Here is a 115343-nt window from a genome sequence, read left to right as displayed (position 1 = left end):
TACGTGTTTTTGAGTGGCGGTTCCGGCAAATGCCGGAACCGTTTTTTATTTACCTTCACGGCCAAAAACCTATGATCTTTACTATTGGCACCATCGCTTTAGGCCAGGTAAAACGATACAACAAGTTCTATATCGAAACAAGATTTTTTACCGCCCCTTTTCCAATCAAGGCAAAAGAAACCCTGCTCGTAGATGCCACTGATCCCAATCATGTTAAGAAACACCTGATCCGGCGCCACCGCCAGAGTGTAATTGCTGGTTTTATACGTATGCCCGCCATCATGGCTGCGGTAGTATTGATCTTATTAGCCGGTGAACGGCAAAGTATACCACTGGCGGGTTGCGCGGCTGGCATCAGTCTGATCGCGATCTATTTTCAGTGCTTTTATGGCCGCCCTACTGCCGATGAAAAAAGAGAAATGCTGCTGCTGGGAAAGTTAGCGGGTATCTATGCCGTAGCGGCCTGGTTTGAAACAACGGAGTGTGAAGAATTTTATGAAGAGTTGGTACATCAATACCGGTCGAAGTTTGCCGGGGCCGACTGGAAGATGGACCTCCTGCATCAGCAGGTACGTGCGGCCAACATTCCTTTGCTATACGGGTTAACTTTATTCAATGCCTTGCTGGATCCATCTCCCGGCAACATCGACTTGCGGAATAAAGCCCAGCAGCATTACGCTGCCCTGGGCTATTAAAATAAAAACGGTGCTGCATTTACCTGCAGCACCGCATCCTTATTTTTTCTTAGCCTTCTTGCCAGGAGGCGCTTTTTTACCTTTCTTCTTGTTTTTCAGCTGGTCCATTTCCTGGTTGTGCTGATCCAGCAACAACTGCCAGTTATCATTAGGAATATCTTCTGAAAAACTGATGGTTTCCCGGTAATCATTTTTATCGATCTTCATTTCCTGGATATCTTTCCCCAGGAACTTCTGAATCTCCGCCAGTATTGGCTTTTCTTCCTCACTACAGAAAGATACTGCCTGCCCTTTCTGCACACCACGACCTGTACGACCTACGCGGTGCACATAGTTTTCCGGCACGTCCGGCAAATCGTAGTTGACCACATAATCCACATTCGGAATATCAATACCACGGGCATTTACATCTGTTGTGATCAATACCTTGATATCACCTTTCCGGAATTCTTCCATAATTTCCAGCCGGTCGTCCTGTTCTTTACCACCATGCATCGTCAGGGTTTTGATACCCACCCGTTCCATGGCATTGAACACGCGTTCTGCCCGTACCTTGGTGCGCACAAATACCAGGATCTTGTTTTCCGGAAAATCCTTTACCATCCGTTCCAGGAAGAAACGTTTATCATCCATCGCTACATACGCCACGGCGTGGCTTACATTTTTCGACACCGGGTCCTGCGGGGAAATCTGAATACGGATCGGATTATCCACAACGGAGTAGGCCAGGTCTTTAATGCTTTTATTCAGCGTAGCAGAGAAAAACAGTGTCTGGTGCTTACGGGGAATGTGTTTGATCACATCCCGGATATCACGGATAAAGCCCAGATCCAGCATATGATCTGCCTCATCGAGGATGAGGGTCTGTACTTTACTGAGGTCTATATTTCCCTGGTTGATCTGGTCAAACATACGACCCGGGGTAGCGACCAATACGTCCACACCCTTTTCCAGCACCTTGATCTGCGGACCTTGTTCCACACCGCCCACCAGGGCCAGGATGGAGAGGTCGGTATATTGTCCGATAGACTGGAATACCGCGGCGATCTGTATAGCCAGTTCGCGCGTAGGCACCATTACCAGGCATTTTACTTCGTACCGGTCTTTGTAGTACTTCCGGTCTTGTTGCTGCAACCGATGCAGGATAGGAATGGCAAAAGCTGCTGTTTTACCGGTACCTGTCTGTGCAATGGCCATTACATCGTCTCCCTGCAGAATAGAAGGAATTGCCTTAAACTGTATATCTGTAGGGCGTTTAAAACCCAGTTCCTCCAGGCTTTCCTTTATTTCCGGGGAGATATTATATTGTTCAAATTTCATGTTCGGTGATTAATCTCCGGCGATGTGCCAGGGTACAAAGATAGCATATTGCCTCCCAACGTCCATAACGGGTTTTTCCGGCAGCCGGTTAGCCGCTACCATACAAGGTTTAGCCTCCATTACCCTCCCTTGCAAATAAAAAGCCCGGGAAACATCCCCGGGCCTGTATGTGGCAGATAATTTTATACTCAGCGATCCAGGAAAGCCAGATCGAAATAATACTGTTGATGATCATGCGGGTTGTAGTAAACATTTATCGTTTGCTGCGCCATCAAATGCAGCAGCAGTGACTGTTTATCTATTCTCAACGTGGGAGATACAAAAGTCGCCTTTCCGTGCTGCGGGAAAAGATGCCCATAGACGATCACCGACCGCATGACCTGCGTCTGATGCGTATGGCTTTTGCCACCCAGGCCATCTATGACGCGAATATTCGTGTTGGGCATATCTTCTACTTCTTCCCAGCTTTCGGTATTTTTCACTTCACAGTCCGCAGCCTTTATGGTGAGGCGGCTGGTGCAGCTGTCTTTCAGCAATTGGGTGGCTTTACCCGCTTTGCTGACAGCCTGCCTGCGCCTGAAATAAATCACCAAATAAGCGATCAGTAATAAAGTAATAACTATTAAGGCTTTCATACGATTTGAAATTTCATCCATCCGGTATTGACATACAGGCTTTCATCATACATATCCTGTTTACCTTTTATACAGGCAGCCAAAAACAATACGATGATGATATACCTGGTGCGTTGATGCCTATTGGCATTCCGGGATAAAGGGTTATAACTGTTTTGCTGCGAAGCTATTACTTTTAGCAGATAGTTGGGGATGCTCTTTCCTTTCATCTATCATATGCATAAACCTTCGTACAAAAATTTCAGCATATCCACGCTGTATCTTTATCATACCTATCGCAAAAAGACGTATAGCTATAAGAGATACTTCTCCTACGGCTATACGTCTTTTTTAACAGTTTCTATATAAACCCTATACTATGACTTCACCAACTGAATTTCCATATTGAGTTTTACTTCATCGCTCAGTACAATTCCACCGGCTTCGGTGCTGGCATTCCAGCGCAAACCATAGTCGGCACGGTGCAGGCGACCTTTCAGCGCAAAACCTGCTTTACTTTGGCCCCAAGGATCTACCGTTACTCCCGCATGCGTTACTTCCAGCTCAATCGGATGTGTTTGTCCTTTAATCGTCAGATCCCCTACCAGTTTATACTGTTCCTCATCTATTTTCTTCACCTTTCTGGATACGAAGCTGATTTTCGGGAAGGTGGTGGCATCAAAAAATTCGCCGTTCCTTAAATGTTCGTCGCGTTGTTTATTCTGTGTGTCAATACTATCTGCATCTGCCTCAAAAGAGATGCTGGCATCGTGAAAGTCGTCGCTTTCGGTTTGAATACTACCACTGAAACGGGTAAAATAGCCACTCACATTTGTGATCATGAGGTGTTTAACTTTGAAGCCTATTTCGCTGTGTGATTCATCAATTTTCCAGTTTGTCATAGCACATTGTTTAATTGTTTTCAAAGACTATGTAAAAGTACACGTTACAACACATATGATACTTGGATAAAACACCGGAAATGATGGACGATTTGCACATTCTACCCATTTACCTGCCGTTTTAATTCGCCGAAACAAATTATATTTATCATCAATTTAACAGGGATGCCATTCACCATTTCGCACATAGCGATAGTAACGCCACTGACCGGCGCGCCACGCCGGTACCTCTCTGCCACGGGTTTAATGATAGGCAGTATGGTACCAGATTTTCTCTATTTTATTCTGCTGAATCCCTATTTCAAGGATGGGCATCAATGGTGGGGAATCTTTGTATATGATATACCCTTATCGCTCCTGCTGGCTTATCTGTATCATTACCTCCTTAAAAGCAGCCTGTTGCATTACGCCCCGGAGTGGGCCGCCCAACGGCTCAATCGTTTCCGGTATTTCGACTGGGATACCTACTTCCGGCAGCACTACCTGGTAGTCACCTTCTCTATTATTATAGGGGTGCTCACCCATTTCTTTCTAGATGCCTTCACACACGGGCACGGGTATTTCACCATCAGAATGCCTCTGCTACAAGGAACGGTCACCATTGCCGGACATACCATCAAAACCTGGTACCTGCTTCAATACCTCAGTTCTGTAGCCGGACTGGCCATCCTGTTTTACGTTTTTCTGAAAATACGCATGATCCCCAAAAATGCTGTATTACCGGCCCCCCATAAAACCCGGTTCTGGGTGACAGTTGCTTTTGCCAGTGTATTGGTATTGGTGATCAATGAATACCTGCATCCAATCCGCTGTCAGCAGATCGACTACCTGGCCGTCATTATGGGAGGGATCTTTTATGGGTTTCTGCTTACTTCTTTATTATACCGGCCGGGCAACCGGGCATAAGCTACCTCAGTGCCCCACCGTTTTAGAAAAGATATTAATCACCAGTACACCGGCAACTATCAATGCCAGGCCAACAATGGCGGGCCAGTCAGGTATCTGTTTATAAAACACCACCCCGATAATGGTGATCAGCACAATACCCACGCCCGACCAGATCGCGTAGGCAATACCTACCGGCAGACTCTTTAATGTATGACTCAGGAAATAAAAGGCCAGCGCATAGCCCACCAATGACACCACTGAAGGCCATAAACGGGTAAACTGTTCCGACTGTTTCAGCGCACTGGTGGCGATCAATTCAAGGATAATGGCCAAAGCCAGGAAGATATATTTCATCATGCTCCATGTTTTATCTGATACGCTTCCGGCAAATAAAACAGATTATCACAAAAGAATTATTTTTTTATCCGGCATAAAAACAGGCGTGACCTCACTCATCCCAGTCGCTGCGATACATCCACTCCAGCGGTAACCGCTCCATAATAGCCTGAAAAATGGCTTCGTCGTGGGTACCCACATAAATACTATTGATCGCTCTTTTTTCGTCGGTGGTACAAACTATAATTTCCTCCTCCCTATTCGTGAAAAAACGCAGCAGCTGATGAGAAATACCAGACAATTCCTGCCAGTTATCTGTGATGATACGGATGTTTTCTGCTGTCAGATCGGCTTCCTCTTCGGTAAAGGCGGTGTGGGGTAAACCTCCTAAAGCACCATTCCAGTAAGCCATGGACAATAAAAAATTCTCCGTGGTACCGGCATCTAAAAACCATTCCTGCCCGGCAGGATTATAGGTACCATAAACGGGAGGGTTATCCTGTTGCAGATCTGTTCTTTTAATTCCCCACAATACCACACCCTGATTTTCTTCATAAAAAACCAGGTAGTCATCTTCCGTAAAACCTGTATCTGCCGGTGTTAATAAACGGTTGAAAGTATCATTCACTACTTTATTATTACCTAATGTCAGATAATACTGCCGCAGAGATGACGGCAGCTGTATCTGTAATCGTTCTTCCATTGCTGCCAGTACTTCTTCTGTATAACCCTGGTTTGCATCCTCGGATAAGTTGTATAATTTGCGGATAATCTGTAAATAGTGGTTCATCCAACAAACTTACTAAGTAAAGCGTAAAAATATGCCCAGGTACATTGCCTTTTTGAGAGCCATTAATGTAGGTGGCAACCGGATCATAAAAATGGAACACCTGCGCACAGCCATGACCGACGCCGGATTCAAAGGCATTGCCACCTATATACAAAGCGGCAATGTACTATTTGACTCCACCAGCACCAACGTTGCGTCGCTCACCAAAAAACTGGAAAAACTACTGCATACTACCTATGGTTTTGAAGTACCCGTGATGCTGAGAACTGTGGCAGAAATGACTACTGTTATTGCACAGACACCATTTCCCGGCATCGTGCCGGATAAAACTCTCCAGATATATGTGATGTTCCTGTCTCAGACCCCGCCTGAAAATGCCGCAGCTTTGGTCGCCTCCTTTCAATCACCCGCTACCACCATCCATCTCATGGACCGCGAAATCTATTTCCTCGTCCGGAAAGAACTGGTCCAGGGGCCACTGGATGTAAGCCAGCTGGATAAAAAGCTGGGCATTCCCGGTACTGTGCGTAACTGGGCCACGGTCAATAAAGTCATCGCATTATAAATACTGCTTGTTTCAGAAAACAGATACGTGTTGTAAGTTTTTACGCTGTTGTTGCAACTAATACTAAAAAGCATTACTGATAACTATGGCTTTTTACTTTCAGTTAAACATTCCCGTATGGAACAACAGCCTTTTCTGCAGCTGATACAGGTGCATCAACCCTTGCTGCACAAGCTGTGCCGCCTGTACAGCGACACACCGGAAGACCGGGAAGATCTTTTTCAGGAGATGATTTACCAGCTGTGGAAATCGTATGGCACTTTTGCACAGCAATCCAAAGTCAGTACCTGGATATACCGTATTGCCCTGAACACCGCACTGGCGCCTTTCCGGAAGCGCCGGCCCCAGATTACGTATACCGACACTTTACCGGAACCACCGCCCACCGACAGTCCACCCAACATCCGGCAGGAAGCGCTTTTCGCGGCACTTAAATTACTGAGCGACGCAGAAAAAGCGATCATCGCCCTCTACCTGGAAGACCTGAGTTATCAGGAAATTGCTGCCGTTACCGGTATCGCAGAAAATTATGTGGGCGTAAAACTCAACAGAATCAAAACAAAAATCAAACATCTCCTTAAACAATAAATATGCAAACAGACCCTTTAAAATCAGCCTGGCAAAACCCCGTTGTTGCCACCACGGATACTGCTACCCTTAGTCACCTGATCCGGCAACGCAGCTCCCCGGTGTTGAAACAGATCAGGCGCCAGCTGGTGATTGAATCGCTGGCCTTCCTGACTTTACTGCTGGTATATTATAGTGCATTTGACGGTGACCGGAAACCATTTTATCTCAATGCCCTGCTGGTGATTTCTGTCATATCTCTACTCCTGTATAACCTGGCGGGGTTATGGCTCACCCGGCAGCAAAACATCACCCGGCAGGTATTGCCCACCATGCAGCTGCAGTTACAACAGTTGAAAAAATATGCTTTCCTGTCGGTCGTCCTGCGTGTATTGGGTATGGCTGGCATCTTTACCTTCTTCCTCTTATCGGTTCAATGGACGACTGCAAAATATGGCCTGTTGTTGTTACTGATAACGGTAATGGCTACACAGTTTTATGCACTCTGGTCTGTCTGGCAACAGCGTATACGTCGGGTACATAAGATAATACAGGAATTGGGCACCCCGGTATAACGACCGGTATTCTTCTCCAGCTTTTCCTGTTTGTTAAATGATGTTATTAGCTTACATTTTGTTTTATCCGGATGGATAAACGCCATACCTTTGCAGCCTGTAATATAAACCATTCACTCCCAATCCCTAATCTACAACTCATGAGAACATGCTTTCTGCTGGTAGTAATATGTATGGCCAGTCTTTCTTCTTTTGCACAAACATTCAAACACGGCGCGGGCGTTCAGCTATTTGTGGATAACTCAGCGTATATGGATACCCGTGCGATGGGCGGGCTCACTTATTCGCCCCGGCTACATTTTCTGGAAAGAAACAATACCTCTTTATCTGTAGGTGTTCCGCTGAGTATAGGTCTCGGTGGCAATTATAATTATCATGTATACAACTATGATGTAGTCGAAAACAACAACCTGCAATTAATTATTAATATTCCGTTGATGCTGAACTTCAACTTTGGCTGTGGCGCTACTACGCATTACGGTAGCCGGTTCGGATTTTTTGTAGGTGCAGGATATGCCTATAATTTCAGTAACCAGGGTCAAAGATGGAAAAATAACTATGCCTACGGTTACCGCTCAGATAATACAGTTTCTACCTCCGGTCCTGCCGGTAATGCGGGCGTACGTATCGGGGTAGGTAGAATGGCGAGGAAGAACATTGAAATAAAAACCGCTTATATGCGAGGATTGAGCAGTGATAAAACCAATGTATTTACCTTAGCGACGCTCTTTAATTTCTAATCAGCGTTGTTGTAATACGATAAAACATAGCGGTCGGCCGCATCATCATTCGGCCGACCGCTATGTTTATAAGCATTTGTTTTTTACAGGTTACCTTCGCTCACCCAGGTACCCGGTGTACCTGATGTAACGCAGCGCCAGCCCCGGGGCCGCCCTGGCACGGGTGTTCGGGCAATTATCTGGTCACCGGTCGTCCAGGTACCGGCAACAGGGAGCTTATCATCATACAACCAGTAGTTTCCCCACTGATTAATTCCATTTACAAATTTCTCTACCTCCACCAACTCACAGGGTGTTGTTACCTGTGTTACCTGGTTATCTGCATAAATACAAAGGGCTACACCCTGTATACGGATGCCGGCGCGGGTACTGTTGCGGATAATATTTTCTGTGATCCGTAATAATCCGGCCTGATGAAAAAAATAAAAAGCTGCCTGATAGTTGCTGTCCAGGATATTTTCTTTCAGGGTTACATTACATGCCGGAGTAGCCAGCAACTGGGAGGCCAACGGTGCGCTGGAAGCTTTCATCAGGCATTTGGCAATATGCAGTTCTCCACTGGTTATACGCAGATAGAAAGGGGCCCACCGTTGTTTATCGCCATCCAAATGGCAGGCGGTTACTGTCATGTTACCTACGGATATAGCCGGGGAGATGCTGCCCACTGCCAGGATATACCTGGAAATAACGGCGTCTTTCCGGATGACGGCTGTCAGGTTAGTGAGATACAGTTGTTTGATATGCAGGCCGGCAGTGCCCTGATCGATGCGGTAGATAGCATATTCCTGTACGCCATCACCAGCTACCGTGGCTTTTATATTGGTGAGGGATACCAGGTCGATGGTATTGTTTTCCAGCAGGGAAAATATACCCACTGCGCAGTTATCAATATTATTTTCCAGCGACAGGTTATCCAGGATATAATACCCGCCGGCTGCAGCAGGATACAATTCCAGGCACCTGGGATATTGGATGGTTTTAAAAGTACTGTCGCTGATACGGGTATTCCTGGCCTGTATCAGCGCACCGTTCAGACAGGTAATACCGGTATAATCGAAATAGTCGCCGTTGGCGTGTGCATCCAGGGCTGCAGCGGGAGATGATGGATCATTATCTACCGTAATACCGGTGTGTTTAATATACCGGCAGGGATAAGTGCCGCCGGCTGCAATACCATGGCGACCTGCTTTATAAAAGCCACCGGTTATATTTACATACTGGCTGCTGGCAATTACCAATCCGTAGTTGGTGTTGCCGCCGGTATAATAATCGCTGTTGGTATAACCATCTACAATGCTGGCGCCAAAACATTCCTGGATCTCAATGCCTCTTTCTCCACTGCCGATGACGGCGCAATTACGCAGCTGTACCTGCCGCCCATACCGGATATTCAGTCCGGAGCAGTTGCCTCCCCGATGATACAATGTCAGGTTATTGATCTCTACCTGAATATAATTGATCACCGTAACCGTAGTATGTGCGGCGCTATAACTATCGAAGATGCCGTTGGTAACCTGGGTACTGTCGCCATAGTTATCCACTTCACACAGTTCTCCTTTGATATAATTGGTGGTATCCCATTTTTCAGTGGATTCCAGTTTTATCAGATCTCCTTTTTTACAGAAGCCGCCAAAGTCAATCCGGGTATCATTGGATTGCAGATCATTGAGTAAAGGAACCGGCGCAGATAAAGTACCTGTAAACACCAATGCCGGCGCATTTGTAATGGCACTGATATCAATCACTGCATTTCTGGCACTTTGAAGAATAATATCCTGTTCAATGATAATGGGGGATAAAATCCGGTATTTCCCTTCAGGAATAAAAACATTGAACCGGAAAGCATTGGTCAGGGAAGCCGTATCATCTGCGAGGCCATCGCCGATTGCGCCAAACCATTTTACATTTACCGAACCTCCTTCCCAGATACGTTTCCAGCGGCCGGCAGTATTGACACCTGTGAGTACAGTCCCCATATTATCCGGCGATACGGTATCGTTATTATCCCAGTAAAATACACCGCCACCGCCATCTCCCGGCTCCCGATATCCTGCAACATGGTATACATCATCCAACAGCGGCACAGGTATTTGCTTTAACGCATGAATGCTATTTATTCTCATCAGATATTATTTGAGATCAGTAATCATCACCCTTCAAAAGTAGTGTTACACTACGCACTGGATGTACGTTAATTAACTACTACAGGCAAATGCAATACCATTTTACAGGTAGATAAGATTTAAAGGGAATGGGTTGACACTTATACCGGTTTTATATTATTTACTTCAATACATAATATGGAATCCTAACTATTATCAACAAAACAAAACACCCACGAACCGCTATCACAAAGACGCAGCCCCTTGTTCACGCAATATTTTTCCTTCAACTACCTTCCCGCTGCATTCAGCCACCATCCTATCTGGCAGCCGTGCAACCATTTATTCAGCCCCGGTAGTCATTACCCATACTATCCAGACAATCCTTACATCTCCTTTGTACCTGCAACTAACAGTTACACCTGTATTTCAAATCATCCTTTACCGATACATTTATCGCTGTTATTTCTCCCGACATAATCTGCTTAAATTCTTTACATCATTTATTACCACCAGCTGATCTGCCATACGTAAGCCCTTATCAGGCTACCTATCGCTGAACTTCTTTTCAAATCCCTTAAAGTATGACAAAACCGGTCTACGCTACGCCCTTTCAACACCTCTATCTAAAGGTTGTTGCGGCGGCAGGCATCTTTGAGGAATGCCGATAACAGTTGTACTTTTTACACCGGTCACCAATGCTTTACATGGACAAACGGAAGGTAGTATAAAATATTTTCTGCCACCAATTGTTCATCCTTTTTATCTCCCTTTTAACAATATTTCAGCTTGTATAACTAGCTAAAAACAAGCTTCCTCCACAACAACCGAATGAATATCCGATGGTCTTTGAAAAATGACAGACCATTGCCACCAACCCACCAGGTTTGATTACTTCCTGACCGGTTGACTTTTCTTACGTATCCTTTCCACACCAGCCAGCTGACAACTATATCCTGAAAAAAGCCATACCGGGAAATAACTATACTCCTAAAAGCGCCTAACTTTCCCGGAGGGAGTAACGATACGGCTGGCGTATAGCCATTGTTCAAAATCGGACAACAGCGCTGCTATAAGCGGACATATCACGCTGTTTCGTTTTCCGCAAGACACTGATTGTCAACATTATTATTTCATGGCATTTTTTAGGATGATCAATACTGTTGATCATTTCACGACACCCGTAGTATATAAAAACGCTTGCATGATCCTGAATTACTTTAAGATAGCTTTCCGTAACCTGCGGCATAACAAGGCATTTACCGCAATTAATATCTTCGGACTTACCCTGGGTATGGCTACTTGTCTGATCATCCTGCTTTTTATCAGCAACGAATACAGCTACGACCGTTTTAATAAAAAGGCCCACCAAATAGTGCGGGTGGTTTTCAGAGGCACGGTACAGGGCGAAGCCATGAAAGAAGCCAATGTGATGCCACCGGTAGCAGCTACCTTATCTGCCGCTTTTCCGGAAGTGGAAATAGCCACCCGCTTACATGACAGCGGCAGACCACAGGTAATAGCGGGCAATAAAACCTTTAGCAGCAATGCCCTCGCTTATGTAGATCCCAATTTTTTCCAGGTATTTACCCTGCCTTTCCTGCAGGGCGATCCGGCCACTGCTTTGAAGACGCCTGGCTCCGTGGTGATCTCCCGGCAAATGGCCCTCAAATACTTTGGACATGAAAATCCGGTAGGACAACTGCTACACCTTTACAACCGGCAAAATACCGTGAAAGTGACCGGCGTCATGGCAGACATTCCGGCCCAATCTCATTTCCACTTTGACATCCTGGGGTCTCTGACTGATATGCCTGAAGCAGATAATACCTCCTGGATGGTTTCCGGCTACTATACCTACCTGGTACTGGCCCCCGGCACCTCCTATAAAAAACTGGAAGCTAAACTACCACAGATCGTAGAAAAGCATATTGGTCCACAACTGCTGACAGCCATGGGAATGAGCCTCGCCTCCTTCCGCAGCAAAGGCAATGACATAGGTCTTTATCTACAGCCACTCACGGATATACACCTACGTTCCGACCTGATGTTTGAACTGGAATCCGGCGGAGATATCCGCTATATCTACATCTTTGGTGCCATTGCCGCTTTTATGTTGCTCATTGCCTGTATCAACTTCATGAACTTATCTACTGCCGGCACCTCCAAGCGGGCCCGTGAAGTGGGGATCCGCAAAGTAATGGGCGCCCGCAAAACATCGCTGGTATGGCAATTTCTGCTGGAATCTATTTTGCTCACCTCCATCGCATTATTACTGGCTATTGTATTGGTACAAGGTGTTCTGCCCGCATTTAATAACCTGGCAGGGAAAAAACTGTCGCTGCATATCAGCAGTCATCCTTTATTACTGCCTGGCATGGTGTTATTTTGTTTATTCACCGGCGTGCTGGCAGGTAGCTACCCGGCCTTCTTCCTCTCCTCATTCCGCCCCATTGCTGTATTAAAAGGGAAGTTTACCGCCAGCGGCAAACATATCTCCCTGCGCAGCGGGCTGGTTGTTTTTCAATTCTTTATTTCTGTCACACTTATCATCAGTACCACAGTTGTTTATAAGCAACTTTCCTATATCCGGCAGAAAGCACTGGGTTACAATAAAGAACATTTGCTGATATTACCGGAAGCCACGGCACTGGGATCACATGCAGCCACCTTCCGGGAACAATTACTACAAGACCCCAGGGTAGCGGGTGTGAGCATCTCCGGTTATCTCCCGGCAGGACCCAGTTACTATAATAATTTCAATATTTATACAGATGATCATCCGGATCAGGTATTAAAAACACTCCGGTATGAAGTAGATGACCAGTATATTCCGATTATGGGGATGCAGCTGGTTGCCGGCCGGAATTTTTCCAGAGAGATGGCCACCGATTCCGGCGCAGTGATTATCAATGAAACCGCCGCCAAAACATTCGGATGGGGGACTAACATCGCCGGACATACGCTTTCTTCCCGTAACAATGAGGGCGTAAAAACAACCTACCGGGTCATCGGTGTGGTAAAAGACTTCCATTTCAAATCATTACACGAGCGTATTTCGCCGTTGGTCATGACCATTGGTAACCAATCCGGCGCCGTCATCGTAAAAACCGCCACCACCGATATCACCGGTTTGCTGACGGCTATCCGGCAACAATGGACGACGTTGCAACCGGAAGAACCGTTCTATTATTCCTTTATGGATGATCGTTTCCGCCACACCTACCATACCGAGGAGCAAACAGGCCATATCCTGGGCATTTTTGCCGCGCTCACCATCCTGGTGGCCTGCCTGGGACTACTGGGACTGGCCATGTTTACCGCGGCCCAACGTACCAAAGAAATCAGTATCCGCAAACTGCTGGGGGCTACGATTACCAGCATAGTAGCCCTGCTCTCCAAAGACTTCCTGAAACTGGTACTCATCGCCAATCTGATTGCCTGGCCGCTCTCCTGGTGGATCATGGAAAAATGGCTCCAGGAATTTGCCTACCGCATACAAATCAGTGGATGGATCTTCCTCTGCGCAGGTATGCTGGCTGTGCTTACCGCACTCTTTACCATCAGTTACCAGGCCATCAAAGCAGCGCTGAGCAATCCGGTAAATAGCCTCAAGGCAGAATAAAGCCGGGCAGCCTATTGGTCAACATTTTTTCTGTAACCGGAAATGCTTTTATACTTTTAAGGAGTGGTAACCACCAGGATGAAATGTTCTGGTATCCAGGCTATTGATTACTGTTATCTTTTATCAGCAACCCTTATATGATGCACACTGCTTTGATCCGGGCAATTGAAAATATCATTCCGCTGACGGCAGCGGAACAAACATTTATCGCCGGCCTTTTTGTACCCAAAAAGTTTAAGAAAGGCGCTTTTTTCCTGCAGGAGGGGCAGGTGTGTAAAACAGTAGGATTTATCACTAAAGGCCTGCTGCGTTACTATACGATCAGCGATACCGGTGAAGAACAGACCTATGAATTCGGCAAAGAAAATGAGTTCACCTGCAATTATGAAAGTTTCCTGGACCATTCTGCTTCCAGCAAAAACATCCAGTGTATTGAAGCCTGTGAAATACTGACTATCTCCTATGATCATCTTCAGCTATTATACGAACAGGTAAAAGAAGGGCAAAAATTCGGTCGTCTGATATGCGAATACCTGTACGTAAATGCCATCCGTAAAATCACCTCGCTGTATACCGACGCACCAGAACAACGTTACCTGCATTTTGTAGCCCACTACCCGGATCTGCAGCAACGTATTCCCCAGTATCATCTCTCTTCTTTTGTAGGGGTTAAACCGCCTTCCCTTAGTCGTATCCGGAAACGACTGGCCACCGGGTAGATTTATTAACCCAGGTGAACGGATAGTTATAGCGCCGGTTTTAGCTTTGTTTCATCAAACTAAATCAGGCGATTATGAAACCACTCACTGTTTCCATTTATTTTTATCTGACCTTACTTACAGGCATCCTGCTGGTATTTATCGGCATCCGTTTTCTTGTTGCGCCGGCGGTAGCTGAAGCGGCTTTCGGCATTCATGTTCCTGCAAACGGCAATTTTTCTTTCCATGATATTAAAGGTATCCGGGACCTGTTTACCGGGCTGGTGGTGATTATACTACTCCTCAGAAAAGAATATAGTGCATTAGGCTCGTTGCTGGTACTGAGTACCATGATACCTGTCATGGATTTTACCGTTGTATTACGGCAACCCGGACATGCTACCGCCAGCCTGTATCCACATGCCATTGCGGTTATACTGTGTGTCGTATTGGGCAGTTTTTATCTCCGTTTCACTGCAAAAAAATAAGCCATGTTATTATTCAATACCATCCTGTTGCTGCACTTTCTTGCCTTTATGGGCTATCTGGGTACCCTGGTTATACTATGGCCACATAAAACCACAGCCATCCGGGATAAAAAAGGACTGATCCTGGGAATGATCATACTGTTTACCGGGTTGTTGCTGGTAGCACTGAAATATCCGGTTATCAACTATTACAAAGTAGTGCCTAAAACAATTATTTTCCTGGGGATCGTTGGCATCAACATCCTGTATGACGGTAAGCCCTATACGAAAAAAGTGTACTATACTTTATTGGGATTAACCTTGCTGGCAGCGGGTATAGCCGTTGTCAGAACAGGGGTAACAGTATAATAAAAAACGGTTGACCTTTCTGCCGGTCAACCGTTTTTTATTTTTAAGCGGGAAACGAATAGGTTTCCGGTATCCACTCAAATCCTTTATCCTGTTTGCGTACATGCCCTATGCCCGGCCATGGCAGGTGATAGGCAAATACTTTCGCTTTCTTTTCTGCCAGCACCTGTAAAACTTTTTTCCGGGTAGCTGCTGCTGCTGTGAAATCCGTATCGCCATAGAAGCCCCATTCCGGATGTGGAAACAGCAATACATCAGAATGCATCAGGTCAGCAATATGTACGATTTCTTCCGAGCCAGAAAACACATGTACCAGCGTATGGCCAGGCGTATGTCCTGCAGCCAGTTCCAGCCGGATACAACCAAACAGTTCCGTCGGATGGTCAAACAGTTTCAAACGGTCTTTTACTGTGGTAAATATCTTTTTGGTCTCTGCAATAATGTGGTTTAACTGGTCCTTGTTATCGAATTTAGCTTTCGAGAAATCCGGGTGATCAGACATCCAGAAACGATGTTCTACTGCCGAGAGATAGATCTGTGCATTAGGAAATACCAGACTGCCATCTTTCTTTATCAGCCCGCCGGAATGATCTGTATGGGCGTGAGACAATATAATATCGGTCACTTCTTCCGGTGATATACCTGCATCCGAGAGAGATTGCGGCAACCATCCGCAACCGCTGCCAAAACTATAACCGGCGCCGGAATCCACCAATATTACCTGTTTCCCTTTTCTGATAGCCAGTATATTCATACTCAGATCTATTTCTTTGGTAGAACGGAAGCTGGCTTTCAATAATCCTTCTACTTCTGCCGCCGCCGCATTGGGGGCAAAGGCAGGCTGCACAGGTGCAATCACCAGGTGACCGTCGGTAATCGTTGTCAGTTCCAGCTCTCCCAGCTGAAAGCGGTGAAAGGGGCGTTTCACGTTGAGGGGGGCACTGTGTTGTCGGGCAAACAAGGTTTTCAAAGGTAATGAGGCTGTCATCCCCAATACAAAGAGGTTTTTAACTAAGGCTCTTCTCTCCATAGCGTTATAATTTGCTGCAAAATTATTTGCGTAGTACATTTGAAACAAGTATGCACTAAAAAGTGCCCTACGCACCAAAAAGATAGTAATACTGATAATCAATCTATAAAAATTAATATAGTGAGCAAAAAAACTGAAGAGGTACCCATATGTGCCGTGGATTATGCCTTTCGCCGGATTGGTGGTAAATACAAAGGGAGGGTGCTGTGGTATCTGCACTGCAATACCCTGTTACGTTATGGGGCGTTGCGCCGGATCATTGCAGACACCACCCCTAAAATGCTGACCCAAACCCTGAGAGAGCTGGAAGAAGATGAGCTGATACACCGGAAAGTATATCAGGAAGTACCGCCCCGTGTAGAGTACACCCTTACACCGGCCGGAGCGGAACTGATTCCCTTTATCAGCTACCTCGCGCAATGGGGCGAAAAACAGCTGATCAAAGAAAACATTCCCATCATCACAGACAACTGTTCACCGCTGTCTTCTTTAAAATAAAAGTGCGCCAACTGCGACGGCGCTTCCTTGTTGAGGTGATATATTTATAACGATATTAATATTCCACGGGAGAACGGAACCACATTTTCTCACCTTGTAAAACCTCCACATGCGAACCTACATTCCGCTGAAGCACACTTTTATTGCGGGTATACTCCTTTTGATGACAGCCACCAGCTGCAAACAAACTTCTTTAACAGGAGATGATATTCCCTCCCTTCCACAGGATGCTGCAGCCGCCGCTGCATTATCAACCGCATCATTGCCCAATGCCGGATTTGAAAGCCAGAACAGTACCGGCAATCAGCCATTGAACTGGCTATTGAGTTCTTCAGGCGCCAGCAGTACTACCGATGCACATAGTGGCCGGTATGCTGCAAAAATCTGGAACTGGTATTATTATGCCAAAGGATATCTCACCAATGGAGATGTCTGGACAGGCGGTATTCCGGGCTATGATAACCATAAAAAAGGGGGTATTCCCATTCACAGCCGCCCCACTGCCCTAACAGGTTATTATAAGTATGAATATGGCACCAACAACGGCAAACCCGATTCCGCCATCGCCCTGATTGCCTTACGCAAATTTAATCCTGCAACGCAGCGAAGTGAAAAAGTAGCGTATGCAGAAATTAATCTGGGCCCTGCCAGTCAGTTCCGCCCATTTACGCTGCCCATCCGATATGATTCACAGGCAGTACCGGATAGTGTAGTCATCACCTTTATATCCAGCAGAAATGGTTTTTGCAACAGTAGCGGCAGTATGCCGGGCAACTGTCTGTACCTGACTATAGATGATCTGGCGTTAACAGGTGCCGGTGGTAGCCGGCAACCGGTGACCATTCACTAATCATCGCTTTCCGGACTCCCTGTTCCCGGCTGTTTTCCTGCAGCCGGGAATCTCAGCATTGCTTCTTTTCAGCCAGACGCCACCCACCATAGCTACCAATAAAAAGACCATCCTTCCATCATATCATGAAAGAATGGCCTGTTTATTATAAACTAACTATTAAGTATATACGTAATAATGCTATTATTTACTTTGTCAGTACCATCTTTTTAGTATCCGTTATTTGCCCATCGAGGACCAGGCTATAATAATATACCCCGGATGGCAGCTCTCCGCCGTTAATCGTTACTACCGGTTGTTTCTGGCCGGAGATATCAATCTTTTTCACCGGCCGGCCATTCACATCAGCTATCTGGAGATAGGCGTTGCTGACAGTACCTGCCAGCGTATAACGGATCAGGGTTTGTGCATTAAAAGGATTCGGGGCATTCTGAAACAGTTCGTTTTTGGAAGCAGGGCTGATGGCTACTTCTCCCTGTTTCACCACCAACAACGCTTTCAATGCTGCGATTTCTTTTTTAAGCTCATCGATCTGCGTCTGTAATGAATCGTTGGCAACACGGCTTGCAGTAGCATTACTGCGATATACGTTACCGGCAAGATCTGCCACCAGCGTATAACCCGTACCTACCGGCAGGTTTTGCAACCTGACCGTTCCGTTGGTGTGAAAATTAGCCGTAGGCAAGGCCCCATTGCCAATAACATCTCCTGCCAGGTTAATACCCACGCGGTCATCCGGGCTGATAACCAGCATCCGTTTCCGGATCACACCATTACCGCTGGTAGGCGGCACCGAGTGGTTGGTAATAAAAAAGGCCTTGTCTTGTCCGATATCGATATCATACCAGTTGATACCACCAAAAGCAGCATCGGCGCCCTGATTTAAGCGGATTAACCGGCCCATGGTCTGGCCAACGGCATTTCCCCAGGTCAGACCGGCTACATTGCCCCCAACATATAAAGGAGCGGTAACACCGCCTATATCTCTCCCAAAAACGTGCAATGAGCCTTCCGCCCCTTGTTTACCTACGGCCAATGTACCGTATTGAGAAGACGATAAAGTAACACGGGGCAGATTGTTGGTTTTAAACACCAGGTCATTGTTATCAGTGGTACCCAGGGAATTGGTTGTCGGGTTGGTACCTGCGTTACCGGTTAATAACCAGCTTTGGGCATACAGCGCAGGAGAGGCGAGGAGTGCCGTCAGGAAAAACAGGGTTTTAGTAACATTTTTTTCTTCATAGCTATATATTTTAAGTGTGGGAAAGCAGTCGTAGGTATTACGCCAGGTCATTGGGCCACTGAAAGGTTAACACTGTGCCCAGGTATCAGCTGTAGTCATCAATATAGGTATCCGAAAATCCAATCATACAAATCTCCTCTTTCCGGCTGTATTGGCACTACAGCAGGAATACTAACTATATTGCATACACGAAAAAAAATATACTGCAAAAAACAGTTTCCACCACTGCTGTTTCAACTGCATAATTTTTCAGCTGCTTTCAGAACAATTTCAGCTACCAGCTGTTTAACTACATACGCGATACTTTTCAGTCCTCATCTATATCCATGCGGGTATACACACCAGGATTTAAAGCGATCATACACCATCACCTAAACCATTATACAACAGGAACCGGCACCAACAATATAACTTACGAACATAAGCCTGGCACATCTGGCAATGTCACTCATTATATCCCTCATGATCATAAACTCCGGCAATCAACCACCCATAAAGGCGGCATATTACTCAAGCAAATAATACACCCCATAGCTATTTACAATTTCATCGACCACCCTCAAAAACGATTATTATGAAATGTCTATTAGTAGTATTCCTCATGGCACTGGCCATATTTTCCTGCAAAACACCACCCGCTAAATCTCCTTACAAAACACAATTCCCCAGCTTCGACCCGGATTATCCACCTCCTGCCGGCGCAAAAAATCTCTTTGAATTAAGCCAGGATTATCCGGACACTTTTAAAGTGGATGAGGTCTACCCATGGACTGCCATTGACTTTAAAAAAGATTACAAAGCTTATATGCAGGCGGTATTGCACTACTGCCTGGAAGGCAATCTGGATGTGGACTTCAAAGTGCAGGACAACAAAGTCAGGAAATGGTATCATGCCCCCTGGCTGCATGTTACTTTAAATGGCCGCGAATACCACCATGGGCTAACGAGAGAAAGGCCGGTACCTCCTTTCGAACTGAATAAAAAACAGAATGTAGGATTGGAAAACTGGGCTGTCGGCTTCTATAACCCACCTGGCGGCTACACCATCGGCAAAGTATGGGAATCAGACAGTATTCCGGCACTGCAGCTGGCCGACTTCCCGGAAGGCACTGTGTCCTTTAAATTGCTGTTTACCACCGGCACACCTGATAAAATACCTTTTCTGAAAGGCAGCAAGGAATGGACCGCCAATATATACCCCTGCAATCCACAAAGTGGTACGCCGGCCCAGCAAGCTGCCTGCAAAGCCAAAAGAATAGACTCCACTGTCAGACTGCTGCAAATCGACATTGCGGTAAAGGATAAAAGAGCCGGCGAAGCTGGTTGGGCATTCGGCACTTTCATCTATGATGCAGGCAAAGGCGGCACAACGGTATGGGACAAAATAGTGCCTGTAGGGCTGATGTGGGGCGATGATAGCAATGTAGATACCCTGATCAATAAAGAAGGCGCCTTTATTAATCCCAAACTGCAAGAAACCGTGCTGAATGCAGACCTGATAGAAATTACCGCCGCAACCAATAACCTGAAAGCCTATCTGTCACATCATGGCCTGGGAGGGCGCCTGAATGGGCCGGTAGATAATCCCATCTCTTCCTGCATTTCCTGCCACAGTAAAGCAGCAGTGACCGATTTTGGGTCGCCGGCGCCACTGGCCAACTTCAAGCTGACCAGAAAAACATTCACTGTAGCAGCTTTCCAGGAATACTTCTCTCCCATAAAAGGAGGTACCGGCCCGTTAACTTTCGAAGGGCAGACGTATAATAAACTGGATTATTCCTTACAACTCGCGGCCGGTATCCGGAATTTTTATCAATCTCTCATCGATAAAAGCAAAATCAACAACCCCAACTTCTCCAAGTCAAGTGCGATACAGGACTTACCCGAAGTTACCAGAGACGGGCTGATAGAACATAAGTAATCACTTTATTCAACCAGACAACGATGAAAACTTTTGTACATTTAAGACCGCCATAGTCACTGTTGTGACATGGCTTATACCAAAGACACCTCACATGACTGCACATCCTCATATACTGGCCATTTCCGGCAGTACCAGAAACAGCTCTTCAAACGGGCACCTGATCAAAGCCATCAGCGACCTTGCCAGCCCGTATTTTACGATCGATATATTTGAAGGAATTGCCACACTGCCGCATTTCAATCCGGACCTCGATCCCGAAAAGGCTCCGGAAGCAGTAACCCGCTTCCGCCAGCAACTGCAGGCTGCGGATGGTATATTAATCTGTACCCCCGAATATGCGATCGGCGTTCCCGGCTCTTTGAAAAATGCCATCGACTGGACAGTATCTTCCATGGAGTTTTCCCGGAAGCCGGTAGCCCTCATCACAGCTTCCACTTCCGGACATATTGCCCATAAAGCGCTGCTGGGTACCTTACTCATCATTGAATCCCGGATCACCGCAGCTACACAACTGGTCATTTCCGCCATTAAAACAAAGGTGAATGTAGCCGGCCAGATAACAGATCCGGAAACCCGGGAACAAATCCATCAGCTGATACGTTCACTGGCCAGTAGTATTGCCGATCAGGAAGGGGTTGCGCAGACTTATCTTCCCGCCCCCTCTATCCATTAATAGCAATACAGCTCAGCTAATCGTGAAAGTAGTGCCGAAGTAAACCAGTCCCAGTTTGGCGGCCACCCGTTGAGAAGACAGGTTATCATCACTGGTACTATATATTGGTACGTTGCCTTGCGCGCTTACCATTTGCGCCCATCCCGCTACCACCGCCAGGGCATAATTATTTCCCCGGAAATCGACGTGGGTATCTACGCCTGCCTCCTGTACACCAGCAGCTATCCGTACGCTGCGACAGGTGGAAACGATACGTCCTGCCTGTACAACAGCTATACATGGTTGTACATAGGGCACTTCTTCCTGTAACCACTCGAAGCCAGTCAGCACAAAATCAGTTATATTTTCAGGCGTTACCCGCACAACTTCGATCGCTGGTGTTAAAGTGGGCGGTACCAGGTAGGACAGCCCAATGGAGCTACGCGTCCCCTTCAACCATTGCATATACGCGTTAAAGTGCAGGGGCTTCGCCCGGATATCATCAGAGAAAGATTCCTTTCCGGCAAGTGTAGTCATTTGTTCCACCTGTTCCGGCTCCACATCGTGCCTGAACCGGCAGATAGTACCGCCATCTGCGGCACGTCCCAGGAAAAAGAGCGGCGCTGCAGCGGTACCATCCCAGGGTTCATTGATGGTCCGCATCCGTTGCTGTGCATCATAGGTAAACAATGCGGAGGCTTCCAGTATCATCAGCTCCGTAGCTGTGTGTTGATGCATATACGGGATTTAAGGTGGGTATAACTTTGTCTGAACATCACAGCCAGCTGCTCATTACCTCCGGCATACAACCCGGGCAATTATAATGGCTGTTGGGTAAAGTAGTCCCAGGCAGCTTTGGCAATATCCGCAATGATCTTTTCGTTGGTATCGGTATTTTCTTTAGCGGCAGTCACAAAAACACTGATGTAAAAATATCTTCCATCCGGTAACATCACCACGCCTATATCATTAATGGCAGCTGTCTCTCCCGCTGCATTGGTATCAGAGGTGCCTGTTTTATGCGCCACCAATGTACCGGCAGGCAATTGTCCTTTCAGTCGTTTTTTACCGGTTGCTGTACCCAGCATTGTTTGCCACAAAAATGCCGTACTCTTTTCAGACAGTATCTTGCCCTCATAAAACCGGCGCAATGCTGCTACGGCTGCTACCGGGGTAGTCCAATTCCTGAATTGCACTGACCAGGCTTTGGCAGCTTCCGCTTCGTTTGCCTTAATGGACACTTCCTTCACACCGATCCCGTGTATGTAGCGGTTAACTGTTGCCGTACCACCGATCAACCTTAACAGGATGTCGCATCCGTTATTGTCACTTTCTGCCACCGTATAGGTAAGTATTTCCGCCAGGGGCAGTTGTATGTTCCCATTCGGATATTTCTCCCGGATCGGGCTCCAGGTACCCCGCCGTAAATCTTTTTTCCGGATAAGGATAGGCTGATTCAGGGAAAATTTTCCTTTATCCACTTCGTTGAGTATCGCCAAAGCAATGTGAAATTTAAACACACTTTGCATCGGAAAATGTTTATTGGCCAATATGCTCAGCGTATCGCCCTTACCCGGCCCAGCGATGGCCACACCTACCGTAGCCTGCTTGGATGTACTGATCTGTTCAATCTTTTGCTGCAACGTATGGATTTGTCCAAAGGCGGTAGCAATAAAAAGTGAAAATAATAAAGTGAAAATAAAACGCGGCGCTGTTATCATATGTAGTTATGCTTATTACAAAGGTAAAAACAATTGGGTAATGCAGCAGGGCGTTTATCAACTGTACATCCCTTATATAAAAATACGTACTTTTAGCCGCTGTAGCCTATTCAATACGATCTAAAACATGACAGACGATCACGATCACCATCAGCACGACCTTGCCGCTAAACAAATCATTCTTGATGACGTTGCGCAATACGGTTGCCATCTGGCATTATTACCGGCGGATAATTATCTGCCTGCCTTTGCTTATTCTATTGGTCTTTACAAAACATTCGGACATCCTGAACTGATTTGTTTTGGTTTATCCACCAACGTTATGGCAGCCATCCTGAATCATGCCCGCGATCTTATTAAAAATGGTGAACGCCTGCATACAGATACGCTATATGATGGATTTCTGACAGGATATAACATCCGGTTCCTCGAAGTAGACAAAGCCCATTATGCTGATTATGTGGGTTACGGTGGCTGGTTTTATGACGGGTCATTTGATTTTCCTTTGCTACAGGTAATATGGCCGGATAAACAACATCATTTTCCGTGGGATAAAGATTTTAATCCCGACTGGAAATTCAAACAACCCTTGCTGGACAGGAATACAGATTTTAAATTCTATGAAGAAAGAAATATCGGTGTTTATGTAACCAGCCAGGCATTTAAAGGAGATCCTATTTTATACGTGTATCATGATGAAGAGGGAGACTGGCAGTTTCTCACCAGTGAAACGCCTGATGCCAATGATGTAAAGCTGGTTTGTCTGGAAGAAATCACCCGGCTTGACCCAGGTATCAATCACCTGTTTCATCTGCAGTATGGGTGGCGGGCATGGCGAAATACGGCCGGAGATGCGTGGCAATATGCAGCAGATACCATGGAAGCCGAAAGCTGAGTAGGTGGTTAAGGTATACTTATAGGATATGTGTTGGTATTAAGCAGCCGGCGAAAGGATCGCCGGCTGATGAGAAATTACAGGTAACGAACAAATTAGCAACATCTTGTCAAAATGGTCACGCAAAAGCAAAAAGTGTATTGGCAAGAAGGGGAGATGGTGTTGGCACCACCTTTCAGATTTTGTTGTTCGGTGTGGCTTAAGCCGGCTACGGTTAACTTACCTAATGTCAGTTTTTTTTCCTGACTTACGATTTTCTTTTTCATAAGTGTAATAACAAATTAAATAATTGACCCCTATCTTTAGTGTGGAATACAGTGCCGTGGGGTCGTTGTTCAGCGTTATTTAAATTTCCGCCAAAATTATCGCTTCAACAATACCATGATGTTGGTATTTTCATTCATTACAACAGCTTACTTTGCGCTGCTTTTTTTTCAGGCTGATATGTTTGCTACTGCTGCAATTCCGGCCCACTATACTTTACGATCTGACTGACAATTTTTCAACTTATCTACCAGTTATATAGTTACACACGCTATTAAAAAAAATTATTTCGTCATCAAAAAAAACCGGAAAGACCCACACAGTTTTACAAGGTACGATCTGATAAAAAAACACCTATCCAGGTAACATTATTATCAGTCATTTCATTGGTAGTATTAAGCCAATGCTGCTTTTATCAAAGCCGCATCAAATACCGGATTAAACATATATCCACGCATAGAAGGCAACGAGTACAAAGGGCTATCCGGCCATTGGAAGCCGGCACGTTCTGTTCTCAGCCGTAAGAGACTATTGACATCCGCTGTATTTTTAATTTCCAGCCATTTACTAATGATAATCCGGATGGCCAATTCCAATGGGTTGCCCGGCAAACCTATCCGTGCTTGTACGCCTTCCCGTAAGCCATGCAGCCATGTTGCAGCAGCACGGTCTTCAAACCGCCGTACAAAACGGAAAACGATCAATAAAAAAAATTCCGGTGAAGGATAAAAATAGGTTCCGTTTTCCCAACCTTTCCCCGCAAATACTTTAGCCGCAAATGCTTCATTCTGCCTGACCACGGGATGCCGCTCCCGATTCAGTAAATAGGCGACATACATACAATTAATAATACCTACCGGCTCAATACGAGGCCTGTTCTGATCAAAGTACAGTAACAATATCCCTGATCGGTTTACGTTTCTCAGGATCCTGTCCAGTTCTTCTTCCCCCGTTGCTACCGGTATCACTCCTTTATCCAGCATGGTTCCCAGAAATACGGAGCTGGTATCAATATCAAATGGCAGCATGTTAAAGGTCAAAATATCTTCCTGGTCTTCGAAAAAATTAATTCTGTGATGGCTGATGCCCAGCTCCTGCAACTCGCGCTCCACTACAGCAGGAACCACATCCGGCAACAGGCTCCATAACAGAATCGGGGCATACCATTCCCGAATAACAGGCCCCTCGTCATTATCTTCATATTTTATATGCGTATGCTTATAATGCAACGGAAAGGAGGTGTCCAGGTAATTATCGATACCATGCTGTATCAGATTACCAGGCGTAATTTCGGTTAACACAGGCGCATGATCTTCCAGCAAAACCGTGTGAATACCATGTATACAACCATTGCAGACAGCTTCTTTTTCCCGGTCAACAAAAACCGCCTTTCCTGGAACGATCGGAAGTTTACTTCGTATTTCACCCAGAAAATCAGGATAAGGAATGTCGTAGGTAAAAGCGGAGAGATAAAATAATTGACTGAACACCGTCATATCCAGGCCACTCTTTGCTACGATAGCAGTATGTTCCCGCTGTCCTGTGGTAATAATACCAATCACCTGCTTGCCGCAGGTTTTGAACTGGTTAATTTTTTCCCATACCTCCGGATCAGGAACGGCGGCATCACACATTCGCTGAATGACAGTCAGCACTTCTGCTTCGGTCTTCTGTAAATCTGCGGCCAATACAGATAACATTTCGTCCAATGAGGACTTCTGTTGTACGTAATCGTACCAGGCTTTGTGTCGTAAAATACGGAAGGGTTTAATGAGGGTTTTACCGGTATTTTCTCCAAAGCAAAATAAGGTACGCGATACATTAATAATCAGGTAATCGTAATCCATGTGAACAGCATTCAGGGATTTTCAAAAATGCATTCTCTTCAGGTATCATATCGGGGGGTATCCATATAATACCAACACAACACGCCATAGATCAATAATTCCAGTCCATCAATATATTGCTGTAGTTTGGGATCTGCTACATCGGGATGTTGCCGTAAATGATTAAATGCGGCCAGCAGTTCGTGCCGCTTGTCGATAGTTCGGCGGATCGCCTCCCCTCTGGGAATGTGACTATTAAACTGCAATACGTTAATATAGTTCATCAGATCTGCTTTCTCTTTTTCCATAGAGGCCAGTTCATTATCCAGGATCCAGGCACGACTGCTCAGATAGTTTATTTGTTGTAATGCCGCTATCTGCAAATCGGCTTCATTCAATTCTATTCCCTGTCCTATTTCCACCAGGTTGTAATAGGCATCCACGATGCCCGATTTCACCCGCATAGTCAGGTACGTATCCGGATCAGGATGAATACCTTTACTTCTCCATATGCTTTCTTCTCTTACGCCTTGAAAATATATTTTCAAACTGGCCACAAACCGTTGCATCCAGGCCGTTGATACGTTACATGCTTTCAGCTCTTGCAGGATCACCCGTAACATGACGCAGCCGGCATCCTCATCCGGTACTGTACCACCATTCAGCAGCGTGATATAAGGTTGTTGCGTATGTATTATTGCTGCTTCGGATTGCAGTTCGAATGGGTCATCCACCACAAAAAAGAACAGCAATAAACGGGAGGCAATCAGGATGGGGTCATAAGCAGCGCGGGCAAACATCCGGGCATTGGCGGCCGCTACATTGATCGCTATCAGTTTTTTTTTATCATCATCGGCCAGGTGAAGATCATGTAGGATCCAGTCCCGGATAACCTGTTCCAATCTGCTGCGGTGGGGGCTTATCAGGATCGGGGCCTGGCCAATAAGCTCATCGAAGAGTTGCTTTTCCATTTTATTTGAGGGTATAACCGGATTTATAAAAGTGCATACAAGGCTAACATTACATCATGCAGATACCTGATTTATTATAACACCACAACATTGGAATTGGTTTTCGCCTAAAGCATTTATTACAATCGAAAACGGGATACCGTCCGGTCGCCTATTCAACGGGATGCATAATACCGCTGCAGGACCGGGTTGTATGGCAGTGATTGTTTCCCTCACGGACCGGGGTGCCTGCTGCATGCAGGTAATCGTAGCGCGCAGCTATTCTTAAAAAAGACGAAGGAAAAATCCACGCTGTTAACAATCATATTAACAAACCTTTTCGTTGATATGCTGTAATATTGTATAGATGGAATCTATTGACTCGAAAGTCTTTCCGGATGGCACTTTATCCCGTTGGCCATTACAGCTGCAGGATGAATCTTATTTCACTGCAAAGATACTTCCGGGAAATTTCTATCTTTGTTTAGCAACTATAGTTATTATAAGTCTATATTAATGTAATTGTCTGCCAACCATACATATCAGGAGCACGCCTTATTATTACAGCTGGTCAAAGGAGATGAAAATGCTTACCGACAGCTGTTTATCAGCCATTGGAATCAGATTTACCAGGTAGCATTGGGCTTTCTCAAAACACCGGAAGAAGCAAAGGATGCTGTACAGACAGTATTTATAAAGCTTTGGGAAAAAAGAGAGAAGCTGGCGACGGTAGAAAATTTTGATGCCTGGCTGTTCATCATGGCCCGCAATACCATTTTAAATATACTGAAACAGAAAGCTACTGCTGCCAGCAATTACAACATAGCAGATGTACTGCCGGAAGACTACCTGACACCGGCCATGTTACTGGAATACAAACAAACAACAGGACTGATCCGGGAAGCGATCGCGCAACTCCCGCCGCAGCAGTCCCTCATCTTCCGCCTGAGCCGGGAACAAGGCATGACGCATCCGCAGATTGCGCATGAACTGAATATTGCGCCAGCTACCGTGAAAAGCCATATGGTACGGGCATTGAACAACGTCCGTGAATACATCCGGAAACAAGGCGGGCATACTTTGATCGTCTGCTGGCTCCTCATAAAATCCCTCAGCTAAAAAAAAGTTTTCCCTGCACTGCACCTGTTTCCTTTTTTTATTGTCTTTATTGAAGAGACATCCGTTCAGGGTGTTTTAAAACACAACCGTTATGCGCCCTCCCGGGAGATTCCATCAGTTAATGGATAAATACCTGACTAATTCCATCACAGCAGCCGAGAAAGATCAATTCTTCGGAATGATCCGGGACGGGCATCATTTGCCTGAACTGGAGCAGGTGGTGGATGATGCGCTGGCAACACCCGTTGACGTGGAAGAGGACATTACATTGCGTGAGGAGCTCTTTGATGTGATACAACGATATAACCGGCCGGTTAGAACGGTGAACAATTGGAAGCGGTATGCTGCTGCAGCTGCCGTTTTATGTCTGCTGGCAGCGGGTACCTACTTCTGGCTCAAACCAGCTGCTCAGGCACCTGCACTATCAATGGCTGTCCCGCATACGGTAGTACCGGGTACCCATAAAGCAATATTGACACTGAGTGATGGCGCAACGGTAGCATTGGATAGTGCCGGCAATCAAATACTACAGCAGGGTCCTACAGCTGTGAAACAGCGGGGCGGACAACTGGTATATGATGTAAAAGGAGATGCTGCCGCCATTAGTTACAATACCCTGAGCACGCCGCGTGGCGGACAGTTTCAGGTATCGTTACCGGATGGTACAAAGGTGTGGCTGAATGCCGCTTCCTCGATCCGGTATCCGGTGGCGTTTACCGGAAAGGAGAGAAGGGTGGAAATCACAGGAGAAGTATACCTGGAGGTGAATACTGTGGGGAATAGTGCGGCTGATATGCCTTTCGTAGTCGTATCGCCACATCAGGAAGTAACTGTACTGGGTACTTATTTTAATATCAATGCGTATGAAGACGAAGGCGTTACCAGAACCACGTTGCTATCAGGTAAGGTACAGGTGGCGGTAAAAGAGGAACACTGTGGGTGCAACGCGCGTGTCATACTAAAGCCAGACCAGCAGACAGTAATCGCGCACAACAGCGCAATTGCCTATATTCCGGTACACCAGGTGGATGCTGAACAGGCGATTGCCTGGAAGAATGGCTACTTTGATTTTGAAGAAGAAAGGCTGGCTAATATTTTACGTTTGTTGTCGAGATGGTATAATGTAGATTTTGAAGCTGATCCGGCTGTGCTATCGCTGAAGTTCAGCGCAGTCATTGCACGTACGGCATCTATTGAGGATGTATTGTCATTGTTATCAGGTACGGGAGCTGTCAGATTCAGCCATACAGGGCACATATTCAAAGCATATTGAGCACTGAATAATAACTAAACAAGACCGTTTAAAAAATCATTCTTCCGGCACACGGGGAGAGGGATTGCTTTGCACTGCAGGCAAAGCAACCGGATAGTCAACAAGGGAAAAACAAATAACACACAACCAGGATCTACACAGATGATGCATTTGTGACTTTATCACTATTGTCTGCAGTATGCGTGCAGACCAAAGACCAAACCATTATTTAACATGAAGTTTACGGCTTTATTAATGATGATCTGTTTACAGCTAACTGTAAACGGCTTTTCACAGGTAACGATTTCAAAAAAGCGTACCACCCTGTTGCAGGTATTCAGAGAGATCCGGAAACAGACAGGCTATGTATTTGTTTACAACAATGATATGTTACCGGCAGATAAATTCTTTGACATAGATGTTGTCAACAAACCGGTAACAACGGTATTGCGGGAATGCCTGGCTGGCTCCGGACTTACTTATGGTATCCAGGATAACCATACCATTGTAATAAAGCGTACCAGCCGGCAGGCGACAACAGAGGAGGATACACCTCCCGTATTGCTGAGAGGCCGGATAACGGACAAAAATGGTCAGCCGCTATATGGCGCCAGCGTTGTGGTAAAAGGTACCAGTATTGGCGTAGCTACCATGCCGGACGGGAGTTTCAGTCTCCATATACCGGATGACAAAAAAAGTGTCGTAGTGACATTTGTTGGCTTTAAGCCGCTGGAACTGAAAGTAGGGAAGGAACCTTTTCAGGTGATACAACTGGAAAGAGCTGCTGTTGAAATAAAACATGTAGAAGTCAGTACAGGGATGTTTAACCGGAATAAGCTCACCTTTTCCGGCGCCATTGCTACTTTCACCGGAAAAGAGTTACGGCAGATCGGCAACCTGAATGCTTTGGAGAGTTTAAAAACACTCGACCCCTCTTTTATTATTGCCCCCAATAATGTAATGGGTTCCAATCCCAATCAGCTACCCAATATTGAAGTGCGGGGTAAAACGAGTTTATCTTCCAGTACCGTAAGAGACCAGTTTTCAAACGATCCTAACCAACCATTATTTATTCTGAATGGCATGGAGGCTACCCTGCGTCAGATCGTTGACTTGGACATTAACCGGGTAGCTTCCATTACCCTGCTCAAAGATGCTGCCTCTACTGCGCTGTATGGTTCCAGGGCTGCCAATGGGGTAGTAGTTGTGGAAACCATACAACCCAAACCGGGAGAACTGCGGGTATCCTATACAGCAGACTTACGCTGGGAAATTCCTGATCTCCGGGATTACAACATGATGGATGCTGCAGAAAACCTGGAATTCCAGCGGCTGGCCGGCTTGTACAAAGTAGACAATCAAACCTCTCCTATTGCCAATGATAATCTCTACAACGAGCGGCTGGCAGCTGTACGCAGCGGCGTAAACAGTTACTGGCTGAATGTGCCGCTGCGCAATAGTTTTACAAGCGGCCACTCTGTACGTGCCAGCGGTGGCAGCGCCGAATTTCAATATGGTATCGGATTGAATTACCGCAACCTCAGTGGCGTAATGATTGGCTCCGACAGAAGTACATGGGGCGGAACAGTAGACCTCACCTATCGTAAGAAAAAACTGAATATCTCCAATCAGCTGTATGTAAACGGTTCCAATGCCAATGAATCTCCTTATGGTTCATTTAAGGATTTTGTAAACATCAATCCCTACTATCAGAAAAAAAGAGCAGATGGGAGTGTAAATACAGACCGGTATCTGGAAACATACCTGATCAACAGGAACTCTTTTATGCCTGATACCATTAAAGTAGGTAATCCGCTTTATAATGCCAATCTGCATGCAAAAAACAATCTTAACCTCCTGGAGATACAGAACAACCTGAGTTTTATTTATGACCTGACTCCTGTCTGGCGCATATCCGGTGGGTTGCAGGTAAATAAAGGCGTTACCAAAGGCATCAACTTTATTCCTGCTGCAAACACCCAATTCGATACCGTAAGTCTGTTCAGGAAAGGAAAATACACCGATACCCGCGTAGACAATATGAGTTACCAGGCTAACCTCATGGTAACGTACAGAAAAGTTTTTCACGAAGTACATAGCCTCACTGGGAATGTGCGTTCAGAAATACAGGAGCAGAGCCAGACGGTATCGGCCTACACGGCTACGGGTTTTCCGGAAGGCGTGAATCCCAACCCTGCTTTTGCCTATGGTTTTCTGCAGGATTCCAAACCGGAATACCACAAAACAACCATCAGAAAAGTGAATGCGTTGGGTAGCATCAACTATGCTTATGATAACCGTTATTTTGTAGATGTCAATTTCAGGATAGATGGTTCGACTTCCTTTGGTACGGAAAATAAATATACTCCTTTCTGGGCCATCGGCGCGGGCTGGAACCTCAGCAGCGAAAAAATGCTGGCAGCTGTCACCTGGTTAAATATGCTCCGGATCAGGGGAAACATAGGTACCACCGGTAATCAGGCATTAGGCAGCTATGCCTCTACTTCTGTGTACGGTTATGAAAACAACCTCAGTATTTTTGGTCAGGGGCTGTATATGACCCAGCTGGGTAATCCATTGCTGGAGTGGCAGAAAACGCAAACTATCAGTGTAGGGCTCGATGCCGCTTTATGGAATAACCGGCTGACTGCTACCATCAATGCCTATGAAAAGCTGTCGAAACCTTTGATTGCAAACGGATCGCTGCCTGCGTCTTCCGGTGTGTCTACCTACACGCTCAATGTAGGTAATCTGCGTACAAGAGGCGTAGAAGCGATCGTCCGCTATTCTCCCATTTACCGGCCGGATAAAAACCTCCTTTGGACGATCGGTTATACCGGGAGTTTGTATAAAAGCAGGTATGAAGGTTTTTCCAACATCCTTAAAAATCTGAATGACGCGGCGCAGAAGTCCAACTCACTCCAACGCTATCTGGATGGGTATAGCCCGGATGAAATATGGGCAGTGGCTTCACTGGGTATAGATCCGGCTACGGGCAAAGAAGTATTCCGGAAAAAGAATGGAGAAAAAACACTGGTATATGATCCCACTGACATCATACCGATCGGCAATGGCAGACCGGCGATAGAAGGGGTCATCAGTTCTAATCTGAATATTAAAGGATGGTTGCTGGGCATTAATCTTCGCTATAGTGTCGGCGCTTATATTTTCAATACAGCCCTGTATAATAAAGTAGAGAATATCAGCTATGCAGGCTTAAAGAACAACCAGGATAAACGGGCCTTGGAGCTGCGCTGGAAACAACCGGGAGATGAAGCACAGTTCAAAGGCATCAGTATTGCAGAAACCACGCCGCTCTCTTCCCGCTTTATTCAGCAGGAAAATTTCCTCACTGGTGAATCCATCAATGTAGGCTATGAATTCCGTTCCTACAATTACCGCTGGCTGAAACAACTGAGGCTGCAATCTATCCGTGTGAATGGGTATATGAACAATATTTTCCGGTTGTCTAATATCCGTTCGGAAAGAGGGATTGATTATCCGTTCAGTAATGCCGTGTCTTTCAGTGTAAATGTTTTCTTCTAAATTATTTAGCATGCGATACCCAAAATCATTTTTTCTATTAATATTGATGACTATTGCGGGAGTACTGACATCCTGCACCAAATACCTGGATGTACAACCGGAAGACCAGTTTCTGGAAAATCAGGTCTACAGCAGCCGGGTGTCTATCCGGAATGTGCTGAACGGCATTTACCTGAATCTGGCTAAACCGGTCTTATATGGGGAGAATCTCAGCTCCACTACCCTGGATGTACTGGCCCAATATTACAATACCGGCAACAGCGGACATCCTTATTATACCACTGCTACCTATAAGTATACCGATGCTGCTACCATGAAGCGTACTACCGACATCTGGAACAACGCCTATACAGCCATCCTTAACATCAACCTTTTTATAGCCAACCTGGAAGCCGGTAATAAAGTATTAAGTGAAGAGGAAAAAGCATTGATGCTGGGAGAAGCATATGGGCTGCGGGCATTTATAGCCTTTGATATGTTGCGGTTGTTTGGTCCTTTAAACGCCATGGATGCCGCCAGGCCGGTAATTCCCTATCCGCGTACACCGGCATCAAAGATTGAAACATTGCTGTCTGCGGCCTCCGTTGTGGCCAATGTGCTGGAAGACCTGACAACCGCAGTAAAGCTACTGGACAAAGATCCGGTACGTACCAACGGTATAAAAACAGCGGGCGCCGGAGAGGATGCTTTTTTCAGCATGCGCAACCGCCGCATGAATTATTACGCTGTGAGAGCACTGACAGCCAGGGTGCTCTTATACAAACAGGATAAGCCAGCTGCACTGGAAGCCGCTACTACATTGATCAACGAAACATCCACCTGGTTTCCCTGGAGCCCTGCCGCCCTTTCTGTAGCAGGGATTCCCAACCCCGACAGAATCTTTTCTTCGGAAGTGATCCTGGGCCTCGAAAATGCCGGTATGTATACCACACAGACCAGTAACTTCGCTGCCAGCCTTAGCACCAGCCTGCTGGCCCCTCTACCGGAAGTTTTGACTGCTGTATATGAGAACTACGACAACGACTATCGGTACCGGACCAATTTCAGTATAGACAGAACTTCCACAAAAACAGATAAAACATTTTTCAAGTATGCCGATATCCTCGATAAAAATGCGGTGTACCGAAAGTTGCAACCATTGATCCGACGTTCCGAACTGTATTACATCGCTATTGAATGCGAAACGGACGACAACAAAGCAACTACCCTGCTGAATACGGTGCGGCTGAACAGAGGACTGTCTCCGGCTACCATCAATGGCAATAAAAAAGAACTGCTTACAAAAGAATACCAGAAAGAATTCTGGGGAGAAGGCCAGCTGTTCTATTATTATAAACGGACCAACCAATCTGCTATCCGTAATGGCGCTGCTGCCAATGGGACCATTACGATGACAGCAACACAGTATGTGGTGCCGCTGCCACTTTCTGAAACAAGCTTCCGGTAAACCCGTGGTGCTTCATCTTTAATCGCTTAATACCATCACATGAAAGTTTTTCTATTATACGTAACCATACTGGCCGGATTGATGACAGGCTGTTCAAAAAGTGAACTGATGCGCTACCAGGGGGAGAACAACGTCTATTTTTCTTATCCGGGATCAGGGAGTAATAATTATGATACCATTCAAATCAACTTTGCTTTCCGGAAGACGGCCGCGGATGATACGGCCCGGTTTTATGTGAAGCTGATGGGGAGAACAGCCCCCGAAAACCGGTCGTTCAGTATGCTCACGGATGAAGCACAAACGACTGCTGTTGCCGGCAAACATTATCGTTTACCCGGTAGCGATAGTTTGATCATCCCCGCGGGAAGCAACCAGAAACAGGTGCTGGTAAAGATATTACGTCCGGCAGACCTGTATGAAAAATCATGTACCCTCTTCCTGAAACTGGTACCCAATAATAATTTTGAAACCAATATGCCGGTATACAATCCTGCAGCGGCCAATGTGATATCTGCCATTAACCTGCGGATCATTATATCAGACCAGCTGCCAGAGCCAGACAACTGGGCGGCTAATACAACTGCGCTGGGTACTTTTTCCCGGAAGAAACTAACGCTGTTCGCAGCGAACCGTTCACTGGTACTGACCAGATTTTATACAGGCAGTATTTACACGGCTACCCAGTTGAAGAATTTTGCAAAACAATTCCAGACCTATCTTAACGACCAGCAGAAAGCCGGGAATACCATCCGGGAAGAGGATGGCACGGAGATGAAGATGGGCCCCTCAGTACAATAATATTTGTTCATCGTATACTTTAGAAAGATATGCCCAACAGCCATAAACTACCGCTATTTTATGCTTTACTGATAGTACTGGCACTGTTTACCGCCTGTATGAAGGATAAAGGAAACTACCATTACAATACCGTCAACCGTATAAAAATTGGCGGCATCGATTCCATCTATATAGTGGATTACCAAACCCGGCTCACGATCAGACCTCAGCTGGAAATGTCAGCAAATGAGAAGGAAGATACCGCCAACTATACCTACACCTGGGTAGCCGATCATCTGGTAGGTTATACGATGAAACCATCCGTGCTGGCGAATACCAGAAATCTCGATACTATTATCTCCCTGAAGTATGGCTTTTATTACATGTATTACCGGGTCACCGATAAAAGAACCGGTGTATTCAACGATCGCTATTTTTATCTGAACGTAGGATCTCCCAGTTATGAAGGCTGGTTGCTGTTATGTGATATGGAGAATGGCAACAGCCGGCTGGATATGGTTTCCCATAAAGGTACGCTCGATACCCTATATCGTGATATCCTGGGAACGATGCATTCCGCTTTTCAGACCATCGGTAAGCCCGCTTTTGTAGCTACCCACAATTCCTATATCGGCGGTCCTGCCAATGGAACCGTAGCCATATTTCTCGGTACCAGCAAAAATGCCGTATTACTTGGATTGGATACCCTCGACTATCGGCCATCCTACGATTTAAAAAATTTCATGAGTGTGTCGGAACCCATTACAGACTGGACAGATGCCAACCTGTATTTACAATCCTATGGTGGACTGCTTTATCTGAATAAACGGATTTATCCGATGAGCTCCCAATCTGTTACCGACCCGGTAAATACACAGGACGCAGGCACTGCGCTCTTCAAGGCATCCCGTTGGGTAGGCTATAACTATAGCGGTGGTGATGCCATCATTTTTAATGAAGACAATAAAACATTTTTACGGTATCCCGGTTTTGGTACTACCTGTCTGACTTTACCAACGGGCAGTCTTTTTGATTTCAGCACCGGGATGGAACTATTGTATAGCAACTATGTGCCTTTCAATAGCGGAGAAGTATTCGCTGTGTTGAAAAATACGGCCACCAATAAACGTTATCTGGCACGTTTTACCATTGCCGGTAAACAAAACTATTTCGCAGAGATAACAGGCGATGATATTATCCATGCGGAGCAATTTGCCGTAAGCCCGGATCAGGGTTACCTGTTTTACAATGTGGGGGGCAAGGTTTATGAATATGATCCGGCACTGAAAAGTACTTTCCTCATGCAGGACTATGGCAACAGGAAAGTGACGGTAATGAAATTTCAACCTTTTGCCTCTACTTATCCGGCAGCGCTCAATGCGAAAACCTATACCACCCTCAGCAAAAAACTGCTGATATGCACGTATAGTCCGGGTAATCCGGACAATTCCGGCGCTTTTGATTTGTATACAGTACCAGACATCAATGCAGCCCTGCAATTATTTCAGTCTTACAAAGGCATGGGAAAAGTATCCGGTATTGCCTACCGGGAAAGATAGTTATTCACATAAACATCCTACAAATGAAAAAAATCAAAACCAACGTGTTGTTATTATTACTGACACTTACTACCGGGATCGCCTATGCGGCCCAGCCATATAAGGTTACCGGCCATCTGCGCCTGGCAGGTAATCCGGCATGGGCACATATTACGTATAGACTTAACAGTAAGGAAGTGCATGATTCTGCAAAGATCAGCAACGGACAGTTCGTATTGTCGGGTACGGTGGCCCAACCGGCGAAGGCTTTTATTTATATCACCTTTCCTCCTGCCAAGGGAAAAGCATCCCGGCCTTTCGGAACCGGTTTTTACCTGGAAGCAGGCAATATTAATATTGCCAATGTTGATTCTACCCGGAAGCTGGTGGTAACAGGTACCACCCTGAACGAAGAGAACCAGCAACTGGAAGATGCGCTCAGCAAGGTATCCGCCAAGCAGCAGGATACAACACAAAATACCTATGAAGCAGTCATGTTACGCCGCGACGCCATACTGGAAGCATTCATCAAAGCACATCCTGCTTCCATCATCAGTCTGAACCTGGTACGGAATGAAGTAGGCGGACTCACCGGGTTAGCGCTGAAAGAAAAACTGTTCAATACCTTGTCACCGGTGTTAAAAAATTCCGCAGATGGACAGGCGTTTACCAAACTGGTAGAACAGGCTAAACTACTGCAGGTAGGTCAGACGGCGCCAGACTTCACCGAAAAGGATACCGCCGGAGTAGCCGTTTCTTTGCATTCCTTCCGGGGTAAATATGTATTGCTGGATTTCTGGGCCAGCTGGTGTGGCCCCTGCCGGCAGGAAAACCCACACGTACTGGCTGCCTATAACAAGTATAAAGACCGGAACTTCACCGTGCTGGGCGTTTCCCTGGATAACTCCAGAACGGAGTGGATTAAGGCTATTAAAGCGGATAAGCTCCCCTGGAAACATTTGTCTTCCCTGGACCCGGAACATGCAGAAGGGGCTAAAAAATATGCGATTCAATACATCCCTCAGAACTTCCTCATCAACCCGGAAGGAAAAATCATTGCTACCAATCTGACAGGAGAGGAGCTGAATAAACTGGAGACGTTCCTGAAATAAGCATGTCTGTTGAGTTGATAGCTAAAAAGGCCGCACAGGAAAAAAGCCTGTTGCGGCTTTTTGTTGCGTAAAACCCCGTCAGTAACCTTACCGGTTATCTGAGAATACAATCGCACAGGATCCAGTCCCGGATAACCTGTTCCAATCTGCTGCGGCAGGGGATTATCAATATCGGGGCCTGGTTGTTCAGCCAATGTCTCAGCTAAGCAAGAAGATGCTATCCGATCATAATATGCGCCCTACATATTTAAATATAAATCGCACCTTCCATTACAATGATAGCCGACCCGCTCACCCAAATTCCATCGTCAACTACCTTCACGCGAATGGAGGAGGGATGTTCTACGTATTTCCCTTGCAGGATCAGATAGTCCTGGTCTTTTTTGATATATCCATACATTTCAAGATATCCGGCCAATGGTCCGGCAGCCGTACCTGTAGCCGGATCTTCATCAATGCCCATTCCAGGATTAAAAAACCGGGTTTCTACGGGGTGTTTTTCATCTGCTCCATTTGTCGTAAATAAATAACAGCCTTCAAAACCGAAATTTTCGGATATCGTTTTCAATAAAGATTTATGTGAAACAGCTTTTTGAAGTGCCGCTACATTTTTTATGGGGATCATTAAATGCGGGACTTCTGTTTGCACAATATTAACTGCCCAACCATTCAATACAAGTTCATCTATATGCAACCCTATTGCTTCAGCAATGATATCAGCAGGTACCTCCCCGATTATTTCCGCCGGTTTTTGTTTCATGGCCACGTAAGGCAATCCGTTTTCCATGGTAATATTTAGTGGTATTTTTGTGTCTTTAATCATTACCCATGGCTGTTCTCCCTGATCCCGGAAAATGTCCCATTTTTTCAATAATGCCAGACAAACCGCTCCAAGCAGGTTATGGCCGGCACCAGCAACTTCAAACTTTGCAGGTGTAAATGATCTCACTTTGAAAGCATTTTGCGTTGTTGAATAATGGACGAAAGATGTTTCCGAGTAACCAAATTCACGGGAAATATCATGATACTGTTCCATCGTCAATTCGTTTTCGATACGCACTACCGATAGCTGATTTCCCTTATATCGCTGATCTGTAAAGACATCTAACACATAGTAATCCAGTTTTTCCATTTGTTTTTTGTTATATTGATTTGAAATGATTCAAAATTAGAGCGGAATAGTTTACTTTAGTTATGGGTTAACTCCTGGTAACCGGTAACCTTTTGTTAACTATCAACCAATCAGTAAATGAAAGATCAAAAGATGCAGGAAGCCACCTGCGAACAAGAGCTAAATGCTATTCGCGACAGCCTGGAAGTATTGGGCGGAAAATGGAAGTTAAGAATCATGCGCCATCTGAATAATCATATCAACGAAACCAATACATTCAAAAAAATCCAACGGAGTGTTGAGGGTATCTCTGCTAAAATGTTGTCAAAGGAGTTACAGGATCTGGAGCTGAATCTCCTTGTTTGTCGTACAGTGTTGAATACCAAACCGATTACTGTGCAATATGCGATAACCGATTATGGTAAAAGTGTTTTTCCGGTTACAGAAAGTTTGGTCAGCTGGGGATTAAATCATCGCCAAAAGATAATACAGCAGCGTTAAACTACGCTGACTTCCTGGTGATAGCATTACCCTGCCTTGTCGTATTCCATACCTGCCCTGTATGCTGCTTATGTGGATGTGAGCCGGATGCTGGTAGCGTGTTATGCTTATACAATACTTCTGTAGTCAGTTTCCTTTTCCCTTCTCCAAATTTGGCGTATCAATGGCCGATACCATTCCAACTTATAGTTCTCCGAAAAAGAAATCATTTGAAAAATCAGAAAAAAAATTTGCGTAGCCAAATAACTACGCATATATTTGTAGTCAAATAGCTACATAATGAATCTAAGAAGAGACGTATTCCAAGCTATAGCAGACCCTACAAGGAGAGCTATATTGTTGCTGGTGGCTTCGCAAGCCATGACAGCAGGCGCTATAGCCTCCAACTTCGACACGGCCAGACCCACCGTTTCCAAACATCTCCAGATACTCACGGAATGTGAATTGCTGGAACAAAAACAAAACGGCAGGGAAATCTATTACTATATCAATGCCACCAAAATGAAAGAAGTAGCAGATTTTATTGAGCCATTCCGCAAAATGTGGGATGATAGATTTAATAAACTGGAAAGCATTATGAAAAAATATCAATCAAAAAAGTAGCCAACATGGAACTGAAAACCAAAGTCACTGCCACAGACAACAAGCAGGAATTAATCATTACCCGGGAATTTGATTTGCCGCTGGCATTACTTTTCACCGCATATATAACTCCTGAAATCATTGAGGAATGGATGGGTACAAAAGTATTGAAACTGGAGAATGAAAAGCACGGCAGTTACCATTTTGAAACAACCGATCCTAAAGGCAATAAATTTGGTTTGAATGGCGTGATCCACGAGTTTATTCCCAACCAGAAAATTACCCGCACATTCGAAATGGCCAATACATCCATGGGCGTTCAGCTCGAGTTCCTCGAATTTGAATCATTGACCGAAGATACCAGCAAACTCACGATGCACATCATATACAGATCTGCTGCACAACGGGATCAATACCTGCAAATAGGCATGGCAAAAGGCATGAACATGGCACATAACCGATTACAAAACGTCGTAAGCAAACTAAAATAACACCTCATGACCAAGCGAAACAAAATCATCTATTGGATTGCTACACTCTGGCTCTCATTAGGCATGGCATCTACCGGCATCGTGCAGTTACTCAAAATGAAATCGGAAACAGACCTGATTGCACAACTAGGTTACCCTGTTTATTTCCTGATCATACTGGGTATCTGGAAATTACTGGGCGTAATTGCGGTACTGATTCCTAAATTCCCTTTACTGAAGGAATGGGCCTATGCAGGCTTTTTCTTTGCGATGTCGGGTGCGATATTTTCGCATATAGCTGCAGGTAATCCTAATGGCATATTTCCTTCTTTATTGTTACTTGTCCTTACTGGGTTATCCTGGTATTTCAGACCGGCAGACAGAAAAACCATTTCCACGTACCAATAAGTAAACAGCATGAATCCTTCCGTCGATTTTTATTTTAAAAAAGCCGAAAAGTGGCAACAGGAACAGGAACTGTTACGGACAATTGTGCTGGACTGCCACCTGACCGAAGAATTGAAATGGGGCGTTCCCTGTTACACCTTTGGTAAAAGTAACATCGTACTCATACATGCCTTTAAAGAGTATTGTGCCATTCTGTTCCCGAAAGGCGCTTTGTTAAAGGACCCCAAGGGTATCCTTATCCAGCAAAGCGAAAACGTACAGGCGGCACGCCAGATCCGGTTCACCCGTCTTGCTGAAATAAAGAAACTGGCAGCTGCCATAAAAGCCTATATCTATGAAGCAGTAGAAGTGGAGGAAGCCGGGTTGAAAGTGGATTTCAAAGCAAAAAAAGAATTGGTATTTCCGGAAGAATTCCAACAGCAATTAGATAAAAGTGCTGATTTCAAAGCCGCTTTTGAAGCACTGACACCAGGCCGGCAAAGAGCTTACAATCTTTATTTCTCAGCTCCCAAACAATCTAAAACCCGGACATCACGGGTTGAAAAATGTATTCCGCAAATCCTGGATGGAAAGGGACTAAATGATGAATAAAAGTAACCACAGTAGCTTACCTTTATAGTATCATATTCCGGGATTACCTGGCCCGGCAACAGCCATTGCCTGGTATATTCGTACCCGTTCTTACCAACAAACAATTTTTAGTAAATGAAGCTTCCGGAAAATAATGCTGATGTAGAAAATCATTTAATTCAAATTGCCAAAGCGTATGCTACTGCAATGAACGAATTGGAAAACCAGATGATGGCTTTGCAAAAAAACGACCAGGCAGGCACAATAGATTACTTTGCCGTCTACAGAAAAGCATACGATCCCGTTTTTCAACAATATGCCACGGATAAAAGAAGGGTTTATGGCGGTAAAGCCACTTCCTATGGCTATCCTCCAAAATACGACGGCATCACAGCGGAAACGGCAGGACAGGTAAATTTCAAATCAAAACGTAAAGCGGAAGTTTATTTCAAGACAGCTAATAACTTCGATGCTGAATATCTTTTTGTTTTGCATAAAGAAGGCGATGACTGGAAAATTGACAACGTAAAATACAAATGGTATAATAACGAGAAATGGAGTTCACTGATCATGTAAGATCTAAGATGATCAGCCGTTTACTTACCTCTAATCCATGCGGATATGCTACCATTTAACATGCAACACCAGGAATTTGATCCCCCGGAAGCACTACGGGACATTATCAAATGCTTTTGGTATAACAGCGGCGAGCTGGGTACTGAGCCAACGGATTTTGAAGTATTACCCGATGGTTATGCAGAAATAATCTTTCACTTCGGAAGCGCCTGTAACATTGCTCACCAGGGCAAATGGCAGCCATTACCGTCCCCATTTATCATGGGCCTGCTCAACCAACCGGTTGTTTTAAACTCGAAAAACCGTTTGCAAATCATTGCTATCAGGTGTTACCCCTGGACGGTATTCGATTTACTGGGGCTATCATCCGGCAAAGACAGTGTACGCATATTTGAACATCCTATAGCCCGGCTTCAACCCGCATTGAACGAATTAGTGCAGGCAAATAAGATAGCGGAAGCATTGGACCTCGTAAAGCAGTTTTGTCTGCAGGCACGGTCTCATATTGCTGTAGACAGTATGCTGTTCAAAGCAGGAGTTGCCATGCGGGAAGCAAATGGTACCCTGCCGGTCAGTGAGGTGGCCGCAGCAGCCCATGCTACCATTCGTACATTGGAAAGGAACTTCAAACAATCTTCCGGCTATACCGTAAAAGACGTCTCCGGCCTGATACGTTTTGAACAGGTTCGCAACCAGTTATGGCTTCAACCGGATTCCAACCTGGCCGGCCTGGCACATGAACTGGGCTATACAGATCAATCTCACCTAAGCCGGGAGTTCAAACGCTACAGCGGTACCACACCAGCAGCCTTCGCCCGGAAAGCCCGCAAAGCGAAGCAGGCGGTGAACAGCAATTTTGTCGCATTTATACAAGACTAGCACCCGCACATACAGGAATTTTGTGTCTCAATCATGCTATATGAACACAACACCTGCATATCAATCCGTACAACCTCCTTTTACTTACGATGTAATTATTTCCGGCGCAGGCCCTGTTGGGCTGTTCCTCGCCTGCGAACTGGCGCTGGCCAACTGCTCCGTCCTGATATTGGAAAAGGTCGCGCAACCACACTCCCCTTTAAAAGAGCTCCCTTTCGGGATGCGGGGGCTTTCTACCCCTACCATTGAAACGCTTTATCGCCGTGGATTACTACAAGAACTGGATATACATAAGCGCATTAAAAAACCGCATAACATTCCTACCGAAGCACGGCAGCAGGCAGGACATTTCGCGGGTATTGTATTTTACCAGGATAATATTGATACCTCCCAATGGAAATATCGTTTACCCAGTGAGACTGCTCCTGTTTTATTGTCTGAAATGGCAGAACTGGAATCCGTACTATACTGCCGCGCAACAGCATTAGGTGTTGATATCAAACGAGGTCTCCCCGTTACGGATTTTCATCAAACTTCCGATGGCGTAACTGTTACATCCGGTGAGCAGTCTTTCTCCGGCAAATGGCTCGTAGGGTGCGATGGCAGCCGCAGTGTTATTCGCAAAGCGGGCGGTTTTGAGTTTGCCGGTACAGAACCAGAATTTACCGGTTACTCCACGCTGGTAGACATCGCAAATCCTGAGCTACTCAAACCAGGCCGAAATGTGACGCCAACAGGTATGTACCTGCAATCCCAGCCCGGCTACCTGATCATGCAGGATTTTGATGGCGGCGCATTTCATCATGCCAAAGCTCCCATCACAGCTGAACATGTACAAGCAGTATTGCGCCGTATTTCCGGCACCGACGTCACCATCAATGCCCTGCATATCGCCACTACCTGGACAGACCGGGCCCGGCAGGCTACCACCTACCAGAACGGAAGGATACTGTTAGCCGGTGATGCGGCACACATTCACGCACCATTGGGCGGCCAGGGGCTTAACCTGGGGCTCGGCGATGCTATGAACCTGGGTTGGAAACTGGCCGCTGTCATCCGGGAGCAAGCTCCCACAGACCTGCTGGACAGTTATTATACCGAACGATACCCCATTGGAGCACAGGTATTGGATTGGTCACGTGCCCAGGTCGCCATTATGCAACCGACCCCGGAAGCACGCGCAATATATGCCATTGTCCGTGACCTGATAGATACACGCGATGGCGCCACCTATGTTGCAGGACGGGTATGGGGTGTTTATACTCATTACGATTGGGGTAATGATCATCCTTTAGCAGGTCACAGCGTTCCTGATTTTGAACTGGAAGATGGTACCCGGATTGGAACGCTCCTACGCGATGGCCAGGGGATGCTCCTTGATTTTAATGCAGCGGCATCTCTCCAGACCTGGGCGGGTAAATATGCGGATCAGATAAAGTATGTTTCCGGCCCGGCAAAAAATCAGTTGGGCCTGAGTGCTGTACTGATACGCCCGGATGGGATAGTGGCCTGGGCTGCCGACGGTCATCCGGATTATAGCGCACTTCAGCAAGCGGCTGATCGGTGGTGGGTTGGTGAAGAAGGCTGACGCCTGTACGATATACCTCCTTCCGGATTAGCGACTTAATGAGCATTGGGGAGGCATTATATAAAACCCAAACGGCCTTACAGGAAACGGTAAGGTCGTTTTATAGCTGTAAATAAGCTATTAAGCAACAGGCATTCTTTTCTTAGCATACATAGCTGCAGCATTTTTCAGGTGGGAATTATCAGGCCCCTTCAATTTATAAGGACGATTAAAAGCTTCCTGAGAAACCTTAAAATAGTCTGCCAGCTTCCTGATCACTTCTTTGGAAAGCCCTTTTTTGTAATGCAAAATATCGGAAACATAACCTTTACTGATGCTAAGTATTGTTACCAGGTCTTTAGCTTTCAGGTCATGGTCCCTCATGAAAGCATGCAGCAATTGAACCGGATCTGACGCAGTAGTTAAGATATGTTCATCGTCCCATTTTTCAATGAGTAACGTGAGCAATGCTATCTCATCTTTTGTATTCCGGTCTTTAGCACCGGCAAATACAAGCTGTTCCAATGCGTCGCAGTATGCTTTATACTGACTTTTGCTGGTAATTACTTTATATTTAAGGGTTCCCATATAGTGTATATTTTAATAATTGTTTTGCTGGTATTGTTGTCCTAAATCACAAAGTGTATCATACGCTGCATGGGTACCAATCCAACAAATAAAAAGATGTACCTGTTTGTCTCCGAAAGCATATTTCCCAATCATCCTATACCGATTACCACCAATATCAAATACCACCCTATTTGAACCATTTCCTAATAAATCTGTACTGGGAAAAGTAGCCTGTATATCTGCCGGCGCATTCCAGTCTGCATATTTCAGCTTCATCACCCATTCATCAAATGCGGTCCTGCTTTGAGCATTGTGCTTTTTAAATGCGTCAATGGTTTCTTTTCTGATCAGATGAACTTTCATGACAAAGATAGTTATTTGTTCACTTTTTGTGAACTTTTTTATTATTCGGGATTAACAATATATAAATCAAACCCTTAATGGGTTTTAATGCAATCATTCTTATGATAGTATTGTAAATACGATTGGGGAGAAAGCTTTCAATCCAGGAGTGTCTTTTCTAAAAAGCACGTAGAAAATAAGTACTTTCTCCTGTTTTACCAAAATTCAATATACCTGATATCAGTCAGCAATGATAACGAATGATTCATCACTAACACTCCGCCCAAAACTCGTTCACTGCAGCAGCACTGATCGTTAGTGTATGCATATAACAGCGTATATGCTTTTCCGATGTGTCTAAACAGTATCGCTCGCCCCTTATTTTTCATGCAGGCAAATAGCCCGTTGGTACGATCTCTCCCCCCGTTTGTTCAATTCTTTTGTATAGTACGTTCCTGTAAGATAGCTTTGGGCCGCCAACATGATATCCATGCACTGGAGGCACGCCATTTCCCAACACTGGTATGGCAGCTACCTCCGTTAAATTTATTCATATGATCAACAGATGTTTATCATTCTATTCACCCGGCCGTTCAGCTCCGACCAAACTGGTGCTTAACCTCCTGTCCATTTTATGCTGGGCCGGCCCCCTCCGTGGCCAGCATATCGTAACAACGCCAGCAGCCATCACTCCTTCCGCCAGGCAGATGGCCTACCCAGTGAAAGATGGCGTAATGTTCAGCGCACTTCACACCGGTTACCCACTGGGACAGCTCTCGCTTCCAGAGCATCAGGCACCCACATTCCTGACCTTCGATCCTTCCGGAACGCGATTGCTGGCATCCGGCCAATCAGCATCCACGTATATCTATCAGCTCAACCTGCCTACCTTTCAGCAGGAGGCAAAGCTACCTTTAAGGACCGTAGCTGCCGGGTTTAATCATGCAGGTACAACTGCCTACCTGTTACAACGACAATCGTTTATAGATTCCAAACTGGTGATGTACGATACCGGCTCCTGGAAAAAACGCCGGCAGCAAACACTGACAGCTGTTTCACCCCATCTCTCCCTCAATGCCAACGATTCTCTTATCGCGTTTTCTGTGCTGGGGAAGATCAAAATCATGAATGCCCAAAGCCTGAAAATAGCACAGGTACTGTGGGAACGCGCGCCGCAAAAACTGGTGGAATTTGATCCCGTTTCCCCTACGATGTATGCCAGTACTACCACTAAAAATATTATACAGATAAGGGATCTCCGTAATGACAGCATTCTTGTCGAGATCAAGAAACACAATGCCCCCATCCAGACACTGAGTTACCGGCCCGACGGCAAATACCTCTTTAGTCTTGATAAGAAAGGTAACTTATACGTGTGGTCTCTCACTGAAAAGACATTGCTGGCCGAACGGGATCATGTACAGGGTACTCCTTACTGGGATCAGGACGGAGCACTGCGCATCGCCGATACGCCAGGAGATAGTCTTTCCGCGCCTGCTCCGCAGCAGGTGGCGCTGCAAACTATACCCGGCGGGGACCTCCATTTCCATCGCTACCAGGCGCCCATGCTGGAAGTGTTTCCTTCGCCTATCATTGGTTATTCTCCGGAAGCGGGTTTTATACTGGGGCTGGGCTTTACCGCCATCGAACAACCCATGGGAACCTCCCCTTATTACCGGCCGTCGTTACTGACGGCATCAGCGTCCCATGGTTTCGGTGGTAAGCAGTGGCTGCTGGAATTTTCCCTCAGCAAATACCTGAAAGAGCGCTGGTATATAGCAGCCGACCTGCAGTATAATATACATGCCAAGAGTTATTACTTTGGTATAGGCAAAGATGCCGGCAGGGAAAACAAACAACCTTATATCGCCGATAATTTCCTGCTCAGCGGAGGTGTGTACCGGCTGTTGGGCCAACAACTTGGGCTGGGTATTGTGTACGACATCCGGCATAACAAACGCGCCAGGTTTGAAAAGGACCTCACGAAGATACCCGCTGGCGTCGAAGGTGGCTGGACAGCCGGACTGGGTGCAGGCCTTAGACTGGATAGCCGGGATAATATACTGGCGCCTTCCAAAGGGGCATTCCTGCAACTCACCTATCTATACTACGGCCTGGCCGATGTGGGAGACTACCGGTATCATGAAATAAAAGCGGACCTCCGTAAATATTTCCCCCTGGGTAATCCTGCGAACGGCCGTCAGATAGCAGTACAGGGAGCCGCTGACATTACCTGGAATGGGCAGCCTCCATTTTATATGTTGCCATACTTTACCGCCGACAAAGCACTGCGCGGGATATACCGGAATCTTTATATCGACCGGCAGGTGGCCTTTGCGCAGGTAGAATACAGATCCCGTTTTAATGTAGCTGATCCCAGATTCGGGTACACTATATTTGCGGGGGCTGCCGACGGAGCTGCTGACTTTCTGCATGACTACCAATCCGACATAAAGGCCGTTTATGGATTAGGATTCCGCCAACAACTCTATCCTAAGAATCATCTGTTATTACGAATGGATGCGGCCTGGACAAGCAAAGGAGACTTCGGCTTCTTCGCCAGCCTGGGAGCCTCTTTTTAAGAACTGCTGAAAATATATATGCCCATGCGATTGATCCAGGGTAACTTTTCAATTCCACATAAATACAAAGTAAGATGGCTGGCCATTCTGATTTGTTATACTGCCTTTGCATCGCTGGTGTTCTGCCTTGTATTCATAACAGAAAGAGAGGCGCTTTATAAAAATTATGGCCCGCCACATATCTGGGTTATCAATATTGTACATGATATTATCAAGTGTACGATCATCTATTATTTTCTGATCTACTGGATATTTCTCCCCATCATACAAACAAAAAGGATCACCTTCCGGGTGGTCCTTCCGAAACTATTGCAGCTGATACTTTTCGCCATTGTATTGACCACCTATGAATTTTACCGGGTATTCGATATCAGAGGGGGAGTAGGCGACCGGCAACACCTCAGCAGGTATGACTATAGTTTCTGGGAATTATCTATTGGCATCATTATCCTGTTGATAAGTCTGATCGTAGCCATATTTATAGAATTAAGGGCCCGGCAGGTCCGTTTGAGGGAGATGGAAAAAGGTAAGCTAATGGCAGAACTCTCTGCCATCAAATATCAGATCAATCCTCATTTCCTATTTAATTGCCTCAATTTCATTTATACCAAATCAGTCCGGCATAATCAGGAAGTAGCACATGCGGTGAACCTGCTATCGGAGATCATGCGTTATGCCCTTGAACAGGACGACGATAAAGAAGGCGTCGTATTGCTGGTCACGGAAATGGAACACCTGAAAAATGTCATTGAGATTAACCAGATGCGTTTCAACAACAATTTAAAGATCCGCTTCACCGAAAAAATTGACAACCTGAATATTCGCATTCCGCCACTGGTACTGATCACATTGGTGGAAAACGCCTTCAAACATGGAGAACTAAACGATGAACACAACCCCCTCGATATAAAAATACAAGTAACCAAAGAAAAACTCTGGTTCTATACGCAGAATAAGAAAAAGAAAAGCGTGAAAGAATTATCCAGCGGTATTGGCCTGACGAATGTAAGACAACGGCTGCAGCTGGTATACGGCTCCAGGCACCAGTTCCAGACGATGGAAGATGACCAGTATTATGTGACCGAGTTAACTATAAATCCATAAAAGATGATCCGTTGTATTATTGTAGATGACGAGCCGCATGCCATTGAGCTATTGTCTATGCATATCGAACAAACCGGTTTCCTGGAGCTGGTAGGTACCGCCACTAGTCCGGTGAAGGCTTTGCAACTGGCATTTGAACAAAAAGTGGAGGTAGTTTTCCTGGATGTACAAATGCCGGAGATGTCAGGTATCGAGTTTATTCAATTACTGAACGGAAGATGTAAAGTGATACTGGTGACAGCTTATAAAGACTACGCCATACAAGGATTTGATCATGATGTCATTGATTATTTGCTTAAGCCCGTCACCTTCGCCCGTTTTCTTAAAAGCACCCGCAAACTGCTGGATCTGCAGAAAGATAACCATGGGCCGGACAACGACTATATTTTCGTGAACGCCCATGAAAAAGGGAAACTGCTACGCATCAATATAGCAGATATCATCTATGTGGAAGGACAAAAACAGTATGTTTGTTTTCTTACCCGTGAAGGAAACAAACATCTCTCCAGATTACCCCTCAAAGAATTGGAATCCCGGCTACCGACAGACAAATTCATCCGCGTACATAAATCTTTCGTACTCGCTGTCCAGTACATTACCATGATCCATTACAACGCGGTGTATCTGGCACATACTACCGCCGTGATCCCCATAGGATCCAGCTACCGGGAGGCTTTTATGAACAGGATGAAAGATAAGATCTATTAGTTGCATTGTCAGGAGTAGCAAGCCTCCCGCATCTTTTATCAAATGGTCAGATAAATTATTCTTTATCCATGATACTTTCGTTGCTTTAAACAAGTTCCTCACTTTTTTGTTTTACACAGCAGATATCTTCAAATGAAAATCCTGCTGACAGGCGCCACTGGCTATATTGGACAAAGACTTCTTCCGGTTTTACTGGAAAACGGACATGAAATAATCTGCTGTGTTCGTGATAAGACACGGTTTAATGCAGACAAATACCTTCCCTATCAGGTAAAGGTGATCACCGTAAATTTTTCAGATAAAACATCGCTTGAAAATATTCCCGTGGATATTGATGTGGCTTACTACCTGCTACATTCCATGGCCGCCGCCGGTAATTTTTCTGCCATGGAAGAAACGGCTGCCTTGCATTTCCGGGAGCGGTTGCAACAAACGAAAGTACAACAGGTCATTTATCTCGGCGGTATTATCAATGAAACAAATCTGTCGGCACATCTGCAATCACGGAAAAATGTAGAACACATTTTAGCTGCGGCCACTTTCCCCTTAACTACTTTACGGGCTGGTATCATAGTCGGTTCCGGCAGCACCTCCTTCGAAATCATGCGTGGTCTCGTAGAGAAATTACCAGTCATGTTTGTGCCACGCTGGGTATATACTACGTGTCAGCCAATTGCGATTCGAAATGTAGTAGAATTACTACAAGGTGTATTATTGTTACCAACTACCTATCAGCAATGCTATGATATAGGCGGCACCGATATCCTTACCTACAAAGAAATGCTATTGCGTCTGGCAGCGGTGCGTGGCTTACGCCGCAAGATATGGGTAGTACCCCTGCTAACGCTCCGTTATTCCTCCTGGTGGGTGTATCTGCTTACGGCCGCCTCATTCCCGCTGGCACTAAATCTGGCCAGGAGTATGACCACCGACATGATATGCCGGCCCAATTCATTAGCAGCGATGCTGGGAGTAAAATTACTTTCCTATGATACCGCGCTATCACTGGCATTCGACAAAATTGCGCAAAACCAGGTATTGTCGAGCTGGCAGGATACAATGACCAGTCCGGTACCCGATAAAAGTATCCCATATTACAGAGAGGTACCGCTGGAAGGATGTTTTAAAGATGTAAGAAAAATACAGGTAACAAACATACCGCAAACGACTGAACGAATATGGGCCATCGGCGGCCGTAATGGCTGGTACTACGCTAACTGGCTATGGACCTTACGGGGATTCATCGATAAACTGGCAGGAGGAGTAGGTATGCGAAGAGCAAGCACCACCCATACTACGCTTGCTGCTGGCGATGTGCTGGATTGCTGGCGGGTTATTTTTGCAGATAAAGCAAATAAACAACTACTCCTGTATGCTGAAATGAAGCTACCGGGCGAGGCATGGCTATCTTTTGAAATCACCGGTCAGCAACTGACCCAGACAGCTGTTTTCAGGCCCCGGGGCATTACCGGTAGACTGTACTGGTATGCCATGTGGCCCTTTCATGCTTTTATTTTCCCTGGCATGATTCGTCGTATCGGACGACAGAAACGGGCGGTCACGGTGTAGCATACACGCCAGATAATGCTGCTGAAAAATTGCAGTAAAAATTCCGCCTTTATTTTGAACTAGGGCAAAAGTGGTTATTTTTGTCTTTGTTTTAAAAAAAGCCATTCATGAAAAGACCAGTAAGATTAATACTTTTTTTACTATTGCCACTTGTCAGCTTTGGCCAGAAAATAGTTACACCCGGAAGCCCCGATATTAATACCTCCCGTCTGAAATCCGGCAAATCATTGTACACAATATATTATGTAAAAGGGGAAACCTGGACTAAAAAGGGAACCTATACGAACGATTTAACCATATTGGGGAATGAGCTAAAACTTATAGTCGACTTCAAAGACGAAAAGGATAAATGGTTTAGAAAAAGAACTTCTGTCGCTGAAACCAAAACCCTCAATCCTGTGAGTTATAAGTCCGAAAGCCTCAAGAACTCATTGGATCTGAATTTCGGTAATCCGATTACCGGTAAATATCATAATCTGAGTGGTGGTAAGGATAAACAAATATCAATAAAACCAGCCGGAAAATTTGTGGATTTTAACGTATCTGAAATGTTATTTACCACATTACCACTGGATGTAGGCTATAAGGCAATTGTACCGGAATTCTACTATGGCGACAGCCCGGACAGCGTATTATCTAATTACATTATAAAAGAGGTAAAAAGCTACATACAACGTTCTCCTAAAACCGGTAGTCACGAAAGCTGGCTGGTGAGTGTATTGGAAGAATCATCCGGCGCCTACTACACCTACATCATAGATAAAAAAGATCACCGGATATGGCAAAGAGAAATGCCCGTAGGTGGTGGCGTAACAGAAATCTGTGTAAATGAAGAACTGGATTATCAGCCGATAGAAAGCAGGTTTAACAAAGAAGAAAATTTACAAAAAATACAGAATGGGAATAGCGTCATTACTGGTACTGCATTTGCAAGAGATCACCGCAAAGGAGGTATAGCCGTGGTGAATATCAACAGAGCCCAATATGCCCCCAGAGGAACGGTTGTAGTGATTATGCCCAATTCCGACTATATCGAAGAGTGGAAAGAAGTGAATAAAAAAATAAGGAAACGGGGGAAGCTGCCTGAAGTACCTATCGATCCTAATGTGGCCGCCTGTGCTAAGAAAACAACCGTGTATGATGACAAAGGACATTTCGAATTCACGAATTTAATGCCAGGTGAATATCTGCTGTTTACCTCTTTTGGATATACACACCGCTACTCTTACGAATATCATGCAGGCACCTCGTATCTGATGCATCCGAGCGGAGCCGTATTATCATCCAATCCCGTTTATAAATCTGCCAGCGCCTCTTCCGGAGCCACTGCTGAAATAGAATTAAAGGTTACTATCCGGAAGGATGGTGATAAGGTAGATGTAAATCTGAAAGATGTGCGTTGATAGCCGTAGCTCATACAACTGTTGTCAGTGTTTCCTAACATAGGTTTGACATAGGTTGATCTCCCGATATTTTATTCAACTAAAAAAGCGCTTTTGAGTATCACAACTTGAAAGCGCTTTTTTATCGGGGATACGCGACAAATCCCTAATGCTTTATTACAGTGGCGATACAACAATGCGCCTTAATCCAGTAAATTAATACAAACTTAATAGCATATTATGTAGCACCTAAAATCTAACCGATAATTTTGGCCTGACCAAAGGCGCAAAAATAGTGGCAACCAGTAATACTACATATTCCCGATCACCCGTGACCACTCAACATGAGGAGCCCGTCACGTTCGATCAGGTCTATACCCACCATTGGAAGCCGTTGTACCGGACTGCTTTCCGCATCTTAAAGGACGAACAGGCAGCCGAAGACATCATACAAGACACCTTCGTTCGCCTTTGGGAAAACTGGGACACCATCTTACATATCAATATTAAAGGGTGGCTGTTCACCACCTCATACCGCCTGGTACTCAAAAAACTGAAACAGCTACAGGCAAACGAAAGCATTGAGCATGCGAATTTCCCCGAACCGCTTGCCGGAGAAGCAGATGAACCGATAAGAACAAGACAACTACAGCTACAGGTGGAAGGCTGCGTAGATAACCTGCCCGAACAGTGTCGCAGGGTATACCTCCTGAGCAAACGGGAAGAATTTCCCATCAAGCGCATTGCTGAAGAGCTTTGCATTTCTCCCAAGACAGTAGAGTACCACGTTTCTACAGCACTCAGGCGCATACGCCTGGCTATCAGCAAAGCGCCGCTCTTCCTGCTGTTCATTTTTCTGTAATCTTTTCTATAGCGATGCTAGCTATCCATTCAACGGCTGTAGGTCTTCTATCTTTTAGGTAATAGGATGATCCTCCTTTCTAAACAGGTAATTTTTATTTCCTGCAAATCTGTGTGCTAGAACTTTTTTAAAAAAAAGTTACCCTACCGACCTAGGGATACCCCCTGTTTTTGGATTGTATATATAGAGGGCAGGTACAATCCCGCAACAAAAGACATTAAAAGATGGATAATGATATATTCAGAAAACTATTGCAGCAACAGGCCGATGGACACCAACTAAGTCCTGAAGAAGAAGCACAGCTCAGGCAGGCATACGATCAGCTGCTGCAGGAAGAATTGGCGGCAACAGCTGAAGATCCATCACTGGGTCCGGACGAGCAACGTGGTATTGCCATGCGCCAGCGGATAGACCAAAGTATAGCAGACCGTCATACAAAGCGTCTCCGCTTTCATCCTATCAGGCGTATTGCCGCTGCGGCCATCCTGGTGGGCATGACCCTGTTAGCCGGCACCTATTGGTTCCGGACAGGTAAACCAGGCAACAACGAGCAGCTTGTGCAACAGGAAGATATTTTACCCGGCGCGCACAAGGCTCGCCTGACATTGGCAGATGGCTCGGCCATTTCCCTTAATGATGCTAAGCACGGCACCATAGCCACACAGGGCGGTGTACGTATCGAAAAAGATGCGGAGGGCAATATCCGTTATAATGCAGACAAAAAGCCCACAGCATTGTCTTCGGCCATCAATACCATTACTACACCCAATGGAGGACAATACCGGGTAACCTTACCGGATAACTCAATAGCGATACTCAATGCAGCATCCTCGCTGAGTTATCCCGTACAATTTTCAGATAAGGAACGCCGGGTAAAGATGACGGGCGAGGTTTATTTTGAAATAGAAAAAATGCCCATGCCGGGTGGAAAAGGCAACGTTCCTTTTTTTGTGGAAACAGCCGGACAGGAAGTACAGGTGTTGGGTACACATTTCGATATCAATGCCTATGGCAATGAAACAGCTATCAGGACAACCCTGGTGGAAGGCAGTGTAAAAGTAAGATCAAACGACGGCCAGTCCGCATTATTGAAGCCAGGCCAACAAGCCGTATTGGCCAAACAACTGAATGTGCAACAGGCAGACATCCAGCAACAGTTGGCGTGGGTAAACGGCGATTTTGTTTTTCGGGGAGAAACACTCGAAAACATACTGCGACAGGTGGAACGTTGGTATGATATAGAAGTGGAATATCCACCGCACATCGGCAAGATGCGCTTCAATGGTATGGTGTCCCGCTCACAGCCATTATCCGCTATCATCAGGATGATACAGTCTACTAAAAAAGCTACCGTAACCGTTAAAAAAAGGAGGTTTATCGTGACTGATTGATACCAATCAAACGACGGATACTGTAATCCTGTATAAAACAACGGAAGGCTTTAAATAAAAATAGCCAAAGGTGGTGGAACACCTCTGGCCGGATTGTTAAAGCTTACCAAGGACATTGCGACAACAATAATCATCGATACCATTTAACATTAACGAAAGTATGAATTTTTCTCAATGCATGCGTGCTATGAAGATCACCGTGTTATTACTTACCTGCTTTTTGCTGCATGTCCACGCCCATACCTTTGCCCAGCGCATTAGTATGAACAGGCAGCACAGTACTATTCATGCCGTACTGGAAGATATCAGGAAACAGGCGAAGTATGACTTTTTCTATGATATGGACCTGTTCAACAGGGCAAAACCTGTGAGCATACAGGTGAGGGAAGCAACCGTAGAACAGGTGCTTAATATCATCTTTAAGGGACAACCATACAGCTATACCATCGACAACAAGATGGTGGTCATCACCAAAGCCGATGCTGCAGTAAACACTGCCCCGCAGGTCATCCGCCAGCAGTCCGGCCGTATCGGAGGTAAAGTACTCGACGACCGGGGCGGGGCACTGCCCGGCGCATCTGTAAAGATTGTGCAGAGCAACCAGGCGGTACAAAGCGGTATAGACGGCAGCTACAGCTTCAGCATTGCACCAGGCAGTTATACCGTGGAGGTTAGTTACATCTCTTTCCAGACCAGGCGTATTACGCAGGTAGCAGTGAAAGCAGGTCAGTTGACCAGCCTCAACATCGTGTTGGTTCCATCCACCCGGACACTCGGCCAGGTGGTCGTTACAGGCAGCTATAAAAAAGAGAGCGTAGCAGGACTATATGCCGCACAGAAGAATGCAGCCTCCGTCACTGATGGTATCTCCGCCGAACAGATCTCCCGCACGCCAGACAATGATATGGGGCAGGTATTAAAGCGGGTAACAGGTTTGACTACCGTGAACAACCGGAGTGTGGTGGTACGTGGTATGTCGGATCGCTATAACCAGGCAATGCTGGATGGCGTAGTGATTCCAAGTACCTCTCAAAACAGACGGGATTTTTCTTTTGATATCATCCCGACCGAAATGGTGAGTACCGTGGTAGTCAATAAGACAGCTACACCAGATGTATCTGCTGAATTTTCAGGCGGCCAGGTGTCGGTGAATACAATTGATATTCCTGAAAAGAATTTCACCACCATTCAATATGGCATTGGTGGTAATGCACAAGCCATTGGCAAAGACTTCTATCGTTTAGGCAAGCGGCAAACCAGTGAGTATTTCGGCTTTTTTGATAAATCATCCAAGATGCCTGATGGCATAAAAACCTGGCAGTGGAATAATCGGTCATCGCAATTAGATGCGCCTCCAGGTTATAATTTAACGGATCCGGAATTGAATGGAACGCCACTAAATCCAATGGAATCAGGGGATGCTGTAAAATACAATGATCTGGATGCCATTGCTCAATCCAAAAGGCTCAATAGCGATGCCATGCGTCAATACAGGTATAAGGTTTCTCCCAATCAGAATATGCGTTTCTCTATTGGACGTACCTATGATCTGAAAAATAACAAACGTTTTGGTTTTGCAGCAGCTGCCAATTTCAGAAATGAACAAAATATCGTGACTTTTAATAACGTGAGAGGTTCCATCAAAGGCGGTTATCTGGATAGTACAGGTCTCGGCGACAATGGCGCAGGTACATCCTATCGGTTTAATAGCAGCGGTGGATTGGTCGCCAACATGGGATTGCAGGGTAACGGTTTTAAGATTGCCTTGAAGAATATGTATGCCCGTACTTACAGCGACAATTATAATGAATCGATTCAGAAAGCGCATGACGACTCCAATCCAATAGCCAGTAAATTGGTTTATCAATTACCGGAGGCCATGTCTTTGCAGCAGCATCAATTGATTGGTAGCTATCAACTGCCCTGGAAGATAAAAGCCGAAGGAATGTTTACCATCAATAAAATCCGCCAGGAGATTCTGGATGAGCGTAAGCTCTCTTATCGATTGACCGCCATCATTGGGGATAAGCCTTATTTTCAGACACCTGGTTTAATGACGCATAGCAATGCTTCCGTTAAAGCGGCCCTCAATGACTGGCGCATGTGGACACGTATCAATGAAACGGATTACAATTGGAGCGCAGCATTTTCACGCAAATTCGGAGAAGAAAAATCAGTGTCCACACTGGTAAAATTTGGATATCAGGCCTGGTCAAAAAAGAGATCTTTGGATTTGTACAAAATGGCTCCCTGGACAAGATCCTGGACCGTCGGCACCACCAATCAATTAGCTCCTCCGATAGAAATAAATTATGATCAGTTGTTATCGTCCGAAAATATCGGCAACGGTAATGGCCAGGCCTATTACTACGCAGATGCGCTGGGAGGGCGGTTCTATAATGGCGAGATGTCATCACACGCTTTATATCTCATGGCCGATCAAAAACTCTGGAATAACCTTCGACTCGTATATGGTGTTCGTGCCGAATATTTTGGTTTAAACTCGAAGCAGGAAGAAGTATATAAACGACGCTACAACAAAGAACCAGACCCCAATGATCAACTAAGACATATGTTTGGGGTCAAGGAAAATAACTGGCGCTTCCTGCCTTCCATTAATGTCACCTATAGTTTAACGCCACAATTTAATATCAGGGGGAGTTATTCAAAAACCGTCATACGTCCCGATTTCAGGGAAGTTGGGATGTTTGGGATGTATGATTTTGAATTAGACGGTTATGTTTATGGTGAGCATGTTCAATCTACATTGATCGACAATATAGATATGCGACTGGAATGGTATCCATCACCCGGTGAGATTATTTCAATAACGGGATATTATAAAAAATTAGATAACCCAATCGAGTTGGTGCATTCCGGCGGTTCCGATTATACGTTTGCCAATATGGAGAATGCAAAAAATTTAGGTCTGGAACTGGAAATCCGAAAAGATTTCACCTTTTTATCCAATCGGGATTGGGCTAAAAACCTATTTATACACGCTAACGGAACGCTACTTAAATCTAAGGTCAATGTATTAAGTCAATGGCAATGGATCAATAACCCTGAAACACAGGTAGCTGAACGTGTTCAGACCCGCTACCCCAATCAGGACAGACCATTGATAGGCCAATCGCCCTGGTTATTGAATGTAGGGCTTGGATATTGGGGAGACTATTTTGGCGCCACTGTCAGCTACAATCACCGTGGCCCCCGGACAAATCTGGCAAACGTCAATATGAACCGGGTCGAATATGAATTGGCGCCGAAACAATTGGACGCACAGTTTTATGCCCGGTTTTTTAAGAAGAAGGTGGAAGTCAAGTTCAATCTGGCAAATCTCCTGGATGATTGGACGCGCTACTATATGAATGTCCATGATTATAAAAGTGATGATACCAAGTTCTATGTATTAGAACCAGGCAAATCTGTTAAGTATCGTAAAGCAGATGGCGATATTATCACCTATCGTAAAAAAGAGGGTCGAAGATTCAGCCTGAGTGTTAGTTATAATTTTTAATCACCACTTGCTACATCGTACGCACAACAGATAAACAGATGAAAAAACATATAAAAAACATTATCACCGCGGCTCTCCTGTTAACAGGTCTTTATTCCTGCAAGAAAGAAGAGTATATAAATTCGTTCTCCACGTTTGTGGATGTATATTTTGATGCGGATCAAACCGCCCTGCGCAACAATGGAGAAGGCGTTTTTATTGCAGCCAGATACAATGGCGCTCCGATTGAATGGAATATAAATACTAAAAAGATAAAAGTAATAGCCGGAGAGGGGAAATTTGAATTTTACGATACCCGCACTGGAAAAGTGGTAGCCGAAAAAGTGATTGATGTAAAAACAGGTTCTAAAGAACGCCATACGCTGTTCCAGCCGACAATGGACGCTCCTGTTTCTTTTATAAATCCCGGTGAACAAGACAGTGAAAGCGCTGCTCCGGCCGGGTACATCAAACTGAAAGTGGCCAACTATGCCAAAGACCTTATTCCATTTGAACATACAGATATCAAAGTATCGGTAAGTTATTTTGATGCAGACTGGAACGAAGTAGTGACTGAAATCGGGGTGATTAAAGATGTAAAAAACGCCATTGATAAGGCTGACTATCAGCTCCTGCCAGATGGCCGGCCGGATCCCTTGCCCGAAGTTGGTTACAATTACGTATTCGAATTTGTGAACAGTGACACAGGAGAATCGTTGCGTAATTATGGCGGAACAAATTATTCCAATACAGCATTTACCCCTGGGGGACTTAATCCGTTACCGCTTAAAAATGTGTTTACATTATACATCGTTTCCAGGGCTACCTGGGGAGAAGCACCACCATTTATAAAAAAGGGAGAGACTTTTTATGAAATAGCTACAAACGTACTTTTTGTGAATTAGCGGTATAATCGTAAGTGAAAGCCACTAGTATTTAGTACCGCCTTACGCCATGCAAGTGCAAGATATTCCATTAGCATCGTTCGGTTGAGATCTCGCATGTTCCGCATTCAGAAAAGATAGGGACCCGAACATAGTAGGCCATAACAAACTTTCTAATAAACGAAAAAGCCTTACAGATTACTGTAAGGCTTTTTTCTGTCGCCCTCCCTGTACAAATTTCGAACTTATTTTTAAGGGACTTAAAGTGGCTGGCAGGCCTGGCAAAGACAAGGCTATCCGTTTTGTAGCTCATGAACGTACTTTTTTGATGTACTGGAAGGCATTTTTGAAGAAGAACAACAGGGTAAAGACCATGCAGATTATGGCAACTATCTGACCAAATTTGTAGCGAATCAACTGGAACCTGAGCACGGAAGTGGTTTCGCTAAACGACAGACAGAACTTTTTCGTCAATTTTATCGCACATTTCCAATTGCGAATACAGTGTATTCGCAATTGAGCTGGAGTCAATATAAATTGTTATTACGAATTGACACTCAAGACAAAAGAGATTTTCATATTGCTGAAACTGTCAAAAACAACTGGACAGTACGCCAGTTAGAGCGACAAATCTATAGTAGTTTATGGGAACGTCTGCTAATTAGCAATGACCGGGAGAGTGTTTTGTCTGTTGCCCGGAATGAAAAACAGCCATCAGACGCTAAGGAGATCATAAAAGATCCGATGTATCTTGAATTTCTGGGACTACACAGGGAAGCATCCTACTACGAAAAAGACTTAGAGCGGGCCATCATTAGCCATTTGCATGATTTTTTACTTGAGTTGGGTAATGGGTTTGCATTTATAGCAAGACCCAAACGGTTACCCATGATGGATACTCATTATAGATTTGGAATTATGTTTTTGTAGACGCTACAATACATCCCAGAAAAGCGGGTGAGTATTCATGCAAATATCTTACTCTCCTGCTATCTTTAATATTTCATTAAAGATGTTTACAGAAAACCTGAAGTTTGTTTGCTGAATCCGATCTAATAAGGGTTTAATAGCAGGCAGGAGCCCCATCTCTTTTGCTTTTAATAATATACCCAATGTTCCGGTATAAGCGAGAGACAATTTCCCAGCAACTTTTCTGGCTTTCAGATCATCCAGTATAAGTAATGCCGATCCGGATTCAATTGCCAATGAAATGGCACTAGCCTCACCTTTATCCACTTCCAACTCCAGAATACGTTGATAATGCAAGTCTATAACAGGCATAATCTTTACCCATTCAGGAAGTTGTTTTCCAAACTCCTCTGCTATTGTAGAAGTAGTTGAAATAGTGTTAAACAGCTGACGCAATAAATCGACCGCATCTATTTTATCCAATAAAATAAAACAGCTGGTATCTGCAATGACGACATTATATTTTTGAGGCATCTTTAATAATATCAGCAATTGGATGGTTAATTAATGAAACATCATAATCTCCCAATACTTCTGAAAAAGCGACTTTAGAAAGTCCGGCTAATTCAGCAGCTTGCCCTAAAGATAACCTACCAATTTCATATAATTTAGCTGCAAGAAACCTTGCAGTTTCTTTGGGGTCCAGATCTACCTTTTCAGGTACTTGCAAAGTTATTGTACTCATAACCATTTCTCCTTTTTGCAAATGTGAATGCCCTATGGCGTTTTATATATATTTCAAATTTAAACAAAAAAGTATTGTGGATTTCCCGATTAACAAAACAAAAAAGCCTCACAGTTTCCTGTAAGGCTTCTTCTGTCGGGGCGGCAGGATTCGAACCTGCGACCTCCTGCTCCCAAAGCAGGCGCGATACCGGGCTACGCTACGCCCCGTTCCGACTTATTCACTAGTGTGAATCGGGACGCAAATGTAGGGAATTATTTCTCATAATACCAAATTCTATCCGGCAGATTGTAAATATTTCTATCATTCTCCGCTACTGTAGGCACTTTCAGCATAGCAAATATTTCATCCAGGCTATCTGTACCGGCACTATTTGTCTGCCGGAAGCCACTGGTAGGACACCGGCAGATATATGACACCAGGGTGGCGACATCGCCATTAAACTGCATTGGGCCGGCCATCTGGGATACTTTCTTCTTCCAGGCCTTATTACCCTCCAACTTCAAGATTGATTCAAAATTCAGCCGTATTTTAGTGTTTATATGAAGGTTTTAGCAGTAGAAGACAATAAAGAGATCGCCGGCAGCATACATGATTTTCTCGCCAGAGAAGGATATATCTGTGAACTGGCCTACAGTTTCGACGAGGCACAGGAAAAACTCCTATTCTTCACCTACGATTGTATCCTGCTAGATATCATGCTGCCTGACGGCAACGGACTGGAATTGCTGAAATTCCTCAAGGCACAGAAAGTACAGAGCGGCGTACTGATCATTTCAGCCAAAGACGCCCTGGACGATAAAATCATTGGCCTGGAAGAAGGCGCAGACGACTACATCACCAAACCCTTCCACCTGCCGGAGCTACATGCCCGGCTGCGGGCGGTTTACCGTCGAAAAAAGCTCGCCGGCAGCAACATCATCTCCTTCAACGAAATCACCCTGGATACCGACCTCATGGAAGCCACGGTGAACAACATAGCGCTGGACATCACCCGGAAGGAATTCGACCTGCTGTTATACCTCATTGTCAATAAAAACCGGGTACTCTCCCGACAGTCTATCGCGACCCACCTGTGGGGAGACTATACTGATAATTTAGCTAACTTTGATTTTGTTTACCAACATATCAAAAACCTGCGCAAAAAAATCAGTGCGGCAAACGGCGCGGATTATATTGACACTGTTTATGGCCTGGGTTACAAGTTCAACGCTTCTAAAGTATGAAACTGATCAATAAACTGACAATGTGGTTCATCGGGGTAGTGGTGCTGACAACGCCCATCTCCGCCTACCTGTGTTATTACAACATGGAAAGCAATATCGATGCCACCGAAATTGCCCGGCTTACGAAAGTAAATGAAGCCGCCGCCAGTCAGTTGCAAAAAGGCATACCTGTCAGTACCATCACCCAAGGTATGTCTACCCGTATCACGCTCCTCAACACGCCACTGCCGGCCGAAAAAATACAAATCAAAAAGATAGCGCCTACCGACCACAGTACGGAGGAGAGCTGCCTGAAAGTCAATTCCTACTTTACCATCAACCAACAAAACTACCAGATCTGCTCCTACAACTACATTCCTGGTTCTGCATTGATCCGGAATGCTATCCTGAATACGGTATTATGGAAGCTGGCACTGATTATACTATGTGTATGCATCACTGCCAGACTGGTATCTCAACGGCTGCTGAACACCCTGAGACATACCATGAAGATTATCCAGGGATTTAATGTAAAACAGAAAATACAGTTTCCTGAAAGTCGTACCCAGGAATTTAAAGACCTGAATTCTTTTCTGCAGAAGATGACCGACAAAGCGGTGGATGAATATGCTGCCATTAAAGAATTCAGTGAAAACGCCTCTCATGAGTTACAAACCCCGCTGGCCGTACTCCGCAACAAACTGGAGCTGCTCAGCGAAACCAATATTGAAGAGAACCAGGCAGGCCTTATTGGCGACATGCAACATGCGATAGAAAAATTATCCCGCATCAATCGCTCCCTGATTCTGTTGGCCAAGCTGGAAAACAATGAATATGCCGTTTCAGAAAATATTAAATTCTGCCGGGTAGCAAAAGATGTGTTAGCAGCCTATGAAGACAGAATAGAGATGAAAAATATCTCCATCACCACCGATATGGAGAAAAATATTTTCCTGAAAGTACATCCGGCACTGGCAGATATGTTATTCAACAACCTGCTGGGAAATGCCATCCGGCATAATGTACAGAACGGACGTATAGAAATCATCCTTACTGCCGGGAAACTGGTGGTAAAAAATACCGGCATCCCACCGGAAATACCGATGGAAGACCTTTTCCTCCGCTTCAAAAAAGGCAACCAATGCAGTGAAAGTGTAGGCTTGGGACTGTCTATCGTAAAACAGATATGTGAAGTCAGCGGCTTCCACGTATCCTATACCTACGAAAATCAGCTGCACGTACTACAGGTAGATTTTCAGACGCCTCAGGAAAATATGTTAAAAGCGGTACATCACAACAACCTGGAAGTAGCCGTTTAATTCCGTTTACATTTACTATAAAATACAGTCACTGCGTACGTTATGGCGTTGCTGTGTCATCCCTGCTGCCCTGCATTTCCGCTACAATAGCCCCACTTCAAGTTTACTTCAAAATTATGTATTCATTTTGCAGATAAGATTACCACTCTCGTAACTATATCGCAAAATCGCTCTTTCATGTTTGGAAAAAAATATTTGCTTATTTTCCTTTTTCTTGCTGGTACCCATCCTATGTATGTCAACGCCCAGCAGGTACTTACGCTTAAAGATGCCATCCATACTGCCGTAAGCAATTATGGTACGATCAAAGCCAAATCAAGCTATGCCAGCGCATCTCAGACCAGTGTAACACAGGCAAAACGTGATTATCTGCCTAATCTGAATATATCTGCCCAACAGGATTATGGAACCATCAACGGTCAGAACGGACCCTTGTACGGATTCGGAGGCCTGGGCGTAGCCTCATCAGGCCAGCCTTTACAGGACCAGAACTGGAACGCCGCCTTCGGTGCCCTGTACCTGGCCAATGTAAACTGGGACTTCTTCGCTTTCGGCAGAGCCAAAGAAAAAATCAAAACAGCTCAGGCGGTTGCTACCAGAGATAACAAAGACTGGCAACAAGAGATCTTTCAGCACGAAGTAAAAGTAGCAGCCGCTTATCTTAACCTGCTGGCAGCGCAGAAGCTCACCTTGTCGTATCAAAAAAATCTGAACCGCGCAGATACCTTCCGGAATGTGGTAGTGACCCGCGTTAAAAACGGATTAAACGCCGGTGTAGATTCTTCCCAGGCCAATGCAGAAGTATCCAGTGCGCGTATAGCGCTGACAAGAGCAGTCGATTTTGAACAAACGCAGGCCAACCAACTGGCCCAGCTGATGGGCATTCCGCCCCGGCCTTTCACCCTTGATACCCTGTTTGTATCCCACCTGCCGGCATTCCTGAGCGATACGGCTGCATTGCAGCAGCATCCACTGTTACAATGGTACCAAAGCCGTATTGATCTCAGTAAAGAACAAAGCAGGTATTATCAAACCATGAATTATCCGATATTTTCTTTGGTCAGTATACTGCAGACCAGAGGCTCTGGTTTTGAAGCCGGTTACAGCGCCCAAAACCTGAACGCCTATACGCACCAGTACTGGGAAGGCATCAAACCTACCCGCACTAACTACCTGATTGGTATCGGCGTAACCTGGAATCTGACACAACCGCTGCGCATATCCCGGCAGGTAAAGGCACAAAAGCTCATCAGCAAAGGATTGCAGGACGAATACGAACTGGCCGGGCAACAACTGACCGCACAGCTGCAACTCTCCGAAACAAAAATCGCCAACGCACTGGATAACTATAAAGAAGTGCCTGTACAGGTGAAAGCCGCATCAGATGCCTATCTCCAGAAATCAGTACTGTATAAAAACGGATTGACGAATCTGGTAGATGTAACCCAGGCATTATATGCCCTGATACGTGCAGAAACAGACCGCGACATTATCTATAGCAATGTGTGGCAGGCACTCCTGTTAAAAGCCTCCGCCACCGGCGATTTCATGCTGTTTGAAAAGGAACTGTAATCCGGCACTTAAAAATTATTGATGATAGATACAGCTATCAGGTATTGACAATTCATAAACAAGTAGTATGAACCTTATCCGTTTCGCACTTCGTAAACCTATTACTATTCTGGTGCTGGTTGCCGGATTATTCTTCTTTGGGATCAAAGCCGTCAGCACTATCAAAATTGACATCTTCCCCAAGCTGGATATGCCGGTGATCTACCTGTCGCATCCCTTTGGTGGCTATACTGCCACCCAGATGGAATCCTTCTTTGGCAAACAATACATCAACATATTACTGTTTGTGAATGGGGTAAAAAGTGTGGAGACCAAGAATATACAAGGACTCACCCTCATTAAAATCAACTTCTACCCGGGCACCAACATGGCCCAGGCAGCCGCGGAGGTGAGTGCGTTTTCCAACCGTATCCAGGCCATCTTTCCGCCAGGCTCCAACCCGCCGTTCATTATCCGCTTTGACGCCTCTACACTACCGGTAGGACAGCTGGTATTGAGCAGCGATAAACGCAGCAACAATGAATTGCTGGATATGGCCAACGTGTATGTCCGTTCTTCCTTTACCTCCATTCCAGGCCTCGTAGGTTCTACGCCATTTGGGGGTAACATCCGCACCGTAGTAATCAAGGCAGATCCGGATCTGCTGCGTTCTCACAACATGACACCCGACCAGCTGGTAGAAGCCCTGCGACTCAACAACCAAACCGCTCCTTCCGGCAATGTGCGCATCGATACCAAAAACTATATTACACCTGCCAATACTACCATTAAACAAATCAAGGATTTTGAAGACATTCCGTTGTTCAAAAACGGCGTTCAGAACCTGTACCTACGCGATGTGGCTACAGTGGAAGATGGCGCCGACGTTAGCACCAGCTATGCGCTGATCAACGGTAAAAGATCCGTATACATCGATATCGCCAAAGCGGCCGATGCCTCCACCTGGGAAGTGGTACAACGACTGAAAAAATCATTACCAAAGATACAGGCACAGTTACCTGAGGATGTAAAACTGAGTTATGAATTTGACCAGTCTACCTATGTGATCAACTCCGTAAAAAGCCTGCTGACAGAAGGCGTTATCGGCGCTATCCTCACCGGGTTGATGGTATTATTATTCCTCGGTGACCCACGCGGGGCACTGATTGTGATACTCACCATTCCAACGTCTATCATATCCGGGGTATTATTCCTCAGCTTATTCGGACAAACCATCAATATCATGACCCTCAGCGGGCTCGCGCTGGCCATCGGTATCCTGGTGGATGAAAGTACGGTGACCATTGAAAACATACACCAGCACCTGGATCTGGGCAAGCCTAAGTCGCTCGCCATCTGGGATGCCTGTAAGGAAATTGCGTTCCCTAAACTGCTCATCCTGTTCTGTATCCTGGCGGTATTTGCCCCTGCCTTTACCATGGGCGGTATACCAGGGTCCTTGTTCCTGCCGCTGGCACTGGCCATCGGTTTCAGCATGGTTGTTTCCTATTTCCTGGCACAGACATTTGTACCGGTAATGGCCAACTGGATCATGAAAGGAAAACATCACAAACATAAAGACGGCACCGCGTTCAGCGATCAGGAAGAGCTGGCCGCCGCCGGCCTGCAAACAGGCGAAGATGGAGATACCTGGGATCAGAAAAAAGCATTGGTAGAAAGAGCCGACAGCAACCGGGATGGAAAGATCAGTCGCTTTGAAAGGATACGTGCCCGCTATTTACGATTTATAGAAAGGATGATGCCCTACCGGAAACCTATTGTAATAGGTTATCTCCTCTTTGCCTGTTTACTGGCTTTCCTGCAGATGAGTACCATTGGCCGGGATGTGTTGCCGAAAGTAAACGGCAGCCAGTTTCAGGTACGTCTTCGTCAGCCGGATGGTACCCGCATAGAAGAAACCGAGAAAAAGACCATTCAGCTGATTGATGCGGTCAACAATATTGTAGGGAAAGAACATGTGTCTATCACCTCTGCTTTCGTAGGCCTGCACCCACAACTGTTTTCCACAGCACCTATCTTCCTGTGGATGGCAGGGCCGCACGAAGCGGTATTGCAGGTGGCTTTACATGAAGACTACAAAACCAACCTCGATGTGCTGAAAGATAAAATCAGGGACCGCGCCAGACAGATAGATACCAGCATGCAGTTATCCTTTGAGCCGATTGAACTCACGGATAAAATATTGAGCCAGGGATCTCCTACACCAATAGAAGTAAGACTCTCCGGTAGAAATAAAAAACTGAATGAAGAATATGCGCAGAAAATAGTGGAGAAATTAAAACACATCTCTTATCTCCGTGATGTACAGCTGGGACAATCCATCAAGTATCCGGCACTCAACATCAATATCGATCGGGTACGCGCAGCGCAGCTGGGAGTGGACGTAGGTGATATCTCCCGTTCATTGATTGCCAGTACTTCCTCTTCCCGTTTAACGGAAAAAAGTATCTGGGTGGATGAAAAAGCAGGACTGAGCTACAACGTACAGGTACAGGTACCGGAGAATAAAATCACCAGCCAGAATGATGTGGGAGAAATTCCGTTGCTGAAAAACGCCTCCCGTCCTATATTGAGTGATGTAGCCACCATTACGCCGGATATCACCTATGGAGAAAATGATAACCTGGGAGCTTTGCCTATCCTAACGGTAACGGCTAACCTGAATAACATAGATCTTGGGGCAGCATCCAAAGATGTACAACAGGCCATATCTTCACTGGGAGAATTACCGCGCGGGTTAAGCATAGATCTGATCGGTCTTAGCAGCACCTTAACCGAAACCATGGACAGCTTACAAAGCGGATTACTGGTAGCGGTAGTGGTTATATTCCTGATGCTGGCAGCAAACTTCCAGTCATTCAAGGTATCTGCGATTGTACTGGCAACGGTGCCGGCGGTGTTACTTGGATCTTTATCCCTGCTGATGCTTTGCGGCTCTACCCTGAATCTGCAATCCTATATGGGGATGATTATGTCTGTAGGGGTATCTATCTCCAATGCGGTACTGCTGATTACCAATGCAGAGCAAATCCGTAAACACAACGGCAATGCCATGTTAGCTGCTTCAGAGGCTGCCGCCTTACGTTTGCGTCCTATTGTGATGACCGCACTGGCCATGGTGGTAGGTATGATTCCAATGGCCAGCGGCCTGGGAGAAGCCGGTGATCAGTCATCGCCACTGGGCCGGGCTGTTATCGGAGGATTGATTGCATCTACCTTTGCCGCCTTGTTTATCCTGCCACTGGCGTTTGCATGGGGTCAGGGTAAAACATCTACACAAAGTGTATCACTCGATCCGGAAGATGAAGAAAGCATTCACTATATTCCTGTAAAACAATAAATCATTCCGCACCGTCTGTAAGATGGCGCCATAGAAAATAACAGCACATTAAAACACATTTTATGAAACCAGCATCCAACATGATCACTATATTTCTTTCGGCCATTGTCCTCTCCGGCATCCTGCAAAGCTGTGGGGCCTCAGAAGCCAAAGATGAGCATGCACATACTGCAGCGGCTCCTCCCGCTGCTGCCGTACCGGAAGCATTTACTTTACAGAAAGGGGAAATGAATTCCTCTATTCAGATTCCCGGTGAACTGATCGCCTTTCAGCGGGTAGACCTGTATGCCAAAGTATCCAGCTTTGTCCGTAAGCTGTATGTAGATGTAGGTAGTGAGGTGAGCGCCGGGCAATTGCTGGTAACCATGGAGGCGCCGGAACTGAATGCCCAGTTATCCGGAGCGGAATCCAGGCTGAAATCACAGGAAGCCATTTACCTGTCCAGCAAAGCTACTTACAACCGCTTACTGGAAACCAGCAAAACACCTGGTACAGTTTCGCAGAATGACCTGGATATCGCCTTTGCCAAACAGAAGTCAGACCTCGCCCAGCTGGAAGCTGCCAGGGCTTCTTACCGCGAAGTAGGAGATACCCGCAACTATCTGGAAATACGCGCTCCTTTCAGTGGTATCATCAGCAAAAGAAATGTCAGTGCCGGCGCTTATGTGGGTCCTGCCGGTAAAGGTTCCGACCTGCCTATCTTCACTTTACAGGAGCAGAAAAAACTTCGTCTGGTGGTGAGTGTACCGGAAGCTTACACCAGCTACCTGCGCAGCAACAGTGAAGTGAAATTCACGGCCAAATCATTTCCCGGTGAAACGTTCAAAGCAAGTGTAAGCAGGCTGTCCGGCGCACTGGATGAACGTTTGCGTTCACAAAGTATTGAAATGGATGTAGCGAATAATGATAAAAAACTGTTGCCGGGTATGGTGGCGGAAGTATCCATTCCTTTAGCGAGTGGTCATACCAATGCTTTTGTAGTGCCTTCCAAAGCGGTGTTGAATTCCACCCGTGGTGTATATGTGATCAAAGTGGTGTCTGACAAAGCGATCTGGCTGCCTGTTAAAACCGGTCGTAAAATGGAAGATAAAACAGAAGTATTCGGCGAACTGCAACTCAACGATATCCTTATTAAAACAGCGAACGAAGAAATCAGAGACAGTTCCGTTATTAAAAAGGTGAACCTGGTTGAAATCAAGTAGCAACCTGCAGTTAAATCAGACTACCGACGCCTGGTGCAGCGTATCTTAGCGGATCTCCTCCGCGCATATCTGCTATACCAGGCGTCGGGTTATTTTATGCCCCTTTCACACCACACTATCTTCCTATATCTGCCGGCAACAAGTGAAGTATTCGTAGCAGTAATCAAACCGGGCAATATTGAACAAAGACCTCTCCACAACTGTTGTACAATAGAGCAAACACCCCATCACCCTCAAAACCGTTAACAGTTATGTATTTCTTTCATTACACATTTATTGCAGCGAATCAAACATAATAGCAAAGCATTAGTTCATCCTGTTATAAAGGAGCAGGTGGCGGAATGGTAGACGCGCTATATAGTTAATGCAGATCCAATCACCAGTGGGGCGGCGATTTTCCTGCATTTCTACCCGCACAGGCAGCTAACCTGACGAGCACACTGGCAATGATTGTATAGCCCTTGCAGGTTCGATTCCTGCCCTGTTCACAACCCCGACAGATATTTATTGTAAACAAAAGGACTTTCCGATCAGGAAAGTCCTTTTGTTTACAGCCGTATACACAGCATCATTTTATTTCGCAGGCGCGTACTGCACGATGTCAATCCCTATCCCATTCGGATCTTCAATAGCAAAGTGACGATCGCCCCAGGGTTCATCACGAAGCTCAATTTTAATCGCTACGCCTTTCTTTTTGATAGCAGCATATAACTCATCTACCTTTTCCACTTCGATGGTCAGGTACATGCCTTCTCCCCGGAAACGTTTATGGAAGAGCGGTTGCTGCGAAGGATGATCCGGCAGCAGGAAACTGATTTCCGCTTCTTTATGGGGCGTATGCAATAGGAGATAGAATTCATTTTCAAAAGAGACGCCGAAATGCAATATGTTGGTATAAAAAGCTTTGGTTTCCGCCAGTTTGGTAGTAACAATACCGGCATTCATTTTCATTTTCGGCTGCGTGGTGGTTGTCTGAGCCTGCGTAATAGTTGTCATAAAAATAAGTGCTAACAGTACAGATAAACGTTTCATCGTTTGTTGGTTTAATGATACAAAGATGCAACCCTACCAGTTCCTGTAATTGTAAAAAACGGACAAAACAGGCCGGTTACTTCCTGTTTTGTCCATGGTATTTTACATTACGGGGCGTATTTCCACACTGCCGCCGGCATCCAGCGCCGGACAACCATGCGCCAGCGTAGTAGCTTCTTCCAGGCTATCGGCCTTTACCACCACAAAGCTTCCCAGGCGCTCCCGGATTTCCACAAAAGGACCATCAGTAATGACGCCGCCGGCCTTCAATACTTTGCCTTCAAGGCCTAATCGTTGGCCCGTTTGGGTTAGTTTTCCCTGTGCGGCAATACCACCTATCCAATCCTGCCATTTTTTGGTAAGGGCTTCCATCTCTTTTGCCGGTGTCTGGCTGTAGTCATAATCCGGTTGCCGGAATAACAACATAAAATCTTTCATGTGACGCGTTTTTCAATGATTAAATATACGAATTACCGTTTCCTGCGCTTATTTTGCTTTCGCCTCATAAGAACCGGCAACCACCCCAAAAGCAATATTAATACGGTTGTAGCTATTGATCGTGATCACGGCGATGGTCAGGTCTATCAGCTCCTGCTCTGTAAACTGTGCACTTGCTGTGGCATAAACTTCGTCCGGCACCTGTCCGTTAGGGATTTTGGTGACTGCTTCCGCCCATTCCAGCGCAGCGCGTTCCCGTGCAGAATAGAACGGTGCTTCTCTCCAGGCATTCAGGAGGTACAAGCGCTGTTCTGTTTCGCCGGCAGCCCGCAGGTCTTTGGCGTGCATATCAAGACAAAAGGCGCAGCCATTAATCTGGGAAACCCTGAAATACAACAGATGTAGCAGGGATTGTTCTACTGTTGATTTTGCCAGGTATCCGCCCAGTCCATACATAGCTTTTAAAGCGTTTTGTCCTTTCTCGTGTATGTTCATCCTTGCTGTCATGAGTAGCTGTTTTTATGTTTTGAATAAGGTGTTTATACTTCAATAATGATCAACTGAAGCACAATTGGACAGGGTACCCATTATTTTTTTTATTTTTTTCGGGAGATGATCGTCTGGGAGTGTAAATATCTCGCTGATATTGGGTTTGCACCGAAAATGCACCTATCCGTGAGCCGATTAATTGTATTAATCGGCTCATTTTATGCGTATATTTGAGCCGATTAGCGCAATTAATCGGCTCATTCAGGCAAAGTAGCGGACACTCAGTACAAATTTATATAATATGAAATACAACTGGCAACAATCAGACTGGACACAATTCAGTTATAATCCGGACGAAGTAGAGAACAATCTCTTTGCTTTTGCGGAAGAAACAGGTCTTGTCAGCGGAATACTGCAAACTTTACCTGAGAATGTCCGACTGGAAGCAATTATTGATACGATGGTAGCAGAAGCGATTAAAACTTCTGCTATTGAAGGGGAATACATAAGTCGTCATGATGTAGTTTCTTCTATTCGTAACAAACTGGGGCTGGATAAAGTCATTGAGCCAATAAAAGACCAAAGAGCGCGTGGGGCTGGTGAACTGATGGTAGATATACGGCAAACCCTGGCAGATCCACTGACAAAAGAAAAATTATATGAATGGCATCGAATTCTTTTGAAGCAAAGTAAAGATATTAACATTGGTGTATGGCGGAAAGATAGTGCTCCAATGCAAGTGATATCAAGTGCTATTGGCAGAGAGATCATACATTTTGAAGCTCCTCCCTCAGATAGGGTATCAGATGAAATGAACAGGTTTATTCAATGGTTTAATGATACTGCACCGGGAGGTAAAAACGAAATAAGAAAGGCACCGGTCAGAGCTGCCAGTGCACATCTGTATTTTGAATCAATTCATCCATTTGAAGATGGGAATGGCCGTATAGGTAGAGCTATCGCGGAAAAAGCATTATCTCAAACCATTGGCCGACCATTATTGCTTAGCATTTCCAGAACACTGGAAAACAACAAAAGCAGTTACTATGCCAACCTTGAAGAGGCACAACGAAGTAATGAAATAACAAAATGGGTCATCTATTTCACCGATGTTATTCTGACAGCCCAAAAACAAACAAAGCTACTTGTTGAATTTACACTTAAGAAAACTAAATTCTTTGATCGATTTAAATCTCAGCTGAATGATCGTCAGTTGAAAGCCGTAAAAAAAATGTGGGATGCAGGTACAGAAGGCTTCACTGGAGGAATGACTGCCAAAAAGTATATTTCTATTACTAAAGTATCAAAAGCTACTGCTACAAGAGATCTTCAAACATTAGTGGAGTCCGGAATATTCATACTCCAAGGTGCTGGCAGGAATGTCCATTATCATTTAAATCTTCACTGAAACGTATATCCGTTACAGATATTAACCATTCTACATACCAGCTTTCTCCCACACCGCCTGCTTACATATAAACCGCTGTAAACGACATCTCTCCTGCCCGACAATATATCAGACAGGAGAGATGGCTAATAATCAGAACTAGTTTACGGCATTATATAAGTTTTGAATTTCTCCCGGTGTTAGGGTTCTATTATACATGCGGATATCATCCAATGTACCATAAAAGAAATAACCGTTGGTAGGAGAGGTGATTTCATCCCGGCCAATATACAACTTGGCAGTGGCCGGCGCATTTGCAGGAAGAACGCCACTGGTGGTATTATCCAATACACCATCTACATAATGACTTAACTGCTGATTGGCATAACTGTATACCGCAGTAAGATGATGCCAGCTCCCTAAGTTGATGACTTTTGTTCCTACACCATTGACATACCCCCCGCCAGGACCAAAAAATGGCACACCGGTACCAGCAGGCCCTCCAGCAGTACCTGTTACAGAAAAGCCGTATCCAAAGGGGCTGTCATTTCGTTTGCCCAAAATACCAGATCCCCAGGATACGTTGTAGCCATCCAGTTTTACCCAGGCACTCACGGTAAAGTCAGTATTGGTCAAACGCAGTGCTGGCTTATCTGCCACGGCAATATAACTATTGGTTCCATTGAAGTAAAATGCACCGCTGACATTACCGAACCGGTCGGTAGTAAGGGACGTATTACTGACAGTACCATGATTTCCGTTACCCGATAAATCTCTGGCATTACGACAATAGTCCAATGGCCAGTAAGCGATCAAACCTGCTGCAGGCGCGATCGTCTTTCCATATAATTCCTGGATTTCTCCACCAGTAAGCGCTCTGTTGTATATGCGGATATCATCCAATGCACCATGAAAAAAAGCACCATTCGTAGAAGAAGAGGTAATTTCGTCCCGGCCAATATATAATTTTGCCGCTTCCGGTGCATCTAAAGGAGATAAACCAGCACTGGTATTATCCAGTATGCCATCTACATACAAACTCAGCTGCCGCTGTCCTAAACGGTATACAGCAGTAACCAGATGCCAGCTACCGGTAGTAATCACCTTCGTTCCGAATGCATTAATATAGTTCCCACCAGGTCCGAAAAATGAAACGCCGGGAACAGCCGTCGTACTACCTCTCACCGAAAAAATATAGCCATATGGGTTATCGCTCCGTTTGGTAAGAATATGAGAGCCGCTGGCTGCATTGTAACTATCCAGTTTCACCCAGGCACTCAACGTAAAATCCGTATTGGTCAAACGCAGATCTACGTCGTCTTCCACATCAATATAACTATTGGTACCATTGAAATAAAAGGCACCGTTGGCAGTTCCAAACCGGTCGGTGGTAAGGGTGGTATTATTGGGTGTACCATGATGCCCATTACCGGATACATCGTTGGTATTGACACATCCATCCAGTGGCCAGTAGGCAATCAGGCCGCCATTCAGGTTACCGATTTTATGCTTACCAGCAGCTACCGACTCCGATGATATGGTTGGTAATACTTTGTCTATCGCATCTTTTTTCTGACAGGAAAACAATACAGCAATGACTGCTGCAGACAGACTGACTTTTTTGAGGGTTGATAATGTTTCCATATTTTATTTTTAAGGGGTAGAAATGCGATATAGGTTAAGGGCAACAAAGCGTCAATAATATCAGCTATTTTTTCAATAAAGATATCAGCAATAAATACATTACCACATACTGTACTTACCAATAGATATACCATTCATACATAGATGTATAGCGGCATTCAGGTATAATAACAGTATTGTTTAATGAGAAGTCTTCTTATTTCTAAATTACTATTAAAACAGTTGGAATAAAGACAAATCAACCAAAAATAACACTATAATTTTCCCCTCGAAAAGTTGATGCACCACCATAAGAATACAAATCCATAAATAGCAGTAAACAGGTATAAAACAATGCAGTATATCAACATTATCCCAATAAATCAGTTCACTTCCTTTCGCAGTTACAAGTATAAAATCAGTATCTCCCTTTTCAGCAACTCCCAACCTGCCATACCCATCATTCATCCTGATAATATCAGTTCTCCCTTACGTTATCAATAGAAAAACATAACAGGGCCAATCATTATCACATGTTGAGGATGGTAGCTATGGCAATCCAGACAGGTAGACAAGTAAAAAAAGGCTATAAACAGGCGGTCACGACAGGTAAACTGACAGTAAAGTACTGTAAACAGGTAAAAAAGACCTGTCAACGGGCAGTCACGACAAGTAACCTGACAGCTAAGCACTGTAAACAGGTAAAAAAGAACCGTCAACGGGCAACCACGACAGGTAAACTGACAGTAAAACATTGTAAACAGACAGGCAGGCAGGGAAAATGCACACCCAGACTACGTCATCGGGGAGCTATGCCCTGTAAACAGACAATCAGACATTGTTGGCAAAGGTATTCGGGCACCTTACAGGATAACCGCCATTAATGCGGCGTTGTCTGATTGGTTACTACAGCTTCTACAGCAAATCCATTTTCTTGCTATATCAATACAGCACTTACATTGGGCCGAAAGAGGCTGTATAAAAAGTTGTTAATCTCCTTATATTAACCCTCAACACTGGTTGATTCAATATAATTCTGCAATTTTGTATATAACAATCATAGTTGTAAATTGATAAGCTAATTACCCTTAAAGCCGCCCGAAAACAATCCATGGAACAGGTACAAATCGGTAGATGTGTATATATTCTGAATACAGGTAAAAACCTGTATAAAATCGGTAAGACGCAGGACTTACATAAGCGCCTGGGAGCTTATCATACACACCTGCCCGTTATGTTTCGGGTTATCAGGCAATATGCAGCCCATAACATGACGGAGCTGGAAGAGAGCCTGCATATCGTATTTCAGCATAAACGCGTCAAAGGAGAGTGGTTTGAATTAAGTAAAAGCGACCTGATTATCTGCGACAATATTGCCCGCAACTATGCTTTGCAAAACCTGCAGAAACAACATCGCAAAAATCCTGACATCACTTTCAGCGACAATCCGATGTTACAGGTAATGGAAGCCAACGAAAAGTACCTGCAGGATTACTCCCGGATTGTAGATGATATTAAACTGGGACTCAATACCGATGAGATATTTGAATTGTATGAAGGCGCTGTTAATAAAACCATCATTGAAACGGTACGCAGACTGCTAAGGTACCGTACACCCAACTCCGCATTCCTCGGCAAGTGGCTGCGGGTAGTAGATGAACTCAGCGACGGCGTGAGCGAAAGCGATATTCTCCAAAAATACAAAGGCCATATCAGCCGTGCCACCATACAAATGATCAAAAGAATATTACGCAATCAGTTGTATTAACAGCGATTCATGATCGTATTTTTTCTCGTATTCAACATCTACATTTAATCATCCCCTATTAATAACTACATGGTGCGGACAGGCTGCTACGCATTGGTTTTAAGCGTTGCAATCATATGTCCGGTTCCTATGATACCACAAACGGGCTACAATAAGTCATCAGGTGATAGGATACCTGTTTTAATTTTTTGTGAACTGCAACTAAAATGCAGACCAATCTAATATTTTTACAACCAATAAACCAGATGTTTTGAATAACCCTTATCAATCTGACATCATCACTTTTTCAGATTTTATTTTGTTAAATATTTTCCAGCGTAAAAACAACCATTTGTCCGCCAAACACCTGCTTCATAAAGCGACTTATTTCACGTATTCGCCATTATCTACAGGGTCTGACTATTGACACATACATCAGTATAATCCTTTATGAGCTGGCACTGCACCACAGCACTGCACTGCACAGTTCATCAATATCTTTTCATCCGCTGATACAGCGGTGTAATCAACGCTATTCATAAGTATGAGTTAATTCTCTTACAAACCCTTATTATCCTGATCAAAATTGATTTTAATGAAAACCTGTATGTTGCCCCTTCCATCAAAAGTGCCGTTATTAATGGTGCTTTTGTTACTTGTTTCATTGTTCCCTTCGCAGGGATATGGACAAAAAATATATGCTAATAGTCAAACCAGCAAGGTGAATGGACTGTGTGTTTTATGTGGTGTGATCGATCCGGAGAATCCTGTCAATAACAACAGCCTTGATGATTATTCCAGCTTTGTGATAAATGTAGGTCTGCTCGGCGTGAGTGTAGAACAGACATTGATATTCCCGGCTGCAAGTACAGCAGGATGTGATTCCCTGATTATTGGCATCGGCAGTAGTAACGCCGTATTATCCGTTAATTTACTGGGAGGCATTTCCGTACAAACCTATAATGGGAACGTAGCTAATAACGATATCCAAACAATGTCTGCGGATGTATTACGACTCCTCCACGACAACAAACGTGCAGAGATTATGCTGAAACCTGCAGCACAGTTTGACCGGGTTAAGATAACATTGAACAGTAGCCTGTTGGGGTTATTAAACAGTTTCCGGTTGTATTATGCCTACCAGCAGTCTACCGCACCAGCCGCACCGGTAATATTACCAGGTAATAATACTATTTGTAGTGGCGACAGCACCACCTTTGCGGTTACCCCGATTACCGGAAATACCATTTCCTGGTATACAGCACCTACTGGTGGTACAAGCATCGCTACCGGCAATACATTAACAGTACAACCAGTTGAAACAACTATTTATTATGCGGAAGCTACCGCAGGAGGATGTATTAGCAAACGTACCGCTGTAACGGCCACGGTTAAACCCAGACCGGTCCAACCCGTAGTCAACAATCCGGTAGTCATCTGCAAAGGCGATACAGCCACTCTCACAGCTACCGGCACCAATATTCAATGGTACAATACCAACGGCACCTTGGTATTTATCGGTAGCCCGTATAAAACCATTCCGCCCGCAACAACCGTATACTACGCACAGGCAACAGAGAATGGCTGTAGTAGCACCCGTGCTGCAGACAGTGTCATCGTCAATCTGCCACCGGCTATACCTACGCTTGCTGCAGATACTGTACCTATCTGTATCGGCGATAGCGCCATATTCAGGGCCATTGCCCCCGCGAATGTCACCTTCAGATGGTATGCCAATCCGACCGGTGGCAATCCGCTCATATCCGGGCCAACTGTAATTTTATACAACCAACGCGTTACACAAACATTCTATGTGGATGCTACCAGCAAAAACGGTTGTGTAAGTATTGCCAGAAAACCGGTAACCGTATTAGTGAAACCCACGCCGGCAAAGCCAGTAGTGAATAATCCGGTAGCTATCTGCAAAGGCGATACAGCTACCCTTACCGCAACTGGTAATAACATTCAATGGTATAATACAACTACTGGTGGCACCTTACTGTTTACAGGCAGTCCCTATAGAATCAATCCACCTGCAACAACCGTATACTACGCACAGGCAACAGAAAATGGCTGTAGCAGCGCCCGCGCAGCGGACAGTGTCATCGTCAATCTGCCACCAGCTATACCTACGCTTGCTGCAGATACCGTACCTATCTGTATCGGTGATAGTGCCATATTCAGGGCCATTGCTCCCGCGAATGTCACTTTCAGATGGTATGCCAATCCGACTGGTGGCAATCCGCTCATCACCGGGCCAACTGTAATTTTATACAACCAACGCGTTACACAAACATTCTATGTGGATGCTACCAGCCAAAGTGGTTGTGTAAGTATTGCCAGAAAACCGGTAACCGTATTGGTAAAACCCACGCCGGCAAAGCCAGTAGTGAATAATCCGGTAGCTATCTGCAAAGGCGATACAGCTACCCTTACCGCAACAGGCAATAACATTCAATGGTACAATACAGCGACCGGTGGCACCTTATTGTTTACCGGTACCCCATATAAAATCAGTCCGCCCGCAACAACCGTATACTACGCACAGGCAACAGAGAATGGCTGTAGCAGCACCCGTGCTGCAGACAGTGTCATCGTCAATCTGCCACCGGCTATACCTACGCTTGCTGCAGATACTGTACCTATCTGTATCGGTGATAGTGCCATATTCAGGGCCATTGCTCCCGCGAATGTCACTTTCAGATGGTATGCCAATCCGACCGGTGGCAATCCGCTCATTACCGGGCCAATTGTAATACTATACAACCAACCCGTTACACAAACATACTATGTGGATGCTATCAGCAAAAACGGTTGTGTAAGTATTGCCAGAAAACCGGTAACCGTATTAGTGAAACCCACGCCGGCAAAGCCAGTAGTGAATAATCCGGTAGCTATTTGCAAAGGAGATACAGCTACCCTTACCGCAACAGGCAATAATATTCAATGGTATAATACGACTACTGGTGGCACCTTACTGTTTACAGGCAGCCCCTATAGAATCAATTCACCTGCAACAACCGTATACTACGCACAGGCAACAGAGAATGGCTGTAGCAGCGCCCGCGCGGCAGACAGTGTCATCGTCAATCTGCCACCGGCTATACCTACGCTTGCTGCCGATACCGTACCTATCTGTATCGGCGATAGCGCTATATTCAGGGCCATTGCACCGGCGAATGTCACCTTCAGATGGTATGCCAATCCGACTGGTGGCAATCCGCTCATCACCGGGCCAATTGTAATACTATACAACCAACCCGTTACACAAACATTTTATGTGGATGCTACCAGCAAAAACGGTTGTGTAAGTATTGCCAGAAAACCGGTAACGGTGTTGGTGAAGCCCAGGCCGGCCAATCCTGCATTTACCGTGCCATCAGGCATCGCCAGTCAGCCGGTATACATACCTATTACCAATTATCAGCCTGATGTACTTTATATCATACATATAAAGTATACTGATGGCTTCACAACAGTCTTAGACACCACTTTTACCGGGATGAACGATACTATCCCGGCACCATATAACAATAGTTCACTGAATGCGCAGGCTTCTATTGATGTACAAGCTATTAATAAAGTAACCGGGTGCAAGTCTGACAAGGTGAATAAATCGTTCACCATCAGCAAGCGTTTGTCTGCACCACCACTGCAACCATCTACAGTGGCCAATACGGTCAATACCCGGCAGCACATAGCGGAAGTACTGTATTTTTATCCGAACCCAACCAATGGTCTGATACAGATACAAACGAAAGAAGTGCTGGACGGTAGCCTCCTTATAGTAAATGACCGGGAAGGTAAACCCGTATACAGGCTTATAATGCATTCAAACACGATACAATTACCGGCGTCATTACCTGCAGGATTTTATATTATACAGGTGCGGACTAAAACAGGAAAGATCCTTACCGGGAAAGTGATATTGGAGAAATAACTTCCTATCCTGTTATTATATGTTTATAAAATAAGCGCCGGCAATAGCTCTATTGCTGGCGCTTATTTTATAATTTGCACCGTATCAACGCTCTCCACATACAAATTTGTATGCTCCTTACAATCCATTGTACTGGCGCTAATATCAGCTATCATCTACTACTTTTACAAAACATTTTTACAGCGGCTTACAACTATTGTATCCGTTTAAAAATATCCTTTCAATCATTATCAGTAGTATAAGTTATGGATCTCTATTTAAAAGGAAAAACAGCTGTCATCACCGGTGGAAGTCAGGGACTCGGCCGGGCCATTGCCAAAGAATTAGCCATACAAGGAGTGAAAGTATTCGTTAACGGACGAAACGAAACATTACTGGAGAGCTTTAAAGAAGAAGTAGCCGCTGCAGGCGGCATCGCACCTATTACATTCGCCCAGGATTTTGTAGCGCCTGACGGACCGCAAAAAATAGCAGCGGCAGCACTGGAAAGCCTGGGGCACGTAGATATTCTCATTAACAATGCCGGCCGCAGCCGCCAACTGGATATCATCGCGCCGGATGAAGAATGGGCAGCTTCCATGACATTAGACTTTGAGCGGCACCGGCAGCTCACCCAGCTGCTTTTACCCCAGTTTATCGCACGTAAGCAAGGAGCTATCCTCAACATTGCCAGCTCGTATGAACTACGTGTCATCAATGCCTCCGCAGTGGCCAAGGCCGCCGTAATTGCATGGTCCAAAGGGCTGGCGGCACAGTTGGCTCAATATGGCATTACCGTGAATAGCCTGCAACCGGGCATCATTGACACCGAACAAATCCGGCGTATTTTCCCGGGTGAAGAACGGCGCAAATTTGCAGAGCGGGAAATTCCCATGGGGGATTTTGGCGAGCCGCAGGATATTGCCAACATGGCGACCTTTCTGGTGTCTCCCCGCGCAAAATACATCACCGGCACCGTGGCGGTTGTTGATGGCGGCATGCGGCGCTATCCGTTCTAACAAGGTATATAACCAGTTATTGACAGCAGCCCATACATATGTTGTTTTTAAAGACAAATATTAAAGGCCGATAATCTTTTACCGGCCTTTAATATCCCATCCAGGTAAAGTAATCCCCCGGCATATTGCTTTCTCCTTTCGTTTAAACAGCAGCTGGCGAACGGTTATGCTACGTATCCAGATCCTCCCGCCACAATGTCAAGCGCTTCTTCCCAACGTGGCAGCTGCACATTATACAATAGCTGATCCATGTGTACCCAGGCATATTGTTGCCTGGCATCATGATTAGCCAGACTGATTTCCCCTGCCCACATGCGGGCATGAAAGCTCCTGAAATCGGGTCTGCTCAACGTCCAATCGATAGGCACACCCGCTGCCGCCACCAAAGACAAAAAAACGGTGATATAAAACAGATGCAGCAATTGACGCATCAGAAAGAACCGGGCACGATGATATATCGTCACGGATTCACCAAAGTAACTTTTAAGGTAAACCATTTCTTCCGCTTCATTCGTGACCACAAAGTTGGCGATTATTGCCAGGTCCACATAACGATCATTCAAAAAGGCGGCCTCCCAATCTACGATCCACGCCTTGGTACCATCAAAGAGGATATTTTCCGGCTTAAGGTCATTGTGGCAAGCCACCATATCTTCCTGATTACGGGGATAAACGCCTATAATATGCGTATGCAGGCGAACCAGTTCGGTAATCATACTTTCGGGTAACAACCCGGCCTCCTGAAATTTTCGCATGTAACGGTCTGCCATATCCAGATAATGTACCCTGTGCGAAAAAGGCGGTAACGAATGTAATCGCTTCAGTACAGCGGGTAGCTGTATCCTGGCCTCCTTGATTTGAAAAGTAGTGGCTGCTACAAAATCTGTGATAGCGATCCTGTCTGCGATACTCATATACCAGATTCGTGGGGCAATACCAGCTTCCGCAGCAGCTTTCATACAGGCATATTCATGTGTAGGATCACCGGCCATATCGGTACGGGTGATGATACGAAGCAGATAAGCTTTTCCCAGCACCACTATCCTGAAAACAAGTGCCGGTGAGAGCCCGGCTGTCAGTTCCTTGATATCTTCCCATTCACTTACACCAAATGTAAGCTGCAAGGCATTTTTCACGGCAATTTCTTTTGTTGCTGGCACCATAAAAGATAACAATCAGGTTCATTTAACAGCTCAAATATATAAGCGCCCATGCACTTTCCGGCACTTCAAAAAGTATATTTTTTTCAGCGAACCTTGTGCAGGTTATGAATGTTATTAAAATAACACCTATTACTTTTGAGGGCTCAGGTTAAAACGGAAATACTGCGGAATACACTACTATCAGGAAGATAAAAACCAATATCAGAGCGCTTTTTACACATAGCAAGTAAAAGTTGGAGTAACTAGTCACATGTCGGTCTTCCATAGCACTTCAATAACCATTCGTCATTTATGCAAATTAAGTAATCAGTTTTTTATGGTAAAGCACCGGTCGCATCGGTAAACAGATTCATACTGAAATAAATTATATACGGCATTGCTGTAAGTGCATTTCATTGCGTCAAGAATTCAGCTAAAGTAAATAAGCCCCATTTATCATGTTAATTAATGCTTATCCATGCAAGCACCTTCCTCAAACATTTTGCTGACCGGCGTAACCGGTATCCTGGGACGTCATATTCTGTATGAATTGCTGCCACTATATGTCTCCCATAAAAAGTATAAAATCATAGTAGTCATCAGAGATACCAAAACAGAAGATGCCAGACAAAGACTCCATAGCTTACTCAGCAGCCTATACAGGCCAGACTATCTAAATCAATTCTCGCTGGCTGAATTATCAGACAGCATTGAAATCATACCACACGATATCATTGACTTAAATGAAGATGATTTCAATCAGCTCAAAAAATATGCTCCCGTAACCGTCATTCATGCCGCAGCAGTTACTAACCTATCCAATACCCCCCAGGCCTATGAGGAACTACATCATAAAAACTATACGGCTACGCTGCGATTCCTGGAATGGGTAAATCCTGTTTTATCAAAATTCATCTTTATAGGGACGGCCTTTTCCATTGGGCATTTCGAAGGCATCATTCATAACAACTATCAGGAATTTTCCACCAATACTACGGCTCACCAAACATTAGCCGGCATCAATAGAAATCCCTATGAAATGCTGAAATCAAATGTTGAAAGTAAAATAATCACCTATTGCAATCACCATCATAAGAAGTGGCAACTATTGCGGCCCTCCATCATTTCCGGCAGACTCATGGATGCGCCACTATATTTCTCTCCCAAGTTCAACGTATTTTATGAATTTGGTAAATTCTTTTATGTATACAGCAACCGGATGAAAACCAAAAGTAACAGCATCCGAATGGTGGCTAACCACCAGGGTACGCTTAATATTATTCCGGTAGATTTTGTAGCCAAAACAATTACCCGCGTTTTTTGCAATGACGATATCTACGAGCTTAACATCGTGAGTTCGCACGGTGTCAAACTAGACTACCTGCTTCCACATACCGCATCTATAGTAGGTTTCCAATGTGAATTAGTGGAACAAGTACCCACTAACATGAATGATCTGGAAGCCGCTTACTACAGATTATATGCGCCTAATCTCACGCCGTATATTCAAACACCCTGTCATCAGTTCAACACTGCACAATTAAGAACGATCATGAGCGACATTCCCGAAATAGATGTACAGGAGGCATTTAAAGATCTTTTAGGTTATGCATTACAGCATGGATTCCGGGATCTGCATTAGTAAAACAATTTATCACAGTATGCCTGCAACAATATTTTAAAATTGATTAGTAAAAATATGGCAGGTAATATAAATTTGTCGACCATATATTCTACCTCCAAACTTATCCACTTTACACTTACTTTTTTCAAATGAAAAACTATTTATAATTTGGCCGTCGTATGATCATGTGCCTGTCTTTATTGTGAACAATTAACAGCGAGCGATAGTAATTCCTTCTGCGGATAATGTCATCTTTTTAATCTACCATATCTTATGCGAAAAGCCATCCTGTACATCAGCGCACTGCTGATCAGTGCTTGTGGAAAACAAGAAAAAAATATTTATCTGCCAGCTAATACGGTGTTAAAATCGGCGCTGGTGACCGGTCCCGTGTTCGACAACATGGCAGCGCTCAAAGCCAGTACCACCGTACCACTGCCCGGCAGTAACTGTACCTTATCTGCCTATTACGCTGCCGATGATGGCGGTGGCGGCGCTTTCACCTGGGATGCCGGCAGCACCTTACCAGACGATAGTGGGGTGATCATACAACCTACTTCCGTCACCGGAGCAGGACGCTGGAAAAGAATATACAGTGGAGCGGTCAGTCTGAAATGGTTTGGTTTGAAAACGGTAGAACAAGGCTTCACACAGGAGCAGGGCACCCGGCTGAATAGCATTCTGGCCAAATACCAACAGGTAAATTTTGACCTCAACGGCACCATTAATATTGATGCTCTCAATAAATTCATATCGGTACCCAGTAACAGCAAGATTACTTTCAGTAAAGACAGCTGTAAACTCCGGGTTATTCCCAACGGAGCTCCTGCTTATTGGTGCATGCGGTTATGGAATGTCCATGACTGTGAAATCAATAATGCCCACATCATCGGAGACAGGGTGAATACCGGTAACAGAACCGGAGAATTCGGAATGGGTATTGACATCCGTTCCTCTTCCCGTATTACGATCAACGACGCTACTGTAAAGGATTGCTGGGGAGATGGCATCTATATTGGTAAGGTAGGTACTACCACTAACAGGGATATACGTATTATTAATGCGGTATGCGATCATAACGGACGGCAGGGCATCTCACTGATCACCGGTGTAGGCATCACCATACAGAATGCCCGGTTGTTAAGGAGCGATATACATAGTCCCTGCGGAGGACTGGATATTGAACCCAATGACGTACATGATACGTTAATGGCTATACGCGTTATTAACACCTACACCAGTGGCAATAAAGGCAGGGGTATTAATGTTACCCCGGAGAAAATGGCGGGTACTACCACTGCTGTGGATATTCGTATAGAAGGGCATATCAGTGAACAGGATACACTTGGTTTTTCGGCATTGGGAATGTCGGATACCGCACTGGCTGGCAATGTGGTGTATGCCAACGGAAAAATCAGTCAGGCCAGCCGCAGTGGTATCAGTATCCGGCGGTATTCCTACAACATGCCACTGATCAGCATTCAGGATGCACAGGTGACGAACTGCAATACGGCCAAATCCACGTCTATCAAATACGGTGCTGCCGTCTGTATTTTCAGGGAACCTACAGAAACCAATCCCCCTCATATTGGCGCCGTTGAAATGATTAACCTGAAAATTACGGATGACCGGCCGGTACCGCTGCATGCTTCTGCTATCTATGTGCGGGACGAAGGAATGCCTAATAATGCTCCAGGCCCGGTGACCATTAAAAATCCGGTATCGCTTGGAGCAACGGTAAAAAGCCCGCTGGCATTCGCTTGCAGAGGAGTGATTCAGGACGATAATCATGTCATTGTCAAAAATCTGGTGAATGAAACCTTTACACAAAACTGGACCACTACCTATTGCAGGTACACCAATACCAGCAGCACAACACGCAGCATCGTCAATCTCGCCGCGTCAGCAGCGGGTTATCCGGATGTGGAATTTGTGGTAACAGCCGCGGCGGCGCTACGTATAAAGCCGGATGCAACGAGCATTATCCAGGGTCTCACCACAGCAGGAGGGTACCTGGAGAGTAACCAAACCGGCGCCACGATCATCCTGAGAAAAACAACTGCCAACGAATGGACGGTAGTCAAACAAACCGGTACCTGGACACCGGGATAAGCTTTCGCAGATAATCGCATTAAACATCCACCTATTTCAGGAGGAGCAAAATACAGGATAGCTGATCAGCTATCCTGTATTTTTTTATACATGGCTAACCGGGTATCTCTCGAATACCGTATGCGGGCTATTCACCTCAATGCTCTACTTGCCCTGCATTATCTTCCGTTGGCTAAAATGCTTACCTGGCCTATCAGGACCATATACATCCGATTACGGCACAACAGATATAAATATCTGCTGCATTATTGAAAACAGGTATAAATACCCGTTTTCAGAAACACATATTTACGCTCTTACTCAGGTTAGCAGATCGATAGACCTTTGTGAAGGTGCAGCTGTAAGCACACAAAAAAACAGGTCTGCCTGACTTGACAATAAGCAGGAGGTGAAACCGAAAAACCTTAACAGAGTAGGACTAAATTCTATACTATGAATCTTGGCTTAACCATGCGCTGGGGATACAGCGCGCTTCAGTTTAATGGGAATGCGTATGCCTATTTTCCATCCGACCATCTTAACAACATGCAGTCGTTTACGTTAGCTGCAACGTTTTTTCCCACTACCTCCACGGGTACGCTTATCTGGAATTCCTCCATGGCAATAGGCTGCCTGTTCGGACTTCACTACAAAGATGGATTTTTGCATTTCACGGGGCTACTGCATAACAAGGAAGGTATTGGAGTAACCTCTTCCACACCATTATCACTAAATGAATGGCACCAGGTGGCGGTCACATTTGATGGTCCCCAGCGATTGATTAAGTTATACCAGGACGGGAAAGAAGTAGCCAGTAAAGTAGTAGCAGGCGCCCCTTATCCGGATGTAAAACTGGCTACCCTCATCGGCGTTGGTAAGCAAATCACAACTTCCGGATATGAAAATTATCTCAACGGACAAATTGCCCGTGTGGTTATCTGGAAATCAGTCCGGAATGCTTTTGAGATCCTGGAGGACGCGCTGGCCATTACACCGCCAATGGAAAAATTACCCGACCTCGTTTTCTGGACAGACTTTACAGAAATGCCCACAGATGATCGTTCCGGATATGCTACACCTATTACGTACAGCACACCTCCTCCGAACTACCTGTACAGTATCCCTTCCGTAAAAGTGACGGAAAATGGCGCCATTGATTGCGGGGTTTATGCCGACTATGATTTTGGCGGCCATCAGCCCTATACCGTTGAAGGATGGTTCAATCCTGCTGCCAGTACAGATATGGCGGTGATACTTTCTTTTGCAAAAGACTGGCAATGGCAATACTACATTCAGTACGATAAAACCAACAGCCGCATTATTGCAAAGCGGAATACAGATAGTCAGGAAATCTATTCCAAGGAACAAATCACGGAAGGACGCTTTTATCACTTTGCCATTTCCTATAACGGCGATTCAAAAATGATGCGCCTTTATGTAAACGGCAACCTGCAAACAGCGGAGTATTTTCCTGCTCCGGTAGCCAGTATTGATCAGGGAAAATTGCTGATAGGTGGCAACGGCTTCACCGGATACTTTCAAAACGTTCGTTTGTGGAAAGCGTGTCTGGAGCAATCAGAACTCCGGCAGTGGATGCTGAATGATGTGATTACGGACCCAAGGCTGGTGGCTAATTTCGATTTCACCGTGACTCCGCCGATCGACTCCATGGGCCACGCTATTCAACTGCTCGAAGGCACGGCAAACACACTCGCCGATACTGTTATTAACCTGGAAGAGCGGAAAGCGCAATTAGGTATTGCCATGCCGATCAACTCGAGTTACTTCAACAATGTAGAGGAAGCGCCACTTCCTCCTCCGACAGGTATTAAATTTGCGCCCCAATCTGAACTTTTCTCTCCTGTTCATAAAGAACAAACCTTTACCGACCTGGTTAATTTGTTCAACCTGGATACAGCAAAACAATCCCACTTCCGGGAAGTTTTTGAAAAAGCGTATACGCAGGCAGAAACAATGTTTACAACAGATCCCCGGCTGGGAAAAGTAGTTACCAGAACGGATGAAAATGGCAGAACCAAAATCGTTTACCATAGCTTACGCGGAGATGTATTGATGTATGACCGTCCGATAGGAGAAATATCTGACTGTACTATTTGGTGGATATCCTTTACGTTCACGATGTCCGTTAGCTTTTTCGGCATATTCCTGCCATTGCCGATCTTCTCACCTTTTAATCAGATTCCGACAAAGGTCTTTAATCTGATTGTTAAAAATGCAAAGCTGGTAACGGCTATTACCGCTTTAGTGGGTACTGAAATCGGCGTAGCCTCCGGACTGAATATTATCACAGAAATGCACCGCGAAAAGGTATTATGGCCTGTCTTAAAATTCTCCTTCATTGCTGCGGGTTGGTTTGCCCTCGGGGCTGTACTGGCCAGAATCATTACCTTACTTACCGGTACGGTAGCCGCAGAAATACTGGCGAAGTTTATTGTATGGACAGCACAATTGACAAAACTTTCCCTGGAGTATCAGGGCAACTGTGGTAAGCTGGCAGAAAACAAGCCGGTTCCGGCTGTATAAACAGATAGCTACAACTATTTATAGATTGTCAGTAACAATAAAAAAGAGACAGGATAGCATGGAGCTATCCTGTCTCTTTTTATCACCGGCTTAAAACCAGCGATCCATCTATATATCCACCACTTAGTTGGATGGACCGAAATTATACCGGATCGTTACACCATATGTTCTGGGGTCTCCCAGTACAGCTGCGTATTGACCGGCATTACCGGCAGCAACCAGTAATTGTTCGAAGTAATTTTTGTTGAACAGGTTACGTCCCCATACAAATAACGATACCCCTTTTACTGCACGGAAACCAATCCGGCCATTCACCAGTACATAGCCATCTACATTCAGGTAAGGCGAAGGAGAAGGGCTGGAAGAAAATTCAGAGCGATAGTATCCATCCAATGCCAGGAAGAAACGGCCGCCCTGGCCCAGGAATTTCCCACCAGTAGAGGCTTCACCACCCAGAGAGGTCGTCCATTTGGAGATGCCCGGCAGTCTGCTGCCGGAAATATCCTTGAAGGCGCTGGGGCCGCCGGTTTCTTCCAGTGGCACCGGGGCATTGGTGAAAGACTTGTATTTGCCATCTATGTAAGCAACTGCTCCAAAGAGGGAGAATTGATTATTGAATCGGATATTACCATCCAGCTCCGCACCACGCACCTGTACTTTTTCTGCATTGGCCAGATAACCCCGGTTAACACCTAATTCCGCTGTCTGTACCTGTGTCTGGAAATCCTTGATATCTGTATTGAAAACAGACAGGTTCAGGGTAGAAGAAGCAGAAGGACTTGTTTTAATACCTACTTCATAGTGCTGTACATATTCCGGTTTGATCTCCGCCAGCTCCAGCATTGGCTTGCCGCCGGAAGTGGGCAATCCGCCCAGATTAAGTCCGATTGGTTTATAGCTGGTAGAGAAAGTCGCATAGGTATTAATGTTGCTATTGACTTTATAGGAAACCGTCAACTGCCCGGTAAGGTTGGTATTATCTGTTTTGGCATCAAATTCCTGATCGGTATACACGATGTTTTTCAACGCCAGCAATGCCGGATCTGAGGTTTGCAACCCTCCGTATGTTTTGCGGCTGAAATCCAGTTTTTTATCATCATAGTTATACCGTAATCCTGGCAGTACATGCAGTTTATCCGTGATGGCCCAATCCAGTTGTCCGAATACCGCGGCGCTGAAGGTTTTCAGCCGGGAGGTAGTGCGGATACCAAAACCATCCAGTAATCCCGGAGTTTTCCATAATGCGCTCGTGGTGCTCTGAGAGAAGCGCCATTGTGCCGGGCCGGATTCTTCGATGTGTACCGGGTCTGTTTTCAGATCCTGTCCGATCACAAATACACCGATCACGCCACTCAGTTTAGAGGAAAAGTTACCGGCATACCGTACTTCCTGTGTCCATTGCTGGTGCTTGGAAGTGGCCTGGGACAACGACAATACAGACAGTCCTGTAAAGTCACGATCGTTGGATGGATCCCAGTTCCAGTAGCGCCAGGCAGAAGTGGCCGTCAGCGTACCACCACCGATCTTCGCATCTACGTTCAGGGATACGCCGCCCTGGTCATTACCGGAACGCCAGGTCGTATTGTGATCGATCAGGCGGTCGAAAGGATTACGGCTGGGCAGCTGGTAGTTAAGGTCAGCAATGATATTATCAAACTGCCGGTAAGCAGCCCGCTGCGTTTTTACCACACCGGCGATTACCTGTGCATATCCTTCCGGACGTTGTTTGGAGGCGTCCCCGATGAGGGTAAGACTCACCCGGCTGCTCGGGGTATATAATAATTGAAAACGGCCACCGATATTATTGATATCATTCACATACCGTTGGGTAGATACATTATAAACGGTGCCATCCCGCTGGGTACCGGAGAAAGAGATCTTGCCCGCCAGCTTGCTGGCAATGGCACCGGTAACAGATGCCTTTGCCTGAATATAGCCATAGTTGCCATAACTCACTTCTGCCGTAGCACCAGGTGTAAAGGAAGGTTTACGGGTAGTGATGTTCAGGGCGCCGGCCGTGGTATTTTTACCAAACAGGGTACCCTGCGGGCCACGCAATACCTCTATCTGTTCTACATCTACAAAGTCAAAGGTAGTAGCGGCGGGACGTGCATAGTACACGCCATCCAGGTAAAATCCCACTCCCGGGTCAATGCCGTCATTGGTCAGGCCGAAGGTAGACCCAAGCCCACGGATATTAAGGGTGGTATTACGCGGATTGGAAGAGTAGAGCTGTACGCTGGGTATCAGCTCTTTCACCCGGTTTACATTAAAGGCGCCGGCATCTTCAATCAGCCCGCCCCGTACCACGGAAATGGCAATGGGCACGTTCTGTATTTTTTCATTCCGGCGGCGGGCCGTAACCGATACCTCGTTGAGGTGGCGGTTATCTATGGAGAGAATGACTTCCAGCGTGTTTTGGTTTTGTTCGGTCACTTCCACTTCACGGGTAGCAAAACCAATGGAAGTAACAGCCAGCGTAATAGGGAATGGCGCATACGTCTGTATGCTGAAATGTCCCTTATTGTCTGCAATAGCATTGTTGGTTGATCCCTTAAGGCTAATAGTAGCACCAGGTACAGGGGAGCCCTTTTCACCTTTTACAACGCCGGAAATTACTTTTTGGGCAATGGCTGCGTTGACCAGAAGGATACTCAGGAAGAGCAGGGGAAGAACTTTTTTCATGATAATTTGGAGATAGGTTGATATAAATAGTCTATATAGTCTACTTGTTTTGTAGACAAACATAATACAGAATATGCAATTTTTCACTTTTTTTTACGTTGCTGGGAAATTCGGAGGCAGGGGAGAGGCAGATAAGATAGTGCCATTGCTCATTAACATAGCGGGAATCCGCTGTTTCCATCAGGTAACAGGGGGATTATGCCAGCATCGTCTGGGAAGGTGTTGAAGATACCAAAAATAGCAGGAGCCAGTTGAATGGCATACCAACTGATAGTAGCCGGTTCATTGACAACGATAGCATGTCCACTTTTCAGGAATTCAGCCAGTTCTGCTTCTTTTCCCGGTTTTGCATGTAGTCTGATTAATAATCCACCATTCACCATAGGGTAATTTTTATGCATGAACGAACAAGTAGCTATTGATTTGTACCAAATGTGAATCACAGGAACAAACAGTCTTCCATTATTGTTCGGGCAGGCAGCCTCAAAATTACGCTTGAGACACCTCTTTCTTGTTTGGTGACTATCCATAGCCAATTCGATTATACGAGTCAATCCACGTTCACCGCTTTACAGATGCAGCCATTGGAAATATCTTTAGATCTGAAACCGATATCTGTGAACCCGATTTTACTGTAATATTCCCGTTTATCCGATGAGAGAGATATTGTAATACCTCTTGTATCAAATTACTCGTTAACCGCCATTCATTTATTTTCCACATTCAACCACCGTACCTTTTATTTTTTCACCATAAAAATTACCACATGAAAAACAAAACCCTATTCGGGGCTGTACTGAGCAGAGAAAAAATGCGAAACCTCCGCGGTGGCAGTAATAACGCACAGATACAGTGTTCCGGCAGTTGCCACAACCCCGAGGTATTCCAGGCATGTCAATTACTTTCAGCGTATTGTAGGTGCTCTCTACAAGTGGCGCCGCCCTCTTATAAATGCAGGAATTTTTTCTAAACTCCATGATCATATTATCAGGAACATCGGAATAATAAACTGTATCGTTAATATTTCTTATTCTATCGTAAAATTCTTCATTATGAAAAAACAAATGTGCTTTAAAAGGGAGCTGAATAGAAGCGAATTAAAACTTATTCAGGGCGGTGGCGCCACGTCACCTAACTGCAATAGAGGATGTAACAATGCCGTACCTTATTTTTTAAGTTGCTACAAACTTTATCCGCAATGTGTATGCAAAGGAATACTCGGACCAACATTAGGTTCCTGTCAGCCAGCATGATGGGGATAAATTTTTAAAAATAAAAGAGGGTGTCTCAAAAGCAATTTTCACCTGATTTATTCGGGTACCTTTTTCGTTTATCCAATTATCAGGCCTTCAGATTGCTTTTGATACATCCTCATGCAGCAGCTATATTAAAATATCAGGCCTTTATTCAATAATATATACTTTATCAGGGGCTGCATCGTTCCAGATAGAGCACCCGATTCCCTATATTTGTTCATAAAAAAGTATCCATTCTTTTCAAATCCTCCGTTTGAAGATAACCTTCCAAAGTACAAACCAGTACTTACCAAAAGTGAAGGTATAGGTGAATATCCCATGCCTCTTTTATTCCAGGGGATGCCATATCTGCAAATAAATATTCAGGTATATCTCCGATCTTTATACTTTATCAAAAGTATAGATTACATCTCCGGCATCTGCTATCTTTATCTTCCAAAATAAATACCAATGCTGATTGAAAAAATAACGATTGACAACCTCCCTTTTCTCGCACTGTTAATGACGGAATTATGGCCGGATAACTCCTTTCCCGAAGAACTGGAAAATTGTAAAACTATTCTGGAGCATGAAGAAAAAGAAATCTGCTACCTGATTAAAGAAAACGAAAACTACATCGCCTTTATTCATCTTGCCCTGCGATTTGATTATGTGGAAGGCACAGATGAATCTCCCGTTGCCTATATAGAAGGCATGTATGTAAAAGCAGCATATCGGCACCTGGGCATTGGTAAAAAATTAATTGACCTTGCTACGGAATGGGGGCAACAAAAAGGCAGTAAGTACTTAGCATCCGATACTGAATCAGGGAACACCGCCAGCATTTCGTTTCATCAAAAGAATGGCTTTACAGAGGCAAACCGGATCGTTTGTTTTGTAAAGAACATTTGAAAACACACGATTTAACCAGCAACTAAAACAGGTTATTTTTTAAAAAAAATCTGATCTATGGCAGACGAATCAAATGGTTACGAAAGTATAGCTACAATATATATCAAAGGCCGGGGGCAAGAAGTTAATGGTATTGGCTCATCCACTGTCCGGGCCTGGGCCCGCACCTTTAACAAGGGTAACGTGATACTGGATATTGGATGCAGCACGGGTATTCCCGTCACGAAAATATTGCTGGAGGAAGCATTAACTGCGTATGCATTGGATGCATCTCCAACCATGATTGACACCTTCCGACAGCATTTCCCCCAGGTACCTGCTGCCTGCGAATCGGTGGAGCAATCTGCTTTTTTTAACCGCTCCTTTGATGGTATTATCGCAGTAGGACTGGTTTTTCTACTCTCCGAAGAAAACCAGCGGGCGCTCATCGCTAAAATGGCAGCAGCACTAAACCCTGGCGGAAAATTGTTATTCACGGCTCCTCTCGACAAAGTAGAATGGAAGGATGTTATGACTGGGCAATTCTCCAGATCATTAGGAGGACTACAATACAGCGAGCTAATGACTGCCGCGGGATTGTCTATCATGAGCGAGTTCGAAGATGAAGGGAAGAATCATTATTTCGGCGCCAGCCGGCCGGCTTAACAGTCACTCGCAAGACACCAGGGAAGCGGGATTTAAGCATTATCTATACCCGCTATAACCTTTCAACGTTTTTAAAGCAGCTGTTTATTAATATCTTTTTAGTAAAAACATAAAGTATGAAACCACCGAAATATATAGACCGTGCGAAAGTCATTAAATGGGCCTGGTCCGGATTACAACCTTTCGGCATCATGCGTAGTGAGGACGGTACAGAAAAGGAGGAAATATATGGACTTGCTATCTGTCAATATGAAGGATCAAAAACTGTTTATCGCTTTAGTTGCAATGAAAGCTGGGAAACTATTCAAGATGGCGTTTATCCAGATGTTGAGCAAGCGGTCAGACTTTTACCAGATCAATACAAATGCGTAGCAGCGAATTGGCATTTATGGGAATCAGGTGAATAGGTCACAGCATGCTAACCTGCAACCTTTCTATCAGGAGCGGAACGCAATACCAGTCAGCTTACCAACAGCTTCAAAAAAAAAGCCTTACACATGACGGTAAGGCTTCATTAAGTCAGGCTGACAACAGTTTTATGGTAACTTCGCAACCAACAGATTTAAGTTATCAATTACAAGACGAGGCTCGTCTATCATGATATAATGCCCTGATTTTGTAGTAGTGACATGCGTAAAGTCGGTAACACCATTTTTAAATAATTCGTGCGCATTATACCAATTTTGTCTATCGATGGCCGAATGCCTGGCATCAGTTTTCATACTTGACAGCACAACCACCGGAACATTGGGCATATTAGGTAGCGCCGCCATATACGCAGCGTCTTCAATTAATTCTCTGGCTTCCTTTGTTCCTCCAAAATCGGCTCCCTTACTACTATTAAAGGCGTTATAAATCATATCCTCCACTGCCTGTTCAGGATGATTATAATTTTCATGTGAAGGATCAATGAATAATACACCGGCAACTATATCAGGATGCTTAATAGCAAAATCCCTGATAACCATCCCTCCTAAAGAATGTCCTACCAATATCACTTTTCTATCTTTAGCATATTTATTTACGACTGATGCGAGTTCAATGCTAAGTCTATTGATATCCCGTGGTGTATTATCAATGGTAGATTTACCATAGCCAGCCCGATCATAAACTACCACGTCCATTGTAGCACTAATATCCTTCACAACTTTCTTAAATTTCCATACAGAATGATCATCACCAAGCCCTGATTCAAAAACAACCAGATACTTACTATTTGACTCAATGGAATAAGTTGCCAATTTATGGGTACTTAACTGCACAACACTTTCTTTAAAGGCAACTTTTGAGGTGTCATCTTTTCTGCCGAATGTGAGAAAAAAGAGGCTTACCAGGAGCAGCATAGGATTATACATATTTTTTTACACAAATAAAATCATTATAAATCATCATTCAGATACAGGTAATGTTAAGAAATGTTCAACTTCATACCAGCTATTCCAGTAGTTCAAATTTTATAAATAAAATACGTGCAAGGGAATCATGACCTTTGCATTAGGTTTGATGGCTGTTTTCTAGTTATCATTGGCTATATTTATATAACAGGTGCGGGGAGCTACGATTCCCGTACTTCGTTGTCAAATGATTTTATATTAACTATTATGATAGATTTATCTCCTGCTGAGCAACACATTCGCTATGTCACGAATTTCCAGGACCTTGTTGCTACACCATTTGAGGGAGCAGTAAATGCGATTGGCTGGACCCGTAATCTGACAGGTGATTTCTCTGAGATTGTTAGTAAAGTAGCGCTAAGTGGCAATATAACGACGATTGAACAAGAGGAGCTGCTCGCACTTCAGCTGAGCGAACAAGGACAACTTGCCCGGGAAATGCTTTTAAATGACTGGCAGCTATTGGAAGCACATGGCGCATCGCCAGTGCTTAATGTGATTAAATACTATGACCGGGATGATACATTTTTCCCGACCGATGTTTACTCCTTTCATGTAGATCGCTCTCCCATACCAACCGATACCTTTTTATGCACCTACTATGGAGATTCCAGTGAAATATTGCCCAATGCACAAGCCAAACAGAAAATACTTATTCCGGAAATACGTGATGAGCTCAAAAAATTATATCATGGAGCAGCGGAAGGTTTTGCGTCATTCTTAAGTGAACATTTCTTTGATCTGCACTATCAGGCAACACCTGATGCACATCCAATAACGTTAGGTCTTGGTCAACTATGGCGGTTGGCGGTTGATCATCCTCAAAGTAAGGTTCCTCCTTGTATTCACCGTGCACCAAATGAAAAATCCGGCCAGCATAGGTTGTTGCTGATCTGCTGAACAGCAATCCTGCATAGCAAGACGATCCGTCTAAACACAAAAAATATTGACCTCTATACTTTGACAGCTAAGCCATATTATGTAAAAATGTACCCGTATATTTCGAAAAAAAACTCCAAGTCAAATAACCTGGAGTTTTTTTTAGTTCAAGATCGGGCAACCGGATAGGGTTCAAACTTTTTATGGAAGATTTAATAAAAGTTCATTGTTCAAGTTCGCTGTTTACCATAAAGGAGTACCAGCATTAGTCCATGCATTATAGTTATAGTCATTTTGTGCATAATGGAAGATCGTCCCCTGCAACCGGAGTGCCCAATGGCTGCCACTCAGCAGAGCCCCACTTCCATTGATAGCAGATAAAGTAATCGTATAATCATTACTTACCACTTCCGTCTCATTAAGCGTTATGTCAGGTCCTAAAATATAGGTACCCGCAGCTGGTATCGTGCCGACTCCATTATAAAGATTCGCAGTACCACTCACATCGATTTTCACGTCCCGGATGGTAGTAGCAGGATTCCACTTACAACAGTCCTTCCACTCCATTTTAATCCGCAATACCAGATATGCTGTCCAGTTATTACCACCTGTATTTTCATAGAAGGTAGCCACTTCATGTACAAACCGGCAGAGTGTATTTCCCCACAAATAAAATTCCTTTATATGACGTGAATCAACTCCACTCAGTCCCAGATCTATCTTACCCAAAGGATTGATGGTACCTAATTTCACCACTCTGGTATCGAAGGATGTAGTAATGGCAGATGGCTGTTGTTTGATTTCTTCCAGGCTATTTTCATTTGAGATAGGAATCAGGTATTTTCTACCTCCATGATACCAAATGATATCATTTCCAATCCTTACCTCACCCTTTCCATTTAATGTAAAAAGGAATTCCTGTGGGAAACCAAAATCTCTGAAATCTTTGATTTCATCTGGTAAAGCGCCGTTTTTTTGATTTTGGATAACGGTGTTTATCCTGGTAGCCAACGAGGTAAAACCTTCTTTGTCGGTTACTTTTTTATTGAATATTGTCCTGATATAACTGTTGAAACTTTCCTGTGAAGAAAAATAGAGACGACCATGCTCAACTACAGGTTCGTTTTGCTGATTATCGGCAGTTACCGGAGGAATTTCTTTTGCATCTTTACGGCATCCGCTAAACGTAAAAAAGGCAAAAAATAAGAGTATTAATTTTAAACAATAGATAGTTTTCATGTTATTTTATTTGAGGAAGAAGAAACGGGATAATTATCCGGAAGAAAAACAACTCATAAACGGGTAAACAAATAAAGGGTTATATATAGTTTTTCTTCGGCTTACAAAATATAATAGTATCAATTTCCAGTACACTGAAAATTACCTTTATACTATTACCCCCGCAAGGTATACCCTGGTACTGCATTCGTTTTGCAATACATACATCCCTGTAATTATTTTCAAAATAAGCGGAGTAAAACACGAACGCTAACAATACAAATTGATATTTTACGATAAAGGATCGTGTTATTTAAAGTACCGTTAAAAAGCAATGAAATTTACTTAAATAATTTTTGCAAGCGGTAACAATGGTTTTTAAACTTATAAACTGAATTAAGCCCTTTCTGAGATTTCGGCACTAAATAAAGCTTCAGGATAGTACAGGAAATAAGATAGTATTAATACGATGCTGTTCCGTTAAGCTATTTGGGTGGCTGTATATATTGATAGTTGCCAACATCTCTTTTACGGGCCTTTTCAAGATAACTCGCAACTACAATAAAAAGGATATTGGATTTTAACCGGTTTTAGCATGCAGGAAAGTTGCCGGTGAAGTTTGCACTTAACACCGGCAACGGCGTAGGGGTGAATGGCTGGTAATTGAGCCACTATATTCTTTAACCACGGACCATAAGAAGCATAATAAAAACAGAGATTGCTCCTTTGTCGGCCCAGGTATTACCAGGCTCCGCTCCCGTAAGCAATGGCAATATCTCCATTGCTTCCCTCGATAATAAAATTCAGCAACTTATAATTCAGCGCAAGAGGCCAAACAGGCATGTTTGGATTTTTCATTTTAAAATATGAGATTACATTGAGGGTGCGGCTCGTTAAAAGTATTCCGTTAGCAGCATCTGTTACTTCAACTATATAATTGGGGATATATTCCAAAATTACATCTTCGCCCGGCTCGGGGGTTCCTGTCGGAACCACATCCATCATATTCGTTTCAAAAGGGTCAGCATACACCACTGCACCATTTGCTGATGGGCTGTTAATTTCTACCTCTTTGAGCAGTTTTACCTTATGCATTCCGATGTTTGCATCTTCTTTGGCAAGGTAAACTTTTACTTTAACTGCTGTAGTTGTCAGGGTTCCCTGAGTAGCTCTCTTATAGCCCATTTTTAAGAAGACATTTGAACGGTTGGTAGGCTCTGCCCCAGTGTATGTGTTGGGAATCATTTCGTCGCCATTCATAATAAAATCGACCGTTTGTCCTTCCTTAAATGGCCCCGGAATTACTCGGGCAAGCGTAGTATCTTTATCATTGTTGATTATTTTATACAATCGTAATGTATCAGAAAGGTTGTTCTTCAATACATAATTATCATAATTAGGCGACATCCAATCATTTTTATAGGTATAGTACCAGTTGGTACCACTTGCGCTGCCGTAAACGACCCTTACATTCAGCGTGGTGTATTGATTAACTATTTCATCATTCCAGATCAACATAGGCGAACCTATCGGTTTGGCCAGCATAAAAGTTTCATTCCCGGCAATGGTAAAATTTGGTATAACATTCTCCGGCTCCTGGATACTGGTATCGAATTTTCCTTCATACCTGTTCAGGTTATTGCCCCGGGCCTGATAAAAACGAAACGTTCCGGTCCTTTTATCTTTAGGAATATAGTTAATACCAAATGTCTGGATCAATTCACCATTGAATGTGACCATTGGAGCAAAGTACTTACTCCAGTCTGTCATTTGTTGAAAAGAGAAGCTTATATAACGCTCCTCGTCTTCCGGTTTGCTTATCATCCGCAACTCGTCACCCAAGGCCTGGCGAAAACGCAGTTCAGTCCCGGCTTTGATGATCACATTAAATACGACTGGCTTTTGTCGCACTCCAAGATAGATGGGTGTTATCACCAAGTCTCCATTTACAGCACCATTCGCGTCCAACATAGACTTGGAAATACCTGGATTGTCAGTAGATAAAGGGCTGGTCTTTACTATTTTATATGTCACATCACCGAACCGCGCCTCATATTCATAATTAGGCGAGGAATAATCGATCTTAATACTAAACTGGATAAAATCCTGGTCGTACAGGCCGTTGTAATCTTTTGCACAGCCTGTGATCAGCAGTACGAGTAAATATATTATTAATCTTTTCATCTTAAATCTGTTTTGGGGCCTTTAAAAATTATAACTTATAGACAAAGAGTAGCTGGATCCTCTTTTGTACTTGCGGTTCACCCAGTCTTTCCCACTGTTATAGTCCATATCATCGGTATAGGGTTTAAAGTAATCCTGCTGGTCTGTAAGCCAACCCTTTATAGGGTGTTTGAATCCCATATTTCTATAAATAATAAAAGGCTGCGCCAGCAGATCGCTTATGTTGGCTTTCACCAGCATTCTGTTCTTCAGAAAGCGGGCACTCAGTTGAAGGTCTACAACATGCCTGGGAGCCAGGTATTCATCCTCAAATTCAGTGATAGAAGACCGGGTAAGCTTGCGGCCTGTAGTTCCATAATTGACGGAGGCTCCAAAACGGCCTCCTTCATAGCTAAGCGCGGCGTTGATGGAATAAGGCACGAGATCCTGCAACGGCCGGTTACGCACTGAATCTTTACCATACCCTTCTTCCTGCTGATATTCCACGTTCATTTTCATATACATGGCGTTACCTGAAACATAGATATTTTTCAACCATTTGGGAGCAGAGTTGATGAATCCGAGGGATTTACGCACGTTCAGTTCAAGCCCTTTTCCGGTAGCAGATTTCAGGTTCATAGGCCTGGCGACTAATCTGCCTGCACGCATACTGACATTCAATTCAATAGGATCCGTAAACTGCTTCACAAAACCGGTGATACTAATAATCTCGTCCGGTGATGGATACCATTCCATCCGCAAATCATAATTCTTGATATAGGTATTACGAAGGGAGTCGGTACCATAGGTTTTCATATTCTGTGCAATGTCGAAGTAAGTAGAGGAAGACAGCTCCCGGAAATCGAAGCGGGAAATGGTTTTGGAATAACTACCCCGCAGATTGAGTTTGCTGGTGAGGTTATAGATCACACTGGCCGATGGATACCAGTTGATCTCATTGTCTATACGGGAAGAGTCAATAAATCTACTGTTACCAATGTCCAATTGCACTCCGTCTGTAAAAAAACGAGAATCCTCGCGGCGCACACCTCCGGAAACATGTAGTTTGTTAAAGAAGCTAAAATCACCCTGGATGAAAGAAGATCTTATATCCAGTGATCCATTATAATAGTCTTCCACTGCATTTGGCATCTGTACGCTTAAATATCCCATATAATAATAGGAAGAGTCCAGGAATTTTTCTGGTGTAAGGAGATCCTCCAGGGATGTGGTGTTTTTATTCCCTGGCTTATTAATACCAACATTTAAAACACTTTGTGTGTAGCGGGCGTCACGGAAACTACCCTGGTAGCCAGCCTTGATCTTTTGCAAATTACCCAGTATTGTAAATGGCACTTCTACATCTGCACCATAATTCTTTTTCTTTTCGCTTAGTTTGCCCCTGAAGATATGGGAATACCCTCCATCCGTTACTCCCAGATAACCCCAGGACACGAAGGAATTATATCCATTATCATTCTCTCCGTTAATAACATCCCCCCTTATATTGCGCTCATCCAGTTGTTCCCTGGTTAAATCATTGTAATCGGCATACCAGGAAAAATTAACCCGGTCATGTAAAACCTTATGTGATCCCTCCAGACGGGTTTGCAAAACCTGCGTACGGCGTGGGTCATTGAAAAAAGTAATGTTCTTGGTTTCATTCTCTTTGCGGGACTGTTGATAATAACTGCTATTCACAAAGCGGTTATTGTACATATTCTTCCAAGTGATTTTATTGCCGCCGTTTTGCCAACCTATATTGCCCAGTACACTCACACCTGTTATAAAACTGAATCTTTTGGAGGCATAAAGCTTGGTGAAATTTTCGTCATTATTATATTGTTCGTTATCGGGATCGAGTTCAGTGTCCGAACCATAATCTTCTGTTAGCTCTTCATGACGGTAATTGGCACCGGCAACAATACCCAAACGATTTTTCTTTACCGTAATAGGAATGCCTGCGCTGATCGAATAATTCTGGGTAGGAGCACCTGTGTACCGGTAAAGATTCCAGTGGTTGGGAACCTTTGCATTCATTTGATTAGCTGCACCCAGGTTCTTAAATCTATTGGGTGGTGTATTGTAAGCATCTCCGGCAGTGATGTCGCTATACCACCGTGGATTCCAATCCCGTCCGAACCAGTAGCGTTCTTTCGCATTACCCAACTGAAAATCCGAACGGTAGCGCTTACCTCCCCAGAAGTCTTTACCCGTGCTGTTCGTATTAAAACCAGTACCGAGGCCCAGGGTCAGAAACTTCTTAGTGGGAATGGAAAGTGTGTTTACGCTAACTGAACCTCCGGCAAATTCTGCGGACATTTCCGGGATAAAGGTTTTTGCCACAACGATATTGTCAACCAGTGCTGTCGGGATCACATCGAAAGAAAAGTTCTTGCGGTTAGGTTCCGTGGAGGGCATTTCAGCTCCGTTAAGTTTTACGTTGTTATAACGTTCGCTAAGGCCGCGGATAGTAACAAATTTTCCTTCACTGATTGTTACACCCGGCATACGGCGCAATGCCTGGGCAACGTTATTATCGGCAGTTCGCCCTATCTGGACAGCCGAGACACCATCTGTCATCGATATGCTGGCTTTTTGCTGGGCATATAATGCGGCTACCCCCTCCTTTTTGGCGGATGCCTTTACCACCACACCGGCCAGTTGCCCTTTCTCTCCTTTCAGGGTAATATTGAGCAGGAAAGTTTCATTGTCTTTTACTTCAATTCTATTCACTTCTTTAGTACCATAGCCTAGATAACTAACCGCAGCCGTGTAGCTGCCTTTGGGTAAGGAAACACTGAAAGAACCATCTATGCCGGAAGTAATGCCCTTATTACCGATTCGGATGGTAGCTCCTGGCATGGGCTGCCCGTTTTCTTCATCAATGATCTTTCCGGTTACTTTGCCAGTGTTAGCAGCAGGATTCTTCTCTTCTCTTTTTACTTGTGGGAAAAGTATAATATTGCCACCTTCCAACTTGTACCCAAACTGGTACTGGCCTAGCAGATGGTTCAATACTTCCGCAAGACTTTTCTGCCGATAGGAGGCATGGGCCACTACCACTTTCTCTACCTGCTGCCGGTTGTAAATAAAAGGGGTACCGGTTTGTTTTTCAATAGCCGCTAACACAGTGGTGAGCGGCGCATTTGTCATGTCCAGACTTATTTTACCGGATGATTGAGCTTGTGCCAACAAGCCAAACAGCATACAGAAAATAGCTATTATAAATACGGACCTTCCGGCAAATGTCAATTTTGTCATATTTTTAGCGCGTTAATACACCTTCAGGTGTGTTGATATACTTTAAATGATGCGCCGGTTCGTTCTTCCAAAATTCACCGGCCGTTATCACAGTAATGCCGGAGCCTTCGTGGTTCCGGTTTTTTTTACTTTTTGGTTGTCTATGTTTCCATGTACTGCTGTTGATGCCATATTTTTAAATGATGAAATAATTGTTTACTCACAGCCCTTCCCATTCAGGTAAATACTGTCACTTTTAGTGGTATAGCTGAACCCATTGGTCAGGCTCAACTGCTGTAATATTTTCTCTAGTGGAAGATCATTAAAGATGGCCCTGTAGCGGCAACTTTTCATTTCAGGGTTGTTAAACACCAATGTTTTTCCGTAACGCCTGCCCAGCTCGGCCGCCAGGTCTTTAAAGGATATATCATTAAAGTCCATCCGGTTTTGCTGCCAGTCCATGGCTTCATAGGATTGAGTAGTGACCGCAATTGTTTTTTCCTGCACATGATAGGTAAGCAGGTGATTGGGGAGCAGTGTATCCGGTCCTTTTCCATTGGTATTTACCTGTACTTTACCAGTTGCTACCAATACGCTTTGTATTTCTTCGCCTTTATAAGCCCGCACGTTAAAGGAGGTTCCCAGTACCCTGGTATGTAAGGCCCCACTATGCACCACAAAAGGTTGACTGGCATTTTTGGTGACCTTAAAGAAAGCCTCCCCCTCCAAACGGATTTCCCGGATACTATCGGAAAAAGAAAGCGGGTATTCTATATGAGAACCTGCATTGATATATACAATGGAACTATCTGCCAGTATTATTTTTCGCTGCTGACCAGGTAATACATCTATTGATGCCCATTGTACCGGACTATGGCTGGTTGGATTGTTTTGAGAAAACCAGTAAGCATAAAGGCTGATGCCTGCAAGAACAGCGGCAGCCGCCATCCATTTTTTCCAACCGGTTTTCCGGTTGGCTGGCAAGGTATAAACCGGGGTGTTTATAGCGGGTTCAAAAGGAGGCAATGAGGGGGCTTCCCGTTTCCCCGCTTCATAATCCCTGATCTTCTGGTGGGTGCGGTGTAAAAGGCTACTGTTGTATCCCGGCTCACTGCCCGCCGTTTGCTGCCACATTTTTTTTGCTTCCTCAAATTCCTCCTTCAGTAGAGGGGCACTTTCCAGCATGCCGAAAAGTTCGTCCTTTTCGTATTCGCTTATTTCACCGCTCAGATATTTACTGGTCAGCAACCAGAACTCATTTTTATCAACCATGTTCATCCTGTATTTGTATATAGACTTAAAGAGCCTCCATATACATATCTCATTTTACAGGATAAACGGCCTATTGGCCAATGTTACCATAATATTAATTCAGGAAAAATAATAGTCTGCCGGTAAAGTGAGCAGGATAACCAAAGCAGCATTGAAAAGGGAAGGGGGTAAACGGAAAGGTCGTTTCGTAGTGTTTTAATGGCAGTTGCCAATTGGTTCTTTACCGTGCTTTCCGATATACGTAAGACCTCAGCAATAGCTTTGTAGGAAAGTCCGTCAATGCGGCTGAGTTTAAAGATAAGTTTACGTTGTACAGGGAGCCTTTCAATAAGGCCATGCAACGCTTCCGCCAGTTCTGCGGTATGTAGCTGCTGGAAGGGATCTACGGGTGAATCCTGAGGCGGGGTTTCATAATCATCCAGCGAAACGATCTTTGTCCCCACTTTCCTGAATTGGGCGGCCGTTTTGGCCCGATAGCGAATGGCGGTGAAAAAATATGATTGAAACAGGGAAATGGGCGGAAGTTCCTGCCTTCTTACCCAAAAGCTAAAAAAAACGTCCGATACAATTTCTTCCGCTGTAAAATGATCGGCTGCTATAGTTGCAGCCAATTCCACCCCCCGACGGCTGTGCCGTTCAAAAAGAGTGTTAAATGCGGGCATTTCCCCCATACGCATCCGTTCCAGCAATGTTTCATCACTGGGTTCGTAATGTTTTGGCATGACACGGTCAACAGCCATGAATACAAATTAAATTGAGCGGATACAAAATTAATCCATCCATGTTACGCTAACGTTAAGGGCTAGTTGCAGGCTTATGCTTTTGATTGGCTCGTTTAATTGGGAAGGCGCTAAATTGTGCAAAGTGATTTTTTGCGCAACATTTACATCCTGGACAGGGTTTCATCGAAACTAAAACAGGGAATCGGCTTCGAAGATTTTCACTAAGTGGAAACGTAAGTTCTATTAGCGCAATACCTGCAAACAAAAAGCACAATAGATTATTGTTAAATTGAAATATTTTAGAGAAAAGGAATATATTAGCATGATACAGTAATGCTACTGTCAGCTGTGATTTTACAGACAACAACAATGAACGACAAACGGAAAATGGCGAATATCGACTTACCACATTTTGGACAAATTGACTTGACGCAACTACAGGAATATTATTCTGCTGAGACTGCATTTAGCGGAACGATGCTTCGCCTTGACTTGAATTTTGAAAACAAGAGCATAAGCGAAGAACAAGCAGTAAATATTAAAGTATTTCTTGACAACATTCCTACCTTAGAAATTCAGAACAAATCGTCAATTGACAAAAATTTCAATGATGGCGGAGAAGCGGCTGACTATATAAACTTTTACTTAGACGAACTTGACGAAGATGAACTGGGAAATATTATTGACCACGATGACAAAGACAAATCAAAGGAACAACAACTTCTAAGCAAGTTAAAATTGATTAGGATTGGACTTTATCCTGACGGAAAATATGGCACTGACTATTACGGAGTTTTTGACTATTCAATAGATATTGATGGAGAACCGTGTGATCAGCTTTTAGTCGTTAAAACGAAGGAAAATGGTGACTTAGACCATATAACTTGGGAAAGTTGACAACAGAAACAAAAACCACATAACAACGGTATTTACTTCGAACTTACTCATTATTTGATAGCCAAATTATTATTTAAGGAAGAATTAAAATTGTGAAAATAGCTCAAACGAAAAAAGCCTTACAGTATACACTGTAAGGCTTTTTCATTAAGTCGGGATAACTGGACACAGTTCGAACCTTTTCATTGCCAATTTAATCCCAATAGAGGCATTTTATAAATCATAAAAAATGAAATCCAATAATTTAATTAAAAATTTGCTTCACACGAAGTAGAGCTAACTTGTAATTATATATGGTTTCATTTTTCGAAAAAATAATAGCAATACTCCATAAGCTCAATATCCCATATATGCTTTCAGGTAGTGTGGCGATGAGTTTATACATCGTACCAAGAGCAACAAGGGATTTTAACTTTATCATACATCTTGAATCTAAAGATATCGACCGCTTTATTGCAAATTTTGAAAATGGGTATTATTGTGATAGAGATGCCATACAAGATGCAGCTTAACTTGAGTACCTTTAATCTTTTAAAATATGACTGACACGCCTGATCATATAAAACAATTGCAGCTTAAAATCTGGCTTTCCAAGTCTCCCGGGGAAAGACTCAGAAAAATGATGGAGGATAATACAGCTTTACATACCTTTTGGAGGACTGCAAAAGAACAAAAAGGGAAAACATCTAGCCCTTCCTCTCAGCCCAATCCAAATCAATAAATGCTTTCGTTTGCGCAGCCAGTTAAAAAGTAGTAATTAGTAGCTACAATATATTTCAATTTGTTCTGGCAAAAAAAGAGAAGTACTTAAAAGGATAACAAACATTTTTACAAACAAAAAAGCCTTACAGTTTACACTGTAAGGCTTTTTCATTAAGTCGGGGCGGCAGGATTCGAACCTGCGACCTCCTGCTCCCAAAGCAGGCGCGATACCGGGCTACGCTACGCCCCGAAACCCGTACTCATCCACGTTTTTAGCTTTTGCGGATGCCCTTGTGGCGTATCCATTGCTTCAATTGTGGAGTGCAAATGTAGGAATTGTTTTGATAAAAAAACAAATTTCTGTCATTATTTTTAAAAATATCTGTTACAAAACGTCAAAACCCTTTATGGAAAAGGATTTTGACGAAAATAGATTTTCAAAAAAAAAGAGACCCCACTGGCGACGCCCTTTATCAGTCAGTATATCCGTGCCTGTTATTCCGTTACGCGCACGACTATTTTCCCTCGTGCTGTTCCTTGCTTTTGTGCCTCAAAAGCCGCTTTCATCGCTGTAAAGGGAAATACTTCTGCTACAACAGACCGGAGATGTCCGGCCGCCAGCAGCTGCGCAATGGCATCTCCGGTGCTTTCATCTGAAGCTACTGCCGTATAGCGCAGCTCCAATCCTTTGTCCCGGAAATGTTGCTGCAACTCCTGACTCAGGCCATGTGGCAGGAATAGTAATGTGCCACCCGGCAACAGGTGTTTTTCATATGCCAATGGCGACATGCGGCCACCACTATCCAATACCAGGTTTAACTGCAGGCTATCGGCTGTTTCCAGGTCAAAAGTCTGATAGTCCAGTACTTCGTGAGCACCCAGTTCCTTTACCCATTCGGCATTGGCTGCGGAAGTAATGGCAATAACATGCGCGCCCATATGCCGGGCCAGCTGCACGGCATAATGTCCGACCCCTCCGGCCGGCGCAGTAATGAGTATACGATCTCCTTTTTTCAGCGGATAATGCCAGTTGAAATTCTGCCAGGCAGTATAGGCCGCCAGCGTAGCTGCTGCCGCTTCTTCAAAGGAGAGGTGTGCCGGTTTCTTTGCAAGGTGGGTAGCCGGTGCAGCTACATATTCGGCAAATACCCGGCCATGGCCCGGAAAATGAATCATCCCGAATACTTCATCTCCCACGTTGAATTTAGTGACGTCGCTGCCAACGGCTGTTACCACGCCAGCCATATCCCATCCCAATATCAGCGGAGAAATACCTTCCAGGGCCGGCGCTGCGCTGGCACGTACGCCTGTGGAGGCGATATAGTTCTCGAATGTTTTATAATCTACCGGATTAATGCCAATTGCTTTATTACGGATCAATACTTCATGCGGTGCGATGATCGGCGCCGGTGTTTCTGATATCGTCAGGGGATGGCTGCCATCCAGTTTTTCCACTATAATTGCTTTCATATACTTCGTTGTTTATGTTGGCAAAAGTAATGGCAGTAGGGCCTGCGCCACTGGTAATCCAAAAGGGAATAACAGTAACCAGATGGGATACCCCGTTTATACGGCTGGTTTATTCCCTAATTTTACGGTATGGAAACAACACATGCACCTTTCAGTATTACGCTCACAGAATTGGAATACTGGGAAAAACGTAACCGCGGCAACAACTACTTCGAACTGGTTTATATTGTCGATGGCGAAGGAGCGCAGTGTGTCAACTATAGCCGTTCCGCTTATCGGAAAGACAGTATCTTTCTGCTGCCGGCTTCTGATTGCCATACCTATGAAATTGAGAAAAAAACCACGTTTCTGTTCATCCGTTTCACGGCCAATTATTTCGCAGGAGAACAGGATACTGCCATTGATCTGGGCAAATGGTTCTGCCGCCTCAATTTTATCCTGGGCAACTACAACCGCCTGCCGGGCGATCTGATCACCAATCCGGATGATAAAGCGCATATCATCCGGCTGCTGGATTTCCTGCGGTTTGAACAACAGCGCAGAGATGCGCATACCCACCGGATTATACAAAGCACCATGGTGATCATTCTGGAATTGATTGTCCGCAATGTAGCCGCCGCTATGCCTAACCGGCAGCTATATGAAGGCAACCGCTTCGCAGAAATGCTGCTGCATATCAATTATCACCTGCTGGATGAAGAACAGATCAGTCCTCAGTATCTGTGCCGCCAATTCAACATCGCACCTACCTATTTCAGCGAATACTTCAAACGCAACGCCCAGGAAACCTATCAGGAATTTGTGCTGCGCTCCAAGCTGAAACTAGCCGAAGCCAAAGCATTGTATACCGATATCCCTTTCAAGGAAATTGCCTATGACCTGGGGTTTACCGACAGCAGCCATCTCAATAAAATGATGAAACGTTTTTACCGGAAAGGCATGCGGGAAATCAGGAAAGCAGCAACGGCTGCCTGACACTACTGCTATCAGGGCTGTTTGGCAAAATCAACCAGCAGCTTACGCATTTCCACATAATCATCCCGCAGCTGCGGCGAACGACTGTTATCTCTTCTGTCTACTGATGTATTGGTGAGCATAAACCAGGCTGATTTGGTACCGGGATCAAAACCAATATCGCCTGCAATACCATAGTCATCACCGCCGTTGACGATATGCCCATCCGGCGTCAGGAACCAGAAAATCCCCAGCTTAAATCCGGTCGCGGTAAACTGCGGAGTAAACAGCTGGCGATAGGAATCTGCCCGCAACAACTTACCTGCTCCGGAATAACCTTTCATGATTTCATCGAGGTATCGCATCATATCTTCTCCGGAAACCCGCCAGCCACCATCAGGATAGAGGATACCACTGTAAACAGGCAACCATTGTTTTATCGGCGTAGGCATGTACAGATCTGCATACTGGCTGCTTTTACGATCATCGTAATACCAATGTGCAGTACGTAATTCCAGCGGTTCAAAGATGTTTTGCTGTACATACATGGCGTATGACATTCCGGCTTTTATTTCAATCAGATAAGCCAGCAGGGAAGTAGCCACATTAGAGTAATGATAACTTTTTCCCGGTGCTTCCGGCAGATAGGAAGCCGGTTTATACAGTCGCCGGCCGGGAATAAAATAATCTTCCAGGAAAGCATGTAATGTTTGCCCCGGCACCTTGCCCCAGGTAAACTGTTCCGGCTCTTCTTCACTCATCGTATCCTGAATGCCGGAAGTGTGGGTAGCGAGGTGTTTCACCCGGATCGGCTGTTCGGGGTAAAGAGGATTCGTGACCTTAAAAGGCAGGATATCATTGACAGGTGTTTCCATATCGAAGTAGCCTTCTTCTATCGCTTTCATGACCGCAATACCCAGTAATGTTTTGCTGATAGAGGCTACCGGCATAATGGTTTGTCCGGTGAAGGCCCGTTGCTTTTTTTCGTCGGCAAAGCCAAAGCCACGGGAATACAACAGTTTACCATTCCGCTGTACACCCAGGTATAAACCAGGCATTTCTGACCGGGCACGGATGGCGCCGGCTTTTGTCGTGAAAGCAGCTGACAGTGTATCTTTGGTCTCTTCCGGTTTGGTATCCTGGTGATCCTGTGTTTTTTTACAGCCGGTCATAATCAGGGTGGTGAGCAGCAACAGATAGCAGCTATGCAGCAGATAATCCGTCGCTCGTTGGGGTAGCATGGGTTTCGGTGTCATACAGATGTGATTTAGGTGTATAAAAATGAAGGCCAAAACTAGCCGCTATCACAAGGGGGAATCTGCTTTTTATAGGAACCTGCCGGATTACTATACTTATACCAGCTGATATCCCTTTCAAACAATATTCACTGGCTGTAAACAGCAGCTCAAAACCGTGGAAAGCGTTGATACACCTGACAAGAAAGAGATGGTTGTTTTTCCCGGTAGCACAATAGCAGGTCATACCCTCACGTTAGTAGACAATATGCGGCAGTTGCTAGAAAATAATCTATCGCCGTAAAATATTTAAGCACCTTTAGCTATCTCCGGAGCGCACAATCGCCTGGCCAATTTTTCATGATGAATACCGTTTACACTGCCGCTGGCGAACAGGAATATTCATTCCGTAATCCGCTGCCATTTCTGTTGTGCAGCCCGCGCGTACGCCTCTACAGGCATTTGTTTATTTTATTGTTGTTATGGGTGGTGATACAAACCACTGACTTCCGGCCAGCAGCAGCTTACCTGGTTAAAACCATTGCCACCCTGTTTCTGGCAGGTATCGGTTATTGCAATATGTATTGGCTGATGCCTGTTTTTCTTTTCCGGAAAAAGACCCTGCATTATTTCGGGAGCTGTTTATTACTGGCAGCAGCCTCCTATGGCCTGCAGCATGTGTTGCAGCCCATGATGACCGGTTATCTGCTGCCTGGTACCGTAATCAGTCACGATACACCGGAAGACTTCTTTGCCTACATGATTATCATCATTGTGGTTATTGGTGCAGCTACGGCGGTGAAATTATTCCAGCAATGGGTACGTGATACCATCCGGATCAGCCAACTGGAAAACGCCCGGTTGCAGATAGAACTGGCTCACCTGAAAAGTCAGATCAATCCGCACTTTCTGTTCAACATGCTAAACAATACAGATGTACTGATCAGGGTAGATCCGGAAAAAGCATCGGAAGTGATTCATAAACTGTCTGACCTCTTACGTTATCAACTGTATGATGGCGACCGGGAATTAGTGCTGTTGCAGCAGGAAGTCCTTTTCCTGCATCACTATCTGTACCTGGAAAAAATCAGGCGCGATTACCTGGATATACAGCTTATCCATACCGGCCCTGTCGGACAGGTGTGGGTACCGCCGTTATTGTTTATCACTTTTGTGGAGAATGCCATCAAACATAACACGGCCAATGATCCTGCAGCTTATGTACACCTGCACATCAGATATGAAAGCGGGGTACTGACATTCCACTGCAGCAATTCCTGCAAAAAACGGCCGGCTGGCCACCATACGCAATCGGCCGGCATCGGCCTCGCCAATATCCGGCGCAGACTGGAACTGCTGTATCCGGACAAATACGCCCTCCGCATCACGGACGAGGGAGATAGTTATAAAATATACCTGAGCATACAACTATGAACTGTATTATTGTAGACGACGAACCATTAGCCCGGCAGGGGATTAGCCACCTAATCGCCGGTGATACCAGCCTGCAATTGCTGGGCTGTTTTAACAGCGCCTTATCCGCTATGGAATACCTGTCGCTGAATCAGGTAGACCTGATATTCCTGGATATCCGGATGCCGGAGATGACTGGCCTGGAACTGGCCCGCGCTATTCCAAAAGAAACGCTGATCATCTTTATTACAGCTTATGCTGCCTACGCACTCGATAGCTATGAAGTAACTGCGATCGACTATCTGGTAAAGCCTGTGTCTAAAGAACGGTTTTATCAGGCTGTAAAAAAAGCCCATGACTACCTGCAGCTATTGCATATGCATCGGGTACAGGAAAACACCGTCACGCAGATCAATGATGATTTTATCTTCATAAAATCTGATCGCCGGTATCATAAGATATTTCTCCGGGAACTGCTGTATATAGAAGGTTTAAAAGATTATGTAGTTATCTATCACCGGGAAGAAAAGGTGATAACGGGCATGAACCTACGTACTATTTACGCGCAGTTACCACAACCTTTGTTTGTGCGGGTGAGTAAATCGTATATCGTTAACATCAGTCAGATTACGAGCTTGGATAACAACACTATTTTTATCGGGTCGGCGGAAGTGCCTATTGGTAATAGTTTCCGGAAGGCATTCTTTGAACAGTATGTAAAGAAACACCTGATCAGTAAACAGGTCTAAAAACAAAAAAGGAATCAGCGTATGCTGATTCCTTTTTTTCTGCGGTGAGGGAGGGATTCGAACCCTCGGTACAGTTTAACCCGTACGACGGTTTAGCAAACCGTTCCTTTCGGCCACTCAGGCACCTCACCGTAGTTCCCTGAAGGGGTTGCAAAAATAGGAAAAGTTTTATATTCTCCAAAAGCATTTCCCTTTTTTTCGGAAAAATTTCGGAAAAAGATTCCTTACGAAGAGATAATGAGACACCACAACCCTTATCCACACTGAGTTACAGCCATTCTAAAAAAATCATACTTATCAGATAAATTTTAAAAAAACAATAAAAAATGCCGGAATCCGGAGGGGAGGGTAGCTGGTTAACCAGCCATGAGCAGGGTTCTCGTACAAATGAAAGTTATTCCTAATAATTAAAAATGCCGCTCATCGGGGAGGAGCGGCATTTTTAAAAGAGGTTTTGAGGGGTAAAGCTTTACATGGCCGCCAGTTGCACTTTCTGCTGCAACTCAATTACACTGTCGCGGAAGTTATTATCTGTATCCATCAGGTCTTTTACGGTCTGGCAGCTATGGATAACTGTGGTGTGATCCCTGCCGCCAAAATGTTCACCGATGGTTTTCAATGAATTCTTGGTAAATGATTTTGCCAGATACATGGTGATCTGACGCGCCTGTACGATTTCACGTTTACGTGTTTTTTGCAGTAATTTATCGTAAGGCACATCAAAGTATTCACAAACCATTTTCTGAATACTTTCGATGGTAATTTCTTTGGAAGAAGTTTTTACAAAAGACTTCAATACACGCTTCGCCAGTTCCAGGTCAATTTCTTTGCGATTCAAAGAAGATTGCGCCAGCAGGGAAATGAGTGCGCCTTCCAGTTCACGAACGTTTGTCTGGATATTGTAGGCTACATATTTCACTACTTCTTTCGGCATTTCCAATCCATCGTTGCGCATTTTCATTTCCAGAATTTCCATCCTGGTTTCGAAGTCAGGAATTTGTATGTCTGCGCTCAGTCCCCAGCGGAAACGGCTTAGCAGTCGTTCCTGTACGCCATCCAGATCTTTGGGTGCTTTATCTGAGGTAAGAATCAGTTGTTTTCCTGATTGATGCAAGTGGTTGAAGATGGCGAAAAAAGCATCCTGTGTTTTTTCTGCCCGGGCAAAGAATTGGATATCATCTACAATCAACACATCTATCAGTTGATAGAAGTGAATAAAGTCGTTGATGATATTATTTTTAGAGTGATCTATAAACTGATTGATGAATTTTTCTGCGCTCACATACAACACCGCTTTATTCGGATGTATACGTTTTACGTCGTTGCCTACAGCCTGCGCCAGGTGGGTTTTTCCCAGCCCTACGCCACCGTATATAACCAACGGATTGAAGGAGGTGCCTCCTGGTTTTTCTGCCACCGTTTTACCCGCACGCCGCGCCACACGATTACAGTCTCCTTCAATATACGCGTCGAACGTATAATTCGGATTCAACTGTGAATCGATTTGCACCCTCTTAATACCTGGAATGACGAAAGGATTTTTAACCGGATTGTGAATCGTTAGCGGAAAATCTACTTCATTGTCTTTCTGAGGCTTTGTAAACTGCGTGGGCATATTTACCGTTCTGGGATGCTGGTGTGGTGTACCGTTCTCTACTACAATGCGGTATTCCAACCGGGCTTCTTTACCTAATTCTCTTTTAATCGTTTTTCCTAACAATCCCACATAGTGCTCCTCAAGGTATTCATAAAAGAATTGGCTGGGGACCTGGATGGTTAAAACATTGTTTTCAAGTTTAATGGGTTTAATTGGTTCAAACCATGTCTTAAACGGCTGCCATTCCACTATATCCCTAATTATATTAAGACACCTTTCCCAAACTTGTTCGCAAGTTTTATTCATTGAGATAAAAAAAATTAGTTGTTTCTTAATTAAGGATGCTTAGTTCTCGAATTCGAAATTCCTCAACGCAGGATGTTGAAAAATGTTCAGACAGGGCAACGAATATCTGTAGAAAATGTTGAAAAAAAAAATTTATCTACCCTTGTTTATATTGCCCTGATTACAGTGTACCTACCGTCCTCTTTACCCTGCTGCTATTGCTTTACAGCCAAGACGTTGCAGGCTTTTCCGTACTATAAATACGATTGATTAACAGCATCTTTATCATTTTCATTCTCCTTTTTATCATAAATATGGATATATACCTGATAAAATAATATTGCACGTCCTTATCGCAAAAAACCACTTCGGAAAAAACCGGGAGATATTCACAATTTTTCCGGAGAGGGTGCAAAACTATGTTAGTATCTCCATTTAAAAAAATGTGTTTACAATTAGTAATTATGAAACTATTTATTTATATACCCGCGCACTGGTATTATTAAAAATTATTTGCCCGCACTTAGTCGAATACCTTATCTTTGGTCCTTCTGAATTTAAAATAATTTTTCTATGAGTTTTGAAATTACCGGAAAGCTAATTGTGAAGTACAACACGGTACAGCGTAGCGAAACTTTTAAGACAAGAGAGTTCGTTATCGAAAAATCCGATGATATCAACGGCCGTGTGATCAACAACTATATCAAATTTCAGTCGGTACAAGACCGCACTGGTATTGTTGACCGGTTTAATGAGGGTGAAAACGTTAAAGTTTATTTCAATATCAAAGGTACCAGATGGGAAAAAGATGGTAAGGTAAACTACATCACCAACCTGGATGCATGGCGTATGGAATCCGTAATGGCAGCTCC

At 44.7% G+C, this 115343-nt stretch carries 96 protein-coding genes and 3 tRNA genes (1 of these 99 only partly in view); 61 read left to right on the top strand and 38 right to left on the bottom strand.

Annotated features, from left to right (window positions below):
- Nucleotides 1-71 precede the first annotated feature (71 nt).
- Nucleotides 72-695 (top strand): hypothetical protein, encoded by a 624-nt coding sequence (locus OL444_RS06380; protein WP_264734060.1) that lies wholly within the window; start codon nt 72-74, stop codon nt 693-695.
- Between the two features lie 39 nt (nt 696-734).
- Here the strand turns inward: OL444_RS06380 and OL444_RS06375 are convergent, their stop codons facing one another.
- From OL444_RS06375 to OL444_RS06365, 3 genes are all read right to left on the bottom strand, one after another.
- Nucleotides 735-2015, bottom strand: a complete 1281-nt coding sequence (locus OL444_RS06375; RefSeq protein WP_264734061.1) for a DEAD/DEAH box helicase — start codon at nt 2013-2015, stop codon at nt 735-737.
- 188 nt (nt 2016-2203) lie between these two features.
- The gene (locus OL444_RS06370) at nt 2204-2650 is read right to left on the bottom strand and encodes a hypothetical protein (protein ID WP_264734062.1); all 447 of its coding nucleotides are present in this window, start codon (nt 2648-2650) and stop codon (nt 2204-2206) included.
- Nucleotides 2651-3006: 356 nt separating this feature from the next.
- Nucleotides 3007-3531, bottom strand: a complete 525-nt coding sequence (locus tag OL444_RS06365) for a YceI family protein (RefSeq protein WP_264734063.1) — start codon at nt 3529-3531, stop codon at nt 3007-3009.
- Nucleotides 3532-3696: 165 nt separating this feature from the next.
- On the opposite strand from OL444_RS06365, the gene OL444_RS06360 reads away from it, so the two are divergent.
- Nucleotides 3697-4437, top strand: coding sequence for a DUF4184 family protein (locus OL444_RS06360; RefSeq protein WP_264734064.1), 741 nt, complete (start codon nt 3697-3699; stop codon nt 4435-4437).
- 6 nt (nt 4438-4443) lie between these two features.
- Here OL444_RS06360 and OL444_RS06355 read toward each other — a convergent pair whose 3' ends face one another.
- Nucleotides 4444-4776, bottom strand: a complete 333-nt coding sequence (locus OL444_RS06355; RefSeq protein WP_264734065.1) for a DMT family transporter — start codon at nt 4774-4776, stop codon at nt 4444-4446.
- A 91-nt stretch (nt 4777-4867) separates the two neighbouring features.
- Complete coding sequence (locus tag OL444_RS06350; RefSeq protein ID WP_264734066.1) at nt 4868-5545, bottom strand: SMI1/KNR4 family protein; 678 nt, start codon at nt 5543-5545, stop codon at nt 4868-4870.
- Between the two features lie 31 nt (nt 5546-5576).
- Here OL444_RS06350 and OL444_RS06345 point away from each other — a divergent pair, with 31 nt between their 5' ends.
- The 4 genes from OL444_RS06345 (at nt 5577) to OL444_RS06330 (ending at nt 7992) form a co-directional block, all read left to right on the top strand.
- The gene (locus OL444_RS06345) at nt 5577-6110 is read left to right on the top strand and encodes a DUF1697 domain-containing protein (RefSeq protein WP_264734067.1); all 534 of its coding nucleotides are present in this window, start codon (nt 5577-5579) and stop codon (nt 6108-6110) included.
- A gap of 117 nt (nt 6111-6227) precedes the next feature.
- A complete protein-coding gene (locus OL444_RS06340; RefSeq protein ID WP_264734068.1) occupies nt 6228-6698 on the top strand; it encodes an RNA polymerase sigma factor in 471 nt (156 codons plus the stop codon).
- A 2-nt stretch (nt 6699-6700) separates the two neighbouring features.
- Nucleotides 6701-7252, top strand: a complete 552-nt coding sequence (locus OL444_RS06335; RefSeq protein WP_264734069.1) for a hypothetical protein — start codon at nt 6701-6703, stop codon at nt 7250-7252.
- 140 nt (nt 7253-7392) lie between these two features.
- Nucleotides 7393-7992, top strand: coding sequence for a hypothetical protein (locus tag OL444_RS06330; protein WP_264734070.1), 600 nt, complete (start codon nt 7393-7395; stop codon nt 7990-7992).
- Nucleotides 7993-8075: 83 nt separating this feature from the next.
- Here OL444_RS06330 and OL444_RS06325 read toward each other — a convergent pair whose 3' ends face one another.
- On the bottom strand, nt 8076-10115 hold the full coding sequence (locus OL444_RS06325; RefSeq protein ID WP_264734071.1) for a putative phage tail protein: 2040 nt from the start codon (nt 10113-10115) through the stop codon (nt 8076-8078).
- A gap of 1183 nt (nt 10116-11298) precedes the next feature.
- Between OL444_RS06325 and OL444_RS06320 the strand changes: the two genes are divergently transcribed.
- The 4 genes from OL444_RS06320 to OL444_RS06305 all read left to right on the top strand — a co-directional run bounded on the left by OL444_RS06320 (nt 11299) and on the right by OL444_RS06305 (nt 15253).
- Nucleotides 11299-13719, top strand: a complete 2421-nt coding sequence (locus OL444_RS06320; protein WP_264734072.1) for an ABC transporter permease — start codon at nt 11299-11301, stop codon at nt 13717-13719.
- Between the two features lie 137 nt (nt 13720-13856).
- Nucleotides 13857-14438 (top strand): Crp/Fnr family transcriptional regulator, encoded by a 582-nt coding sequence (locus OL444_RS06315; protein WP_264734073.1) that lies wholly within the window; start codon nt 13857-13859, stop codon nt 14436-14438.
- A gap of 74 nt (nt 14439-14512) precedes the next feature.
- A complete protein-coding gene (locus OL444_RS06310; RefSeq protein ID WP_264734074.1) occupies nt 14513-14905 on the top strand; it encodes a DUF4267 domain-containing protein in 393 nt (130 codons plus the stop codon).
- 3 nt (nt 14906-14908) lie between these two features.
- The gene (locus OL444_RS06305; protein WP_264734075.1) at nt 14909-15253 is read left to right on the top strand and encodes a hypothetical protein; all 345 of its coding nucleotides are present in this window, start codon (nt 14909-14911) and stop codon (nt 15251-15253) included.
- A gap of 43 nt (nt 15254-15296) precedes the next feature.
- Here OL444_RS06305 and OL444_RS06300 read toward each other — a convergent pair whose 3' ends face one another.
- Nucleotides 15297-16283, bottom strand: a complete 987-nt coding sequence (locus OL444_RS06300) for an MBL fold metallo-hydrolase (protein WP_264734076.1) — start codon at nt 16281-16283, stop codon at nt 15297-15299.
- Nucleotides 16284-16403: 120 nt separating this feature from the next.
- Here OL444_RS06300 and OL444_RS06295 point away from each other — a divergent pair, with 120 nt between their 5' ends.
- Both OL444_RS06295 and OL444_RS06290 read left to right on the top strand, forming a co-directional pair.
- On the top strand, nt 16404-16781 hold the full coding sequence (locus tag OL444_RS06295) for a winged helix-turn-helix transcriptional regulator (RefSeq protein WP_264734077.1): 378 nt from the start codon (nt 16404-16406) through the stop codon (nt 16779-16781).
- A 109-nt stretch (nt 16782-16890) separates the two neighbouring features.
- Nucleotides 16891-17631 carry a PCMD domain-containing protein gene (locus OL444_RS06290; protein WP_264734078.1) on the top strand — a complete coding sequence of 247 codons (741 nt, stop codon included), beginning with the start codon at nt 16891-16893 and terminating at the stop codon, nt 17629-17631.
- 187 nt (nt 17632-17818) lie between these two features.
- Here OL444_RS06290 and OL444_RS06285 read toward each other — a convergent pair whose 3' ends face one another.
- Nucleotides 17819-18925, bottom strand: a complete 1107-nt coding sequence (locus OL444_RS06285; RefSeq protein ID WP_264734079.1) for a T9SS type A sorting domain-containing protein — start codon at nt 18923-18925, stop codon at nt 17819-17821.
- Between the two features lie 523 nt (nt 18926-19448).
- On the opposite strand from OL444_RS06285, the gene OL444_RS06280 reads away from it, so the two are divergent.
- Nucleotides 19449-20795, top strand: coding sequence for a hypothetical protein (locus OL444_RS06280; protein ID WP_264734080.1), 1347 nt, complete (start codon nt 19449-19451; stop codon nt 20793-20795).
- 94 nt (nt 20796-20889) lie between these two features.
- A complete protein-coding gene (locus tag OL444_RS06275) occupies nt 20890-21471 on the top strand; it encodes an NADPH-dependent FMN reductase (RefSeq protein WP_264734081.1) in 582 nt (193 codons plus the stop codon).
- 12 nt (nt 21472-21483) lie between these two features.
- Here OL444_RS06275 and OL444_RS06270 read toward each other — a convergent pair whose 3' ends face one another.
- A complete protein-coding gene (locus tag OL444_RS06270) occupies nt 21484-22188 on the bottom strand; it encodes a GNAT family N-acetyltransferase (protein WP_264734082.1) in 705 nt (234 codons plus the stop codon).
- Nucleotides 22189-22268: 80 nt separating this feature from the next.
- Nucleotides 22269-23171 (bottom strand): class A beta-lactamase, subclass A2, encoded by a 903-nt coding sequence (bla, locus tag OL444_RS06265; RefSeq protein ID WP_264734083.1) that lies wholly within the window; start codon nt 23169-23171, stop codon nt 22269-22271.
- 127 nt (nt 23172-23298) lie between these two features.
- Here bla and OL444_RS06260 point away from each other — a divergent pair, with 127 nt between their 5' ends.
- Nucleotides 23299-24066 (top strand): DUF4262 domain-containing protein, encoded by a 768-nt coding sequence (locus OL444_RS06260; protein WP_264734084.1) that lies wholly within the window; start codon nt 23299-23301, stop codon nt 24064-24066.
- Nucleotides 24067-24161: 95 nt separating this feature from the next.
- On the opposite strand, the gene OL444_RS31905 is transcribed toward OL444_RS06260, so the two are convergent.
- The 3 genes from OL444_RS31905 to OL444_RS06250 form a co-directional block, all read right to left on the bottom strand.
- On the bottom strand, nt 24162-24332 hold the full coding sequence (locus OL444_RS31905) for a class I lanthipeptide (protein ID WP_371878164.1): 171 nt from the start codon (nt 24330-24332) through the stop codon (nt 24162-24164).
- A 393-nt stretch (nt 24333-24725) separates the two neighbouring features.
- Complete coding sequence (locus tag OL444_RS06255; RefSeq protein WP_264734085.1) at nt 24726-26177, bottom strand: HAD family hydrolase; 1452 nt, start codon at nt 26175-26177, stop codon at nt 24726-24728.
- A gap of 38 nt (nt 26178-26215) precedes the next feature.
- The gene (locus tag OL444_RS06250; protein ID WP_264734086.1) at nt 26216-27127 is read right to left on the bottom strand and encodes a terpene synthase family protein; all 912 of its coding nucleotides are present in this window, start codon (nt 27125-27127) and stop codon (nt 26216-26218) included.
- Nucleotides 27128-27628: 501 nt separating this feature from the next.
- On the opposite strand from OL444_RS06250, the gene OL444_RS06245 reads away from it, so the two are divergent.
- From OL444_RS06245 to OL444_RS06215, 7 genes are all read left to right on the top strand, one after another.
- Nucleotides 27629-28225 (top strand): RNA polymerase sigma factor, encoded by a 597-nt coding sequence (locus OL444_RS06245; protein ID WP_264734087.1) that lies wholly within the window; start codon nt 27629-27631, stop codon nt 28223-28225.
- A gap of 91 nt (nt 28226-28316) precedes the next feature.
- Entirely contained in the window at nt 28317-29498 is a 1182-nt protein-coding gene (locus tag OL444_RS06240) for a FecR family protein (RefSeq protein WP_264734088.1), read from the top strand.
- Nucleotides 29499-29711: 213 nt separating this feature from the next.
- Complete coding sequence (locus OL444_RS06235) at nt 29712-33023, top strand: SusC/RagA family TonB-linked outer membrane protein (protein WP_264734089.1); 3312 nt, start codon at nt 29712-29714, stop codon at nt 33021-33023.
- 10 nt (nt 33024-33033) lie between these two features.
- Nucleotides 33034-34470, top strand: a complete 1437-nt coding sequence (locus tag OL444_RS06230; protein WP_264734090.1) for a RagB/SusD family nutrient uptake outer membrane protein — start codon at nt 33034-33036, stop codon at nt 34468-34470.
- 39 nt (nt 34471-34509) lie between these two features.
- Nucleotides 34510-35268: a DUF4843 domain-containing protein gene (locus OL444_RS06225; RefSeq protein WP_264734091.1), complete on the top strand. Its 759-nt coding sequence runs from the start codon at nt 34510-34512 to the stop codon at nt 35266-35268.
- Nucleotides 35269-35297: 29 nt separating this feature from the next.
- Nucleotides 35298-36806: a PKD-like family lipoprotein gene (locus OL444_RS06220; RefSeq protein ID WP_264734092.1), complete on the top strand. Its 1509-nt coding sequence runs from the start codon at nt 35298-35300 to the stop codon at nt 36804-36806.
- Nucleotides 36807-36829: 23 nt separating this feature from the next.
- On the top strand, nt 36830-37897 hold the full coding sequence (locus tag OL444_RS06215; protein ID WP_264734093.1) for a TlpA disulfide reductase family protein: 1068 nt from the start codon (nt 36830-36832) through the stop codon (nt 37895-37897).
- Nucleotides 37898-38144: 247 nt separating this feature from the next.
- Here the strand turns inward: OL444_RS06215 and OL444_RS06210 are convergent, their stop codons facing one another.
- Nucleotides 38145-39029, bottom strand: coding sequence for a PhzF family phenazine biosynthesis protein (locus tag OL444_RS06210; RefSeq protein WP_264734094.1), 885 nt, complete (start codon nt 39027-39029; stop codon nt 38145-38147).
- Between the two features lie 117 nt (nt 39030-39146).
- On the opposite strand from OL444_RS06210, the gene OL444_RS06205 reads away from it, so the two are divergent.
- The 8 genes from OL444_RS06205 to OL444_RS06170 all read left to right on the top strand — a co-directional run bounded on the left by OL444_RS06205 (nt 39147) and on the right by OL444_RS06170 (nt 44582).
- Entirely contained in the window at nt 39147-39509 is a 363-nt protein-coding gene (locus OL444_RS06205) for a winged helix-turn-helix transcriptional regulator (protein WP_264734095.1), read from the top strand.
- 279 nt (nt 39510-39788) lie between these two features.
- Entirely contained in the window at nt 39789-40112 is a 324-nt protein-coding gene (locus tag OL444_RS06200) for an ArsR/SmtB family transcription factor (protein WP_264734096.1), read from the top strand.
- A 5-nt stretch (nt 40113-40117) separates the two neighbouring features.
- Nucleotides 40118-40582: an SRPBCC family protein gene (locus tag OL444_RS06195; protein ID WP_264734097.1), complete on the top strand. Its 465-nt coding sequence runs from the start codon at nt 40118-40120 to the stop codon at nt 40580-40582.
- 6 nt (nt 40583-40588) lie between these two features.
- Nucleotides 40589-40969 carry a DoxX family protein gene (locus tag OL444_RS06190; protein WP_264734098.1) on the top strand — a complete coding sequence of 127 codons (381 nt, stop codon included), beginning with the start codon at nt 40589-40591 and terminating at the stop codon, nt 40967-40969.
- 9 nt (nt 40970-40978) lie between these two features.
- Nucleotides 40979-41560: a YdeI/OmpD-associated family protein gene (locus OL444_RS06185; RefSeq protein WP_264734099.1), complete on the top strand. Its 582-nt coding sequence runs from the start codon at nt 40979-40981 to the stop codon at nt 41558-41560.
- A gap of 114 nt (nt 41561-41674) precedes the next feature.
- Nucleotides 41675-42115 (top strand): NTF2 fold immunity protein, encoded by a 441-nt coding sequence (locus tag OL444_RS06180; RefSeq protein ID WP_264734100.1) that lies wholly within the window; start codon nt 41675-41677, stop codon nt 42113-42115.
- 45 nt (nt 42116-42160) lie between these two features.
- On the top strand, nt 42161-42994 hold the full coding sequence (locus OL444_RS06175) for a helix-turn-helix domain-containing protein (RefSeq protein WP_264734101.1): 834 nt from the start codon (nt 42161-42163) through the stop codon (nt 42992-42994).
- A gap of 40 nt (nt 42995-43034) precedes the next feature.
- Nucleotides 43035-44582: an FAD-dependent monooxygenase gene (locus OL444_RS06170; protein ID WP_264734102.1), complete on the top strand. Its 1548-nt coding sequence runs from the start codon at nt 43035-43037 to the stop codon at nt 44580-44582.
- 120 nt (nt 44583-44702) lie between these two features.
- Here the strand turns inward: OL444_RS06170 and OL444_RS06165 are convergent, their stop codons facing one another.
- Both OL444_RS06165 and OL444_RS06160 read right to left on the bottom strand, forming a co-directional pair.
- On the bottom strand, nt 44703-45149 hold the full coding sequence (locus tag OL444_RS06165; protein ID WP_264734103.1) for a helix-turn-helix domain-containing protein: 447 nt from the start codon (nt 45147-45149) through the stop codon (nt 44703-44705).
- Nucleotides 45150-45161: 12 nt separating this feature from the next.
- Nucleotides 45162-45494, bottom strand: coding sequence for a type II toxin-antitoxin system HigB family toxin (locus OL444_RS06160; RefSeq protein ID WP_264734104.1), 333 nt, complete (start codon nt 45492-45494; stop codon nt 45162-45164).
- A 533-nt stretch (nt 45495-46027) separates the two neighbouring features.
- Between OL444_RS06160 and OL444_RS06155 the strand changes: the two genes are divergently transcribed.
- The 10 genes from OL444_RS06155 to OL444_RS06110 all read left to right on the top strand — a co-directional run bounded on the left by OL444_RS06155 (nt 46028) and on the right by OL444_RS06110 (nt 60384).
- Complete coding sequence (locus OL444_RS06155; protein ID WP_264734105.1) at nt 46028-48055, top strand: hypothetical protein; 2028 nt, start codon at nt 46028-46030, stop codon at nt 48053-48055.
- A gap of 24 nt (nt 48056-48079) precedes the next feature.
- A complete protein-coding gene (locus OL444_RS06150; protein WP_264734106.1) occupies nt 48080-49159 on the top strand; it encodes a sensor histidine kinase in 1080 nt (359 codons plus the stop codon).
- A 3-nt stretch (nt 49160-49162) separates the two neighbouring features.
- Nucleotides 49163-49867, top strand: coding sequence for a LytR/AlgR family response regulator transcription factor (locus OL444_RS06145; protein ID WP_264734107.1), 705 nt, complete (start codon nt 49163-49165; stop codon nt 49865-49867).
- A gap of 132 nt (nt 49868-49999) precedes the next feature.
- The gene (locus tag OL444_RS06140) at nt 50000-51436 is read left to right on the top strand and encodes an SDR family oxidoreductase (protein WP_264734108.1); all 1437 of its coding nucleotides are present in this window, start codon (nt 50000-50002) and stop codon (nt 51434-51436) included.
- A 107-nt stretch (nt 51437-51543) separates the two neighbouring features.
- Nucleotides 51544-52839, top strand: coding sequence for a DUF3108 domain-containing protein (locus tag OL444_RS06135; RefSeq protein ID WP_264734109.1), 1296 nt, complete (start codon nt 51544-51546; stop codon nt 52837-52839).
- 310 nt (nt 52840-53149) lie between these two features.
- Nucleotides 53150-53680 (top strand): RNA polymerase sigma factor, encoded by a 531-nt coding sequence (locus tag OL444_RS06130; RefSeq protein WP_264734110.1) that lies wholly within the window; start codon nt 53150-53152, stop codon nt 53678-53680.
- A gap of 224 nt (nt 53681-53904) precedes the next feature.
- Nucleotides 53905-55071 carry a FecR family protein gene (locus OL444_RS06125; protein ID WP_264734111.1) on the top strand — a complete coding sequence of 389 codons (1167 nt, stop codon included), beginning with the start codon at nt 53905-53907 and terminating at the stop codon, nt 55069-55071.
- Between the two features lie 187 nt (nt 55072-55258).
- Nucleotides 55259-58591, top strand: coding sequence for a TonB-dependent receptor domain-containing protein (locus tag OL444_RS06120; RefSeq protein WP_264734112.1), 3333 nt, complete (start codon nt 55259-55261; stop codon nt 58589-58591).
- Nucleotides 58592-58629: 38 nt separating this feature from the next.
- Entirely contained in the window at nt 58630-59475 is an 846-nt protein-coding gene (locus OL444_RS06115; RefSeq protein ID WP_264734114.1) for a hypothetical protein, read from the top strand.
- Between the two features lie 312 nt (nt 59476-59787).
- Nucleotides 59788-60384 carry a PDDEXK nuclease domain-containing protein gene (locus OL444_RS06110; protein ID WP_307735044.1) on the top strand — a complete coding sequence of 199 codons (597 nt, stop codon included), beginning with the start codon at nt 59788-59790 and terminating at the stop codon, nt 60382-60384.
- Nucleotides 60385-60432: 48 nt separating this feature from the next.
- On the opposite strand, the gene OL444_RS06105 is transcribed toward OL444_RS06110, so the two are convergent.
- From OL444_RS06105 to OL444_RS06090, 4 genes are all read right to left on the bottom strand, one after another.
- Nucleotides 60433-60897 carry a PIN domain-containing protein gene (locus OL444_RS06105; RefSeq protein ID WP_264734116.1) on the bottom strand — a complete coding sequence of 155 codons (465 nt, stop codon included), beginning with the start codon at nt 60895-60897 and terminating at the stop codon, nt 60433-60435.
- On the bottom strand, nt 60881-61108 hold the full coding sequence (locus OL444_RS06100; protein ID WP_264734117.1) for a UPF0175 family protein: 228 nt from the start codon (nt 61106-61108) through the stop codon (nt 60881-60883). The genes OL444_RS06105 and OL444_RS06100 overlap by 17 nt, the downstream gene beginning before the upstream one ends.
- Before the next feature lie 135 nt (nt 61109-61243).
- Nucleotides 61244-61317 (bottom strand) — tRNA-Pro (locus OL444_RS06095).
- Between the two features lie 45 nt (nt 61318-61362).
- Complete coding sequence (locus OL444_RS06090; protein ID WP_264734118.1) at nt 61363-61608, bottom strand: hypothetical protein; 246 nt, start codon at nt 61606-61608, stop codon at nt 61363-61365.
- Nucleotides 61609-61650: 42 nt separating this feature from the next.
- Here OL444_RS06090 and OL444_RS06085 point away from each other — a divergent pair, with 42 nt between their 5' ends.
- From OL444_RS06085 to OL444_RS06065, 5 genes are all read left to right on the top strand, one after another.
- Nucleotides 61651-62334 (top strand): response regulator transcription factor, encoded by a 684-nt coding sequence (locus OL444_RS06085; RefSeq protein WP_264734119.1) that lies wholly within the window; start codon nt 61651-61653, stop codon nt 62332-62334.
- On the top strand, nt 62331-63632 hold the full coding sequence (locus OL444_RS06080) for a sensor histidine kinase (protein WP_264734120.1): 1302 nt from the start codon (nt 62331-62333) through the stop codon (nt 63630-63632). Before OL444_RS06085 ends, OL444_RS06080 begins: the two co-directional genes overlap by 4 nt.
- A 177-nt stretch (nt 63633-63809) precedes the next feature.
- Entirely contained in the window at nt 63810-65204 is a 1395-nt protein-coding gene (locus OL444_RS06075) for a TolC family protein (RefSeq protein ID WP_264734121.1), read from the top strand.
- Nucleotides 65205-65271: 67 nt separating this feature from the next.
- Nucleotides 65272-68544 carry an efflux RND transporter permease subunit gene (locus tag OL444_RS06070; RefSeq protein ID WP_264734122.1) on the top strand — a complete coding sequence of 1091 codons (3273 nt, stop codon included), beginning with the start codon at nt 65272-65274 and terminating at the stop codon, nt 68542-68544.
- Between the two features lie 62 nt (nt 68545-68606).
- Complete coding sequence (locus OL444_RS06065) at nt 68607-69746, top strand: efflux RND transporter periplasmic adaptor subunit (RefSeq protein ID WP_264734123.1); 1140 nt, start codon at nt 68607-68609, stop codon at nt 69744-69746.
- A gap of 573 nt (nt 69747-70319) precedes the next feature.
- Here OL444_RS06065 and OL444_RS06060 read toward each other — a convergent pair.
- From OL444_RS06060 to OL444_RS06050, 3 genes are all read right to left on the bottom strand, one after another.
- Complete coding sequence (locus OL444_RS06060; RefSeq protein WP_264734124.1) at nt 70320-70778, bottom strand: VOC family protein; 459 nt, start codon at nt 70776-70778, stop codon at nt 70320-70322.
- A 102-nt stretch (nt 70779-70880) separates the two neighbouring features.
- Nucleotides 70881-71216 (bottom strand): YciI family protein, encoded by a 336-nt coding sequence (locus OL444_RS06055; RefSeq protein ID WP_264734125.1) that lies wholly within the window; start codon nt 71214-71216, stop codon nt 70881-70883.
- Between the two features lie 48 nt (nt 71217-71264).
- Nucleotides 71265-71723 carry a carboxymuconolactone decarboxylase family protein gene (locus OL444_RS06050; RefSeq protein WP_264734126.1) on the bottom strand — a complete coding sequence of 153 codons (459 nt, stop codon included), beginning with the start codon at nt 71721-71723 and terminating at the stop codon, nt 71265-71267.
- A gap of 283 nt (nt 71724-72006) precedes the next feature.
- Between OL444_RS06050 and OL444_RS06045 the strand changes: the two genes are divergently transcribed.
- Nucleotides 72007-73113, top strand: a complete 1107-nt coding sequence (locus OL444_RS06045; protein WP_264734127.1) for a Fic family protein — start codon at nt 72007-72009, stop codon at nt 73111-73113.
- A 138-nt stretch (nt 73114-73251) separates the two neighbouring features.
- On the opposite strand, the gene OL444_RS06040 is transcribed toward OL444_RS06045, so the two are convergent.
- Nucleotides 73252-74736, bottom strand: coding sequence for a LamG domain-containing protein (locus tag OL444_RS06040; RefSeq protein ID WP_264734128.1), 1485 nt, complete (start codon nt 74734-74736; stop codon nt 73252-73254).
- A gap of 1090 nt (nt 74737-75826) precedes the next feature.
- Between OL444_RS06040 and OL444_RS06035 the strand changes: the two genes are divergently transcribed.
- The 3 genes from OL444_RS06035 to OL444_RS06025 all read left to right on the top strand — a co-directional run bounded on the left by OL444_RS06035 (nt 75827) and on the right by OL444_RS06025 (nt 81400).
- Nucleotides 75827-76483, top strand: a complete 657-nt coding sequence (locus OL444_RS06035) for a GIY-YIG nuclease family protein (protein WP_264734129.1) — start codon at nt 75827-75829, stop codon at nt 76481-76483.
- A gap of 700 nt (nt 76484-77183) precedes the next feature.
- Complete coding sequence (locus tag OL444_RS06030; protein ID WP_264734130.1) at nt 77184-80402, top strand: Ig-like domain-containing protein; 3219 nt, start codon at nt 77184-77186, stop codon at nt 80400-80402.
- A gap of 245 nt (nt 80403-80647) precedes the next feature.
- A complete protein-coding gene (locus OL444_RS06025) occupies nt 80648-81400 on the top strand; it encodes an SDR family NAD(P)-dependent oxidoreductase (RefSeq protein WP_264734131.1) in 753 nt (250 codons plus the stop codon).
- A 164-nt stretch (nt 81401-81564) separates the two neighbouring features.
- On the opposite strand, the gene OL444_RS06020 is transcribed toward OL444_RS06025, so the two are convergent.
- Nucleotides 81565-82563, bottom strand: a complete 999-nt coding sequence (locus OL444_RS06020; RefSeq protein ID WP_264734132.1) for a phosphotransferase — start codon at nt 82561-82563, stop codon at nt 81565-81567.
- A gap of 457 nt (nt 82564-83020) precedes the next feature.
- Here OL444_RS06020 and OL444_RS06015 point away from each other — a divergent pair, with 457 nt between their 5' ends.
- The 3 genes from OL444_RS06015 to OL444_RS06005 all read left to right on the top strand — a co-directional run bounded on the left by OL444_RS06015 (nt 83021) and on the right by OL444_RS06005 (nt 88801).
- Nucleotides 83021-84184, top strand: coding sequence for an SDR family oxidoreductase (locus OL444_RS06015; protein ID WP_264734133.1), 1164 nt, complete (start codon nt 83021-83023; stop codon nt 84182-84184).
- Between the two features lie 255 nt (nt 84185-84439).
- Nucleotides 84440-86278, top strand: coding sequence for a right-handed parallel beta-helix repeat-containing protein (locus OL444_RS06010; protein ID WP_264734134.1), 1839 nt, complete (start codon nt 84440-84442; stop codon nt 86276-86278).
- 432 nt (nt 86279-86710) lie between these two features.
- A complete protein-coding gene (locus OL444_RS06005) occupies nt 86711-88801 on the top strand; it encodes a LamG domain-containing protein (RefSeq protein ID WP_264734135.1) in 2091 nt (696 codons plus the stop codon).
- Nucleotides 88802-88924: 123 nt separating this feature from the next.
- Here OL444_RS06005 and OL444_RS06000 read toward each other — a convergent pair whose 3' ends face one another.
- Both OL444_RS06000 and OL444_RS05995 read right to left on the bottom strand, forming a co-directional pair.
- Complete coding sequence (locus tag OL444_RS06000; RefSeq protein WP_264734136.1) at nt 88925-91486, bottom strand: TonB-dependent receptor; 2562 nt, start codon at nt 91484-91486, stop codon at nt 88925-88927.
- A 152-nt stretch (nt 91487-91638) separates the two neighbouring features.
- Nucleotides 91639-92016 (bottom strand): putative quinol monooxygenase, encoded by a 378-nt coding sequence (locus OL444_RS05995; RefSeq protein ID WP_264734137.1) that lies wholly within the window; start codon nt 92014-92016, stop codon nt 91639-91641.
- 1176 nt (nt 92017-93192) lie between these two features.
- On the opposite strand from OL444_RS05995, the gene aac(6') reads away from it, so the two are divergent.
- The 3 genes from aac(6') to OL444_RS05980 all read left to right on the top strand — a co-directional run bounded on the left by aac(6') (nt 93193) and on the right by OL444_RS05980 (nt 94685).
- Complete coding sequence (aac(6'), locus tag OL444_RS05990; protein ID WP_264734138.1) at nt 93193-93633, top strand: aminoglycoside 6'-N-acetyltransferase; 441 nt, start codon at nt 93193-93195, stop codon at nt 93631-93633.
- A gap of 57 nt (nt 93634-93690) precedes the next feature.
- On the top strand, nt 93691-94278 hold the full coding sequence (locus OL444_RS05985; protein WP_264734139.1) for a class I SAM-dependent methyltransferase: 588 nt from the start codon (nt 93691-93693) through the stop codon (nt 94276-94278).
- A gap of 116 nt (nt 94279-94394) precedes the next feature.
- Complete coding sequence (locus OL444_RS05980; RefSeq protein WP_264734140.1) at nt 94395-94685, top strand: hypothetical protein; 291 nt, start codon at nt 94395-94397, stop codon at nt 94683-94685.
- A 129-nt stretch (nt 94686-94814) separates the two neighbouring features.
- On the opposite strand, the gene OL444_RS05975 is transcribed toward OL444_RS05980, so the two are convergent.
- On the bottom strand, nt 94815-95621 hold the full coding sequence (locus OL444_RS05975) for an alpha/beta fold hydrolase (RefSeq protein ID WP_264734141.1): 807 nt from the start codon (nt 95619-95621) through the stop codon (nt 94815-94817).
- A gap of 258 nt (nt 95622-95879) precedes the next feature.
- On the opposite strand from OL444_RS05975, the gene OL444_RS05970 reads away from it, so the two are divergent.
- Nucleotides 95880-96572 carry a DUF1826 domain-containing protein gene (locus OL444_RS05970; protein WP_264734142.1) on the top strand — a complete coding sequence of 231 codons (693 nt, stop codon included), beginning with the start codon at nt 95880-95882 and terminating at the stop codon, nt 96570-96572.
- A 222-nt stretch (nt 96573-96794) separates the two neighbouring features.
- Here the strand turns inward: OL444_RS05970 and OL444_RS05965 are convergent, their stop codons facing one another.
- The 5 genes from OL444_RS05965 to OL444_RS05945 all read right to left on the bottom strand — a co-directional run bounded on the left by OL444_RS05965 (nt 96795) and on the right by OL444_RS05945 (nt 105187).
- On the bottom strand, nt 96795-97790 hold the full coding sequence (locus OL444_RS05965) for a hypothetical protein (protein WP_264734143.1): 996 nt from the start codon (nt 97788-97790) through the stop codon (nt 96795-96797).
- A gap of 720 nt (nt 97791-98510) precedes the next feature.
- Complete coding sequence (locus OL444_RS05960) at nt 98511-99953, bottom strand: hypothetical protein (RefSeq protein ID WP_264734144.1); 1443 nt, start codon at nt 99951-99953, stop codon at nt 98511-98513.
- A 21-nt stretch (nt 99954-99974) separates the two neighbouring features.
- A complete protein-coding gene (locus OL444_RS05955; RefSeq protein WP_264734145.1) occupies nt 99975-103088 on the bottom strand; it encodes a TonB-dependent receptor in 3114 nt (1037 codons plus the stop codon).
- A gap of 303 nt (nt 103089-103391) precedes the next feature.
- Entirely contained in the window at nt 103392-104447 is a 1056-nt protein-coding gene (locus OL444_RS05950; RefSeq protein ID WP_264734146.1) for a FecR family protein, read from the bottom strand.
- Nucleotides 104448-104530: 83 nt separating this feature from the next.
- Nucleotides 104531-105187, bottom strand: a complete 657-nt coding sequence (locus OL444_RS05945; RefSeq protein WP_264734147.1) for an RNA polymerase sigma factor — start codon at nt 105185-105187, stop codon at nt 104531-104533.
- Nucleotides 105188-105538: 351 nt separating this feature from the next.
- On the opposite strand from OL444_RS05945, the gene OL444_RS05940 reads away from it, so the two are divergent.
- A complete protein-coding gene (locus OL444_RS05940; protein WP_264734148.1) occupies nt 105539-106066 on the top strand; it encodes a DUF2004 domain-containing protein in 528 nt (175 codons plus the stop codon).
- Between the two features lie 878 nt (nt 106067-106944).
- Here OL444_RS05940 and OL444_RS05935 read toward each other — a convergent pair.
- Both OL444_RS05935 and OL444_RS05930 read right to left on the bottom strand, forming a co-directional pair.
- A tRNA-Pro gene (locus tag OL444_RS05935) sits at nt 106945-107018 on the bottom strand.
- Between the two features lie 245 nt (nt 107019-107263).
- Nucleotides 107264-108238, bottom strand: a complete 975-nt coding sequence (locus OL444_RS05930) for an NADP-dependent oxidoreductase (RefSeq protein ID WP_264734149.1) — start codon at nt 108236-108238, stop codon at nt 107264-107266.
- 129 nt (nt 108239-108367) lie between these two features.
- Between OL444_RS05930 and OL444_RS05925 the strand changes: the two genes are divergently transcribed.
- Nucleotides 108368-109213 (top strand): AraC family transcriptional regulator, encoded by an 846-nt coding sequence (locus tag OL444_RS05925; RefSeq protein ID WP_264734150.1) that lies wholly within the window; start codon nt 108368-108370, stop codon nt 109211-109213.
- 11 nt (nt 109214-109224) lie between these two features.
- On the opposite strand, the gene OL444_RS05920 is transcribed toward OL444_RS05925, so the two are convergent.
- A complete protein-coding gene (locus OL444_RS05920) occupies nt 109225-110448 on the bottom strand; it encodes a serine hydrolase domain-containing protein (RefSeq protein WP_264734151.1) in 1224 nt (407 codons plus the stop codon).
- A 342-nt stretch (nt 110449-110790) separates the two neighbouring features.
- Here OL444_RS05920 and OL444_RS05915 point away from each other — a divergent pair, with 342 nt between their 5' ends.
- Both OL444_RS05915 and OL444_RS05910 read left to right on the top strand, forming a co-directional pair.
- Nucleotides 110791-111861 (top strand): sensor histidine kinase, encoded by a 1071-nt coding sequence (locus OL444_RS05915; RefSeq protein ID WP_264752008.1) that lies wholly within the window; start codon nt 110791-110793, stop codon nt 111859-111861.
- Complete coding sequence (locus OL444_RS05910; RefSeq protein ID WP_264734153.1) at nt 111858-112589, top strand: LytR/AlgR family response regulator transcription factor; 732 nt, start codon at nt 111858-111860, stop codon at nt 112587-112589. Before OL444_RS05915 ends, OL444_RS05910 begins: the two co-directional genes overlap by 4 nt.
- Before the next feature lie 42 nt (nt 112590-112631).
- Here OL444_RS05910 and OL444_RS05905 read toward each other — a convergent pair.
- Nucleotides 112632-112720 (bottom strand) — tRNA-Ser (locus tag OL444_RS05905).
- 338 nt (nt 112721-113058) lie between these two features.
- Nucleotides 113059-114492 carry a chromosomal replication initiator protein DnaA gene (gene dnaA / locus OL444_RS05900; protein WP_264734154.1) on the bottom strand — a complete coding sequence of 478 codons (1434 nt, stop codon included), beginning with the start codon at nt 114490-114492 and terminating at the stop codon, nt 113059-113061.
- Between the two features lie 552 nt (nt 114493-115044).
- Between dnaA and OL444_RS05895 the strand changes: the two genes are divergently transcribed.
- Nucleotides 115045-115343, top strand: partial view of a DUF3127 domain-containing protein gene (locus tag OL444_RS05895; RefSeq protein WP_264734155.1) — the 5' portion only. It continues 91 nt past the right edge of the window; 299 of the gene's 390 nt are visible here — the first part of the coding sequence; its start codon is at nt 115045-115047; its stop codon lies off the right edge, out of view.

The organism is Chitinophaga nivalis (assembly GCF_025989125.1).
In the GTDB taxonomy this organism is placed as follows: domain Bacteria; phylum Bacteroidota; class Bacteroidia; order Chitinophagales; family Chitinophagaceae; genus Chitinophaga; species Chitinophaga nivalis.
The sequence above is the reverse complement of the archived record's forward strand: the minus strand, read 5'-3'. Positions and strand labels throughout refer to the sequence as shown.

Bases quoted from the DNA above. Each gene is read 5' to 3' on its own strand.
- OL444_RS06380 (WP_264734060.1), top strand. From the start codon at position 72: ATGATCTTTACTATTGGCACCATCGCTTTAGGCCAGGTAAAACGATAC.
- OL444_RS06375 (WP_264734061.1), bottom strand. From the start codon at position 2,015: ATGAAATTTGAACAATATAATATCTCCCCGGAAATAAAGGAAAGCCTG.
- OL444_RS06370 (WP_264734062.1), bottom strand. From the start codon at position 2,650: ATGAAAGCCTTAATAGTTATTACTTTATTACTGATCGCTTATTTGGTG.
- OL444_RS06365 (WP_264734063.1), bottom strand. From the start codon at position 3,531: ATGACAAACTGGAAAATTGATGAATCACACAGCGAAATAGGCTTCAAA.
- OL444_RS06360 (WP_264734064.1), top strand. From the start codon at position 3,697: ATGCCATTCACCATTTCGCACATAGCGATAGTAACGCCACTGACCGGC.
- OL444_RS06355 (WP_264734065.1), bottom strand. From the start codon at position 4,776: ATGATGAAATATATCTTCCTGGCTTTGGCCATTATCCTTGAATTGATC.
- OL444_RS06350 (WP_264734066.1), bottom strand. From the start codon at position 5,545: ATGAACCACTATTTACAGATTATCCGCAAATTATACAACTTATCCGAG.
- OL444_RS06345 (WP_264734067.1), top strand. From the start codon at position 5,577: ATGCCCAGGTACATTGCCTTTTTGAGAGCCATTAATGTAGGTGGCAAC.
- OL444_RS06340 (WP_264734068.1), top strand. From the start codon at position 6,228: ATGGAACAACAGCCTTTTCTGCAGCTGATACAGGTGCATCAACCCTTG.
- OL444_RS06335 (WP_264734069.1), top strand. From the start codon at position 6,701: ATGCAAACAGACCCTTTAAAATCAGCCTGGCAAAACCCCGTTGTTGCC.
- OL444_RS06330 (WP_264734070.1), top strand. From the start codon at position 7,393: ATGAGAACATGCTTTCTGCTGGTAGTAATATGTATGGCCAGTCTTTCT.
- OL444_RS06325 (WP_264734071.1), bottom strand. From the start codon at position 10,115: ATGAGAATAAATAGCATTCATGCGTTAAAGCAAATACCTGTGCCGCTG.
- OL444_RS06320 (WP_264734072.1), top strand. From the start codon at position 11,299: ATGATCCTGAATTACTTTAAGATAGCTTTCCGTAACCTGCGGCATAAC.
- OL444_RS06315 (WP_264734073.1), top strand. From the start codon at position 13,857: ATGATGCACACTGCTTTGATCCGGGCAATTGAAAATATCATTCCGCTG.
- OL444_RS06310 (WP_264734074.1), top strand. From the start codon at position 14,513: ATGAAACCACTCACTGTTTCCATTTATTTTTATCTGACCTTACTTACA.
- OL444_RS06305 (WP_264734075.1), top strand. From the start codon at position 14,909: ATGTTATTATTCAATACCATCCTGTTGCTGCACTTTCTTGCCTTTATG.
- OL444_RS06300 (WP_264734076.1), bottom strand. From the start codon at position 16,283: ATGGAGAGAAGAGCCTTAGTTAAAAACCTCTTTGTATTGGGGATGACA.
- OL444_RS06290 (WP_264734078.1), top strand. From the start codon at position 16,891: ATGCGAACCTACATTCCGCTGAAGCACACTTTTATTGCGGGTATACTC.
- OL444_RS06285 (WP_264734079.1), bottom strand. From the start codon at position 18,925: ATGACCTGGCGTAATACCTACGACTGCTTTCCCACACTTAAAATATAT.
- OL444_RS06280 (WP_264734080.1), top strand. From the start codon at position 19,449: ATGAAATGTCTATTAGTAGTATTCCTCATGGCACTGGCCATATTTTCC.
- OL444_RS06275 (WP_264734081.1), top strand. From the start codon at position 20,890: ATGACTGCACATCCTCATATACTGGCCATTTCCGGCAGTACCAGAAAC.
- OL444_RS06270 (WP_264734082.1), bottom strand. From the start codon at position 22,188: ATGCATCAACACACAGCTACGGAGCTGATGATACTGGAAGCCTCCGCA.
- bla (WP_264734083.1), bottom strand. From the start codon at position 23,171: ATGATAACAGCGCCGCGTTTTATTTTCACTTTATTATTTTCACTTTTT.
- OL444_RS06260 (WP_264734084.1), top strand. From the start codon at position 23,299: ATGACAGACGATCACGATCACCATCAGCACGACCTTGCCGCTAAACAA.
- OL444_RS31905 (WP_371878164.1), bottom strand. From the start codon at position 24,332: ATGAAAAAGAAAATCGTAAGTCAGGAAAAAAAACTGACATTAGGTAAG.
- OL444_RS06255 (WP_264734085.1), bottom strand. From the start codon at position 26,177: ATGGATTACGATTACCTGATTATTAATGTATCGCGTACCTTATTTTGC.
- OL444_RS06250 (WP_264734086.1), bottom strand. From the start codon at position 27,127: ATGGAAAAGCAACTCTTCGATGAGCTTATTGGCCAGGCCCCGATCCTG.
- OL444_RS06240 (WP_264734088.1), top strand. From the start codon at position 28,317: ATGCGCCCTCCCGGGAGATTCCATCAGTTAATGGATAAATACCTGACT.
- OL444_RS06235 (WP_264734089.1), top strand. From the start codon at position 29,712: ATGAAGTTTACGGCTTTATTAATGATGATCTGTTTACAGCTAACTGTA.
- OL444_RS06230 (WP_264734090.1), top strand. From the start codon at position 33,034: ATGCGATACCCAAAATCATTTTTTCTATTAATATTGATGACTATTGCG.
- OL444_RS06225 (WP_264734091.1), top strand. From the start codon at position 34,510: ATGAAAGTTTTTCTATTATACGTAACCATACTGGCCGGATTGATGACA.
- OL444_RS06220 (WP_264734092.1), top strand. From the start codon at position 35,298: ATGCCCAACAGCCATAAACTACCGCTATTTTATGCTTTACTGATAGTA.
- OL444_RS06215 (WP_264734093.1), top strand. From the start codon at position 36,830: ATGAAAAAAATCAAAACCAACGTGTTGTTATTATTACTGACACTTACT.
- OL444_RS06210 (WP_264734094.1), bottom strand. From the start codon at position 39,029: ATGGAAAAACTGGATTACTATGTGTTAGATGTCTTTACAGATCAGCGA.
- OL444_RS06205 (WP_264734095.1), top strand. From the start codon at position 39,147: ATGAAAGATCAAAAGATGCAGGAAGCCACCTGCGAACAAGAGCTAAAT.
- OL444_RS06200 (WP_264734096.1), top strand. From the start codon at position 39,789: ATGAATCTAAGAAGAGACGTATTCCAAGCTATAGCAGACCCTACAAGG.
- OL444_RS06195 (WP_264734097.1), top strand. From the start codon at position 40,118: ATGGAACTGAAAACCAAAGTCACTGCCACAGACAACAAGCAGGAATTA.
- OL444_RS06190 (WP_264734098.1), top strand. From the start codon at position 40,589: ATGACCAAGCGAAACAAAATCATCTATTGGATTGCTACACTCTGGCTC.
- OL444_RS06185 (WP_264734099.1), top strand. From the start codon at position 40,979: ATGAATCCTTCCGTCGATTTTTATTTTAAAAAAGCCGAAAAGTGGCAA.
- OL444_RS06180 (WP_264734100.1), top strand. From the start codon at position 41,675: ATGAAGCTTCCGGAAAATAATGCTGATGTAGAAAATCATTTAATTCAA.
- OL444_RS06175 (WP_264734101.1), top strand. From the start codon at position 42,161: ATGCTACCATTTAACATGCAACACCAGGAATTTGATCCCCCGGAAGCA.
- OL444_RS06170 (WP_264734102.1), top strand. From the start codon at position 43,035: ATGAACACAACACCTGCATATCAATCCGTACAACCTCCTTTTACTTAC.
- OL444_RS06165 (WP_264734103.1), bottom strand. From the start codon at position 45,149: ATGGGAACCCTTAAATATAAAGTAATTACCAGCAAAAGTCAGTATAAA.
- OL444_RS06160 (WP_264734104.1), bottom strand. From the start codon at position 45,494: ATGAAAGTTCATCTGATCAGAAAAGAAACCATTGACGCATTTAAAAAG.
- OL444_RS06155 (WP_264734105.1), top strand. From the start codon at position 46,028: ATGATCAACAGATGTTTATCATTCTATTCACCCGGCCGTTCAGCTCCG.
- OL444_RS06150 (WP_264734106.1), top strand. From the start codon at position 48,080: ATGCGATTGATCCAGGGTAACTTTTCAATTCCACATAAATACAAAGTA.
- OL444_RS06145 (WP_264734107.1), top strand. From the start codon at position 49,163: ATGATCCGTTGTATTATTGTAGATGACGAGCCGCATGCCATTGAGCTA.
- OL444_RS06140 (WP_264734108.1), top strand. From the start codon at position 50,000: ATGAAAATCCTGCTGACAGGCGCCACTGGCTATATTGGACAAAGACTT.
- OL444_RS06135 (WP_264734109.1), top strand. From the start codon at position 51,544: ATGAAAAGACCAGTAAGATTAATACTTTTTTTACTATTGCCACTTGTC.
- OL444_RS06125 (WP_264734111.1), top strand. From the start codon at position 53,905: ATGGATAATGATATATTCAGAAAACTATTGCAGCAACAGGCCGATGGA.
- OL444_RS06120 (WP_264734112.1), top strand. From the start codon at position 55,259: ATGAAGATCACCGTGTTATTACTTACCTGCTTTTTGCTGCATGTCCAC.
- OL444_RS06115 (WP_264734114.1), top strand. From the start codon at position 58,630: ATGAAAAAACATATAAAAAACATTATCACCGCGGCTCTCCTGTTAACA.
- OL444_RS06105 (WP_264734116.1), bottom strand. From the start codon at position 60,897: ATGCCTCAAAAATATAATGTCGTCATTGCAGATACCAGCTGTTTTATT.
- OL444_RS06100 (WP_264734117.1), bottom strand. From the start codon at position 61,108: ATGAGTACAATAACTTTGCAAGTACCTGAAAAGGTAGATCTGGACCCC.
- OL444_RS06085 (WP_264734119.1), top strand. From the start codon at position 61,651: ATGAAGGTTTTAGCAGTAGAAGACAATAAAGAGATCGCCGGCAGCATA.
- OL444_RS06080 (WP_264734120.1), top strand. From the start codon at position 62,331: ATGAAACTGATCAATAAACTGACAATGTGGTTCATCGGGGTAGTGGTG.
- OL444_RS06075 (WP_264734121.1), top strand. From the start codon at position 63,810: ATGTTTGGAAAAAAATATTTGCTTATTTTCCTTTTTCTTGCTGGTACC.
- OL444_RS06070 (WP_264734122.1), top strand. From the start codon at position 65,272: ATGAACCTTATCCGTTTCGCACTTCGTAAACCTATTACTATTCTGGTG.
- OL444_RS06065 (WP_264734123.1), top strand. From the start codon at position 68,607: ATGAAACCAGCATCCAACATGATCACTATATTTCTTTCGGCCATTGTC.
- OL444_RS06060 (WP_264734124.1), bottom strand. From the start codon at position 70,778: ATGAAACGTTTATCTGTACTGTTAGCACTTATTTTTATGACAACTATT.
- OL444_RS06055 (WP_264734125.1), bottom strand. From the start codon at position 71,216: ATGAAAGATTTTATGTTGTTATTCCGGCAACCGGATTATGACTACAGC.
- OL444_RS06050 (WP_264734126.1), bottom strand. From the start codon at position 71,723: ATGACAGCAAGGATGAACATACACGAGAAAGGACAAAACGCTTTAAAA.
- OL444_RS06045 (WP_264734127.1), top strand. From the start codon at position 72,007: ATGAAATACAACTGGCAACAATCAGACTGGACACAATTCAGTTATAAT.
- OL444_RS06040 (WP_264734128.1), bottom strand. From the start codon at position 74,736: ATGGAAACATTATCAACCCTCAAAAAAGTCAGTCTGTCTGCAGCAGTC.
- OL444_RS06035 (WP_264734129.1), top strand. From the start codon at position 75,827: ATGGAACAGGTACAAATCGGTAGATGTGTATATATTCTGAATACAGGT.
- OL444_RS06025 (WP_264734131.1), top strand. From the start codon at position 80,648: ATGGATCTCTATTTAAAAGGAAAAACAGCTGTCATCACCGGTGGAAGT.
- OL444_RS06020 (WP_264734132.1), bottom strand. From the start codon at position 82,563: ATGGTGCCAGCAACAAAAGAAATTGCCGTGAAAAATGCCTTGCAGCTT.
- OL444_RS06015 (WP_264734133.1), top strand. From the start codon at position 83,021: ATGCAAGCACCTTCCTCAAACATTTTGCTGACCGGCGTAACCGGTATC.
- OL444_RS06010 (WP_264734134.1), top strand. From the start codon at position 84,440: ATGCGAAAAGCCATCCTGTACATCAGCGCACTGCTGATCAGTGCTTGT.
- OL444_RS06005 (WP_264734135.1), top strand. From the start codon at position 86,711: ATGAATCTTGGCTTAACCATGCGCTGGGGATACAGCGCGCTTCAGTTT.
- OL444_RS06000 (WP_264734136.1), bottom strand. From the start codon at position 91,486: ATGAAAAAAGTTCTTCCCCTGCTCTTCCTGAGTATCCTTCTGGTCAAC.
- OL444_RS05995 (WP_264734137.1), bottom strand. From the start codon at position 92,016: ATGGATAGTCACCAAACAAGAAAGAGGTGTCTCAAGCGTAATTTTGAG.
- OL444_RS05985 (WP_264734139.1), top strand. From the start codon at position 93,691: ATGGCAGACGAATCAAATGGTTACGAAAGTATAGCTACAATATATATC.
- OL444_RS05980 (WP_264734140.1), top strand. From the start codon at position 94,395: ATGAAACCACCGAAATATATAGACCGTGCGAAAGTCATTAAATGGGCC.
- OL444_RS05975 (WP_264734141.1), bottom strand. From the start codon at position 95,621: ATGCTGCTCCTGGTAAGCCTCTTTTTTCTCACATTCGGCAGAAAAGAT.
- OL444_RS05970 (WP_264734142.1), top strand. From the start codon at position 95,880: ATGATAGATTTATCTCCTGCTGAGCAACACATTCGCTATGTCACGAAT.
- OL444_RS05965 (WP_264734143.1), bottom strand. From the start codon at position 97,790: ATGAAAACTATCTATTGTTTAAAATTAATACTCTTATTTTTTGCCTTT.
- OL444_RS05960 (WP_264734144.1), bottom strand. From the start codon at position 99,953: ATGAAAAGATTAATAATATATTTACTCGTACTGCTGATCACAGGCTGT.
- OL444_RS05955 (WP_264734145.1), bottom strand. From the start codon at position 103,088: ATGACAAATGCGCCGCTCACCACTGTGTTAGCGGCTATTGAAAAACAA.
- OL444_RS05950 (WP_264734146.1), bottom strand. From the start codon at position 104,447: ATGGTTGATAAAAATGAGTTCTGGTTGCTGACCAGTAAATATCTGAGC.
- OL444_RS05945 (WP_264734147.1), bottom strand. From the start codon at position 105,187: ATGGCTGTTGACCGTGTCATGCCAAAACATTACGAACCCAGTGATGAA.
- OL444_RS05940 (WP_264734148.1), top strand. From the start codon at position 105,539: ATGAACGACAAACGGAAAATGGCGAATATCGACTTACCACATTTTGGA.
- OL444_RS05930 (WP_264734149.1), bottom strand. From the start codon at position 108,238: ATGAAAGCAATTATAGTGGAAAAACTGGATGGCAGCCATCCCCTGACG.
- OL444_RS05925 (WP_264734150.1), top strand. From the start codon at position 108,368: ATGGAAACAACACATGCACCTTTCAGTATTACGCTCACAGAATTGGAA.
- OL444_RS05920 (WP_264734151.1), bottom strand. From the start codon at position 110,448: ATGACACCGAAACCCATGCTACCCCAACGAGCGACGGATTATCTGCTG.
- OL444_RS05915 (WP_264752008.1), top strand. From the start codon at position 110,791: ATGAATACCGTTTACACTGCCGCTGGCGAACAGGAATATTCATTCCGT.
- OL444_RS05910 (WP_264734153.1), top strand. From the start codon at position 111,858: ATGAACTGTATTATTGTAGACGACGAACCATTAGCCCGGCAGGGGATT.
- dnaA (WP_264734154.1), bottom strand. From the start codon at position 114,492: ATGAATAAAACTTGCGAACAAGTTTGGGAAAGGTGTCTTAATATAATT.